The following is a 115,343-nucleotide window of genomic DNA, read 5'->3' on the forward strand; positions in this document are numbered from 1 at the left end:
ATCACTCCCATACCCTGGGCACCCGCATCCTGTGCCATGGCCAGTGCCGGCATCGCAGCAAAGAGTGCAGCAACAAGTAACTTGATTGATTTCATTGACTATCTCCGTTTTTAAGAAAAGTTCAGGTAGCGGTTCAGAATCGGCTTATCCCGCAGTCACTGCGCCATTGGAGGCACGGTTTCACCGCGGCGGGCATAGAAGTCGCTAATAAAGTCCGACAATGTACCTGCTTCAATTGCGCCACGCAATCCAGCCATCACGTTCTGGTAGTACCGCAGATTGTGGATCGTATTGAGTTGCGAGCCGAGCATTTCTCCACATTTATCGAGGTGATGCAGATAACTTCTCGAAAAGTTCTCGCAGGTGTAGCAGTCGCATTGATCGTCCAGCGGCGCGGTATCGTGCCGGTGCCTGGCGTTGCGGATCTTGATGATGCCGGTGGAGGTAAACAGGTAACCGTTGCGCGCGTTTCTCGTGGGCATTACGCAGTCAAACATGTCTACGCCGCGGCGCACTGCTTCCACAAGATCCTCGGGCCGCCCTACGCCCATCAGGTAACGGGGGCGGTCTTCCGGCATTTTGGGTGGCAGATGATCCAGGATACGGATCATATCCTCTTTGGGCTCGCCCACCGACAATCCACCTATGGCGTAGCCGTCGAATCCGATCTCCGTCAGCCCTTTCATTGAGCGGTCCCGCAGCGATTCGTACATCCCTCCCTGAACGATGCCGAACAGCGCGGCCGGATTACCAGCGTGTGCCTGTTTGCTCCGGGCAGCCCAACGCAGGGACAGCTCCATGGACTCACTCGCCTGCTTCTCAGTGGCCGGGTACGGCGTACACTCGTCAAAAATCATCACGATGTCCGACCCGAGATCGCGCTGCACCTGCATGGCGATTTCCGGTGACAGCTCTACCGGTGAACCATCGATTGGCGAACGGAACGTCACGCCCGCTTCGGTGATTTTGCGCATCTCGCCTAGGCTGAACACCTGGAAGCCGCCGGAATCTGTGAGGATCGGGCCTTGCCACTGGGTAAAGTCATGCAAATCGCCATGGGCCTTCACCACTTCCGTACCCGGCCGCAGCATCAGGTGGAAGGTGTTGCCAAGGATGATCTCGGCCCCGATATCCTTGATGTCCCTCGGCAGCATACCCTTGACGGTGCCGTAGGTGCCCACCGGCATGAAAGCCGGGGTTTCCACCGTACCCCGGGGAAAGGTCAGGCGTCCGCGTCGTGCACGGCCATCTTCCCCGAGTTTTTCAAAGGACATATAACACTGGTCACTCATCATCGTTCTCCGGATTCTGGCTGCCTTTCCCTGAACAGTAAGAGAGGGCGCCCAGGCTTGGCTCCTGCGCTGTGATAAACATCGCATCACCGTAACTGAAAAAGCGGTAACGCTCGGCGACAGCCGCTTGATAGGCCGACATCACGTTCTGATAACCGGCGAATGCGCTAACCAGCATGATCAGCGTTGACTCCGGTAAGTGAAAGTTCGTCACCATGGCGTCCACGGTCTGGAAACGATAGCCGGGGTAAATAAAGATATCGGTTTCGCCCTGAAAAGGTCGAACCACCCCACCACGACTGGCGGATTCCAGGGACCGTACAGAGGTGGTACCAACGGCTACGACACGGCCTCCCCGGGCACGGGCTGCGTTCACCGCGTCTACCGTTTCTTGCGATACATGGGCCACTTCACTGTGCATCACATGATCTTCAATACCCTCCACACGCACCGGCTGGAATGTGCCAGCGCCCACGTGCAAGGTTACAAACGCGGTTTCAATGCCCCGCGATTCAAGCTCGGCCAGAATCCGGTCATCAAAATGCAGGCCTGCGGTCGGAGCCGCCACCGCACCCGCTTCCCGGGCGTACACCGTCTGGTAGCGTTCGCGGTCCGAGGATTCATCCGGGCGATCCACGTAGGGAGGCAGCGGCATATGGCCGATGCGCTCAAGAACCTCAAGAACGGGTTCGTCGCTGTCACAGTGCAGGTGAAACAACGCATCATCCCTTCCGCTCATCCGTAGCGGTGTGCCATCTTCAAGCAGCACTTTCTGGCCTTCTTTTAAAGCTTTGGAGGCCCGTACGTGAGCGAGAATGTCGTGCTCTCCAAGCACACGCTCAACCAGCACTTCCACCTGACCGCCGGTTTCCTTGCGGCCAAAAAGGCGCGCGGGAATCACTCGCGTGTCGTTGAAGACCAGTAGGTCGCCCGGCTGAAGCAGGCCTGGAAGATCGGTAAACCGTAAGTGCCTGGTGTCACCGGACAGCCCATCGAGACTGAGCAACCGGGACGCACTGCGCTCTTTGAGGGGATACCGGGCGATAAGCTCATCCGGTAGATCAAAGTGAAAATCGGAGACGTTCATTGGATGGACTGTTTACACCGCACTGTGCGGATCGTAAATGGTAGCGGCGGGCGGACTCGAACCGCCACGGGTTTTACCCCAACGGATTTTGAATCCGTCGTGTCTACCAATTTCACCACGCCGCCATCGGAGAGTGCTGGGGATTATACTGAGGTTGAATCTGAAAGCAATAACAAGTGCCGGACTTCCTTGTTCCGGCAGGCTTTTTACAAGCGATCGAACAACGACAGCTGGGAGACCTGGGCAAACGACTGCTGTGCAGCCTGCAGCACGAAGCTCTGGAAGCTCAAGTTGCTGATAGCTTCGGCGTAGTCCACGTCACGCAGTTGCGAACGAATGTCCTCACTGTACACAGACGAGTCTTCCAGGAACGATTTGGTAGAGTCCACGGCGTTCAGGCGCCCGCCGATTTCCGTTTGCTTCTGAACAATGCTTTCCTGGGCATTGTCCAGATTCTGCAAAGACGCTGCGATCAGGTCGTCATAGGCCGCCTGCCCGGCCGGCGAACCTTTGTCGATGTTATCGAGGCCGTCAATCAGGTTTTCGATGGTAGCAAACACCGACTGCCTCTCCCCCGCGCGAAGGGTGAACTCATCGCCATCGCCCGCATCGGTAATCGTCGCCTGCACACCGGCAACTTCGAAGGACTCACCACTGGTATACGCCGCTGGAGTCACAGTCAGGGGATCGCCGGTGCGGCTATTCACAGCACTGACCGTTCCCGCAACGGTATCAACGGTAATGGTGATATCGTCCGGTGAAACCGCCGACAATGCGCCATCATTGATCACCTGAATACCATCGATTCGAGCGGCGGCCGCATTGCCAGGGTCACTCTCGGCAAACACTGCCGCGGGAACCGAAGAGTAGATGCCTTTGCCATGATCGCTGATAGGCACCGTTACGCCATCGTCGATCTCCAGCACGCGCTGGCCCTCATCACCCTGGTACACCCAACTGCCGGAAGCATCTTTCCCGAAAGCCGCGGTGGAACCCTGAAAACCACTGAAAATGTACTCGCCGGACGCATCACGGGTATTGGCAATGTTGGCCAACTGCCCGATACGCTCTTTCATTTCCGAGGAGATGGATTTGCGATCATTCGGTGACAGCGAGCCGTTACCAGCCTGGACGGTCAGCTCCCGTATCCGCTGGATAACATCCACCGAACTGGCCAACGCGCTTTCCTCCTGCTGCAACCGGTTTTCCGCGAGCCCAGCGTTGCGCTGATAGGTCTCGATCCGGGACAGCTCCTGATCAAGCTTGAGAATGCGCGCTGCCGCAACGGGATCGTCCGACGGCTTGTTGACCCGCTTGCCCGTCGAAATCTGCTCCTGGGTCTGGTTCAGGCTGCTATTCAGTTCCTGCAGCCGGTTTATACCGCCGGAGAATATCTGTTGTGATGAAATTCTGATCATGTCACATCACCTCGCACTGTTACCGGAAACTCTGCAACAGGGTATTGAACAAATCCTGGGCCACGCTCACCACCTGGGCGGACGCATTGTAGGCCGCCTGGTACTGGATCAGCTTGCCGGCCTCTTCGTCCAGGTTGACGCCAGAGACGGACTCCCGCTGATTGGTGGACTGCTCCAGCAGCGTGCTGCCGGCGTCTTTATCCAGTTGGCTCTGCCGGGTTTTTACGCCAATGTCTTCCACCAACCCTGCGTAGCCCTCGGCGAAACTCTGGCTGCCATTGTTAAGGGTATTCTCGGTTCCCAGCGCCGCCAGGAACTCTGCATTGCGGTTATCTGAGACACCGTTGGTGTTGTAATTGATACTGAACGAATCTCCGGGCCTTGGGTTGCCGGAGATTTCGAACTGAAAGCCGAAATAATCCGGCGAGCGCGGATCCTCAGTAAACAGCTTGTTGGACTGGCCTGCCTGGAACACATTGACCGGAGGCACTGCCGCGGCATCACCTGCCTGCAGCACCGTGTTCGTGTTGGCGTCAACAATGTCATAGACCAGCTGGCCACCATCGTCACGGAACTGGATGTCCAGTGGTGGGTCCAGTTGCCCGTCCTGTCGGAAATTGCTCAGCAACGAATTGGTAAACGGATCCCTGACATCCAGCATCTTGCCCTGGTTGATAGTGGCATCACCGGTATTACCTGCAGAACCCTCCGCCCTTACCGGGCTCGCAAAGGCCAGATCCTCTTCACGATTGACTTCCAGGCCGATATTGGCCGCCGCGTTCCGGGTTGGCTCGATCAGGAAACTGTCACCGGCATTGAAGGTTCCCCCTTCAATACGGATATTGAACCCCGGCATGGATATTTCGGACTGAACAGGGTCCGGCAGGCGGCCTTGGTTGACCACCTCACCCGTGGCCCGATCCACCAATTCGAAGTTCCGACCGTCGCCGCCAAACCGCAAGGACCAGCTGCCGGCGGGAAGCTGGGAGCTGTCGATAATCTGGACCGCAAGCTGAGCGTCCCGCGGGGCTCCGTTATTGGTATTGGCAATCACCCGGCCGCGCTGGGCCGCCTGGGAGTTGATGTCACTGAAAAACAGCCCCCCCAGATCGCCCTCAAGGTCCATGCCAATTTCATGCTGATGATTGAGGGTTTCGGACAAGGCAATCGCAACCCGGCCGAGTTCGGCAAAAGCAGGCTGCAGGGCCTCTGATTCGAACCGCCGCAAACCGCCGAGTTTGCCGCCGTTGACCTGGCTGTCCACGTTCAGGGTCCGGCCACCGGTCGTCAGGGTGAATTCCAATCTGGTCGGGTCTTCCGCGTTATCGCGGGTTCCCAGTTGTGCCGCCCTGTCACCAACCACCAACGCCTGCCCATTGCGCAGCGACACGTTCACCTGGCTACCTTCCGCTTGCACCACGCTGATGTTGACCAGTTCAGACAACTCACGCAGTTTTTCGTCGCGCTTATCCAGCAACTCGTTGGGTTCACGGCCCTGGGCCAAGCCGGGGGATTCGGAGATCGCCAGGTTCAGCTGTGCAATGCTTTTCAACAGTGTATTGGCGTCCTTGACGCCCTGCTCCATCTGGGTCTTGACGGATTCCCGCTGTTGAATAAATTCCTGATTCAGGGCTTCAAAGCGGTTCACCACCTGTTGCGCCTCGCTCAACACCAATTGGCGCTGGGGCAACGATGCCGGATCTTCGGCAGCATTCTGCAGGCTCGCGAAGAAATTGTTCAGGGCATTGCTCAGGCCGGTGGTTTCGCCGCCAAGCAGGTTATCCAGGCGCGACAATTCCGAGTTCAGCGCTTCCTGCTCACCAAACAAAGAGGTGTCTTCACGCACCTGTTGCGTCAGATATTCGTTCGCCAGGCGACGGATGTTGGTGATGCTGACACCGGTACCGATAGAGCCCGCGCCGGTGCGCTGCGCCGACTGGGTTTCAAATTGCACCTCCTGACGGCTGTAACCCGGCGTGTTGGCATTGGTGATGTTGTTACCGGTGGTGTTCAGCGCCGCCTGGTGTCCGAGGATACCGGTCAGACCAATATTGATAAGTCCTGCCATAATGCTTACTCCTCAGCCCTACCCGTACCCATGGACAACGTTGCCATGGAGTCATTGTTCATAATGCGGCGAATCTTGGCACCGTAGTTTGGATCGGTGGCATAGCCCGCTTCCTGAAGCCGGTTTGCAAACAACTCGGGATCGTCCGCGGCCGCCAGCACATCCCGATAACGGGGATTGGATTCGAGGAACGAGACATAATCCCGGAAGCTGGATTCATAGTCCGGGTAGGCCCGGAACGCGGCCCGTTCGTTCATCGGCACGCCTTCGCGGAATTCCGTGGTGGCAATGTTTACGGACTCACCCTGCCAGCGGGTGTCTGCCTTGATACCGAACAGGTTAAAGCTGGGAGAACCACCGTCGCCTTCAATCATGTGCCGGCCCCAACCGGTTTCCAGTGCCGCCTGTGCAATCATCAACCTTGGGTTGATACCGCTTTGCGCCGCTACCTTTTCGGCGACGGGCAGGAGTTCACGGACAAACTGTTCCGGTGACTCAAACCGGCTTGGCATGACGGTGCTGATTTCCTGTGCAGGCTCTCTGCGGGCGGTGTCAGCCACCTGATTCACCTTGTCCATCTGCTCGGGCAGGCGCGGAGACAGCACCGGCATACTACGATCATAGTCCGCCAGCGCGGTCTTATGGGCCGCCATCGGCTCACCCTTCTCATCCATGCCAGGAATCTGCCGGCTTAGCTGGCGCACCAGGGCATCGGATATACCGGTGCCCTGCTTTTGCGATAGCGTCAGGCTCAACTGGCTGTCGAACATCTCTCGATAGAACTCCGACTGCTGACTGTTGAGGTAGTTACCCTCCGCAAACACATCACCGGCCTTGCGCATCGCTTTGACCATTTCCGACAGGAACAGGCCCTCAAACTGCTTCGCCACTTCCTCAAGCGCCGCTTCCTTGTCGGTCCTGGCCTGGGCCTTCAGCGCGTTCAGACCGCCGAAATCGGTGTAAACCTGGGCTTTCTGGAGACTGGAATCCTGCATCACGCCCCCTAAATCACAATCAGCTCAGCGCGCAAGGCGCCGGCCTGTTTGAGGGCTTCGAGCACCGCCATTACGTCACCGGGCGCCGCACCTACCTGGTTCACGGCCTGGACAATCTCGTTCAGGGTGACCGCCGGGCCAAACTGGAACATTCGGGCCGGATCTTCGGTAATGGCGATCTGGGTATTGGGCTCGATCACCGTCTCACCATCGGTGAACGGGTTTGGCTGATTGGCTTCGGGATTCTCTTCAATGGTGACGGTCAGGTTACCGTGGGTCACCGCCGCCGGGCTGACCTTGACGTTCTGCCCTACCACAATGGTGCCGGTGCGGCTGTTGATGACCACCTTGGCAGCGTCTTCCGCCGGATTAACCTCAATGTTTTCCAGAATCGACAGAAAGCTTACGCGCTGGGATGGGTCCCTCGGCGCCTTGACGGAGACCGAGGTCGCATCGTGGGCATACGCCATGTCCGGGCCCAATTGACCATTGATCGCTTCCACCACCCGGCGAGCCGTCGTGAAGTCAGCCCGCAACAGGTTGAAGGTGATGGTATCGCCACGGGTAAAGGGCGACATCACTTCCCGCTCAATGGTGGCGCCATTGGGAATCCGGCCAACGCTGGGAACGTTCACGGTAATCCGCGAACCGTCGGCGCCCTGGGCACCGAAGCCACCCACCACCAGGCTACCCTGAGCCATGGCATAGACCTGATCGTCTGCCCCCTTTAACGGCGACATCAACAGGGTACCGCCACGCAGGCTGTCGGCATTGCCGATGGAGGACACTGTGATGTCCAGTTCCTGGCCTGGCTTGGCGAAGGGCGGGAGATTCGCGGTAATGGTAACCGCAGCCACATTGGCAAGATTGGGGTTCACGCCCGGCGGCAGGGTAATGCCGAACTGGGTCATCATGTTGCGAAAGGTCTGGTTGGTAAACGGCGCTTTATCACCAGTACCATCCAGGCCAACCACCAGCCCGTAGCCGACCAGTTGGTTGTTACGCACACCCTTGATGCGCGCCAGGTCCTTCAGGCGGTCCGCCAGCACCGGCGCTGCGATCACGGAGAGCGCAATCATCAGTATCCCAAACCTCAGCATTTTCATAGCGGGAACCACTCACTGTTGAAGAACCTCGCCAGCCAGCCCATCTGGTTAGCCTGGTCGAAATCACCGGTACCGCCGTAGGCAATACGGGCATCAGCAATACGATTGGACGCCACAGTGTTGTCCGGCGAAATGTCCTCCGGGCGAACAAGACCGGTCAGGCGGATATACTCATCACCGTTGGTCAGGGACAGCCACTTCTCGCCTCGTACTCTCAGCACGCCGTTAGGCAGCACCTCAGTCACCGAGACTGTAATGCTGCCAGCAAGACTGTTGCTCTGATCAGCATCGGCTCTGGTTTTAAAATCACGCTCTTTGTTAAGTGAAGTACCGATCCCAAAGTTGTTCCTGCCCAGAATGTTTGGCTCGGGCAATGTGATTTCATTGTCCTTGATAATACGGGTGTCGGCATTCTTGCTAGCGCGGGTAGACTCCTCCAGATTAACTGTGAGCACATCACCAACGTTCAGAGCCACAGTATCTCCGTAAAGACTGTAGTTGCGAGACGACTGGTAGATGGCGCCAGAGTTGGGGTCACGCTGCATCATATTATCCGCTCGAACCGGCGTATAGGCGGGGTCGTCCGGCACAGGACGTTCTCGGCTAAGCGCCGTACATCCCTGAAGTATGACCAGTCCAGCAATCATCAATACCGAACTGATCTGGCTCAATCTGCTGTTTCCATGATACGCACGCGTCATAACTCTTCTCCCTGCGCCCTCTCAGGGTTAGCCTATATTATTCGTAATAAACTGGAGCATCTGGTCGGTTGCGGAGACCACTTTCGAGTTCATCTCATAAGCTCTTTGGGTGGTAATCATGTTGACCAATTCTTCCACAACTTCCACATTGGAGGACTCCACCATGCCCTGTTCCAGAGACCCTAGACCTAAGAGACCTGGCACACCTTCCGCCGGATCTCCACTGGCATTGGTGGCTTTGAACAGGTTGTTGCCGATGGCCTGCAAGCCCTGAGGGTTAATGAAATTAACAAGGGTAATCTGGCCAAGATTCTGTGGCGCCTGTTGATCATCCGTCACAGCTGTAACCGTGCCATCTTTGCCAATAGTGATGTTGGTGGCATTCTCAGGAACATTGATATTGGGCTCAAGAAGGTAGCCGTCCGGGTTAACGATGTCGCCGTTGGAGTTCAACTGGAACTGGCCATCGCGGGTATAGGCGATCTGCCCGTCCGGGAGCAGGATCTGCATGAATCCGCGGCCGTTCACGGCCATATCCAGGGGCTGCTCGGTGACTTCCAGGTTGCCCTGGGAAAACTGCTTGGAGGTGCCGACGATGCGAACACCGGTACCCAACTGGAGACCGGACGGCAGCTCCGAGTTCTGGGTATTCAGACCACCGGGTTGCCGGTCGATCTGGTACAGCAGATCCTGAAACACCGCGCGGTCGCGTTTGAAACCAGTGGTGTTCACGTTAGCCAGGTTGTTGGAGATCGTGGACATATTGGTGTCCTGCGCGCTCAACCCGGTTTTGCTGACCCAAAGTGCTGGATGCATGTCGTCTACTCCTTGCCGGGGGCGTTTTCAATGCGGCCGATTTTTGCCGCTTCTGCGCTCACCCGGGCGATGTTCATAGGGTTTATCAGAGGTTCTGCAACAGTCGTGCCGACGCCTCGGCATTCTCGTTGGCGGTGGTCATTATCTTTACCTGCATTTCATACTGACGGGACAACTGCAGGTTGGAGATCATCTCTTCCACGGCGTTGACGTTAGAGCTTTCCAGAAACCCCGACGCGACGCGCATATTGGCATCAGGCGGCTCTGGACCATCCAGCGCCTGGTCCGCCTTGCGACGGATAAAGCCATCTGCACCTTTTTCCAGCGCGTCCCGGGGTGGGTTCACCAGCTTCAGTCGATCCACCTCAACCAACTGGTCCGGCGGACCGCCAACGGGAACCACGGAAATGGTTCCGTCCGCGCCAATCTGCACATTATCGAACGGCGGCAGCGCCACCGGTCCGCCATTACCCATGACCATCTCTCCGCTGGAGAGACGCATCAGGCCATTGACGTCGATCTGCATGCTGCCGGAACGGGTGAATACTTCCTCGCCCTGCTGATTCTGGACGGCCAGCCAGCCATCACCTTCTACGGCGACGTCCAGCTTGCGGCCAGTGTCCATCAATGCACCGGCGGCCAGGTCTGTTCCGGGCCTCTCGGCCATGGCATAGGCACGGGTGGGATGATGCTCACCAAAAACCGGCATACTGCGGGCCTGGGCGAAATCCGCCTTGAAACCCGTGGTACTGACGTTTGCCAGGTTATTGGCGTGGGCGCGCTGGGACAGCATGTTCTGCTTGGCGCCGGACATTCCTATATAGAGGGCTTTGTCCATGGGAAAACTCCTGCCGGAATATTGACTGTTTCCAGTCTTTCCTATACCCAAGCAGGAGTTGTGCCATGTTCACATTTCAGAATTAGCGGAGGTTGATGATGGTCTGGGTAACCGCATCGGAGGTTTCAATCGTCTTGGCGTTAGCCTGGTAATTACGCTGGGCAATGATCAGATTCACCAGTTCCGCCGAAAGATCCACGTTGGACTCCTCGATGGAACTGGCCTTGATCGACCCCAGGGTTCCGGTATCAGGTGCACCGATAATGGGCTGGCCGGACTCGAAGGTTTCAACCCAGGTGGTTTCCCCGACAGGCGAAAGTCCGTTAGTGTTGTTGAACGATGCAAGGGCCACCTGCCCCAGGGACTGCGACTGGCCATTGGTGTAGCGGGCGAACAGCACGCCCTGGTCGGACACATCCAGGCCCGACAGCCTGCCAGTGGCATACCCGTTCTGGCGCTGGTCGTTTACGCCAAAGTTGCTCCCGTACTGGGTGGTATTGCCAAGGTCCAGAACGAAGGCCGAGGTGGTGGGGGGCTCTGGAATCGGCGTGGTGATAACCTCTCCGGGTGCTGGAGGACCGTCAGCGCCGTTCGGCGTGCCATCGGCGTCTTTCGGCGTCCAGTCACTGATCAGAATTTCGCCATTGGGGTCACCATTCACGGACTGCAGCTCCCCATCCTGGTCAAAGCGAGCCTGATAGGGGTTCTGATCGGTGCCCGCAACAAATTCACCGTCTATCTGCAAATACACTGACCACTCGCTGACACCCACACCATTACCCGGTGCTGGCTGCTTGACGTAGAACTGGGTCATCTCGTGAGAGTTACCCAGGCTGTCGTAAACGGTGGTCGATGTTGCGTGATTGTAGGTACGCTGATCCAGCGGATTGAACTGGTTGGTAATCTCAATGTTGCGTGCGTTCCATGAATCCGTGAGGTTCGTGGCGCCGCTGGTTGACGCAATATCGGTAATCTCCCGATCGGCCTGCGGCCTCACCGTGCCAACGGTTGTCTCCGGTGCCTGGTTCGGGCCGTCGCTGGTAAAACCGGCGGTGACGTTGTTGCCACGGTTGTCGATCAGCCTCAGGTTACCGCCTGTGAGCGACGCCGAGATCGTCGGCGCCTGGGCGTTGTTAATTGCAGTGACCAGCGAAGCCGCATCGGTCACACCTGTCGTATCAACGGGCACAGTGACCCCGCCTACCGCAAGGTCAAAGCTGAAGTTGCCAGCCGCAATGGCGGCGTTCAAGTCCGCCTCGGACATCCCCTCATAGGTGGTGGTCGCGGAGGCAGAGAGACCGTCCTGCCCATTGAGCACATCCACAACGTCAGCCGCTGAGAAATCAGTTGATCCCGCCGCGTTGATGGGCACGCTCACCACGCTGCCATCTGCGTAGGTGATTTCGAAGGTTTCAGACGGAAAACCGGTGGAGCCGGCGGGCGCCGTGTAATCACCCATATCGGCAACTCGGCGTTCCAACACGGTTTCCCGGGAATCCAGGTTCAGGTCCGAGCGTAGATTCGTGGTCCGACGAGGCGCCAGATTATCGGTTTCAACCTGCAGATCACCACGAATACCGGAAAGGTTACCGTCTTCATCGGCAACGAAGCCCTGAACCCGCATGTTCTGGTTATTGGTGACAAACCCGTCTTTGTCGACACCGAACTGGCCGGCACGGGAATACCGCACCTCACCGCCATTATTCAGCACAAAGAAACCGTCACCGTTGATGGCAAGGTCCAGGCCGTTGTCGGTGAAACTGATATTGCCCTGCCCAAAATTCTGCTTCACGTCCTGCACCCGCACACCGTCCCCAATCGGATTGGTGCCGGCACTCAGGAAACCACTAGCGTACAGGTCGCCAAACTGCGCCTGACTGCTCTTGAAACCTACTGTGCTCGCATTGGCAATGTTGTTACCGGTGACATCCAGATCAACCGATGACGCCCTTAAACCGCTAAGACCTGTGTTAAAACCCATACTCCACCTCTTACTGTTTCACCGGTATCAATTAATCTGCTGAACATCTTGCAGCGCGATGGAGCCCATGCCGGCCAGGTTCAGAGTAATGCTGCCACCCTGCCCCAGCGACACACTGTCCACATTGGCGCTGACCATGGTGCCGAGTTGCTCAAGCCCGCCGGGGTACGAGGCTTCTGCCACCACCTTATAGCGTCCTGGTGGCAAACTGTTGCCGTTACCATCCTTGCCGTCCCAGCTGAACGCTGCCTGGCCCGGCTGCTGCTCACCCAGATCAATCTGCCGCACCCGTTCACCGGATGCATTCTCAATGGATACCCTCAACCCGGAAGTGGTTGCCGGAACGGAAACGTTGCCGGAAATCTCACCGTCCGCGCCAAGCACACCTATGGATGATGGTGCCAAGACCGTACGCCCGACCATCGCAGAGGCCTGCAACGCCTGGGTGGAGCGGAACTGGCTGGCCATATCGTCGACACTGCCGGACAGGCTCTGCATTTCCTCCAGGGAGCTGAACTGCGCCAGCTGGGAGATGAATTCGCCGTTGTCCTGAGGTTCGAGAGGGTTCTGGTTCTTGAGCTGAGCGATCATCAATTCCATGAACTCGTTCTTGCCAAGCTCACTTCCGCTCTTGGCCTGGTCCTGCTGCACTCGATACTGGCTCAGCACATCCGAAGCGTCTGTCGTGTTATTCACTACGCTCATGATTCAATCCTCGCTCGGTTACTGCTGACCCAGGGTCAGGATACGCTGCATCATGGATTTGGCGCTGTTCATAATGTCCACATTCATCTGGAAGCTGCGCGACGACGACATCATGTCCGCCATCTCTTCAACCACGTTGACGTTGGGGTAGAACACATACCCATCTTCGTTCGCGGCGGGATGATCGGGCTCGTAGCGCATCTGCAACTCGGCATCGCTCTCGACGATGCCTTCAACCCGAACGCCTGCCCCCGGGCCGTTGTCGCTGCCAAACGCCATGCTCTGCTGAGACGGATTCAGCATGGACTGCTGTATCGCCGCGAAAACAGGCTTGCGGGCGCGATAGGTCTGATCCGTACTGGAACTGGCCGTCTCGGCATTGGCAATGTTGGACGCAGTGGTGTTCAGCCGCAGAGACTGGGCTGTCATACCGGAACCGGCGATGTCGAAAATGTTACCCAGAGACATGATGGTGCTCCTCAGTTAATGGCTGCGCCCAGTTTTACTGGCCAGAGAGTGCCTTTTTGATGCCTGAAACCTTTCCGTCCAGGAACTGGAAACTGGCCTGGTAATCCATGGCATTGCGCATGAAGCGGGTCTGCTCCTGCTGGGCATCCACCGTATTGCCGTCCACGGACGGCTGGTGCGGTACCCGATAGAGCAATTCGCTGTCGGCGCCCATGGGCGAGGTGTCCATATGGGACTCGTGGGTACGGGTCATGCCGAAACCACTCATGCTGTCCTGGGCCTTCTGCATCATCGCCTGAAAGTCCACATCCCGCGCCTTATAGCCCGGGGTATCGGCGTTGGCGAGATTGTTGGCCAACACCTCCGCACGCTTTACCCTGCCTTCCAGGGCGTGCTGATGAATGCCTAATGCTTTGTCCAGGGAAATTGCCATAGTGCCTCCGATTCCTGCACACGGCGTTGGTCGTTTTGCCGTTTGTGCGTTCTTGCAGAGGTAAAAGCAATCGCAATGCCAGTTTTCAGGAGGTGTTGCGGTGTGCGGGCTGAGGCAGGTATCGGCTTATCCGAATCGTAAATTGAGGGCGGAAAGCGGCAAGGGATTTCCCCCGCGCCGGGGCGGGGGCAACGGGGCGGCAACTAGTGGGGCCAGCGCCGGACAAACTCTTTGGGGTCAGGCCTGGGTATGCTGGGCTTGTTCGCACTGACACTGCCGGTATACAGGAACCCGGTTATGATCTCATTGTCCTGCAGCCCCAAGCCTCGTTTGATAGCTGGATCGTGCGCCATGGCACCGGTACGCCACATGCCTCCAAACCCGGCGGACTCCAGAGCCAGCAACAAATACCCCATCCCCACCGCGGCCGACATGGACTGCTCGATCTCCGGCACTTTGGGATGGGGTTGATAGCACGCAATGCCAACGATCACCATAGGCGCCCGCAATGCCTTCTTGCGGTGTTTTTCCCGTTCCTTTTCCGAGGCGTCGTCGCCACAGGTGGCAGCAAACAATTCGCCCAGGGCGTTCAATGCCTTGTCTCCCTCAATCACCAGATACCGCCAGGGCCGAAGCAGCGCATGGTCCGGTGCCCTCGCGGCGCAGGCAAAGGCATTTTCAAGCGTTTCCGGGTCCGGTGCTGGCGCCTCCAGGCGTGGCTCTGAAGATCGGTTTAACAGGGCTTCCATTACTGCTGTCATATCGCCTCGCTTTGGTTGATTTCAATACGTCAGTTCGGGCCAAACGACCGTATGAATTGTGGGACAGATGGTTTACTGTTAGTCTTTAGTCTAAGTACTTTCCACTATCAGACAGTACTATCTACCTTAAAAACGATAAGCGAGCCGGTAGACGCCCTATGAGCCAACAGCAAACATTCCGCAGTTTCGCGGACTTCTATCCGTACTACCTTGAAGAACATAGCGATGTAAACTGCCGCAGGCTTCACTTCGTCGGCAGCCTACTGGTCATCCTCGTCACACTCTATGCCATTGTAACGGCCAAGTTCCTCTATCTGTTGCTCTTGCCCGTCATCGGCTACGGATTTGCCTGGGTTGGCCACTATGGCTTCGAGAAAAACCGACCCGCCACCTTCAAACACCCACTGTACAGTTTGATGGGCGATTGGGTGATGTTCAGAGATATGCTCGTCGGGCGGATCCGTTTCTGAATGATGAGCGCACCGATTGACCTGCGTAACGCCAGTACCAGTGCCAGCAAGGCCGCCGTGCTTGACGCGCAGAACCATCCGATTGCCATTCCCCCCATGCCGGATTACAACGGCAGAATACTGGCGTATACGGCGACTGCCGGCATTATAGTCTCCGGTGTACTCCAGGACATTTTCGGCCTTTGGATGCTGTGGTTGCTTGCCGGCGCCCTTACCTGGCCACACATCGCCCATCAGCTCACCCGCAGGACGTTCCTTCGCAACTCACCCCGTATCCGCCAGAAAATGCTGCTGCTGGACTGCGCCATCGGGGGCGGATTTGTCGGCTGCATCGGCCTGATCGCCATACCCTCCGTGGCCGTGGTACTGATGTTGATGTTCAGTTGCCTGATTGTGGGCGGCATCCGCCAGTGGCTGCTAGGCACCATGATCATGGCCGCCTGCGGCGCCATCGGCGTTGCCATCGTGGGCCCCGCCGAGTCGCTGCAGTCGCCGATGATCACCAGTATTATCGCGATCAGTGCCACCGGCCTCTATATCTGTGTGACTGCGTTCTATTCCCATCAGCAGGCCCGCGCGCTGATGATGGCAAAAACCCAGATCCAGAATCAGCGGGAACAATCCATTGCCCTGTCCCACAAACTCTCCAAGTACCTGTCACCGCAGGTGTGGCAGTCCATCTTTACCGGCGAAAGGGACGTGCGGCTGGAAACACAACGCAAGAAACTGGCCGTTTTCTTCTCCGACATCAAGGGTTTTACAGAGCTGTCCGAAGAGATGGAGCCGGAAGCACTGACGGAACTGCTGAACCACTACTTCAATGAAATGTCGGAAGTGGCCCTCAAATACGGCGGCACCATCGATAAGTTCGTTGGCGATTCCATCATGATTTTCTTCGGTGACCCCACCAGCCGGGGCCAGAAAGAAGATGCCTTCGCCTGCGTGTCCATGGCGGTGGAAATGCGTAAACACATGAAAATCATGCGGCAGAAATGGCGCAGCCAGGGTATCAAGACACCGCTGGAAATCCGCATGGGCATCAGCACAGGCTACACCACCGTTGGCAACTTCGGCGCCGAGAACCGTATGGACTACACCATCATCGGCAAGGAAGTGAACCTGGCCAGCCGCCTGGAATCCCTGGCTGAACCCGGTGAAATCCTGATCTCCTACGAAACCTTCTCGCTGATCAAGGACCGCATCATGTGCCGCGACAAGGGCGAGATCACGGTGAAAGGCTTCGGCCGCCCGGTCTCCATCTACGAAGTGGTGGATTTCCGCCGCGACATGGGCCCCAACCGCAGTTTCCTTGAGCACGAACGCAATGGCTTTGCCATGTACCTGGATTCGGAAAAAATCACCGAACGGGAGCGGGAGTCCATCCTGTCTGCACTCGAGGATGCCGCCGAGCGACTGCGTCAGGAAGAGGATTCCTGACCGTTCCCGCCTTTACACCTACTGCCTGATCAACCGTGGCCCTACTGCCTCCTCCGGGTTGGTGCTGCGCCATGGATTAATATCCAGACCACCCCTCCGTGTATAACGGGCGCAAACCGACAGCTTCTGCGGCTGACAACGGGCCATCAGGTCGGTAAACATCGTTTCCACACAATGCTCATGAAAGTCCTGCTTCTGGCGAAAACTCACGATGTATTGCAGCAGCCCTGCCCGGTCCATCGCCGGGCCGGTGTAATCGATCAGCACCGTTGCCCAGTCCGGTTGGCCGGTGACCGGGCAATTGCTTTTCAGCAGGTGCGAACACAGTTTCTCCGACACCACATCACCCGTCGCCTGCAGGCTGTCCGGGTTGTAGTCGTAGCCCACGGATTCCACATCCTCGTCGTCGATCAGCACGAAGCCTTCCGGCCGACCGACCGCTCTCGCTCCCTGATCAACACTGTGCAGGTCTACATTGACCGCCGCACCGCTTGCGCTCGACAGGTCACGGGCAATCACATCCCGAACCTGATCGGCGGAGGAAAACACCGTCTGGTTCAGGGAATTCAGGTACAGCTTGAGGGACTTGGACTCAATAATGGATGGCGACGCCGAAGGCACCCGAATTTCCGCCCAGGCGACTGCGGGCACGCCCCCGGTGCGCAACCAGGAAATTTCCCAGGCCTGCCACAAGTCTTCCCCGAACCAGGGCCAGCGGCCATCCTCCAGGCCGATGCGGCAACGGTTTTCCTCCCGTGCCACGGGAAACAACAATTGCGGATCGTAGGCATCCGGGTAGTCGCTGGATTTGCCCAGCGGGGCATCATTAAGGGCCATGATCAATCCTGGGAAACCTTCATCAGTGACGTATGCCCTTACCGCGCGCCAACATGCGCAGGGAAATGGCAGACAGAATGGCAATAAACAGCAGAATCATACCAAGGGCAACGTAGGGATTAACATCCGACACGCCCAGAATACCGTAGCGGAAGGCATTCACCATGTAGAGTATCGGGTTGATCATCGACACCCCTTGCCAGAACCCCGGCAGCATGTCGATCGAGTAGAACACCCCGCCCAGGTATGTCAGCGGTGTCAGAACAAAGGTCGGCACAATGGAAATATCATCAAACTTGGTCGCCAGCATGGCATTGATGAAACCACCTAACGAAAACAGCGCCGATGTCAGGAACACCGTCAGGATCACCATCGGCAGATGATGGATCGACAACTGCGTAAAGCCCAGTGACAGCAGCGTTACGATCAACCCAATGCCCAATCCCCGGGACATACCACCTGTTACATAGCCGGCGAGGATCACCCAGTTGGGCACAGGTGACACCAGCAACTCCTCAATGCTGCGCTGGAACTTCATGGAGAAAAACGACGACACCACGTTGGCGTAGGAACTGGTGATCACCGACATCATGATCAGCCCTGGAACAATGAACGCCATATAATCGAAGCCGCCCATCACCCCGATGCGCGAGCCAATGAGGTTGCCGAAAATAATAAAGTACAGCGTCATGGTGACCGCCGGTGGCAACAGGGTTTGTGGCCATATCCGCATGAAGCGACGGATTTCACGGGTGACGATGGTTTTATACGCGGTCAGCATCGCATCCGTTCTCATGCGGTTTCTCCCTGGGTGGCGTTACGGGGGTTGTTGTCCTCAACCATGCGGATAAACAGCTCTTCGAGTCGGTTGGCTTTGGTGCGCATGCTGACCACGCGAACGCCCTGCTCTTCCAGCTGGATGAACATGCCGTTCAGACTCTGGCCCTTTTCCACATCCACCACCAGGGCACCCTCGTCATCCATGTGACTGAAGAAACCGTCGAGCACCGGTGCTTCCGTCAACGGCTCGGCGGTGTCCAGCACAAAGGTTTCAGAGCTCAACTGCTGCAACAACGCTCGCTTGCTGGTGTGACGCAGGATCTTGCCGTGGTCGATGATGGCAATATTGCGGCACAGGGCTTCCGCTTCCTCCAGGTAGTGGGTGGTCAGGATGATGGTGGTGCCCTGTCGGTTCATCTCTTCCAGGAACGTCCACATGGAGCGGCGCAACTCGATATCCACCCCGGCCGTGGGCTCATCCAGAATTAGCAGCTTGGGTTCATGCACCAGCGCCCGGGCAATCATCAGCCGCCGCTTCATGCCCCCCGACAGCATCATGGCCGGCGTATTGCGCTTATCCCAGAGCCCAAGCTGGCGCAGGTACTTTTCTGCGGACTCCGATGCCTTCTTCAGAGGAATACCGTAATAGCCCGCCTGGGTGGTCACAATGTCGAACACCTTCTCAAACTGGTTAAAGTTGAACTCCTGGGGCACAACACCCAGGTTCAGTTTGGCGTCCGATAGATGGGTGTCGATGTCAGATCCGAATACGCGAACCTTGCCCGCGCTTTTATTCACCAGTGAGCAAACAATGCCAAGGGTGGTGGACTTCCCCGCCCCGTTGGGTCCTAGCAAGGCAAAAAAGTCACCTTCGGCGACATGCAGGTCAATCCCTTTCAGGGCCTGGAAGCCGTCGCCATAGGTCTTGACCAGACCTTCGATTTCAAGTGCGTTGGTCATAGTGAATCCAGAGCTGCAGGGGCCACCGACAATGCTGCTGCCGCGCCCAATAGTGGAATAGAAAAAACAAAAGCTATAACTGGAGGCCCGGAAAGTGAAATTCAAGTAGTTCGGCGCAATCCCGCTACACCGACTAAAACCCCAAACTGCGACAGGTTTCCCGATATGGCACCAGTGCCGTCCTTATAATGCCGGTTACAACAACTTACAAAAGGTCTTGCACCACCGACCGAACGCCAGGGAATGTACGCGCCACCATGAGATCCGTTCACTTCACATCTGCATTACCGTCTCTGATTTGCCCGCTCGCATTAACGGTCCTACTGGCCGGGTGCTTCGGTGGCGACGGCAGCGGCGGAGATGACGGTTCACGCACGGGGCAGCTCATGCCGGCGGGTATCACCGGGCTTACCTATTCCACAGCCAGCCGCAACGGCACCACTGACGCCAACGGACGCTTCAACTACTACCCCGGCGAACGGATCAGCCTTCGCGTCGGCAACCTGCAACTGGCGGATGGGATTCCCGCGCGGTCCATTGTCACCCCTCTGGAATTCTTCCCGGACCTGCGAACTGCGCTGGAGATACCAGGCACCACCGACGAAGGACTGCAGAACCACCGACTGACAGAACAGCAACTGATCCAGGATGAAGTTACCCTGATCAACATGACGCGGTTTCTACTGGCGCTCAACTGGAGCCTGAACCTCTCCAATGGCCAGGGCATCGACATACGGGAGCGGGTTATTACGCAACTGAATGCCGCGCTACCCGACCTGGACGCGCCGATCGACTTCAATGTTCCTGAAAGCGACTTCGCCGAAGGCGGCAACTCGCCGTCTCCCGCCAACCAGTTGCTGCAAAGCATCTGCTTCTACCCAGCCGACGATGAGCTTTGTGAAGACCCACCCACCGAAGAGGAAATCGCCAACGCGGACCCTCGCCCGGACGAAGAAGAGGACCGTGACGAAGACGTCGAGTATCGGGAGGACCTGCAAAGCAAGCGCGATCGCATCCTCAACGCCGTTCGCAGCCTGGAGGATGTGGATGTCGAGGACGCCGAGGGTTATCTCACGCGGGAACTGGACACCATCACCACCCAACTGGCCAACCGTTATTACCTGGACGATTATGTGGCGGAATTCCCCGCTTCGGACACCGCTATTAAAACCGTGCGGGTACGCAAGATAGCCGATCAGCCGCAACTGGATACCATCGAAGCCATCAGCACCCGCGATCAGGATGTGGTGGTGCACTCTTTCGACTGGCAGTCAGCGTCTGTGGAGTATTTTGTTGCGGGTGAATCCGGAGGAGAATCCGAGCTGTTGGTGAACTTCCGCCCCGAAGGTACCTACCGATGGGTGAAGAAACAGCTCAGGGTACTTATTCAATAATTGCTCGATAACCCGAGCCGTATCAGGCGCCGACAATGCGTGACAGGTTCCAGCGGGATTCCGCACCAGTCACGTCGTAGTGCTCCGGGTTCAACCCTTCCGTGCCATGGGGCAGACACTCGGCCACTGTCAGAGTGTCATGCGCGCCACGCCCTTCGTTGTATTTTGCAAGGTCCACGATCCGGGCGGACTTCAACGGACGGTGATAGCAGTCCGTCATCACCATAACCTTCGGCCACAACCGACGCTCCGGCGCATGGGAAACCACAATACCGCGCTGGCCATCATTAAGCTCAACCAGGCTGCCGGTGGGGTAAATGCCAATGGCCTGGATAAACTGCTCCACCAGGTCCTCCTGGAATTCAATGTTGCGCATTTCATACAGCAGCGTCACCGCGCGGGCCGGCGTCATGGGCTCCGCTGAAGTCCGCGGGCCAATCAGTGTCTCGAAATACTCCGACAGCCCCGCCACCTTGGCCAGCAGTGGAATCCGATCGCCCCGGACACCTTCCGGGAAACCGGATCCGTTATGCCGTTCGCGGTGGCCCTGCACAACACTGAGAACCGCGCGGGATAAACCGCTGTCTGCAAGCTTCGCAACACCGCGTTCCACGTAGGTTCGGTAAACGGAGAAGTCCTCGGAGTCCAGCTTGCCCTCATTGGCAAGAATGCGGGCAGGAAGGTCCAGCTTGCCAACCTGAGACAGCAGACAGCCCAGCCCAAGGTGATTCAGAAGGCCTTCATTCAGGCCCAACTGACGGCCACAGACCAGCGCCCATACTGCCGTATTCAGGGAGTGCCGATACGTATAGTTGTCATGGTGACGGGTGCGGCTGAGCCACAGCATGGCGTCGGGATTGCGAACAACGCTGGAAACCATTTTCTGGGTGACGACAGCCACCCCCCGAAGGTCTGGCGTTTCACGCTGACGAATGGCCTCAAAAACCTGATTCAGCGACGCTTCCGCATCGATCATCAGCTTCTTGGACACCTTCAGTTCTCTGCGCATGGTCGTTACGGAGTCGTACTTGACCGGCTCCTTGATATTGAGAGGCGGCAACTGTACCGAATCTCGCTCATGCCCTGAGCGTTTGCTCGGGCGCCTGAAGATGCGTTTTCCGGGTTTGCTCTGATCGATGGCCTCGCGAACCTCGGCCTCATCGATAATCACCCACTTGCAGTGAGTAACCAGCGAACGCACGTCGTTCTGGGAGCGGATGTGAAAGCCCTGGATGGGGAAAGGCGTCTGATGCCACGGGCGATCGAGATCGGACACAAACATGCCAATCTCCAGATCGTGTACAGCAATTTTCTTTTGACGGACTCCCACGGGACACCTCTAACACGTGCACGAATCGATAATCACTATTGTGACGCCCGCTCAGAAAGAGTCCATTACATTTATGTAGTGTGAAGTAACCGGAACGCGACAGGGAGTAACCGAAACTATCATCAGGAAACAAAATGTAGCAACGTGACACCATTCACATTACTGACAGGTCGCTGCCCTTCTATTCGTCGTCACAAACCGAATCATCCAGTTCCGGCGGCCGGGCGTGAAGTGATCCACGGGGGGATTTGCGGCTATAGATAGTGTAAGGCACCGTTGAAGCCCGGATATAGTCGATGTTGTCGGCATCATCGCCACTACCCCGAACGGTCTTGGCCGGCTCACAGGACACCAGCAGATCCAGTGACGAACCAATATCGGTGACGCGTGCCGCCGGATCGTCCGCATTTATCGTCATGCAGCGCTTGCCAGCTACCGACGCGCCCGTGCGGGCAACACGGTCCAGCCCTTCGTTACCGCAGGCCCGGATACCCTCCCCGCAGGATTGGTCGGCGGCGTCTTCATGGCTGTCATCCACCAGACGCCATTCACGGGCGCTGCATTGGGTTTCGACGGTAATGGGTGTGGACCGGTTATCCGCCACCCACCAGCCGGGGTATTCGGCAGTCTGCCACGTCAATTTTACCTGGCGATCTTCGCCAGCCGAATTCTCAGCGGGAAACACCGCATAGTGGGTGTAATAGGATGCGCACCCACTCAGGACAAATGGCAGAACGGCGACGATAAGCCGCACAAGGAAGAAAAATCTGTTGAATATCATTCAGGTGAGCACCGTCTATTGATCCGCAAACTGTAGACCAAAACCATCGTTGGTCTTACGTACCACCACCATATCCAGCACGGGAGCAGGCACCGGAAGGCCCTGCACCTGAACCTGAACACTGTCACCGATCGACGGTGCGAAGGGTTCGGTGTCGACAACAATAAAAACGCCACCATCGGAAATGTCCCTGGTTGAGAACACGAATTCACCAAGTTCTTCATGGGTAACCCGAACCTTCGCACTCATTGCTGTGCGACCGTGCACTCTTCGATCATTCCCAACCATAGTCTGTATGCCCACCACTTTTTACATAGTTTTTATAGTCTTCCGAAGCATAACACCATTTCCGCGATAAGTTGGCAACGGTGTATTGACACTCAGCGCAACACAAATAAGAATAGTTGGCATTGTTAACTACCATTACGTCTCACTACACGTAAAAAGATCACCCCTTACCCAAAACCATAAAGGAATACCTACCATGAAAATGAAACTTGCGGCGACTGCCATCGCAGCAGCCTGCGCGCTGCCCCTGCAGGCCAGCGCTGACGGCGAGGTCAACATCTACTCCTACCGCCAGGCTTACCTGCTGGAACCGCTGCTGAATGCATTCCAGGAAGAAACTGGTATCGAAACCAACGTCGTCTTCGCCAAGAAAGGCCTGGCAGAGCGACTGGAGCGTGAAGGACGCAACAGCCCCGCGGACCTGGTGATGACGGTGGATATCTCCCGCATCAACGAGCTGGTTGAGCGCGACCTCGTTGAAGGCATTGAAAACGAAACCCTGCAGAGCAACGTCCCGCAGAACCTTCGTCATCCTGACGGCAAGTGGTTCGCCCTCACCACCCGCGGCCGGCTGATCTATGCCTCAAAGGAACGTGTTGAAGAAGGCGAAATCACGACCTACGAGCAACTGGCGGATGAAAAATGGGATGACCGCATCTGTACCCGCAGCGGCAAGCACCCTTACAACATTGCCCTGTTCTCCTCCATGATCGCCCACCATGGCGAAGAAGCCACTGAAGAGTGGCTGGAAGGCCTGAAAGACAACCTGGCACGCAAGCCCCAGGGCGGTGATCGTGACCAGATCAAGGCCATCCATGCCGGCGAGTGCGACATTGCCATCGGTAACAGCTATTACTACGGCAACATGCTGAACGACGAGAACCAGCGCGAGGCCGCCGAGTCCGTACGTCTGGTATTCCCCAACGCAGCTGGCCGTGGCACTCACATCAACATCAGCGGTATCGCCCTGACCAAAAGTGCGCCCAACCGTGACAACGCCATCCGCCTGATGGAGTTCCTGTCAGAGCCCAAGGCACAGCAGATTTACGCCGAGGCCAACACCGAATACCCGGCCAACCCCGACGTAAAGCCCTCCGGCATGGTGGCCGAATGGGGTGAGATTAACCCGGACGACCTGTCTCTCCAGGAAATCGCGGAGAACCGCAGCGCAGCGGTGAAGATGGTTGATCGCGTCGATTACGACAACTAAACCATCCTTGTATTGAAAAAGCCGGGACTCAGGTCCCGGCTTTTTTGTACAATCCGCACCCTATTCCCAATTCACCCAAAGGAAACCTATGTCCGAGGCCATTGAACAGACCGGGGCGAGATACCCCCTGCTGGCAAAACGGACCTCGAAACGCTGGCTGATCACCGCCGCAGTGACCACCTCCATCGTGGCGCTTCCGGTACTGTCGGTGCTTATCCTGGCGCTGTTTCCGGAAGAGAATATCTGGCCTCACCTGCTGGACACCACGCTTCCCCGCTATCTGGTTACCACACTCCAACTCATGGCCGGCGTGGCTTTCATCACGCTGGTTATCGGCCTCGCCAGCGCCTGGGCGGTCACCATGTGCGACTTTCCCGGTCGCAAGTTTTTTGAATGGGCCATGCTGCTACCCTTTGCGGTGCCTGCCTATGTCATTGCTTATGTCTATACCAGCCTTCTGGATTACGCCGGGCCGGTTCAGACCGCCATGCGGGACTGGTTTGGCTGGCACAACGCCGCCGACTACTGGTTCCCCGAGATCCGCAGCCTGGAAGGCGCCACCCTGATGATCGGCCTGGTGCTCTACCCTTATGTGTACCTGCTGGCACGGGCCGCGTTCCTGGAGCAATCCCCTTCCCTGTTTGCGGTCAGCCGTAGCCTGGGGCATTCCGCCATCAGCACCTTCTTCCGGGTTGTGCTGCCGATTGCCCGGCCTGCCGTAGCGGTTGGCCTGTCGCTGGTACTGATGGAAACCCTGAACGACTTCGGTACGGTGGATTTCTTTGCGGTACAAACCCTGACCGCCGGGCTGTTCGACACCTGGATGAACCTGGGGAACCTGGGAGGCGCCGCGCAGATTGCCACCACCATGCTGGCCTTCGTCGTTATCCTGGTGACCCTGGAGCGCTATTCCCGGCGCAAACAGCAACAATTCGCAGCGCGGGACAACCGCGAGCCAATCCGCCGCTTTACCCTCTCACGCCCGCGCCAGTGGGTTTGCGTGGCCGTCTGCGCCGTTCCGGTGATCTTCGGTTTCCTGCTGCCGGCCGCCACTCTTGGCCACTATGCCTGGGAGTACTTCGACGAAAGCTGGAACCCGGACTTCGTCCGCAACACGCTCAACAGCCTGTTTCTCTCGGGAACCGCCGCGCTGACCACGCTGATCATTGGCGTCACCCTCGCCTACAGCCGCCGCCTGCACGATACCCGGGGCATGCGCGTGATGATGCGGCTGTCCAGCCTGGGCTACGCCATGCCCGGGGCCGTGCTCGCAGTGGGTGTGATTGTGCCGCTGGCCGGTTTTGACAATTGGGTGGATGGCATCCTGAGGGACAACTTCGGGGTCAGCAGTGGGCTGCTGCTTAGTGGTACCGCCTTTGCGTTGGTGTTCGCCTATACCGTTCGCTTCCTGGCGGTCTCCGCTGGCAGTGTGGAAAGTGCCCTGCAGAAAATTACACCCAGTATGGACATGGCCTCCCGGTCCCTGGGCCATACACCGGGCAACACACTGCTGAAGGTTCACCTGCCCATGTTGCGGGGCACCTTGATTACGGCGGCGTTGGTGGTGTTCGTGGACTGTATGAAGGAGCTGCCGGCGACGTTAATCCTGCGGCCCTTTAATTTTGAAACCCTGGCCACCTACGTGTACCAGTTTGCCTCGGACGAGAAGCTCGCCCACAGCGCCCTGCCGGCATTGATTATCGTGCTGGCCGGCATCATTCCGATCATCCTCATGAGCAAGTCCATTTCCGACACCCGGGCCATTAGCTGACGTTCGCCGCCTTCAAGCGGCAGCCGGGAAGTCCGCTTAGATCACCGAACGAGAATGCGCGCCCTGAACCACAAAACGGCCCTGAAAAACCGCAACGGGTTCTCTGACGGGTTCCGTGGTGGGTTCGCCGCAGTACACTTCAGCAATCAGGGAAAGCCTGCCCTTGCCGTGGCGGGCCAGGCTTTTTCGGAATCGGTCAGGGACTTCACCGCCGGGGAGGCGGCACAGGGCGAAGAAGTTCGTGTCTACCGGTTCAATGTGCTCAATTTCACCTACCTGGATCACCACCTTTCCGGCCAATCCCAGGTCGGTCAATACCAGCTCAACCAACCCCCAGGCGGAAATCACTGCAACCGAGTAGACACTCCCCCCGAAGCCAGTCCCCTGGTGGTTGTGGTTGGGGGCCAGCGGAGCACTGACCAACAACGCATGGCCGTCATAGGAAACCAGCTCCACACCCAATGCTTCCGAGAGCGGAATCATGTCATAAATGCGTTTCTGAAACCGGGCTAACTGAGTCATATTCCCTCCTGAATATGTCTTCAGTTTATGCCCGTTTCAGTGCTTTCCCTATGCGACTTACGTCGGTTTTCTCTACTGCCAGATGACCGGCTCACGTTTTGCGTACCAGGAGTCCACATTTTCCTGATACGCATCCTCCACCACATTACGCTTCAGCTTCAGTGTCGGGGTCAGGAAGCTGTTCTCGATGGACCATTCATCGCTGACCACGGTAATGAACGCCAGTTGCTCGTGAGGGTCCACGGTCTTGTTCACGTCTGTAATCAACTGCTTGAAGCTGGCCTCGATGTCCTTGCGGAATGCTTCATCAGCCATCTTCGGACGAATCTCCTCGCCCAGCATCACCAGCGCGTGGGGTTGCGTCTGGTTGGCCCCGGAAACACACACCATTTCGATGGCCTCATGAGACATCAGGCGGTTCTCAATCGGTGCGGGGGCGATGTACTTACCCTTGCTGGTCTTGAAGATTTCCTTGATGCGGCCGGTCAACTTCAGGCGTCCCATCTCGTCGATTTCGCCTTTGTCGCCGGTTTTCAGGAAACCGTCCTCTGAGAACGTTTCGCGGGTTTTCTCTTCGTCCTTGTAGTACCCCATCATGGTGGCCGGGCTTTTCACCAGCACTTCGCCCTCGTCGCTGATCTTCATTTCCACGCCGGGCAGTGCTTCACCCACGTAGCCGGTGCGGGAACGGCCAGGCTTGTTCATGTGGGAATAGGCAAAGTTCTCGGACATGCCGTAGCCTTCCAGCAGTTCCAGCCCCAGGTTGCGGTACCAGTCCAGCACATCGTTGGAAAGAGGTGCGGAGCCACTGCCAGCCAGTTTGACCTTGTTCAGGCCCAGCCCTTTGAGCACCTTCTTCTTGATCACCTTGTTCAGCAGCGGAACCTTCAGCAGCTTTTCCAGCTTCTCCTTGGGCAACTTCTGAAGAACGCCGTGCTGGAACTTCACCCACAGGCGGGGGACTGACAGGAACAGCGTCGGCTGTGCCCGCTGCAGATCCTGGACAAAAGTATCCAGCGACTCGGCAAAGAACAGCTGGAAACCGGAGTACAACGAGCCCAGCTCCACAAACGTGCGCTCAAAAACGTGCGCCAGCGGCAGGTAGGACAGCATGCGCTCTTCCGCACCCACGCCCAGCACCTGGGTGCCACCGGCGGCCGCAAATGCCATATTACGGAAGCTCAGCATAACGCCCTTCGGCCGGCCGGTGCTGCCAGAGGTGTACACAATGGTGGCCAGTTCATCCGCATCCCGCTGGGTGTTCTCTTCCAGTGGCGGGTACTTGCCCACAAGGTCGTCCCAGGTTTCAAAATTGTTGGGCGGGCTCAGTGGGTAGGAAATACAACGCACGGACTCCGGCACGCCGGACTTCATCTGATCCCAGTCGTCCAGCTTACCGACAAACAGAACCTCGCATTCGCTGTGGTTAAGGATGTAGTTCACCGTATCCGCATTCAGGGTCGGGTAAAGCGGCACGGAGATGTGGCCCGCCATCCAGATGGCCCAGTCCGACATGATCCACTGCGCGCAGTTTTTGGATATGATCCCGACCCGGCTCTTCTCCGGCAGGTTCAGGGATTTCAGGTACGAGGCCATCCGGCGGGCTTCATCCACCGCACGCTTCCAGGTGTATTCGACAACCTTGCCGTCGCCAATGGGCTGAGTCATGTACAGGGAATCCGCCTTGGCGTGTTCCCAGTGATAAACCATATCCAGGGGGAGTTTGTCAGTAGTGTCCATGGACCTTCCTTGCGTTGTGTTATTTTTGAGTTATCGGTGTTTTTATTATGTAAGGGCTGCACTGCATTAGACTTTAGTAGCCTATTTCACCACAGCCGTCACCGTCAAAACGTGACGGAACTAAAACTATTCCACTTCACATGTACTTTTGGCCGGCATACTGCCGCGCGAATCCCTGTAAAAGGTACCTTCCCTTACCCATCAATCCAATAGCCTGTGATAAACTCCCGCCCCATTATAAAACGCGCGTTCGATCTCCCGGCGCGCCCAAACAGTCTGAACAGACCCGGAGACCGGTTTATGGCCAACAAGATTCTGCGTACGCTGATCGGCACCGCCCTACTGGCAATGGCGGCCATTGCACCCGCCATGGCACAGAGCGACGAGCAGCGAGTAGTCGCCATCACCCAGATTGTGGAGCATCCGGCACTGGATGCTGTCTACCAGGGCATCAGGGACGAACTGGAAGCACAGGGATATAACGACGGCGAACAGGTTCGTATCATGCACGAAAGCGCCCAGGGCAACGCCGCCATCGCGTCACAGATTGCCCGCAAATTCGTGGGTGAAGGCCCGGACGTGATCGTCGCCATCGCCACGCCGTCGGCCCAGACCATGGCCGCCGCCGCTCGCCAGACTCCAGTCGTCTTCTCAGCGGTAACCGACCCAGTCGGCGCCAAGCTGGTGAAAAGCCTGAAGGCTCCGGGAGCCAACATCACCGGCGTGACCGACATGCTGCCCATCGAACGCCACCTCGACCTGCTCGAGCGGGTGGTGCCAGACGCCAAACGCATCGGCACCGTCTACAACCCCGGCGAAGCCAACGCAGTGGCTCTGGTGGAGCTGCTTGAAGAGCGCCTGCAGGCCCGTGACATGGAACTGGTTAAAGCCGCCGCCACCAAGACCTCGGAAGTGCTCGGTGCTGCGCGTTCCCTGGTGGGCAAAGCAGACGCCATCTACCTGACCACCGACAACACCGTGATCAGCGCCGTGGAAGCGGTCATCTCCGTGGGCGAGCGTGCCAGCATTCCGGTCTTCGCCGCTGACACCGCCACCGTCGGCCGTGGCGCCGTTGCTGCCCTTGGCTTCGACTACTACGACCACGGCCGCCAGACCGGCGCCATGGTGGCCCGCATCCTGGAAGGTGCCAACCCCGGTGACATGAATGTGGAATCCGTGGACACCCTGGAACTGTTCGTGAACCCCGCTGCCGCAGAGCGCATGGGCATTACCCTGTCCGACGACCTGATCAGCGACGCGAAAAAAGTCGTAAACAGCGACAAGTAATCCACTGTTAGCGGGCAGCCTCACAAGGGCTGCCCGTTTTCATTTACGGTGACCCTATCCCATGCTTAGTAACATTGCGTTTTATGGCGCCATCGAAACCGGCCTGATCTACGGGCTGGTCGCCTTCGGTATCTACCTGTCGTTTCGCGTACTCGACTTCCCGGACCTGACCGTGGATGGCAGCTTTCCCCTGGGTGCGGCTGTAGCAGCCGTCCTCATTATTGAGGGCGTTAACCCCTGGTTGGCCACCGGTGCTGCCGTTATCGCTGGCATGGGCGCCGGGGCGGTAACCGCCCTGCTGAACGTCAAGCTCAACATTCTCAACTTGCTGGCGTCCATCCTCACCATGATCGCGCTGTATTCGGTGAACCTGCGCATCATGGGCCGGCCCAACATCGCCCTGCTCACCGAGGAAACCGTCCTCACACCCTGGTACGACCTTGGCCTGGCCTACCATCAGGTGCCGGTACTGTTATTCATCATCGTGGTGATGGTAAGCCTGTTGCTGCTGTGGCGGTTCATGAAATCCGAAACCGGGCTGGCCATGCGCGCCACCGGCGCCAACCCGCGAATGGCCCGTGCACAAGGTATCGCCACCGGTGCCATGATTGTGCTGGGGGTTGCCGTCTCTAACGGTTTGGTAGGCCTCGCCGGTGCCCTGTTCGCGCAAAGCCAGGGTGCTGCGGACGTGACCATGGGTGTTGGCGTGATTGTCATTGGCCTGGCCTCCCTTATCGGTGGTGAAGCCGTGCTTACGCCGTCCAGTGTTCTCCGAGCCCTGATTGCCTGTGTGATCGGCGCCATCGTCTACCGCCTGGCCATCGCCCTGGCGTTGAATGCGGACTTCCTGGGGCTACAGGCCCAGGACCTGAACCTGATCACCGCCGTGCTGGTCACCCTGGCCATTGTGCTGCCAGGTGTTCGCACGTCCGTTGCCGCGCGGTTGACCCGCAAAAAGGCCTGAGGAGGAAGCATGATTACAGCAACCGACCTGACCCTGACCTTTGGCAAGGGCACGCCGCTTGAAAACCCGGCCCTCCGAGGCATGAGCCTGACCGTCAACCAGGGCGAATTCGTCACCGTGATTGGCAGCAACGGCGCCGGCAAATCCACCTTCCTCAACGCCCTCGCCGGTGAGGTCATGGTGGACAACGGCAACATCATTGTCGACAACCAGGACGTGACAAAGCTGCCCACCCACAAACGCTCCGGCCGTGTTGCCCGCGTTTTCCAGGACCCTCTGGCGGGCACCTGCGAAGGCCTGACCATCGAGGAAAACCTCGCCCTGGCCATCAAGCGCGGCCAACGCCGTGGGTTGAGCGCGGCGGTCAAAGCACGCTATCTGGATCAGTTCAAAACCAGCCTGGCCTCGCTCAATCTGGGCCTGGAGAATCGCCTCGGCGACAAGATGGGCCTGCTTTCCGGCGGCCAACGCCAGGCTGTCAGCCTGTTGATGGCCAGCCTGACACCCTCCGCCATCCTGCTGCTGGACGAACACACCGCCGCGCTGGACCCGAAAACCGCATCCTTCGTGTTGGACCTGACCACACAGATCATCGAAGAGCAAAAGCTCACCGCGCTGATGGTCACCCACAGCATGAAACAGGCGCTGGAAGTGGGCGACCGTACAGTGATGTTGCATCAGGGCCAGGTGGTATTCGATATCGCCGGCCAGGACCGGGAAGGACTGGAAGTGAAAGACCTGCTGGAATTGTTCGAGAAGCAGCGCGGGCTGGAAGTGGACGACGACAGCCTGCTGCTGGGCTGATCACGTTCGCCGGAGGACTCGTCTGCGGGGCACCTTGCATGCCCCGCAGACGACTTGGTCACTAGTGACCGTACACCCGCATCTGGGTATTGGTGATCGCCAGGTCATCAATAAAGATCTGGCCGATCGAGGCCTGCCCCACAATCACCTCCTGCATTCCGATGTCCGCCGCAAAGCTGGGCATATCGATCGCCAGGGAGGAACCACCGTCTGCACGCTGGCCGTTGTAGATGTACAGGTCCACTTCCGCGAACAGGTCCAACACGCTCGGGAAGGTCTGATCGTAGTCCGCACCGGTCAATGAAAGGCCACGAATGCCCACGGCCGCAAACGGCACATCGAAATCCATCACCTCAATGGCAAACGCAGAACGTAGCCGCATGACGTCGGTGTCTGTATCAATGTGAATAGAGCCACGCCCCAACACACCTTCAATGAACAGGTTGTCCATCAGCGCCGTGTTCTGGCCGCCCTGCCCCCACAATTCCCACGCACCGGAGGTCACACGGAAATCAATAGCATTGAAGAATTGCGGGCGGATATTGATGGCCGCATCGCCGTCGGCGAGCACATCAATATCGATACGGATGTTGTCCAGCAGATCATTGGAATCTGGCCCACCCAGGCCATTGAAACCAAAGAAGTCTGTCCGTTCCGCACCGCCGATGCTGATATCGCTGATCGTCAGCGACCCTTCATCGGTATAGATAAAGCGGTCCATATTGATCTTGGTTTCCAGCTCAATGGACACACCGGCCTGGCCGGTAATGTTTCCCATTGCGCTGTCCTCCAGCATCACAATGTCTGCCATTGCGGCAGCAGGCAACCCTGCGACGCCCAGCGCAAGCAGTGTTCGTTTCAGGCCTTTCATTATTATGTTCCTTTTATAGTAGTTTTCACTTCCTGTGGGCCACTACCTCTTACGACTCCACATCACTACTTTAGCGACAGGTACAAAACGGGTACGTGCATCGGTCACATTTAACTGACTTTATGAACCTTTTTTCAGATTTTTCGCTGCGCAGTTTTTGACCACAACATCTAGTGGTTTTAAGAAAAACGCCTCAAGACGGCGTTTCTACGGGCATTTCATGATTTTCAAGCATTCATCCATTGATTTTCTTTCGCAATGGGCCGCAATCTATAGTTGTCTTCTTATTCACAGACCACTATATCCTGTTATACTCATTCCATATTCACCCATATATAGGGTTTACACGGCCAGCCAACCACAAGCGGCGCACCAGTGGACCACGCGGGTGACCATCTTTCCTGAAAACCCGCTGCTGTGCCCTTTCCGGGGTTGGCAGCGGGTAATAAGAACACCAGATCTAGTGTTTTACCGGATCTGCAGAATAACGGCCTTCCAGGCCGAGACATCTTAACGACACATGGGGTATGGCCGGCTGCGGTTTGCAGCGGTCATCAAAAGACATACCGGACATCCGAGGGTGGCAATGAACGCTAAAGCACAGGCAGTGGTAACGACAATCCCGATGCAGGAAGCTTCGCTGGACATCTGGAACAGCAAGTACCAACTGAAAACCAAGACCGGCGAACCCGTCGATAAGGACATCGAAGCAACCTACGAGCGTGTTGCCACTGCCCTTGCCGAAGTGGAAAACAAAGCCAACCGCGCCAAGCACAAGAAAGAATTCGTCTGGGCCCTGCGCCACGGTGCCATCCCCGCTGGCCGCATTACCTCCAACGCCGGTGCGGAAGCCCACAAACCAGCCACGTCCACCATCAACTGCACCGTGTCTGGCTCCGTTCAGGACTCCATGAACGACATCCTGGAAAAAAACCACGAAGCCGGCCTCACCCTCAAAGCCGGTTGTGGTATTGGTTATGAATTCTCCACCCTGCGCCCCCGCGGTGCCTACGTTGCCGGTGCGGGTGCCACCACCTCCGGCCCGCTGTCGTTCATGGATATCTTCGACCGCATGTGCTTCACCGTGTCTTCTGCCGGTGGCCGCCGTGGCGCGCAGATGGCCACCTTCGACGTACACCACCCGGACGTCATCGACTTCATCCAGGCCAAGCGTGAAGACGGCCGCCTGCGCCAGTTCAACCTGTCGCTGCTGATCACCGAAGACTTCATCGAAGCCGTGCGCAACGGCGACGACTGGCACCTGTCGTTCCCCGTCACCGAGAAAGAAGTGGAAGACGAAGGCCTGGACCTGTCCGACACCACTCAGTTCGTGTACCGCGACTTCCCGATCCAGAAAGGCTATGTGGTCAATGGCGAAGGCAAGGTAGCGTGCCGCATCTACCGCACCCTGAAAGCCCAGTTCATCTGGGACACCATCATGACCAGCACCTACGACTACGCCGAGCCAGGGTTCATCCTGATCGACAAGGTCAACCAGATGAACAACAACTGGTTCTGCGAAGACATCCGCGCCACCAACCCCTGTGGCGAACAGCCCCTGCCCCCGTACGGCAGCTGCCTGCTGGGCTCTGTGAACCTGACCATGTTCGTGGACTACCCGTTCACCGACAAGGCCAGCTTCAACTATGAGAAGTACCGCAAAGTCGTGGGCATCTTTACCCGCATGCTGGACAACGTAGTGGAAATCAACGGCCTGCCGCTGGAAGAGCAGCGCCACGAAATTACCTACAAGCGCCGCCACGGCATGGGCATTCTCGGCCTGGGCTCCACCCTCGCCATGCTGCGTATGCCTTACGGCTCGTCCGAATCCGTGCAGTTTACCGAAGAAGTCGTACGTGAAATGGCCGTGGAAGGCTGGCGCCAGTCCCTGGCCCTGGCCGAAGAGAAAGGCCCGGCGCCGATCATGGATGACGAGTTTGAAGTCACCCCCAAGATGCTGACCAAGTGCCCGCAGCTGTCCCAGGACGGCTACAAGCTGGGCGACAAGCTCAAGGGCAAGGTACTGCACGCCAAGTACAGCAAGTACATGCAGCAGATCGCCGGCGTAGAGCCCGAGCTGATCGAGCAGCTGGCCGAGAAAGGTGGCCGCTTCACGCACCACACCTCCATCGCGCCCACCGGCACCATCAGCCTGTCATTGGCCAACAACGCCAGTAACGGCATCGAGCCGAGCTTCTCGCACCACTACGCGCGCAACATCATCCGCGAAGGGCGCAAGACCAAGGAAAAAGTCGACGTATTCTCCTTCGAACTGCTGGCCTATCGCCACCTGGTTAACCCCGGTGCCATGCCCTTCTCCGAAGAAGAAGACAAGCGCCTGCCCCACTACTTCACCACGTCTGAAGACGTGACGCCGGCGCAGCACGTGGACATCCAGGCCGCGGCCCAACTGTGGGTGGACTCGTCCATCTCCAAAACCGCCAACGTGCCCCAGGACTTCGCGTATCCGGACTTCAAAGACATCTACATGTACGCCTATGACAAAGGCCTGAAGGGTTGCACCACCTTCCGCTTTAACCCGGAAGCCTTCCAGGGCGTGCTGGTTCAGGAGAAAGACCTGGAAAACACACTGTACGAATTCACCCTGGACGACGGCAGCAAGGTGACCCTCAAGGGCAACGAACAGGTGGAGTACGACGGCGAGCTCCATAACGCCGCCAACCTGTTTGATGCGCTTAAAGAAGGCACCTACGGCAAATACTGATCCCGGGAACCGACACAGGACAACGAACATGACCGTTAAAATCAGCAACAAAATCGTCGGCTACCGCGTAAAGAAAGCCGACCCCGAAGCAGCACAGCCAGCCGCGCAGCCGGAAAACAAACCGGTTGAGATGAACGAATACATCGAACGGCCGGACTTCCTGCTGGGCACCACCTACAAGATCAAGCCGCCGGTGGCCGAGCACGCGATGTACATCACCATTAATGACATCCTGCTCAACGAAGGCACCGACCACGAAAGCCGGCAGCCGTACGAAGTGTTCATCAACTCCAAGTCGATGGAACACTTCCAGTGGGTAATCGCCCTCACCCGCGTTGTCTCCGCCGTGTTCCGCAAAGGCGGCGACGTGACCTTCCTGGTGGAAGAGCTGCGCAGCGTGTACGACCCCAACGGTGGCTACTTCAAGAAAGGCGGCGTGTTCATGCCCTCTCTCGTCGCCGAAATCGGCGCCGTGATCGAGAAGCACCTCAAGGCCATCGGCCTGATTGAAAGCGAGGAAATGAGCGAAGTCACCAAACGCATCCTCGCCGAAAAACGCGCCGAATTCGAAGCCAGCCACACTACGGCTACGAACGACGACAAAGCCGGCGACTACCCACCCAACGCCACCATGTGCGGCAAGTGCAGCACCAAGGCGGTGATCGTGATGGATGGGTGTGCGACTTGCCTGTCTTGTGGCGATAGTAAGTGCGGTTGAGGTAATTGGCTGCGGTGAGTGATGAGAAGGCCTGGAGTGTGAAAGCTTCGGGCCTTTTTTGTTTATGGGGTCTCCGGAATCATTGGAGCGTTTTATGATTGCGGAAATGCGACCGCTTCATTAATACACCGCATGTACAGGCGCAAGAATTTTAAAGCACCCATTATCTACTATCGTTCAGCATTCAAAATGCTATCTTAAATTAAAGTCCAGACAGTTTGGCACCCAATTAATGGGCCACTTACCTTCACGACATATCCTTTATTATCTTTGTGACTTGGGCACTTCTGTTAGGCCCACCACAAATTTAAGGCTAACTTCATCTATCTCATTAATCTGATTTCCCTATATGCTCCAATGCCGCAACAATTAACGGTTCCAACACCTCAAAATCATTGGCAAGCTGAATCGCTGAAACCTGCATACTGTCGTGATGATGCTTTACAATGTTTCCATTTTCAGATACGTGTTTCAATCGGACATTAAATGTTTTCTTATCTTCTTTTGAAAACCCCCAACGTTGAGCCTGTTGAGAAAAAAACGCTGTAAAGTCATCACCGCTATTTCCGCATTTCCTCGCAAGAATTTCAAAAAACGACCAAGCTCCAACGTACATAAGAATTGGGTGATTTACCAAAGAAATGACGCACAATGATCTATAGAGGCGGTACGGCTTTTTAGCTTTACTTTTCTTTAGTGCAGATTCAATTTTTTCTGAAAATGGTATCTTAGTTTCCGACTTGTCGATGGCAAACCCATCATCTTCGTTCTCGGGTTTCGTAGAGTATTGATTCTCGTCATTACCACCTTGGCTTTTATCATCTTCTTGAGTGGATGAATCCGTAGACTCTTCGGAAGGTTCAGGCTGGTCAGTTTCAGAATTCTTCTCGTGATTTTCTTTCTGGTCAGGTATACCAACACCTACCTTCTCAAGTGACGGAGCGCCTTTTGCACGATAGTTTTCAGCCTGATTTAGCAAATCCTTTAGGCCACTTACATCTTTTGCTAGGTGCTCGCCGAAATCTTCATCATCAAAAGAAAACCTGTCTTTCGTATAGCTAACTGGATGCTCATCAAGGTGCAATTCCCCTTGAAGCCTCATTCCGGCAGCTTTATTTGAAGTGCCGTATAGACCATCCGGCTTATAATGCTTCTCTGTCGTTCCCACTATCACCCTGTTATGTCTGAACAAGACTAGCCCAGGATTCTTTTTGTATCCCCCAGAATTCATTAGGTGGATAAAACCTTTCACTGGCTTCCCTTGAAATTCGGTGTTTACATCAACTGTCCACTCTTTCTCATCGCCGGTTGTAAAAATCTGATTTTTTCGCTTTACAAAGGCTGGAGCCTTTAGGGTTTCAAAACCCTTATATTTTCTTTTAATTGTAGTCTTTTTTCCGTCGAATGAAGAGTTTATATTAACTGTATTTTCGTCTCTACTTATGAATTTTTGATATATATCACCAATTCCTCGACAAATAGCCTCATACTTATCTTCATTGATTCTATTTCGCAGGCCTTTTAGCTCGATTATCGTTCCATGGTTTGATGAGTCACTTGATTTTTCAGTCACTTCGAGCACTGACCTACCCTCAGAAAGCAGCTTTTCAAGGTTAAAGTCAGCACTTAATCTTATCCCTTCGCATTTGGGGTAAGTGGTCAGAACCCACTCATTGGAAAACCAAACTGCAGCTGACTTCATCCCAATGCCGAATTCACTGAGACCAGATTTTGAAGGTTTGTTTGCCGGCTGAAGAGCTTTTTTTAAAACCTCTTTTTTTATTCCTGGCCCTCTATCGGTAATAACGATAGAGTTACGTTTACTTTTAATATGATAGCTGGAGGAAAAGAAATCAATGTCAATCTCAAGAACATCAAGATCTGAGTATTCTTGGAAGGCGTGTATTGAATTGTCCAAAAACTCACAGAGCGCATAAGTTGGATCATATCCTTGACTTATCAGCAAGCTATACATATTCATATCGGGTGAAACATTTACTTTAAACATTCCAGATCCTTCTAGTGTATTAGTTCTTTTGCGATTTCTTTGACTATTAGGGCGTTAACTGCATTCCCAAGAGCCTTAAAAGCCTTGCTATTGTTGTCAGGAAAAAAATCAAGCATATCCAATGACTGCAATGCTGCCGCCTCTTTAATGCTCATGTATCTTCTTTCTTCACCTAAGATTGGAGTTTGGGTTGTAGACATGGCAATCAAAGATGGGGCGCAGTCTGGCTTTATAATCCTTATACCTGATGCCCTAAATTGAATTATGTGCTTCCAAATATTCGCTTGCTCTCTATCCCCCTGCCATTCAAATTTGGTCCAGCTTGAAGGAAACCCCTTAAGGTCATTTTTCCATAATTCTAAGAAAACGCTATGCCTGTTGTAAATTTCTCTAGAGTATTGTATTGCTTCAGCAACTCTCGGTGAGGCTTTCCCATTTTCATTTCGTGAATGCTTTGGAAGTTTCTCTTGGACTGAAGCCCAAGTTTTGCAATCCTGTAAAGAGACACCGAAAGCGCCCTTATATGCGCTCATCTCTTTGACGGTTTTGATTTTTTTGTTGTAAGGGTATGTCGCACCGAACTCGGACGCAAGGATAGGAAGAGAAGTAAATTCAGACGTTTGAGATATAAAATCCTGCCAACAACTCAGCGCAAACTCCTTTTCCTTGCTTATAGCGTTATGCTGATCATTGGATTTGAGGGCTATTGACCTAAGGCTTCTTTCTCCCATTTCGGGCGCAGGCCATTTGAAATGCTGCAAACCACTCTTGCATGCAACAATGAAAATTCTCTTTCTTTTTTGAGGGATCCCGAACTCCCTGGGAGTATATACTTTGTAGTCAACTTCGTACCCCATTCTCGCCAACCCCCCGACCAAGTATTCCCAGAACTTACCCTCCTCAATGGAAATAACATCCGGGACGTTTTCAAGCATTATGTACTTTGGCTGTTTAGCTTCGGCGATTCGGAATATCTCGTCAACCAGCCGTCCTGAAGAAGGGCATTTTGCGCCCTTTTTCTTCCCCGCTCTAGAAAACGGTTGGCATGGAAATCCAGCGCAGATCAATTCATGGTCTGGTACTAGCCTCTCATCAATACGCCTGATGTCCCCCTCAGGTGCGAGGCAAAAGTTCTTGGCGTATATATCACGCAACCCTTCATCTAATTCGGAAGCGAAAACGCACCGATGCCCGAGCTGCGAAACCCCCACATGAAAGCCACCTAGTCCCGCGAACAAATCAATGAAACGAATTCCTTTCTCGGTTGTAGCCGTTTTCATAGTTGTTTTCCTCCTTCGATATGTTGATAATATCACTTTATAATTGATATTATCAACATAATGAGCAAACACAAACGCCCGTACCCAGATCAAAAAGAGCTATGCCGGAGATTCAAGGAGTCCTTGGAATTCCTAGGGTTAACGCCGTCTAGCGCGTATCAGAAGCTTGGTTATACAACGCCATCAACCATATACTCCATCAACGCCGGGAGATGTTTGCCTGATATGACGAAGCTAGTCGCCCTCTCTCGACTAAAAACGCCTGAAGGAAGAAGGATAAATATCGACTGGCTTGTGACTGGGACTGGCCCGAAGGCATATCCGATCCCTAAGAGAGAGGCGTCAGAGATTGAGGCGCTACTTTCATTTTCTACCAAAGATAAGCTTGATGCGGTTGCAGTTCTGTTAGGCAAGAACTGAAGAGCAATCAAAGATGGAGCAAAGAGAAGGTAATGATCTACACAGCTACTCGATAGTGAGATCCTCCTGTTGCGGCAATTGCTATGTGCTCTTCGCTACGGCTACCGTACCTTTATTCCCTATTGAGGGAGATGGCACATGTTTTTTTATGTTGGATTTCGTAGGGCCAAACAAACCGAGCAAGACAGAGGCATGAGGACAAGCCCAGTCCACGGCCGGTCCCTACGGCAGCGGCCTTTCTGAAGGAGTCTAGAACTCGTGTTCCTTGACACCCAATCGCGCCTTGCTAGACTCCGATTTGGCTGAGGTTAGGATACCTCGGGAATTCTTAAAGATTTCCCAAGATCTTCATGGATGAACAAGGAGCGATCAATGAGCGGCAAGAAAGTCGTCCTGGTCGGAGACCTCGGTACGGATCACCAAGGTTTCCCACCCACCCCGGTAATCAGCGGTTCCCCCAATGTACTAATCGACGGCAAGCCAGTTGCCCGGGTAAGTGACCAACTCACCCCCCATTCCAAGCCCAAACATCCACCCCACCCACGCACCATTGCTTCCGGTTCAAGCACGGTTTTCATTAATGGCTTACCAGTGGCCACTACCGGTGGTGCGATTTCGTGTGGTGGGGTTACCATTGGCAGTAGTAGCGCGGTGGTTGGCGATACCCATACACCGGTATCTTTCTCTGGTCTTTCACGGACGAATCCTCACCCTAGCCGTGTAAGCGCAGAATCCATTTCAACTCGAAACCGCAACACGGGCTCACCGGCCCCTTCGGGAACGCAACTGCGCAGTGGCACATCCAGCTACAGCGGCGGAGGTGGGGCTTCAGGCGCAAACTCCTCTCTAGCCATCAAGGCTATTGACGAGTCCAGCAAGACCCTGCGCCTGGGCGTGTTCTTCGATGGCACCGGCAACCACAGGGGCAATGACCAGATCCTGACGAATCGCGATGTGACAAATGTGACAAAGCTGCATGACTTATATCGGGAGAGGGCCAATGTGCGGCGAATCTATGTTCGTGGCCCTGGCACCATCGACGGTAAGCGCACTCCTGATGGCTTTGAGGCTCCGGAGGACCTGATGGGGCTGGGCTTGGGCATAGGTCCTGAGGGCGGACATGACAGGATAGAATTTGCGATTACAAGGATGCGAGATGAGATCAATGTTGGGGACTACGACGAAGTGATCTTCGATGTCTTTGGCTTCAGCCGTGGCGCGGCCCTGGCCCGGCATTTTGTCAATCTAATCGGCGAGCAGCCGGAAACTGTCCAGCTTCCCCAATTCAATGGTGCCTCGCTGTCTGCTCCGATGCTGGGGTTCAAGCCGGTGCCCGCTTTCCCATCTGGTTTGAAGGTGCGGGTAAATTTCGTGGGCCTGTTTGACACCGTGGGTAGTTTCTACATGCCGGGAAACGACGTCAATCTGGACTTCAACCTTAACCTATCTTCAGGCAGTGCCAATAGAGTGGTGCAACTTACCGCCTACCATGAGATCCGCAAGAACTTCCCTTTGAGCAGTATTATGGATGCCAACGGCAATGGCCCATCACACTTTACGGAAATCGCCGTGCCCGGAGCTCACTCCGATGTGGGGGGCGGTTACGAGAATCCGGACCAAGGCTTCGAGAACATTGAGAAGATTGTTCTGGGCATCCACTCCGGCCTCGCCGACGGAGGCCACACCCAACGCACAGCCCTTCCGCAACTTGAAGCGCAGTACGCGCGGCCAGGCCGGACCGTGGTGGCGGTTCCTCAACCGAACGGCGATATCCATGTACAGGAGCGCCGACGCACTCGCAAGGAACTGGCGATCCATCACCTGCACAGAATGTACGATCTCGCAAAACAGAGCGACGTGCCGTTCAGGCAAATGAACACGAATGACAAGGACTACCAAATCCCCCAGGACTTGCGGGATGCTCTGGCCACTTGGCAAGCAAACGAGGGATCGCTGGCGGTGGCAAGGGATTATCTGGGAGGATACATCCATACCTCCCATAGCATCTACGAGCTTGGGCTGGGCCCGGAACCCTCCGGTAAGCGGACGGTGTTTTACAACAGGCCAGCTCAAGCCATAACTCCGGTCAAGGAAGGAGTTGCGCGTGCGCAATAACACCACTGTAAGGGCCGCCTTTTCAATACTGCTGCTGTTCTTGGTAACAGCCTGCTCTTCGGAACCTCGCGAGTACGACTTTGCCGTATCCGTTGCGGGTGGGCCCGAAGGGTGGCCGGTCTGGATTGAAGACATCACTTTTGATCAATACTGGAGCGTGCCTGCAGGGGGCATTGAGCATGGCTTTGACCAACGCCCGCCTCAGGGAGGCGTGGCGATGATAAGCCCTAAAAGCGCACCCAGCATCGTTCATGCCCGTTGGTTCTCCTACCGCACCCAGATGTTCCATGAAGTTACCTTCTCACTCCCCGATGACCTCGACGAGAAGTTACGCCAGTGGTACCAGGACTACCCGCTTGACGACTACAGTCATACGCTGATCGTTGGATTCTCCGGAAAGGGTGAGGCGCTGGCCTGGTGGGAAGCATTCTGCTCCACCTGCGACAATGACCGAAGCCACGATTTCAGCACGCCTCTAATCGAAAACGTCCAGGCCGAAGTAGTCGAAGGAAACCCAAGCGGCTATCGATTGCAAACCGAGGAATTGATCGATGAGGGAAGCATGCCCGCCCCCTGATAGTCAGATGAGTACGACTTTGCGGTGCACGCAGCAGGGGCAGTATATTTTTATACGCTGCCCACTACCCCGTTGGCTAGACCGTAAATCTAATTGCCAATCGCCGGCGCAGACCACCACACTGGCTGAATCAATATTATCGGCATCATTGCTAAGGCGATGCTCCAAAACACCACAGCCTTTGCCCTGCCCCGCTGGCAGTAATATGACCCAGCCCATAACAATGCACTGACAACCAGAGCGGTCAGATACAAAAACACTGCGTAGACTCCAACACCTTCCCCAGCAATAATGAATCGGCTGAAAACATAGAAGATCCAGGCCTGCACAGCCACTATTAGCAGCAGCGCTGCCGGATACAACGCTTTGTGTAGATTTACTGCATTCATTGCCGACCACCTGAACCCAGCAATACGGCTTTTATTCCGTTCATGCCCCTCTCCTTGGCCAACTTCCCTATCGCCCATCACGCGATTATCTTCCTACATTTGATGTAAACATTAGAAGAATCTAGCGGGATTCTCGAGTCTAGAGAGTTGTGTTCTTTCCAATTGCCACCTGCAAATACACGGTGAGATACGTTTTTACAGACTTCCCCCTCGCCCGCTATCTTAGTCATATTCGCCCCAAAAGCATCTACAATGCTCAGGGAAGACCAACAGAGCCCTCACTCCCTGCTTAAAAGCCCTGCCTTGGGAGATTTCCTTAGATTTGCGTTAGAGTCCGTGTGTACAGAAAGCCGGGAGCAAGTAATGGATGAAACGGAGTCCCTAAACAGAGCGATTCACGAAGACGTTGAGCTCTTCCCCTACAACCCCAACTGGCCAGCAATGTTCCAGGGTGAGCGGGACCGGCTCCTTCATTTGTTTCCAGGCGACTTTCTGGCGATCGAGCATATCGGCAGCACCGCAGTACCGGGCCTTTCGGCCAAGCCGATCATCGATATCCTGGCGGGAGTAGACTCCATGTCAGGGGCCGACGAATTAATGGAACCGTTGTGCCAGGCGAAATATGCAACCTCAATGGAATTCAATGCCTCGTTAGTTGATCGGCGTTGGCTGATGCGATGGTCCGAGGGGCGCAGGACACATCACCTGCACCTCATGGTGGTCGGTAGTCCGGAATGGGAGCGACGGCTGGCATTTCGCAACATACTTCGTGCCAATACCGAACTGGCACAACGGTATGAGAAGAATAAGCAGTTGTGGGCGGCGGAATTCCGGTTGGACAGAGAGGCCTATACTGCGGCTAAAGCAGATTTCATTCGGGAGGCATTGAACCACTGCAACCCAGCTTCAGGACACAAGATTAGATGAGCGAATTCGTCGAAAACCTCAACGATGTATTTTTCCAATTCGGCCCGGTTTCCGTTCGGCGTATGTTCGGTGGCTATGGTGTGTACCACGATGGCCTAATGTTTGGCCTTGTTGCAGATGATGTTCTGTATCTGAAGGTCGATGGGGAATCGATGGGGCGGTTTACAGAACTGGATTTGGAGCCGTTCGAATACGAGAAAAATGGCGCTAAGATTAAGATGTCTTACTACATGGTACCGGAGAGCATTTTCGAGGATTCTGAAGAGGCAAAAGAATGGGCAGAGCTGGCATTCAATGCGGCGCTCCGGGCCAGGAAACCAGCAGCGAGAACCAAGGCAAACAAGAAATGACAACCTACGTAATCGACCATGGACTTACCCCGGTACAGTAGGCGCTCCTAGCCTAGGATCGGAGCATAAGAGGAGTTTTCATGAGAGTAGGCTTGCTGATCATCCTGGCATTCTGGTGCCTTCCAGTTTCTTCCCAAACGCTCGAGATTATGGGGTCGGACGAGGGTTTTCTGCCGTTTTATTACGGTGACACCCTTAACAAGGGCATTCTGGTTGAGGTGATCAATGAGTTCAGCCTGGAGTCCGGTATTACAGCCAGTTTTCGCCCGATGCCGCGCAAGCGCCAGGCCTGGGCCCTGGAAAAAGGACAAGCCAACGCGGTTTTTGCCAACCCGTTGTGGATGCCGCTACCAAGCCGGATGCACGTCGTCGGACCGGTGTTAACCTGGCGTGATCGTCTGTTCGCACAACCTGGCCGACAACCGGCCTCCTTCGATGATCTTGACGGCAGCATCTGTCTGCGCAAATGGTTTGTCTACAGTGATCAACTTGAGCGGCGGATTGGTACCAACCTGGCCCGCCATGACTCTTATAATGCCCAACAGATGCTGGGCATGTTTCTGAACAAACGCTGCGATTACGCCGTCATGAACGAAATGGAGTTCCGGTTTCTGGCAAAGTTGGTGGAAGTCGATCCGGATTTTTACAGCACGGAACTGATCGACGCGGAATGGCCGGTCTATCTTGGTATCCTCAAAACCGAGGCGGCTCTGATTGAAGCGGCGGAAGCCTTTTTCGCTACCCACACGGTTGATGCGGAAGCCATGCTACCCAAACTGCCGCCGCCGGACCGACACATCTCGATTCAGCCGGACAAGTAAGGCAGCTGATTACTATGACCGCTACCCTCACCATGGATCATTTGCGCCGCTACGCCATCTCGCGCAGTCTCTTCAAGCCGACCACTTTGTCACGTGCGATTAATAAACTGGGTTTTGTCCAGCTCGACCCAATACGAGCGCCGGCACGGGCGCAGGATTTGACGCTCCGCCATCGTGTTATCGACTACCAGGCGGGTGACCTGGAGGCTCGCTACCCGCGCCTGGCGATCGAGGAAGATTTCTTTATCAACTACGGGGTTCTGCCCCGCACCACTCAGCGCCTTATGCACCCGCGCACGGCGCGAACCGAGTGGCCACGCTCACGCTGGGAACAGGCGCAGGCGGTGCAGGAATTTGTGCAAAGCCGTGGTGTCGTTCACCCGCGCGAGGTGGACTCAGCCTTCGAGCATGGCACCACCAAGAATTGGTTCGGCGGTAATAGCCGTGCCAGTACGCAGCTCTTGGACGGCATGCATTATCGTGGGCTGCTGCGTGTGGCAAAGCGCGAAGCTGGGGTACGCCTGTACGCGCCGCCGCTCGCTGATGGGCACGACGCGGTGAACCCGGATACCACACTGGACGCTTTGGTCGACGTGGCAGTCGCAAAGTATGCCCCGCTGCCTGCGGCTACGCTCAGCCGCCTGGTAACGAGCGTGAGCTCTTCAGCGGTCCCGCAGTGGCGCGAGCGTCGTCGTGAAGCACTCGCGCGTGCAAAGGCTCGCCTGCCCCAGGCGACAGTCGATGGCTGTCGCTGGTTTTGGCCCATCGGCGAGAATCCTGGCAGTCGCCGCTTTGCGAGTGACAATGTGCTGGATGACCGCCTGCGCCTACTGGCGCCCTTCGATCCCCTAGTTTGGGACCGCGATCGCTTTGAGCGTTTCTGGGGCTGGGCCTACCGTTTCGAGGCCTACACTCCGGCACCAAAACGGGTGCGTGGTTACTATGCACTGCCTATGCTGTGGCGCGGTCATGTCATAGGCTGGGCTAATGCCGCCGTACGTAATGGGCAATTGGAGCTAGAGCCAGGGTACGTGTGCGGACATGCCCCAGACGACACCGCGTTCAATCCAGCGTTGCAGGACGAGCGGGTACGCCTCGAGCGCTTTCTTTCGCTGTGAGGCTCGGTGTGCGTGCGTAAAATGAGAGCAGTGTACTTGAAGTGACGCCCTCCACCAGAGAGAAGCCCCGATGAGTTTGAAAGAACATTTCCAATTGTTGGCCGCTTACAATCAGTGGATGAACGCAAAGGTTTATGAAGCGGCCGGTCGCCTCTCCGCCTCGGAGCTAACCAAGGACCGTGGGGCCTTCTTCGGCTCCATTCTGGGTACGCTCAATCACATCGTTGTGGCTGACACCCTATGGTTCAAACGTTTCGTGACCCACCCATCCTCCCTGGACTCATTTCAGGCTGTCGTTGATCTTGAAAACCCTAAGAGCCTGGATCAGATCCTCTTTGACGATCTGGACGGCTTGAAGGAACACCGGATCTGGCTGGATCGCCAGATAATCGAATGGACATCCCTGCTTTCAGAAGAGGACCTGGATTTTGTTCTCACCTACCACAACATGAAAGGTATTCCTGCCAGTAAGCGGTATTCAATCCTGGTTCTTCATTTCTTCAACCATCAAACCCACCACCGCGGGCAAGTTTCAACGTTGCTGTCGCAGATGGGTGTGGATGTTGGCGTTACCGACCTGTTAGCACTGATTCCAGATGAAACGCAGGTATAGCACCACAAACAACCTCATCCGGTCCTTTTTACCTACGGGTTGGGAGGTAACGATGAACTCTGGTAGCAGGTCTTTTGAATGAATATGGATATCTCGATCCAGCAAGGAACAGCTGAACACCTCTCGGGCATACACCACCTTGTTCTGGAATGGGGGTATTCCTCCAACGAATCTCAGACTGGGGCATGGCTAGAGGCGTTGTTGGAATCCCCGAGCCATCAGATATGGGTGGCTATTTCAGATACCGCAGTGGTTGGGTGGGCGGTCGCCGAGAGGCGTATTTCTATCCGTGAGCTGTTTACCTCTGAGATCACTGGGCTGGTTGTGAGCGCCAATGTTCGACGGGCGGGTGTTGGGCGCTTGCTCGTTCAGGCTGTTGAAGACTGGTCCCGCGCCAAAGGGCTGTCACGGGTTGTGGTACGATCCAATGTGAGTCGTTCGGAGTCCCATGGGTTTTACCCGTCTATCGGTTTCGAGCATACAAAGACGACTCATGTTTATGTGAAAGATCTGGATGGGTCCACGCTATGAAGTGCATTTTCACCATACTTTTGGTCATAGGCCTTATTGGTTGTGCATCGCAACAATCAGCCGTCGATCTGAAGAACTCGGATTCTGCCATCATTGGTGAAAAGCCCGAAGGTTATCCAAAAACCTTTATCAAGCGCCTGCCTGATTTGCCCGGCTTTTGTATTGAGGTGACAGAAGACTGGAGAAAACATCCATATCAGGGTGAGACGATCTGGCTGAAGGAAAAAACGATAAAGAGTCTGAACTGCCCTGGGGAACCCTTGCCGGGCTCTACCAATGTATTGAAGAGATAAAGAATGATTGACCGCAAATATCACAGAATCGTATTTTCGTTTTTCATGTCACTGTTGATGTCCGGAGCAACCTCGGCCGCTTGCGCTTCATCTGCCAGCGCCAGAGCCATTCCAGGGGCCCTTGGGTGAACAGCCGCAGCCAGACAGCGCTGAAGATCATCTGGGCCATGAAAAATACCGTTGAATACAGCATCAGCGCTGCGAGCGAGAGTGAGGCGAAGCGGTCGCCCCACATGCCATAGAACACGCAGATGCAGACGGCGGACTGCAGAATGTAGTTGGTGAGTGCCATACGACCGGTTGGCGCAAGGGCCGAGCGAACCGCCCCGGTCAAGCGTCCCCTGCCCCGCCACCAAAGCAGCAGAACGGCACCATAGCCCATGGCAAGCAACGGTGGAGCGCCTACACCGCCCAGCAAACTTACAACCCTGTGGGCCAGGCTCTCTTCACCCAGTTTGACCTCGGCCATGGCCAGGGCGGTGCCGACCACCAGGCCAACCAGTGCCACCACAATCAATAGCCGGACATGGCCCGAATTGCGCTCCGCCAGGTTCAGGCGGGCAGCAGCGGCGCCAAATAGAAACATCGCCATCACCCGTAGGGGGCGCAGGTGTTCAATTCGATCCAGAAACACGCTCGCGCTGAGGTAGGCATTGGCTTCCACCACCTCCAGGTAACTCCCCCCACTCAGGGCTGGCACATTGTCCTGCAGCAGGCGCAGTGAAGTGCCGCTTCCGAGATCCGCCAACCCCAACTGGGGCGCGAACCAGAGTGCTACAGCCGTGACTATCAGCAGGGCAACGCCGCAGGCAGCCAGCGTTGGAGCGCGAACGTTCAGGAAGGCCCCCAGGAAAAGCCCCATTACCCCGTACAGCATGAGGATGTCCCACGGGGATAGGAACAGGGAATGGGCGGTGCCAATAACCAGCAGCCCCAGCATTCGCCGCAAGTGATAGCGGACGGGGCTTTGCTGTACCCGCTGGGCCAGCATCATGAAGCTGTAACCAAACAGCAGGGAGAACAGGCTATAGAACTTGGCCCGCACCAGGATGTCCAGCCAGGTGGCGATGGGTTCGTCCCATTCCGACCAGGTTAACGCTTGCCTTGTGTCAGCGGAGACGAACCCCCAGCCCGAGAACACCTGAATATTAATCAGCAGGATACCGAAGATGGCAAAGCCCCGAAGGGCATCCAGACCGTCAATACGTTCGCCTTTGCTCGCCATTTCGGATACTCCCTGCGCCGCAGTTGGGTTCTTTCCGTATAAACGCAACCTTCGCATATCAGGTTTAGCGGTAATAGATGAAGATCGCTTGAAGGCTACCGGATCGTAACTGGCGGTTCGTTGACAGCCGTCGGACTGTGCACGCAGCATTGGAACCCTTAGCATTTGTAACCCGGCGCAAACAGGGAGCCCCATGAATCTGCAACCTATCTTCTCGCAGGCCGGTGCGGCACTGTTGGCCCTCTTCGTTCTCAGCCTGGGTTCTGTGGCCCAGGCCGATGACTGGCCCCCGACTCTGCAGAAAGAAATCGAACGCATTGACCGAACCTTCTCTGGCGATCTCGGGGTCTACATCCGTCATCTGGGTACGGGTCAGAAGGTTTCTCATAACATCGACCAGGACTGGTATCTGGCCTCTACCGTCAAAATTCCGCTAGCCATCGTATTGATGCAACGTGCCGAGAACGAAGGCCTGGATCTGGAGCAGAAACTCACTCTCCGGGCTGCAGATTATGTGGATGGCACTGGAGATCTGCTCTGGGTGGACCCCGGTGCCCGTTACAGCCTGGAAGAGCTCAACAGACGCTCTATTGTCGACAGCGACAGCACAGCAACCGACATGTTGATACGTTTTCTTGGCGAGAAATCATTCGGAGAGGATGTGGCACGGCTGGTTCCCGAAGGGCTGGGGCCGATTACCACGATCCTCCAGGTGCGCTACGACGCATACAGGGAAGTTCACCCCAGTGTTTCGGTGCTGACCAATCGTGATTTCATCGATCTGAAAACCGCCCGCACCTACCAGGCGCGGTACGATATGTTGCTGGAAAAACTCAACATTACTGCAAGAGAGGCGGATGCCAAAGGCGTGCGTGAAGCCTTTGAGCGCTATTACCAGCGGGGAATCAACTCAGGCAGTCTCGAAGCCTTCGGGGCATTGCTGGAGCAACTGGTCAGGGGCGAACTGTTGAATGACGCCCACACGGACCAATTGCTGGGGTATCTATCCGAAATAACCACGGGTGATCACCGGATTGCAGGGGGCTTGCCAGCGGGCACCCATTTCGCCCACAAAACCGGCACCCAGGTGGCCCGCTCCTGCGATATCGGCCTGCTCAACCCCCAGGCACCCGATGAAGCGGTTATCGTCGCGGTTTGCGCACGCGATTATGCAGCCCTGTCGGAAGCGGAAAGAGCCTATCAGGCGATTGGCAATGCGCTGCATGAGTCGGGGCTAACGAGGACCGTAGATTAAGGCGCGTCACCCAATTCCAAACTCACCCAATCATGCTAGGCTGATCTCAAACAACTCGAACCAGCCAAGGCATAACCAATGAGAAAGAACATTCTGATTACCGGTGCCAGCACCGGCCTCGGTGAAGGCATGGCCCGCGAATGGGCCGCCAAGGGCTGTAATCTTGCGCTCTGTGCGCGGCGGGCGGATAAGCTGGAAGCATTACAGCGGGAATTACAGCAGGCCTACCCCGATATTCGGGTGCTGGTCCGCGGCCTGGACGTGTGCGACTACGAGCAGGTGTTCGAGGTATTCCGGGGCTTTCGGGAAGAGCTGGGCGGCCTTGACCGCGTGGTGGTGAATGCAGGTATTGGCAGCTCCCAGCCGATTGGGCGCGGGCACTTTGCCGCCAACCGGCAGACGGCGGAAACCAACTTCATCGCCGCCATTGCCCAGAGCGAGGCGGCGATGGAGATTTTCCGGGAACAGAACAGTGGGCATCTGGTACTGATGTCGTCAATCAGCGGTGTTCGCGGCTTCCGTGGCCCTATCAACGTCTACGCAGCCACCAAGGCCGCCGTAGCGTCACTGGCTGAAGGCCTGCAACTGGACACCAAGGGCAAGCCCATCAACGTCAGCAACATCATGCCGGGCTACATCCTCACCGACATCAACCGCGATACCAAGAACGCCCCCTTCCGGGTGGATCTGGAAACCGGCGTAAAAGCTCTGGTGAAAGCGATCGATTCCGAGGTACGCCGCGCCTATGTGCCCTGGTGGCCCTGGACACCGCTCAGTTATGTGTTGAAGGCCCTGCCCTTTGGGTTGTTCGCGAGGGCGATGTAACCAGTCAATTACCCATCCCGCAACAGAACCGCCGGATTCAGCCGCATCGCCCTCAACGTAGGCAGCAATCCTCCTAGCAACGCCAGCGCGCTGACGACGCCGGCCACCAGTGCGCCGATCCACCACAGATCTCCCGCTGGCAGTTTCAGCGCCAGGTCTGCCACCGGCAGCGCGATCAGCGAACCCAGCGCCGTGGCAAACACCGTTGCGAGAAAGGTCAGCAAGCCGGTTTCCAGCAGCATGGAGTTCCGGATGGCCTGATGCCTGGCACCGAGACAATGCAGCAGGTTGGCCTCGTAGAGTTGGCGCCTGCGGCTGACGCTGACAACGCTGGACAGCACCAACAGGCTTGCCAGCAGGCTGACGGACGCAACCGCCGCAAGGCCGGCGGCTGCCTTGTTGAGCAGGGCTCCCGCTGTTTCAAGCCAGTCAGCGGTGCGCAGCGTGATGACGTTGGGGATGTTGCCGGCCAGCCATTGCTGCGATTCCTTGGCAGCTGGGTCGCTCTGGTAGACCGCGCCCACGTACAGGCTGATCAGTCCATCCAGGGCGCCTTGCTGCAGAACACCTTCAAACCAGAATCGGGTCTGTAGGCCTTTCTGACGGTAGATGGCCCGGATTTCGACGACAATCGGCTGGTCCTGGGCCGTGAACTCAATCCGGTCGCCCACCGTTAGCCCGAGTGCGTTGGCTTCGCGGTCTTCCATCGCCATGTAGGCCGGCTCCCCTTCCGGGGCCGGATTGCTCCACCAATTGCCTTTTACCAGCTCAAGGCCTTCCGGATTTCCCGCCAGGTAGGTGAGCTTGTATTCGTCCCCCATGGCTTCGCGCCGGGCTCGGGGGTCGTCAGCGAGTGCGTCTGCGATGGGCTCTTCATTGATGGCGGCCATTCGGGCGCGAACCAGTGGCAGAAGTTCCGTTCTGCTGGACGGGTCCAGCGATTCAAGGCCGGACGTGAGTGGTTCCATCTGGTCCGGGAACACTTCGTAGAGGATCAGCGCTGGTGATTCCGCCGGGATGGTGGTTTCCAGCGCTCTCAGAAGTGTGGTGACCATCAGGGTACAGGCCACCACCAGGGTCAATGCGGTGCCCAGCGACAACAACGTTGCCCGCAGTGGCGAATCCGGCCGGTGGAGGTTGGCGAGCGCCAGCCGCCGGGCGAACTTGCGGTCGGCAAAGCCACTGTTTTCCAGCGCTTTGGCGCCTCGCCGCAGCCCTTTGATAATGCCCTCCAGCAGGCCCCAAAGCACGACCACCGCCAGCAGGAACAGGAAGCCCAGTTGCGGTGACGGCAACCAGAACAGGGTGGCGCTGATATAGATCGCCAGCAGCACATAGCTCGCAACTCGCCATGTGCGAGGTTCGTTACGGGCGGCCTGTACCTGCCCCCGGAACAGCCCGGCCGGTGACGCAGCCAGGGCCCTGGCCAGGGCCCGCAGCGCGAACACGTAGGCGGTGAGCACCGCAAACAGCCAGCTTAGCAGCAAGGGAACAAACCACAGGGATAACCAGCCCCCTGCCCCTTCGGGCCCGGACAGCGCGTAGGCGTCGCCGGCCAGGGATATCGCTACCGCGGAGAACCCCAATCCGATTCCGCCGCCGATCAGGCCAGCCAGGCTGCCCAGCAGTCCGATCTGCAACAGGTAAATGGCCACCAAGGGTTTGCGGCGCAGGCCGAGTGTCTGCAGGGTGGCGATGGTGCCCAGTTTTTCATCCAGGTAGGCGTGTATGCTGTTGGCGACACCGAGGCCACCAATAAACAGCGTGGTAAAGGCAATCAGGATGAGCGCTGTGGCAATCTGGTCCAGCCGTTCGGCGATGCGTTCGCTGCGCTCGGCGAAGGTGGTGGTGTCCCAGTTTGGTTCCGGGAACGCCTGTTCGAAGTCCGCCAGCCACGTGTCCAGGTTCTGGTCGGTCTTCACACGGTATTCGTAGTCCACCCGGCTGCCTGGCCGGATCAGTTCCGTCGCCTCGACCGCCTGTTCGGAGATCATGATGGGCAGGCCCCGCCAGTTGGCGTTCAGGCGGCGGTCCGGCTGTTTCTGAATCAGGCCGCTGATGCGAAAGGTGGCCGCGCCTATCTCAATCTGGTCCCCTATAGTCTGGCCCAGGCGCTCGGCCAGCAAGGGGTCAATTACGGCGCCCCATCGGCCATCCTTGCGTGCGGTTAGCTCGGCACGCGACTGATCCGGCGTTAGCTGCAGCTCACCGTAGAGCGGATAGGCCTCATCCGGAATCAGGATCTCAGCGCGAAAGAAGCCGTCACCGCTTTCGCCACTGACAATAGTGTCGAACTCCCGAACCAGCGAAAGAGTCCCGGTGCGCCCTACCCAATCGATCACGTCACTTGGTAACGGCTCACTGGCATCAAGCTCCACATCACCACCCAACAGCATGCGGGTATCCGCCAGCAGGCTCTGCTCGATCACCCGGTAGAGGCTGGCCGTAGCTGCCACCAGGGTAACGCCGAGGATAAGGCAGGCGAGAAAGACCTTAAGCGCTGAGATGCGTGATCGCAGATCGGTGATCGCGAATTTGACCATCCACAGCGGCGTTGTCTGGGCGTTACGCTTCATAAAGGCACCCACCATCCATCCGAACCCGGTGCTGGCAGCGCTCCGCGACACGTTCGTCGTGGGTCACCAGCACCAGGGTGGATTTGCTCTCTTTGTGGAGGTCGAATAGCAGCGAGAGCACTTTTTCGCCAGTGGCATGGTCCAGGTTGCCGGTGGGCTCATCGCCGAGCAGCAGGCTTGGCTGGTGCACCAGTGCCCGTGCGATCGCCACACGCTGTTGCTCGCCCCCGGAAAGCTGTCCTGGATAATGCTGCAGCCGGTGGGTAAGGCCGACCGCCTCCAGCATCGAAAGGGCCTGCTCGCGGGCATCCGCCTGCCCGGCGATTTCCAGCGGCAGACTAACGTTCCCAAGTGCCGTCAGGCCCGGTAACAAATGAAAGGACTGAAAGATGATGCCAAGGTGTTCGCTGCGCCAGTCGGCCAATGCGTTGGCATCCATCTCGCCCAGGCGCTGGTTGCCTACGAGGATCTCTCCACTGGTCGGGCGCTGGAGCCCGGATAGCAACAAAAGCAGCGAGGTTTTCCCGCTTCCGGAGGGGCCGGTAATCGCCAGTGTGTCGCCGGGCGGGATCGTGAGTGAAGCGTTGTTGAGCACCGCGACGGTGCCTGACTCAGTTGGGTAGGTAAGGTTAATGTCGCTTATCTGGACGCTAGTGGACACAAAGGCACCTTTCTTTTTTAATAACAGAATGTAGCTTGCACGGCGATTATGACGATAGCGGGCAGCCCGCGCAGAAGCTGGAAAATGATTGACAGTGATTCAAAGTCATTGAGAGTACGAGCAGTTTTCCAGACTAGCGCACCGTTCGAAACGGGTCAGACGCAGCTTTACACGACTTTTGCAAAGATGGGAGAGCACTATGGCAGGTGGTTGGTCCCGGGATGGCGCCGTTCAGGATCAGATCGACGCGAGCGTAGACGACGAGGTGCAGCGCGCACGCAGCCAACTGACGAGCGGCGAGAGTGCCACCCATTGCGAGGAGTGTGACAGTGCGATTCCGGAAGCGCGCCGCAAAGCGATTCCCGGGGTTCAACTTTGCGTTGCATGTCAGTCTAGTCTTGAAAAACACGAAACGTCTCATGGTGGTATCAATCGCCGTGGCAGCAAGGACAGTCAGCTCCGCTAGTTCAAGAAATACGGTATCCCTAAACGTGAAGCTGGCGTGTTTTCCCGCTTGAAAGAAACTCTTCAAAGAACCCGCATAATGATGAAAAGCGAGCCTGTTATCAGACAACGTGGTTACAGCACCAACGAGGTTGCAAGGAACAGCATCAGGCCCATACCGATAATGTCGGTGAACGTTGTCAAAAAGATGCTGCTCGCAGTGGCTGGGTCGGCGCCGAACCGTTTGAGCACCAACGGCACCGCCACCCCGAAGATACCGCTGCCCATGCAGGCGCCGACCATGGCGATGAAGATAACGAGGCCGAGCATGGCCGGGTTAGCGGAATCGGTGGACAAGGCATAAGCAAACATCGCAATACCGGCAATGACGCCAACGGCAGCGCCATTGAGTGCGCCCAGTAGAACTTCCTTGCGCAGCAATCGCCGGATCGGATAGTCATTGATCTGCCCCAGGGTGATGCCCCTCAGGGTAATGGCCAGCGCCTGACAGCCGGTGTTGCCGCTTTGCCCGGCAAGAACGGGCAGGAAGGCCGCCAACGCAACAATCTGTGCGATGGTGCTCTCGAACATGCCGACCACGAAGGCAGCAGCGAACGCCGTAATCAGGTTCACCTGCAGCCAGGGATGTCGCATGCGAAAGGCCGCAAGCACCGGTGTGTTGATCTGCTCTTCCTTCGCCACACCGTATTGAGAACCGGCCTGGGCGCTGAGTTCCGATGCGATGCGTTCGTAGAGTTTCCAGCCCCGCACCTCGCCCACCACATGCTGCTGCTCGTCCACCACCGGATACATGCGGTAGTGGCGGTAGAGCACTTCACTGACCGCGTCTTTCACCGGCGTGTCCTCCTGGAACGCAAACGGCTCGCGCACCATGATGGCAGACAAGGCCTCGGAGGGCTTGGCCAGGATCAGGTCCCGCATGCCGACCACACCCACGAGGCAGTCACTATCCGTCACGAAAATGTAGCTAATTTCGGAAACATCGGCGCTTTTCACCATGAAGGTCAGCGCCTCCGCCACGGTGTAGCTATCCGGTAACGTTGCCGTTACCGGCGTCATCAGTTCGCCAACGGTTTCTTCCATGCCAGAAAGCACTGCGCGGGTAGCTGCTTCTTCCGGTGCGGACAGATCTCCCAGGTGTGAAGCGATGAGCTGTGCCTGTTCAGCAGGCAATCGCGAAAGGATGAACTGAATATCGTCCACGGGTGACTGCATCAGCTCTTCAGCGGCGTCCAGCGGATTGAGATCGCGCATACGCTCAATCCGCTCGATCAATTCCATATTCTGGGTCATTTCGCGCTCCGACATCAGTGCTTGTCATATCACTATAGCAACACTGAATGATCAGCACCGGTTGGCATGCCGCAGCCAGAGCGTTTTTATCCCACCTGTTTAATGCGGACGCCGCAGCCGGTTCAGGCCCCGTATCATCGCCCGCACGACGTCGCGCCGCGCCCGTCGCTGATCCTGCTTCACCTGCTCAAGATTGACGCCTCCCATCCCATCGCGATATCTGAGCGGTATGCTGCTCCGGTGCGACTCTTTTGCATTACGGTCTGCATGCTCGCGGAAAGCCAGCGGATAGCCGCCGCGAAAGTAGGTCTTTTCTGCTGAGATCAACATGTCTCTGTCCTCCCTGGCGCCGCACCTTTTAGCGGAGCGCACTGGTTGTCGTATGAGTTCAGGTACATGCTAAACTTGTTCTAAACTGCAAACTATTCCCTAGAACCGAGAACAGACTTTGCAAAAACGAACAGACAAACAACCCAAGAAATCGCCCACCGCCTCCGCGAGAACACGGAGCAATCTGGCGTGGAATGACTTTGAACTGGTGCTCGCCATTGCCACAGCGGGCTCGCTGTCTGGCGCGTCGCGGGCGTTGGGCGTGAGCCATGCTACGGTGTTCCGGCGGCTGGGCGATGTTGAACAGCGCCTTGGGGTGATTCTCTTTGAGAGGGGCCGTACAGGATATCGACCCACACTGGCAGGGGAAGAACTCGCAGACACGGCAAAGGTCATGGACGAGGCCGCCCTGGCCGCCGAACGCAAGGTGGCCGGCCGTGACCTGGAGCCCAGTGGCGAGATCTGGACCACCACAACCGACTCTCTGCTGATGGGCGTGCTGGCACCGTTGTTCACGCAGTTCCGGCACAAATACCCAGGCATTGTTTTGGATGTCGCGGTGTCCAACCAGTTGTTCAATCTCACACGCCGGGAGGCGGACGTGGCTATACGCCCCTCCAACCGTCCACCGGAAAACCTGATTGGCCGGCCACTGACCACCCTCGGCCAGGCTGTCTATGCTCACAAAGACCTCGGCCTGACGCCGGGAACCTCCATAGAGGCCCTTGCCAATGAGCCCTGGATTGGTGCCGGGCCAAGGCTTCAGGATTCCTCCGTGGACCAGTGGATGGATAACCACGCATTGAAGCAGGCCTGTGTTTACCGTGTGGATACTCTGGTCAGCATCCTCAGCGCTATTCGTTCCCGCATGGGGCTGGCCGTGATGCCCTGCTATCTCGCGGACGAGGACCCGGACATTGTTCAACTCACCGACCCCATCCCAGAGCTGGAATACGGCCTGTGGTTTCTGATGCATCCAGACCTGCGAGGCGTGGTGAGAATTCATGCGCTGATGGATTTTCTGACAGAGGCCGTCCGCGCCCAGAAAGATCGCCTGGCCGGGCGTCGTTTGCGATAACCGGCTACGCTGATGTCATCCATGGGAAGAAGGCAAAAAGACAATGCAATGCGCTCTGATCTATGACTTCGACGGCACCCTCGCAAAAGGCAACTGCGCCGAACACGGCCTGATGCCGGCTTTGGGTTTGAACGAGCATTCCGACTTCTGGCCGGAAGTGAATCGCAAGAACCGTGAGCGGGACGGCGATGAGATACTCACCTACCTCGGCGAACTGGCCAAGCGCGCCCGCGATGAGGGCAAGCAGGATGAGCTGAAACCGGAGAATCTACAGGCCTACGGAAAGTCCATCCCCCTGTTCCCCGGGGTCGTGGACTGGTTTGACGCCATCAACCGCTTCGCCAGCGACCAGGGTATTGCCTTGAGCCATTACATTGTCTCCAGTGGGCTGGAAGAGATGATTCGCGGCACGCCGGTGGCGAAGCATTTCAAGAAGATCTTTGGGTGCCGCTATCACTATGATGAGGCCACCGGGCATGCGAAATGGCCCGCCGTGGCCATCGACTACACCACTAAAACCCAATACCTGTTCCGCATCAACAAGGGCATCGAGAACAGTTGGGACAACGTCACCATTAACGAATACATCGAACCCGGTGACCGCCCTGTGCCCTTCGACCACATGATCTACTTTGGCGATGGCGACACGGACATCCCGGCGATGAAAATGGTGAAGGCGCAGGGCGGGTGCAGTCTTGCGGTGTTCGACGGTGACAAATGGGGCGATGGCAAAACCCAGAATAAGATCGAAAAGCTTATCTCCGAAGAGCGGGCCAACTACGTGGTACGGGGTGATTACACATCCGGCAGTCAGTTGGATGTCACGGTTCGGGGAATACTCAGGCTGTATAAGCGGAAGCATGGCTGACTATGACTCCAACCGCAGACCACGGGCTTGCCACCCAGACCATCGTACTGGCTTCCGGTGAGCAGCTTTATCACCAGGGGCAGTGGGATAACAGCGTATACATTGTCGAGTCCGGGCACCTTAAGCTTGAGCACGTTGCAACATCTGGCACCGCCAGTATTGCGGCCGTGCTCGGAGCCGGAGAAATACTTGGTGCGGGACTGGGGAGCACCGAAACCGCGACCCAGACCGTGTCTGCTAAAGGCGCTACCCGTGTTATTCGCTACACAGCTGAAGACTTCCAGACCCGGATTGAGGCTGAACCCGCGCTGGCAGGACAGGTGATCAGGATGCTTGCCCGGCGCCAGGAAATCACCGAGCGGCGCCTGTACGCCCTCATGACACTCGATGTGCGCGGTCGGGTTGCGGTGACACTGCTTGACCTTGTAGGCCAGGCTGGCGGCCATTGCGTCCACGGGCACGAGGTAGATGTGCCACTAACCCAGCAAGAACTGGCCGAATTGATCGGCGCCAGCCGGCCGGTGGTCAGCGCAGAACTCAATGAACTGCGTCGGGAAGGGCTGCTGGATTATACCCGTGGACACATTTGCGTGGTGGATCTCGCCAGGTTGTCGACGTTTGCCACTCGTCGACTTGATGAGTGTTAGCCATCTGACAGACGTATCTCTCAACAAAGAATAGCCTTCACTTCTACCCATCAAACGGAGGCTATATCATGCAACTAAACACTTCCCTTGCCGCCGCCATTGTTATCCTGGCGCTGAGTTGGGCACCAGGAGCGGCAGCGGAGCAGCAACAGAGCACATCCAGCGACGCCACGGCTTCAACAAATCAGTCGTTCTCGCCTTTCGTCGACGCCAAGGGCAACATTACCCGGCCACAATCCTTCCGTGAGGATTGGGTACACATCGGCAGTTGGTTTGTAGTCGAGGACGATCAGGCCAGTGGGCCCGGCGTTCACGACGTTTATGCCGATCCGTCAGCGGTCAAGGCGTTTCAAGCCGACGGCAAATGGCCCGATGGTGCAGTGCTGGTCAAGGAAATCAGGGGCATTGAAGAAGGCCCCAAAACCACTGGTCACGCCCAATGGGCGGGGGACATTGGTGTCTGGTTTGTGATGGTACGAGACCGTCACAACCGCTTCCCCGACAATACCGCCTGGGGTGAAGGCTGGGGATGGGCGTTGTTCACGACAGACAGCCCCAACACCAGCACCACCGACAACTGGAAAGGCGAAGGCTTCAATAATTGCTTCGGCTGCCACGTGCCGGCCAAGGATACCGAATGGGTATTCATCGAAGGCTATCCAACCGTAAGGGACGCAGCGAAGTACGACACTCAATAACCACCCAGTCCGCCATCGATACCGGGTTTTCGGTGGCGGCCAACCCTTCCCATAACCTCAGCAACACTCTGCATCTGGTTGAATACCATCTCCCCCACCCTTATGATCGCTGAGAAAGCCGCCGACTGATACTGAACGGGAAACAGCAGCGTGATGCCAGAATTGAAAACTGTCGGCCTCTTTCTAGTGACCGCCCTGGCCGAGATCGTCGGCTGCTACCTGCCCTATCTGTGGCTGCGGGAAGGCAAGACCATCTGGTTGCTGATTCCTGGCGCCCTGAGCCTGGCCGCGTTCGCCTGGTTGTTATCGCTGCACCCGACGGCCGCTGGCCGGGTATACGCAGCCTATGGTGGTGTTTATATCTTTATGGCGATACTTTGGTTATGGGCCGTGGATGGCGTTCGGCCAACGGTCTGGGATCTGGTGGGGACGGCCGTGGCTTTAACGGGCATGGCCATCATTATGTTTGCGCCCAGGGGCACATGACTCATTGCGGACAGGAACGCAGGCATGACCAACTCCATTGAGACCAAACCCATTTTCTGGCGCGACGCCCGCCTGCCCCATGTTGAATTACGCAAAGTCAGTGATGGGCGTAAAGTCTGCTATTCCCCCCATAGTCATACTCAGTGGTCCATTGGCGCCATTACCGAAGGTGAAAGCACCTACCAGTATCGGGAGGACTTTTTCCATGTCCGCACCGGTGACCTGGTACTGATGAATCCCGAGTGGGTTCATTCGTGCAATCCCATCGAAAACCAGCCCTGGGCTTACCTGATGCTGTACGTGGATACGCAGTGGCTGACCCAACTGCGATATCAGGCCGGATTATTGCCGCAAGCGACCTGGCAGGACATTTCCACCGCAACCATAACGGACCCCATCTGGTATGAACGGTATTGCCGCGTGGCGGAGTGCCTTCTGAATCCACAGCGGGATCTTCTCGATAAACAGACCGAAGTGGTCGAGTTTCTGTCAGGCCTGATGCATGAGTTGGCCCGCCGGCCAATCGCGGCGGAACCAGAGGCGTCGGAAACGCTGGCGGCATTAGCGCGTCATCTGGATGACCACTCCACAGAAGAGGTCTCCCTGGACACGCTCTGCGACATTTCCGGTTACAGTGAGGGCCATCTGATCAGGGCCTTCAAGCAGCATTTTGGCCTGACTCCCCACGCCTATTTGTTGAATCGCCGTATCCAACTAGGGCGCCTTGAGCTCGCCAACGGCACCCCAATCGCCGAGGCGGCACTGAACGCAGGCTTCGCCGACCAGCCTCACTTCCAGCGCACGTTCAAACGGCTGATGGCGGCAACGCCGAATCAGTACCGACAGCCCTCAACCGATCACCAGATACAGACAACTGATCGCAAGCAATAAAGCCAGGGTCCGGTTGATGGCCATCAGCACCACAGGCCGCTGCACGTATCGCCGCAGGAATGCCCCCGCATACACCCAACATGCCAGGGACAACCAACAGATGGGCAGGTAGAGCGACGCAAACAGCAGGATCTGGTTCAGGTCGTTGGCGCTGGTATAGGCGCCGATGCCAGACGCCGAAGCCAGCCAGGCTTTGGGGTTCAGCCACTGCATGATTGCCCCGGTGCCGAAGCCCGGCGCCTTATCAACACCCGTTTCCGGTAACTGACCGCTGTCCATGGCCAGCTTTATACTCAGATAAAGCAGGAATGCGACACCCGCCCATCGCAACAACGCTTCCAACATCGGCACCATGGTCAGCAGCGAGTAGAGCCCCAGCCCCACAGCGACGAACAGGGCGATGAAGCCCAGGGTTGCCCCGGTAACGAAGATCAGTCCCCGGGAAACAGGATAACGCGTGCCACTGCTCAGACACACAAGGTTGACCGGGCCCGGGGAAATGGACGCCGCCAGAGCGAACGCGGACATGGGCAGAATCAGGGAAAGGCTCATGAATGGTATTCTCCGTTCAGGTTATAGACGGAGTCTGCCCTGAAAGGTGGAGCGGGTATTGAACAAAATTGAGGTGCGCCAGGCTGCACACTAGTATGGAATAAATTCCGCCTCGTCCCCCACCACCTTATCAAACCGCCCTGCCCGCCAGTCCTCCCGTGCCTGGTCAATACGTTCCTTGCGGGACGATACAAAGTTCCATTCGATAAAGCGCCGGCCAACCGGTTCTCCGCCGATCACGGCAATACGAGTGTCCTCACTGGCGGTCACCGATACGCCAGGTTGCTGCGAAAACACCGTCATGCTGTGAGTTGGAAGTTCCGCGCCGTGGGCGGTCAGGGCACCTTGGGCAACGTAAACGGCGCGTTCCTGCACATCGGGCAATTCCAGGCTCTGGCCCGCCGTGAGAGTGGCTTCCAGGTAGAGGGTGTCACTGAACCGGCGTACCGGTGAAGCCACCCCGTAGGCATTGCCAATCATTACTCGCACAGGCACACCGTGAACGTCTAACGAGGGAATGTCATCGCTTGGGTAGTGGTGGAAAGCAGGGTCGGTTTCTTCGTGCTCTTCCGGCAGTGCCAGCCAGAGCTGAAGACCGTGGAGCCGATGATCTTCCACCGTGATCGCCGCGCGTTCACGTTCAGAATGGGTGATGCCACGGCCAGCCACCATCAGGTTGATATCACCCGGGCGGATAGGCTGGAGGCTACCGACAGAGTCCCGGTGCAAAATCTCACCCTCGAAGAGGTAAGTCACCGTCGCAATACCGATGTGTGGATGGGGACGAACGTTGATACCGTGCCCCGCTGCAAAATCCGCCGGCCCCATTTCGTCAAAGAAGATCCAGGGGCCAACCATTTTCCGTTTTGCGGTTGGCAACAGGCGACGCACGGAGAATCCCCCAAGGTCTGTTATACGGGGGCTCAGTATGGTTTCAATCGCGCTGCAGGGTGCAGTTATGGCATCACAAACCTGTTCTGCAGACTCCAATACATTACTCACGGCACCGCTCCTATGCGTCTGTTCCAGAATATCCACATTGCCCCGAATACCTGAGATGTTCAACTATCCAATACAGCTACGGATGTATTTGTTAGTCTCAACGTGTCTACCATCATTAAGACAGGGAGCGTTTTATGAAAACCATTGGCCTTCTTGGCGGCATGAGCTGGGAATCCACCCAAACGTACTACCGGTTGATCAATGAGGGCATAAAATCACGCCTTGGGGGTTTGCACTCCGCCAAGCTCGTGCTTTTCAGCGTTGATTTTGCGGAGATTGAAGCACTCCAGCACAAAGGTGACTGGCCCGCCACGGCCACCATGCTCGCCAACGCCGCACTGTCACTTCAAAACGCGGGGGCGGATTTTCTGATGATCGGCACCAACACCATGCACAAAGTAGCGCCGGAAATTGAAGAGGCCATCAACATCCCCCTGCTTCACATCGCCGATGCCACGGCGAGCGTCCTGACACAGGACAATATCCAGCGCGTGGGGCTCCTGGGTACACGGTTTACCATGGAGCAGGCCTTCTACCGCGAACGCCTGGAAGCGGCTGGCATTGAGGTGGTAACTCCGGATGAACCCCAACGGGCGGAGGTTCATCGGATTATCTACGAAGAACTCTGCCAGGGAGAAATCCAGGCGGCTTCCCGGGAGGCCTATCTGGCCGTCGTCAACTCACTGGCCGAGCAAGGTGCGCAAGCTGTCATCCTGGGGTGCACGGAAATCGGCCTGCTGATCGGACAGGCGGACACCACCGTTCCGCTGTACGATACCACGGCGATTCACGCGACTCAGGCGGTGGAGCAGGCACTTGGTGACCGATGAGGCAACGTGCAGCTTCGCAATCCCGTGAACAGGTCATCCACTAGTGATTACTGAACCGTATAGGAAACCCGCCAGGTTTCACTGGCAGAATTCAGGTCGGGAGTGCTGCGTTAGTCGTCCGGATTAATACAGCGCTATCACTCACCACTGTATTTCTGAGCCACCTATGACGACCGCTACCTGGTTTCTATTGCTGGGCGCCCTCCTTCTGTTAGTGGGCTTTACCGCGTCCTACATCAAAAACGGGCCCGCCACGTCAGCCATTGTGTACCTGCTGGTCGGTTTTATCGTCGGTCCGATGGGCTTTGGCCTATTCCACTTCAACCCACTGGAAGAGTCGGCACTGCTGGAACTGCTCACAGAAATCGCCGTGTTGATTTCGCTGTATTGCGCTGGCGTGAAAATGCCCGCCCCGGTGACCTTCAGGCGCTGGCGCAACCCCCTGAGACTGGCGGTCGTGTCGATGTCGCTGACCGTGGGTATTGTGGCGCTGTTCGGATACTTCTGGCTCGCCCTGCCCCTTGGTGCCGCGGTACTGCTTGGTGCGGTGGTGGCCCCCACCGATCCGGTGCTTGCCACCGAAGTACAGGTTCGACATGCCGATGATCCTGACCGGCTGCGGTTTGCGTTAACCAGCGAAGCGGGAATGAACGACGGTAGCGCCTTTCCTTTCGTAATGCTGGGGCTCGGACTGTTAGGTTTGCATGATCTGGGCGACGCCGGGTGGCGGTGGTTCGCGGTTGACGTTGTATGGGCCAGCGGCGCGGGAATCATCATCGGTATCGTGGCCGGCTGCCTGGTCGGTTGGCTGGTTCAGAAACTGCGCTCCACGTTCACCCAGTCGGAGTTTCTCGAAAGCTTCCTTGGGCTGGGCCTGATTGCGTTTGCCTATGGCGTCAGTCTTCTGGTCAATGCCTGGGGATTTCTGGCGGTGTTCAGCGCGGCAGTGGCATTGCGGCATACCGAACTGAAGCTGGCCGGCCTTAAACAGTCCTACTCGGATACAACTTCCGGGGAAACCTATCCGGGCGAAGCACCGAAGGCCATCGCCCATGTGCATCAGAGCTCCCTGATATTCAACGAACATCTGGAAAGGCTGGCCGAAATCGTTCTGGTTCTGCTGATTGGCGGCTCCCTGTTCTGGGATTCGTGGAGCTGGCGCGCGGTTGGTTTCGCCGCCTTTCTGTTCTTCGTCGCCCGCCCCATCAGTGTTCACCTTGGCCTGCTCGGCAGCAAGGCGCCAATCCGGTTACGAAATCTCGCGGGTTGGTTCGGTGTGCGGGGCATTGGTTCCCTCTACTATCTGATGTACGCCATCCAACATGGGCTGCCAGAAGACATCGCCCTGGAGTTGATTCACCTGACCCTGGTAGTGGTTGCCTTGTCGATCCTTGTTCACGGCGTAAGCGTTAAACCCGCCATTGCTCGCTTCTGGCGGGCGCGCAAATCAATGCACTAAAACATCAGTGTCCGCGAGCGAGGCCGAGAATACACGCCGACTAGCGAAGCAGGGGTAACAGGATGTTTTGCCAGATCGACGTCTGGTATTGCTCACGAAACCAGCCAAGGTGGCCAATGCGGCTTTCGCCAACATCCTTCGGATCAATTCGGTGCATGGTGACAGTCGCCTGAGTATAGAAGCTGTGCAGCGAATCGACGTTACGTCGGGACATCATCTCGTCGTCGGTAAAGGCCACCGCTGAAATCGGCACCTGCACCGCAGCGAACTGTTCCCGTAATGCCTGGCCCTCTTTACCCACTGCGTATTCCGGGTTGAGGCACCATTGCCGCCACTGGCGTATCACATTGGGTGGTAGGTCACCCACGATATTCAGGCGCTTGCCGGGGAAGTAGCCAAACATCCGCACGCTGACAGGCGCCATGAAATACCACAGAAACCAGGCAATACGTTTGGTGGGCGGTGAGTTCTCACGCCAATAACCGCTGCCACAGGCGACGGTGACGGCGTGATCCAGCTCGTTTACATTGGGTGTCATACCCAGCAACTGCCCACCAACGCTGTGACCAATCCATTGAAGGCGCTGCCCGGGATAGTGCTGCCGGGCGAAGTCTATAACCGCCTGGCAATCCTCGCTCCCCCACTCCGTCACCTTGACCGGGCAGTCCCGCAGACGGCCTTGCAGGGAGGCCCCCATACCGGAATAGTCGAAGGTGATGGCGGTAAAGCCCTGGCGGCTCAGATAACGCGCGAATTTCTCATAACAATGCTGCCCTACCCCCATGGCGCCAGCGACGATGACGACCGAACTGGACTGATCCGCAGGAAATGCCCGGAGGTGGATTCGATGACCGCCCGGTGTCGTGACTGGCACATCCTGTCTACTCGTTGGGGGTAGTGAAGACTCCCTGGCACTCATAATGATTCTCCTGGTAACTTGCCTGACAACGTTCCCGGGCGTCAGAAATCGTTGGCGAGATGGTTGAGGAACTTGAGGATGACGGTCACTTCTTCATCACTGAAACCGTCGGTCATGCGGTTGTTCAATTCCGTGATCAGCGGTTTGGCGCTTTCGATCTTCTCGCGCCCGACAGCGGTGAGATACAAACGGGATGCGCGGCCATCCCTGTCGCAGGTGCGCCTCTCCAACAGGCCCTTGCTCTCCATCCGCCCAGCCAGCCCCGTCAACGCGGAACTGTTCAAATGAAGGCTGTGGGCGAGATCTTTCAACAGACATCCCTCGTCGCCGGCAACCAGCAACAGCGCCCCCACCTGGGTTACCGAAATTCCCAGCGCTTCTTCGCTGCGCTGGTCAGCGTGTTTGTATACCCGATGGCGGGCCTTGTTAAGCAGATAGAAAAAACGTTTGTCCATAAGCCTGCCATTTATTTCACATGTGAACCAAATATACTACGCATGTGAAATAACTGGCAAGCCGCCCATGCGACGTTGGACATCCGGCGCGATCAATTCCTATACTCAGGGTCCATTCCGCTGGAAGACTTTCTTTATGCGCGTTTTCGCCAACCCCGTCGGTTCCGGCGCTCTCTGGTTTGACAACCTTGCCACGGCTGATGGTACCCCGGTGGCCTACGACCCCCAGGCGCGAGCTTTTTTGCCGATGCCGCCGTTCTGCGCTAACAGGGACGTGATTGGCTGCAACTGGATCGCACCAGAGCAAGGTGCCTTCTGCCGCGCCTGTGCCATGACGGCGCTGGCACCAGACCCGTCCATCGCCAACGCCATCCCCAACTGGGCGCAAACCGAGGCCGCCAAACGCTGGGTGATCGACAATCTTGGGCGCTGGCATTGGTTTCGCCCGGAAGACCCTGGCTCTCGACCGGTGTTCCATATGCTTGCGGAGGGTCCCACTCCCGTACCAATGGGCCACGCCCAGGGTGTTGTCACCATCAGCGTGGCGGAGGCAGACCCGGTATTACGCACCACCCGCAGGGAGGCGCTGGAAGAGCCCTACAGAACGATGATTGGCCACATGCGACATGAGATTGCCCACATGCTGTGGTGGCGTCTGAGTCTGCGTGAGGACTTCCTGGATGCGTTCCGGGCGATGTTTGGCGACGAACGTATCAGCTATCCCGGAGCGCTTCAGCATCACTACGAAAATGGTCCGCCCCAGGACTGGAAGCTGTACTACCTGACCAGCTATGCCTCAGCTCATCCCCACGAAGACTGGGCGGAGACGGCCGCGCACCTGCTTCACTTGACGGACCTGACCGACAGTTTTGTGGCCTCGGGCTTAACCTCTCCGGAAGTGCCAGGCCCGAACTGGGATCCCTATTCGGAACCCGATGCCCAGCGACTGATCCACATCGCCGCGTCCATCGCCATGGGCGTGAACCACGTAAACCGGTCGATGGGCCTGTCGGACCTGTATCCCTTTGTTCTGTCGGATTTTGCGCGCCACAAGCTGGTGTTTGTCCACGACTGGCTCAGACGTGGAGCTCAGGGGCTCTAACGTCGCGCCACTTGATCGACCGCAACCTGCGCGGCCGATCAGTTATCGTCCTGCTCTCTGACTTTCCCTTCGCGGATGTTTTCCCTGGCTTCCTGAACTTCTTCCCCGTCGGCTTCGGGAACGTCGTGCTCATCCTTACGGGAGGGACGAAAACACAGGGTTGTCAGTATGGGGAAGTGATCTGATCCGAAAGCCTCCAGGCGGCGGAGCTGTTTGAGGGTGAAATGCTCCGTGGTAAATACATGGTCCAGAGGCCAGCGGAGATACCAACGCTCCGCATGGAAGGTATTAAACGTGCCCCGGCCACGCCTCGGGTCCAGCATACCGCTGATACGACAGAATAAGCGGGTGGTTCTGGACCAGGCGACATCGTTCAGGTCGCCGGCAACGATGGCGGGGTACCCACCTTTGTCGACCTCCCGCCCTACCAGTAGCAGTTCAGCATCCCGCCAGAGGGACTCCTCGCTTTCACTCGGCGCAGGCGGACGTGGATGAAGAGCATGAAAGCGTACCCTGTCACCACTGGGCAACTTCAACCAGCCATGGATGGAGGGGATATCATCCTGGATCAGGTACTTTACTTCCGCCTCCTCCAGAGGCAGTCGGGAGTAGAGGTGCATCCCGTAAAGGTTGTCCTGCGGTATACGAATGACCGTATGCCAGTCTCCCAACTCGGCATCCAGTTGCTCACCCCACCATTGGTCTGATTCAAGCGTCAGCAGCATATCCGGCTGCCAATCCCGTACCTGTTGGAGCAGGCCTTCGCTGTTGCGATTGGGGGTGAGTACATTCGCAACCATTAACGTAACGCAGCGATCCGCATTTCCCGGCTCGGCAACCTGAACCTGCAGGGGCCAGAACCGCGTCCAGGGCAGGATTCGGTACAACTGCAACACCAGTACCAGCCCACAGAGTGCGATCACCCATAACCGTAATTCACCGTCCCCTAACACCAACGCTGCCACCGCAGTCACGGCAACAAGCGTGGCTATCTGAACACGGGGAAACTCACAGGCACGTACCCACCAGTCGTGAACCCGCACTCTTCCGAGTACGGTGACGGCGAAAAGCACCAGTGCTACTACTAATAATGTGTAGGTAATCAAACGGGCCTCCTGAACGTTGCCGACTTATCAACCTACACAACAAAACCAACAGATGCACAGGATCCCTCCCCTGCATCCGCCGGCAAGTTACAACACTTACGACAGATCGAAACGATCAGCGTTCATCACTTTGTTCCAGGCCGCCACGAAGTCCTTCACAAACTTCTCCTTGGCGTCACTCTGGGCGTACACCTCCGAAATTGCACGAAGCTGGGAATTCGAGCCAAAGATCAGGTCCACCCGGGTGCCTGTCCACTTAACATCACCGGACTTGCGGTCCCGGCCCTCAAACACGTCCGCATCAGCCGACGTTGGCTTCCACTCGGTGTTGAGGTCGGTCAGGTTCACGAAGAAGTCGTTCGTGAGCTTGCCCGGCGAGTTAGTCAGCACGCCGTGTTTGGATTGCTTGTAATTGGCACCCAGTACGCGCAGGCCGCCCACCAGTACCGTCATCTGCGGTGCGCTCAGGTTCAACAACTGCGCCTTGTCGATCAACATTTCCTCGTCGGAAACGGTAAACGCCGCGCGGCGGTAGTTGCGGAAGCCGTCGGCTTCGGGCTTGAGCCAGTCGAAGGCCTCCACGTCCGTCTGGTCATCAGTGGCATCGGTGCGTCCGGGCGAGAACGGCACGTCGATGCTGTGGCCTGCATCCTTGGCGGCTTCCTCGACTGCGGCGTTACCGCCGAGCACGATCAAGTCAGCCAGGGAAACCTTTTTGTTGCCGGACTGGGCATCGTTAAAGGACTTCTGGATGCCTTCAAGAGCCTGCAGCACCTTAGCCAGTTGCTGTGGCTCGTTTACCTCCCAGTCTTTCTGGGGAGCCAGGCGGATGCGGGCGCCGTTGGCCCCACCGCGCAGATCGGAGCCACGGAACGTCGACGCGGCAGACCATGCGGTGTAAACCAGCTCGGAGACCGACAGACCCGCTCCCAGGATCTTGCTCTTAAGGTCAGCGATGTCCTGGGCATTGATCAGTTCGTGATCGACCGCTGGCACCGGATCCTGCCAGATCAGGTCTTCTGCCGGCACTTCCGGGCCGAGATAGCGGGCTTTCGGGCCCATATCGCGGTGCGTCAGCTTGAACCAGGCGCGAGCAAAGGCGTCCGCAAACTCTTCCGGGTTCTTATGGAAGTGCTCGCAGATCTTGCGGTATTCCGGGTCCTGCTTCATCGCCATATCGGCGGTGGACATCATGATTCCCACGCGCTTGGACGGATCTTCCGCATCAGGCGCCATGTCTTTCTCGGTCAATCCTTTCGGCCGCCACTGCTGGGCGCCGGCCGGGCTCTTGGTCAGTTCCCACTCGTAGCCAAACAGCACGTCAAAATAGCTCATGTCCCACTGGGTGGGGCTGGGCGTCCAGGCGCCCTCGAGACCACTGGTGATGGCATCACGGCCCTTGCCGCTGCCATGGCTGCTCTTCCAGCCCAGGCCCATCTCTTCGATCGGCGCTGCTTCCGGTTCTGGACCAACTTTGTCGGGATCACCGGCCCCGTGGGTCTTACCAAAGGTGTGACCGCCAGCGGTCAGGGCTGCTGTTTCATAGTCATTCATCGCCATCCGAGCAAAGGTCTCGCGAATGTCACGAGCCGATGCCAGCGGGTCCGGGTTCCCATCCGGGCCTTCCGGATTCACGTAGATCAAACCCATCTGTACCGCAGCCAGGGGGTTTTCCAGATCGCGATCACCGGAATAACGGCTGTTCGGCTTGTCGCTGGTGGCCAGCCATTCCCTTTCCGCACCCCAGTAAATGTCTTCCTCGGGCTGGAAAATGTCCTCACGACCACCGGCAAAACCAAAGGTCTTGAAGCCCATGGACTCAAGGGACACGTTGCCGGTCAGGATAAACAGGTCGGCCCAGGACAGCTTGTTGCCATACTTCTGTTTGACAGGCCATAGCAGGCGGCGGGCCTTGTCCAGGTTGCCATTGTCAGGCCAGCTGTTGATGGGCGCGAAACGCTGGTTGCCGGTGCCGGCACCACCGCGGCCATCACCGGTTCGATAGGTACCGGCGCTGTGCCATGCCATACGGATCATGAACGGACCGTAATGGCCGTAATCCGCGGGCCACCAGTCCTGTGAATCTTTCAATACGGCTTCGATGTCTTTCTTGACCGCAGGCAGGTCAAGTTTCTTGAATTCTTCGGCGTAGTTGAAGTCTTCCCCCAACGGGTTCGACTTGGGGTTGTGCTGGTGCAAAATACCCAGGTTCAGCTGGTTCGGCCACCAATCGTTGACACCCGGACCCTCGTCCTGCAGCTTTGTGCGGGCCCCGTGCATAACCGGGCATTTACCTTCGTTTCCGCTCATATCACTCTCTCCGTGGGTTGCTACCATCTATTTCACTGTTTCATTGATCGTTGTTGCACTGACAAACTGAACCAATCAGCTACCAATCTAGTCAATGTACTCCCATTTTTCACTATTAGTTCAGGTTGTTTTTTCGTACCAATGTCATAGTTTTTGTTTATCACTATATCTCCCGCGAGTTACCGGTTGATAACTGTGATCTGCTTGCTGAAGATCTATACTGAACACTCGGGGTTTGAAACCAGAGTTTTAAACGTTCACTGGCATAGCGACGGGAGTTTTGGATGAACACTCAGGAACAGCTTGAAAGCACCATCCGTGAACTGGTCTGCGAAGGTAAGGGCATTCTGGCGGCGGACGAGAGCAACCCAACCATCGCCAAACGGTTCAAGGCGGTTGGTGTGGAATCCACCGAAGAAAACCGACGACACTACCGCAACCTGATTCTCGCTGCGCCGGGGCTGGGAGAGTACGTCAGTGGTGTGATCCTGTTCGAGGAAACCCTGCGACAGCACGCGGACGATGGCGCCAGCCTACCCTCTGTGGCGGCAAAACAGGGCATTGTGCCCGGCATTAAGGTGGATAAGGGCAAGGGCCCGATGATTAATGCACCCGGTGATGAGATTACCGAGGGCCTGGATGGGCTAGCCCAACGGCTTGAAGACTACAAACAACTCGGTGCGCGGTTTGCCAAGTGGCGGAACGTTTACCACATCACCGATACCAACCCCAGTCGCGCTGCCATCGAGGCAAATGCCGAGGTCTTGGCACGCTATGCCGCCATCTGCCAGTCCTGCGGCGTGGTGCCCATTGTGGAACCGGAAGTGCTGATCGATGGCGACCATAGCATCGAGCGAAGCGCGGAGGTGAACGAGGCCGTTATCAACGAGGTATTTCAGGCCCTGCGACGCCATCGTGTTGAGCTTGAGACCATGATCCTCAAACCCAGCATGGTGACGCCTGGCAACGCCAATGGCCAGAAGGCAAGCCCAGAGGACGTGGCAAAACACACCTTGGGAGTGTTCCGGCGTGTGGTGCCGGCAGCGGTGCCTGGTATCAACTTCCTGTCCGGTGGCCAGACCCCGGCGGAAGCGACCCTGAACCTGAACGCCATGAACAGCGGCCCGGACCTGCCATGGACACTCAGCTTTTCCTACGGGCGGGCACTGCAGGAGCCGGCCCAGAAAGCCTGGGCGGGTATTTCCTCCAACCGCGAAGCTGCTCAGGCCGCAATGGTTAAACGTGCCAAGTTGAACAGCCTGGCCACTCTGGGGCAATACTCATCAGAAATGGAAGGCTGACCACTACGGCCAGCCTTCCTTTCAACAACCGTCGGTGCAATGGGCAGTACCATCAAAGCTCATGGTTTTGCCACTAAGAGGAACGTGAACGGGCATTGAGGACAGGCTGATGAACTGTTTGGTGCGCGTTCCGTCCCGGACAATGCCCTCCTTCGTGGCAGCCTCATTGGCGTGGGATGCGATCACCGCGTTTGGCTTGATCAGGTCATTCACCACGTAGGCCGCCTCTTCTGGGCCCGTGGTGTAGGTGTCACCGATGTTGAGAACCGCAAGACTGGCGCCGTAGTGGTCTTTGACAACCAGTTTCTGCTCAGCGGTGATACCGGTATCGCCGGACAGGTACACCACCAGGCCATTGGTGAACGTAAGGACGTAGCCGGTGGGCGGCCCAACACTGGCGCCAACGCCCGCCGCTTTCAGGTATTCCGCCAGCGGGCCGGTGAGGAAGCTCGGCGACAGGCCATTGCTGTGCACCGCAGGCACGGTTGTGATGACCACACCGCCCACCACCCGTTCAGCCCCGAACCTCACCAGCAGTGAATCCTCTGGATTACCCTCAACGCTTTTGAGCTTGCTGGCGAAAAACGCCGGCATTTCGCTACCCGTTACGATCTTTGCCTTCTTGGCGGCGGTGATGTTCACGGAATTGGACTCGGGAAGCACCACCTCCGGAACCTCCGGCCCACCACAGCTACCCTGATTGACGTCGCGGATATGGCGATCCCCCACATGGTCGCCATGAACGTGGGATACCAGCACCACATCAATGTTGCCTAATCGCGGATCATCAGCACCCGCAACGGTTCGACCGGCGTCATAGAGAATACGGGTGCCATTGGGGTCTTCAAAGATGAGCGCCCGGTCCATGGCGCAGAATTCGCCGTCATGGCTCCCAAGCGGGGTAACGTTAACTGTGTCGGCAGCGGCCGACAGCGATACGGCGCTTGCCAGAAAGGCAGCAACCAGGCTCTTGCAGGCGTTGTTCATATCTCCCTCTCCACGGTTTTTGGCGGTACCATAACCAATACGATGGATGCGTCACTTCATAGCAGTGTAGCTGGAGAATGGAATTCCGGAGTGGTGAACGTGAACAGATCTATGCAGCTTCAGTAACCGGGACGGGCTGTCGCAGGCAAGCCAGCATGGGGGCCACGTCACGGATTTTTCTGGCTTCGGGCCACAGCCACTGGGCCTCCGCGTAGCCGCCACGCAGATAGTTCAGCCATTGTTTGATTCGGCCGGTCACAAACCTGTCTTCAAGGCGGTCCTGCAGCGCAACGGCGTAGCCTTCTACCAGCCTGACCACCTCGGGCCAGGTCATATCCGCCACCGATTCCTTGAGTTGGCTGGCACGAATCCGCCTTGCCAGATCCGGCCGGGCGATCAGCCCACGACCGATCATCACATCGTCACAGCCGGAGACCTCACGGCAGCGCCAGTAATCCGCCACGGTCCAGATCTCGCCGTTGGCGATCACATGGGCATTAACCGCTTCCCTGACCCGGGCCACATCTTCCCAGTAAGCCGGTGGCTTGTAGCCATCCACCTTGCTGCGGGCGTGAACCACGATCTCGGACGCGCCGGCCGCTTCCAGCGCCTGGCCACAGGCAACGCCCATGGAACGGTCATCGTACCCCAGACGCATTTTCGCGGTCACCGGCACATGAGCAGGCACGGCGGCACGAACCGCTTCCGTAATCTGTTGCATCAATTCGGGCTCGCGCATGAGCACGCAGCCGCCCTTGTGTTTATTGACTGTTTTGGCGGGGCAACCGAAATTGATATCAACCTGTGTGGCGCCCAGCTCCACCGCCTTGGCGCCATGCCGGCCCATCTGGACGGGGTCTGAGCCCAGCAGTTGAACGGCCACCGGTACGCCAACCTGGGTTTCGCAGCCATTGTGCAGTTCCGGGGCGTATTTGTAGAAAATACGGGGCGGTAGCATGCCCTGAGTCACGCGAATAAATTCCGTTACGCACCGGTCGATGCCACCAACGGCTGTCAGTGTCTCTCGAATGGGTGCATCAACCAGCCCTTCCATTGGGGCAAGGATTATTCGCATCAGGGCTCCACGAATTGATCAAGGAATAAACGGGTGGGAATTGTAGAGAAGTTTTAGGGACGTTGGTAGGCCGGAATTACAAGCGTTCCACGCTGACGAACTTACCCTGGTCATCAAACAGGATACGGAAACTGCCCTGTACGCCGTCGCGAAGGTAAAAGCGGGAGAGAATACGGGCCGGGAAGCGGACGGATCGCCCGTCCCGGGCCGTGGTGTGGACATCCGTCGCCGAGCCCTGATAGAGCTTGATCCACTCATCAGGGCTGATATCGACGTCCACGATAATCTGCTGCATCAGGCGGCCTTAGTTGGCAAGCTCAAGCAGCAGGCGGTTCAGGCGGCTCACGTACGCGCCCGGGTCCTGCAGTTGCTCACCACTGGCCAATGTGGCCTGGTCGAGCAATACCGCAGACAGTTCCTTGAAACGGTCCCCGCCCTGTTCGTTCTCAAGGCGCTGAACCAGCGGGTGCTCTACGTTGATTTCAAAAATCGGCTTGCTGTCGGGTACTTTCTGGCCCGCCGCTTCCATGATTTTCTTCATCTGCGCGCCCATGTCGAAGTCGCCAACCACCAGGCAGGCCGGTGAATCGGTCAGGCGGTTGGTTACCCGCACTTCCTGAACCCGATCGTCCAGTGCCGTCTTGATGCGCTCCAGCAGGTTTTTGTGTTCCTCGGCCGCCTCTTCCTTGTGCTTCTTGTCTTCCTCGGTTTCCACTTCGCCAAGGTCGAGATCACCACGGGCAACGTCCTGGAACTGCTTGCCATCGTACTCGTTCAGGTAGCCCATCATCCACTCATCAATGCGGTCAGAGAGGATCAGCACTTCAATGCCTTTCTTGCGGAACACTTCCAGGTGTGGACTGCTCTTGGCCGCCATGAAGTTGTCGGCCGTGATGTAGTAGATCTTGCTCTGGCCTTCCTTCATACGGCCGATGTACTCGTCCAGAGACACGGTCTGCGCCTGCTCACCGGTATGGGTGGACGCAAAGCGCAGCAGGCCGCCGATTTTCTCGCGGTTACTGAAGTCTTCCGCCGGGCCTTCCTTCAGCACAGTGCCAAATTCATTCCAGAACTTCTGGTACTGCTCCGGCTCTTTCTTGGACAGCTTGGACAGCATATCCAGAACCCGCTTGGTCACTGCTGTACGGATGCTTTCGACGGTGCTGTCGTTCTGCAGAATCTCGCGGGAAACGTTCAGTGACAGGTCGTTGGAATCAATCACACCCTTGGTGAAGCGCAGGTACAGCGGCAGGAACTGCTCTGCGTCGTCCATAATGAACACGCGCTGCACGTAAAGCTTCAGGCCACGAGGCGCTTCCCGGTTATACAGGTCAAACGGTGCACGGCCAGGCACATACAGCAGGCTGGTGTAATCCAGCTTGCCTTCCACCTTGTTGTGGGACCAGGTCAGCGGGTCTTCGAAATCGTGGGCAATGTGCTTGTAGAACTCTTTGTACTCTTCGTCCTTGATCTCGCTGCGGGACAGGGTCCACAGGGCGGTGGCGTCGTTGACGGTTTCATACTCGCCCTTCTCACCTTCTTCCTCGGATTCGGATTTCATCAAGACCGGGAAGGAGATGTGATCGGAGTACTTCTTCACCAGGTTGCGCAGACGGAAACCGTCGGCAAATTCCTTGGCGTCATCCTTCAGGTGCAGGACAATCTGCGTGCCGCGCTCATTCAGGTCCACGTTCTCGATGGTGAACTGACCATCACCAGCGGACTGCCAGTGAACGCCCTCTTCCACCGGAGCGCCGGCGCGACGGGTAAAGACTTCCACGGAATCGGCCACGATGAATGAGGAATAGAAGCCAACACCAAACTGACCGATCAGTTTGCTGTCTTTCTTCTCGTCACCGGAAAGCTGCTTGAGAAACTCGGCAGTACCGGACTTGGCAATGGTGCCCAGATTCTGGATAACATCGTCCCGGTTCATGCCGATACCGTTGTCGCTCAGCGTGACGGTATTCTTTTCTGCATCGAAGTCGAGGCGGATTTTCAGTTCCGGGTCGCCCTCGAACAGGCTGTCGTCTTTCAATGCAGCGAAACGCAGTTTGTCTTCCGCATCCGACGCATTGGAAATCAACTCACGAAGGAAGATTTCCTTGTTGGAGTACAGGGAGTGGATCATCAGGTTAAGCAGTTGCTTAACTTCGGTCTGAAAACCCAGGGTCTCTTTTTGCGATTCAACCGTCATGGCTTGTTTTGTCTCCTGCTGTGTAGGTTCGGAGGAGTGGTGCGGCTGGGTAAACTTTTCCAAAACACGCTGTGAATACATCCATGTACGCTCCGCCATCCATGGCTCCGCAGGGTTTTGGAAAAGTTTACCCAGCCACCCCACCCAACTGTGGAGTAGTTTCCATTTAAGCACCTAGGCCGGCGCGAGCAGGTGGGGATGGCTTTCCGAAACCGTGCGGAGCCATGGATGGCGGAGCCCGAGCCGCACAGGGACGTCTCGAGGCGCGTTTCGGAAAGCCATCCCCACCTGCTTGCTTGCACCAAAGCCAAGCATGTTGAGATGGGAAATGGGGTTCAGAAGGGGTATTTCAACCCCGACAAGATGAATTCAGTCGTCCAGCAGGAAGTGCGCCCGTGCGGTCGCGATGGGCTGGGAGCGAGATTTCTGCCAGGCGGTGATCATCACATTGGCTACACGGTTGCCCTGGCGGGTGAGCTGACATTCTGCGAACGTCTCGCGGTTCAGGCCAGCACGAAGGTAATCCAGTGAAAAATCCACGATGCGGGGCATTCTCAGAGCTTCCTGGGACATCATCAGATAGATAACCGCTGACAACTCCATGAAGCCACCGATCACCCCACCATGGATAGCTGGCAGTATCGGGTTACCCAGGTTTTCCTTTTTCATGGGAAGGCGAAAAATCAGGTCGTCGCCAAAACGGTCGCACTCGAGGCCGATGAAACGGGCGTAGGGGATACTCTCCAGCATTCGAGAGAAATCCCCGGTGTCCTGGGTATAGCGGAGGATTTCCGGATTGGTCATTCTTCGCCTCCAGTGATCAAGTCGCGGAACGACTTCGGGGTTGCTTCCTTACCGATACGCATGAAAGTGCCGACACAGTTGGCGATGGTCTCCCCCGGCTCCTGATAGGCCTCACAGCGGGTAAAGATAATGTTGCGGGTAACCTTATAGGTTTCAGCGCGGGCATAGACCGGCTTGTGTGGTTCCGCCGGGCGCATGTAGTCCACTCTCAGGTCCAGCGTCGGGCACAACTCGAAGTCATCCAGACTGCACATGATCACGGAACCGGAAGTGGTGTCCATCAGTGTTGTGATGGCACCACCATGGATAACGCCCGTATCCGGGTTGCCGATAATGCGGTCACTGTAAGGAAGGCATAGCGTCAATTGATCTGCTTTTGCAGATGTCACTGTCAGGCCCAGTTCCCGTCCCTGGTTGAGGGTTCCAATAAACCGGCGGACCCGGTCCATCCTCATGGAGTCTTTCATAACGTTAGGCTCATCAGGTCAGTTTTGGGTTTCTTTACCAGCTTCTTTCTCAGTGTCCGACTTTGGCAGCGGCTCCTCGAACACCTTGCCGGCTCGCAGCGCCCTCAGCGCGGTAGAGCGGAACTCCCGACGGTACAAAACGATGACAATCAAGGTAGAGGCACCCATGAATACCAGCGGGTGGATAAACCAGGAGACCACGGCCAATGCGTAATAGTAAGAGCGCAACCCAAGGTTGAAGGCATCGCCAGCAAGATTGCAAACCCTTCCGGCGCTCTTTGCAAAGGCTTCCCGGGCAGCAGGACTTGCCTTGGTATCGGTTGTCAGCGGTGCGCTGCCAATCAGCACGGAGACGAAGTTGTACATCCGCATGGACCAGGTGAACTTGAAGAACGCGTAGATGAAGATCACCATCAACACGACCATCCGCATTTCCCAGATTTCCCGGCTGGGCAAGGTGCCAAACGGCATGGTACTGAACACTTCCATGACCTCTTGGGTGTACCCCAGCGCCGTGATGATACCGGCCAGGATCAACAGGCAGCTGGATGCGAAAAAGGCACCGTTGCGCTCAAGGTTACCCACCACGGAGGCGTCGGATATACGATTATCCCGGCGGAGCATCACGCGCATCCAGTCTTCACGGTAAAGGTCGAGGGTGTTGGAGAGGCAGGGTCGATCATTGGCCTTGCGTCTGGAGTACTCGGAGTAGCCTAGCCAGCAGATCAAAAACCAGACCAGGGCGATGAGTTCCAGATAGTTGCTCATGAAGTCGTTCCGGATGCGGTATGAAACGGGAATTGGAGTCTTTGATCATACCGCAAAGCCGACAAAGCCTCCACACAACAGGCCCTTACGGGTAGCATCACAGCCGCTCACAGGGATATGGTATAAACATCCCAATGCCCAGCAACGGCGACCGCGGATATTCACCAGGGTCTGCCCAGGTATTCAAACAAGGAGTTTATCGTGAACGTTCACACAGGCTTTCGACATCTTACCGTTTTTGTGGTGGTGGCCTTCCTTGCCGGGTGCTCAGTCAACCCGGTCACTGGCGAAAAGCAGCTGTCACTGATTCCCGAAAGCCAGGAGCTTTCCATCGGCAGCGAGCAGTACAAGCCAACTCAGCAAACCCAGGGCGGCCAGTTCTACCTTGACCCGGAATTGAACCTGTACGTCAGTCAGGTAGGCCAGAAGCTGGCAAAGGTCAGTGACCGTCGCGACCTGCCCTACGAGTTTGTGGTTCTCAACAGCAGTGTTCCCAATGCCTGGGCGCTTCCTGGGGGAAAGATTGCCATCAACAGGGGTCTGTTGATGGAGTTGGAGGATGAGGCCCAGTTGGCGTCGGTTCTTGGCCATGAAATAGTTCACGCCGCCGCTCGCCACAGTGTCCAGCGCATGCAGCAAGGCATGTTGATCAGCGCAGGCGTGGCGGGGTTGGGTTTTGCCCTGTCTGATAACGAATGGGCCGGCCTGATCATGGGCGGCGCGGCCATGGGGGCGCAGCTCGCACTCGCCCAATACAGCCAGGGAGATGAGTTGGAGTCTGACCACTACGGCATTCGTTACATGAAAGCAGCCGGATACAACCCACAGGCAGCGGTGGAGTTGCAGGAAGTGTTTGTACGGCTCTCCGAGGACCGTGACACAAGCTTCATTGAAGGCATGTTCGCCACTCACCCGCCGTCACAGAAACGCGTTCGTGAAAACCAGGAACTGGTCGATAAAATTGGCGCGGGCGGCTATCGGGGCGAAGATACCTACGAGAAAAAACTGTCTTTCCTGCGCAGCCGCCAGCCTGCTTACGATGCCTATGACGAAGCCATGAAACTGGCCGGTAACGACAAGCTGGACGAAGCGCTTGCCAAAGTGAATGAGGCCATCAAGGTAGAACCGGAAGAAGCCGCTTTCTACTCGCTCCGCGGTCGCATCTACCGGGCCAAAGAGAACCTTGATAAAGCCGCCGCGGACTTCGACAAGGCCACGTCGTTGTATCCGGAGATGTTCACTTACCAGCTTCACAGCGGCCTGAATGCTCTGGAGTTGAACAATTATGACAAAGCCCGCGAACACCTGAGCCAGGCCAATCAGGTTGTGCCGACATCGATCGCCTACCTGCGGCTGGGGGACGTTGCTGTAAAGCAGGGTAAACGCCAGGAAGCCATCCAATATTACAGCACCGCAGCAGAAGCCGGCGGCGAGGTGGCCGAGGAGGCAAAACGCAAGCTGGCCCAACTGACGCAGAACTGACGTCATCGTCCGCATTGACTTTTAGAGCAATAACTCTAAAAATCGATGTACTTAAACAACAATCGGACGATTGCCATGCTTGCGAAACGTATCCAGCCGATGGTGTTCCAGGCCCGGCGGCTTTATGTGGAGCTGATGTTCCAGGTGATGGGGCGTGCGCTCCAGGCTGTCAGTGAAATTGATTCTGCGGTGCAAAAGGAAGCCCGGGCCCTGCCCGATGGCTTCCTGTTTGAAATGATGGTGATGCCAGACGGGTCACGACTCATTGTTGAACACACGGGGAATGGCCGTTTTCATTACCACGGGGACTCGGCACCACGCCCAGTGGATCTGTCCATTCAGTTCAAGCACATCGCTCACGCTTTCCTGGTGCTCTCGTTCCAGGAGAAAACCTCGGTGGCGTTCGCCAACGACCGCATGCTGGTTGATGGCGATATCAGTTACGCCATCCGCATGACTCGCGTCCTCAATCGGCTTGAGACCTTCATCCTGCCCAAGCTGGTGGCGAAACGTGCGGTAAAGGAATATCCCTCAAACCTTCACCTGCCTGAGAAGCTCCTCAGCGCAGCCCGTATTTATCTCAAGGTTGCAACCCAATTTGTCGAGACGGTGAGAGCATAATGACGAACCAATATTACGAGTTTTTCTGCCCGGTCAAAGTCATCGCCGGCAAAGCGGCCCTTGAGCATATTCCCTACGAGCTTACCGGTCTTGCCGCCAAGCGCCCAATGATCGTGACCGACAAGGGTGTCAGGGCCGCGGGCCTTCTGGACCCGGTGGTCGCGGCCTGCGAGGAAAGCGGGTTGGAAATCATCAGCATCTACGATGATGTGCCGCCAGATTCGTCCACCGACGTGGTCAGGGACATCGCCGGAATCTATCGCAGCGAGAAATGTGATTCCATCATTGCGGTGGGTGGCGGCTCTGCCATCGATACCGCCAAGGCCGTGAACATTCTGGTGTCAGAGGGTGGCGACGACATTGCAGCCTACAGTGGTGCGGGGGTGATCAAGCATCCCCTGAAACCATTCCTGGTGGTTCCAACCACCGCCGGCACGGGCTCGGAAGTAACATCGGTAGCCGTGATCACCGATACAACCAAGTCAGTGAAACTCCCCTTTACTTCGTCATTCCTGCTACCCAATGCGGCCGTAATAGACCCCAGGATGACACTGACACTGCCTCCACACATCACGGCTGCCACCGCGATGGACGCCATGACCCATGCCACGGAAGCCTTCACCTGCATGGCCAAGAACCCGCTTAGCGATGCCTATGCCACTGCGGCGATCAAAAAGATCAGCACCTCGCTGCTGCAGGTTATGGATAACCCGAAGGACAGCGATGGCCGGCTGGAGCTGGCGCAGGCCTCCACCATGGCGGGAATTGCGTTCTCAAACTCCATGGTGGGACTGGTTCACGCCCTCGGACACGCCACCGGTGCCATTTGCCACCTGCCCCATGGCTTGTGCATGAGCCTGTACCTGCCCTATGTACTGGAGTACAACCTCGAGTCTATCCGGGCGCCGCTGGGCGAGCTTCTGCTCTACCTCGAAGGGCCTGATGTCTATTCCGCCACACCGGCCAGCCGCCGCGCGGAAGCCAGCATTTCCGCGCTGCGCAAACTGCGTGATGAGCTCCATAAGCGCTGCAAGCTGCCCCGCACCCTCAAGGAAGCCGGCAGCGTTGAGGAGCACCAGCTTGATATCATCGCCGAAATGGCCATGGACGACGGCGCCATAATGTTCAACCCAAAAGAGGTCAGCCTCGAAGATGCTCGCTCAGTTCTGAAGCGCGCCTGGGCCTGATCAGGTAACGCCGTGCACCCGGCTCCAGCCGGGTGTTTCAGGCTCTTCAGGAAATAAAGGCTGACACTCGGCACTGCAAAAACATTCCAATCGTGTCATTGAAATTGACCGTGGAAACAGTGACAATTCTGCTGGAGCTGGCAGGGATGTAGCCGGGCTAGAATGTCTTCTTGAAACAGAGCCTCGCATCTATGCGCAACGACTCATCCGGCCGGCCTATCCCGATCGCCATCACGTCACTGACACTCCTGCTTTCGTCCCTGTTTGGTGCAACTGCACTCGCTACCGAGGATGCGTCTTCGCAGGACGCAGAGCGCGTATTCCGATTCAACGTCTCGCCGAATGGCTATCCTCCTTACCTGATTACAGAGGGTGATAAGCAGTCCGGCATCATGTGGGATGTGGTCGCCCTGATTGCGGAGCGGTTGGACTATCGCGTTGTCGCCGAACAGGTTCCCCGCAAACGTGTCGACCAGATGCTAATGGACGGCTACCTAGACGGCACTACCCGAGCGAGGGAGTGGACTGACAACCCGGAGGATTTTGTCTTCACAGACCCCGTGGTTAACGTTGAGGAAGTCCTGTTTGTCCCGAAACATTCAGCGTTTCAGTTTGAAGTGCCTGAAGACCTGCTTTCAAAAACCCTGGTTACCCACCTCGGTTACCATTACCCCACATTGGAGCCTTTCTTTGAATCTGGAGACATCAAACGTTTTGATGTCTCCAAGGACCGGGACATGTTCCGATACGTCCTTCATGGCGAGGACCTCGACGCCGCGATCGCAGATCGCCTGGTTGGCAAGTGGATATTGCGGAACGAGGGGCTCCAGAAGGAATTCACAACAACGTCCACCAAACTCAGCGAATACGGTTTCCGGTTGATGCTTCGGAAGGACTGGGCACCTTTCGCCAACGCCTTTAACCGAGAACTTCAAGCGCTCCAGGAGAACGGCAGACTGGATGAAATTCTCTCCAACTACCGTTAACTCCGGAATCGCCTCTGCTATTCAAGTCGCCTGAGCAGGAGCATCGGCGATACGCTCAGTACGGGCTTCAATTGCCAGCGACCGAACAGCGCCAACACCAGGGCACTGAATAGTGGGATAGGCAGTATGGTCTGCCAGTGCCAACGGAACTCGCCTTCAAACATGCGGAACTGCAGTGCCCAGACAGCGGCTTCTGCTGCCGCAACGCCGAGAATACCGGCAAAGAATCCCAGCAGCGCGAACTCCAGCATGGTACTCCTTACCAGCAGTGTCTGTCGGCCGCCCAGAGTCCGCAGCAGCGCACCTTCCCGTTGCCGATCCTGCATGGTGGCACTGACTACCGCAGCCATCACCACCAGGGCGGCGGCCAGGATCAACGCCAATATCGCTTCGATGGCCTGGGTAACCTGCCGTACGATTTCCTGGATACGCTCAATCACGTGGTCGATTTCGAGCACGGAAACCGTGGGAAACCGGCGTGAGAAATCGTTAAGTTGGGACTTCAGGTCCGCCGGCAGATAGAATGCTGTAATCCACGTGGCGGGCATGTCTTCCAGACCACCTCCCGGGGGAAACGCCATGTAGAAATTGGGTTTCATGCTGTCCCACTGGACGGTGCGAATACTGGTAACGGTTTCCGTGATCTTCTCCGAGCCAATGGTGAACCCAAGCTCGTCCCCCACCTCTACACCGAGCTTTCCAGCCAGTTCCGCTTCAATGGAGACACCGTCGGTCTGCCCGTTCGTAAACCATTGGCCAGCAACAATGCCGTTGTCGTCTGGCAGCTCTTCCATCCAGGTCAGGTTTAACTCGCGGTTAAGGGCCCCGACTCGTTCGTCCTTGGTCACGGCTTCTTTCACCGGCTGCCCGTTCAGCTCAGTAAGCCGGCCACGGACCATGGGATACAGCTTCTCCAGAGGGTGCCCACGTTCCGCCCAGAACTCATCCACCTCATCCACCGCCTCCGGGGCGATGTTGATCAGGAAGTGGTTGGGCGTGTCTTCAGGCAATTGCGACTGCCAGTCGTCCAGCAGGGACGTTCTGACAAGGATCAGCGTGGCCGCCAGCATCAACGTCATGGCGAAGACCGCAATCTGGGACAGGCTGGCCCTGCGATGCCGGTACAGACCGACAAGTGCCAGCCGCCAGGCGTTCCCACCACCACTGATGCGACGCAGTGTGGTGACCATCAACCACCCAAGCAGGCCCAGAGTGCCGAGCAACAAGGCAAGCCCGCCAAGAAGGGACAGCACCAGGGACACTTCCCTGGCGTACATCCATACCAAGCCAAAGATTGCGACGACTGCAATCACCAGGTCGGGAATCGCTTCGCGGCCGGATTCGCCAGGCTGGCTTCGCAGCACCCGCATCGCCGGCACGTTCCGCAGCCTTCGAATGGGTGGATACGCAAAGGCAAACAGCGACACCAACGCCGTCAAAAGTGCCGGCGCCAACGCATTGGGATCAATCTGGTAGTCTATCTGCCGCTCCAGCACATCCCCCAACACGCTGGACAGCAGCCAATACAGGGGTAAGGCCACCAACAGGCCGCCAACGGCACCAACGACACCCCACAGAGCCAATCGACGCAAATACAGGCGACCTATCCCCTGGCTGCGAACCCCCAGTGTTTTCAGCAGCGCCACGGTATCCCGTTGCGACAACGCGTACTGACGGCTGGCGACCGCCACGGCGACCGCCGCCAACATCACCGCCAGGCTGCCACCCAGCAACAGAAAACGCTCAGCCCGTTCCAGGGAGCGGGAGAAGGTCTCGCCATCACGCACACCCTCCCACTCGTGGCTGGGCTCCAGTTGTGGCTGCAGCCAACCGTAGTAATCGTTGAGCAACGCTTCTTCACCGGCAAACAGGTACACGTATTCAACCCGGCTGCCCTCCTGAATCACACCGGTTGCGCCAACGTCATCCGCGTGCATCATTACCCTTGGCGCCAGAGCGGACATATTGAAGCCGCCGTCCGGCTCACGCACCAGCAGGCCGGCAATGGTCAGCCCCTGATTACCAACCTCCAGGGTGTCTCCCAGTTCAAGCTCCAGGAGCCGTAGCAAACGCGGGTTGATCCAGACCTCGCCCGGCGCAGGGCCATGAGCAACCGTTTGCCTCGGTGCCTCCGCACCCTCCTGGTATTCCACTTCGCCCCGCAGCGGGTATTCGTTGTTCACCGCCTTGACCGACACCAGCTGGAAATTCCCGGCACCAAAGACCATCGTGGAGAATTCGACCATACGGGCCGTTTCCAGCCCTCTTTGCTCGGCTTCCTGCATCCACCTCTCAGGAATCGGCCGGCCGTTTTCCGCTTCCAATTGGCGATCCGCAGCAAGAAAAGAGCTGGCTGACGACACCAGGGTGCGCTGCAACTGGCTGGCGAACAGGGCAATGGTTGCTACCGTGGCAACCGCGATGATCAGCGCCGAGAGCACGACACGAACATCCCGTTCGCGCCAGTCACGTTTGACCGACATGAGTTTCTTAGAAGCCGCCATCAGTTCACCGCTTCTGGCTGAGGGGCCGTCGAAGGTTCGGTCAATACACCGGCCTCGATATTGAATTGTCGGCCACAGCGGGCGGCAAGCCGTTCGTCGTGGGTCACCATGACCAGTGTTGTGCCCTGCTCCCGATTCAGGGTCATCAACAGGTCGGATACGTCAGCGCCAGTGCGGTTGTCGAGATTACCGGTGGGTTCGTCGGCAAACAGGATGGCCGGCTCGGAGGCAAAGGCGCGAGCAATGGCTACCCGCTGCTGTTCGCCACCGGAAAGCTGCCTCGGGGTGTGAGAGAGCCGTTCGCCAAGCCCGACCCGTTCCAGTAACTCCTTTGCTTTGGCTTTCGGAGAATCGAAACCGCCCAGCTCCAGCGGCAGCATAACGTTCTCCAGCGCGGTCAGGGCCGGCAATAACTGGAATGACTGGAACACGAAGCCAACACGGCGGGACCGGAGTTTCGCGCGTTCATCCTCACTGAGCTTGCTGATCACCGAACCATCAAGTTCAACGGTGCCATCGGACGGGGTATCCAATCCGGCCAACAGCCCCAACAACGTAGTTTTTCCGGAGCCGGAGCGCCCGACAATGGCGACTGATTCACCCCGGTTGATTTCCAGACTGACCCCCTGCAAGATCGTCAACGTATCTGTCTCCAGGCTGACCTTGTGCGTCAGGTTACTGACTTTCAGCATGGGGCTGACATTATCCGGTTTGTGATCACTTAAGTCGCTCACGAGCTCTCCACAACGGTTGTATTGAACACAGGACCTCTATGCATACGGTATTTTTACGCCTGAGATCAATAGTTTTTCTCGCTTTAATGTGTATTGGTGCGCAGGCTCAGGCCAGCCAGAGCACACTGATGATCGTTGGAGACAGCCTCAGCGCAGCCTACGGCGTGCAAACCGGGGAATCCTGGGTGGCTCTGCTTCAGGAACGGCTCGAGGGCGAGGGCCTGGACCACTGGCAGGTGGTGAACGCCAGCATCAGCGGCGAAACCACCGATGGCGGTCTGCGCCGCCTGCCGGATCTTCTGGACAAGAACGAACCGGCCATTGTTGTCATCGAGCTCGGTGGTAACGATGGCTTGCGAGGATTTCCGCCCAACGTTATCCGCCAAAACCTGGCCCGGATGATTGAGCAGGTAAAAGAGACAGGCGCCGAAACCCTGCTGGTGGGCATGCAGATTCCGCCCAATTACGGTCAGCGATATACCCGCGCCTTCGCGGACATTTACCCCGAACTTGCCGACGAATACGAGACCGAACTGCTCCCCTTCTTCCTGGAAGGTATCTATGACCAGGAGGGCATGATGCAAGGCGATAGCATTCATCCGACGGCGGAAGCGCAGGGTCAGTTGCTCGATAACATCTGGCCGGTGCTGGAACCCATGCTCAGGGAATAGCCCTGCCTTAAGCCACCAGCGTGCGGGCATGCGCCACAGCCCGCCGTTCCGACCAGTAATAACCATCCTGAACGTGCTCAACAAAGCCGACATGGCCGCCCCAACGGGGCGCCTCCAGCCGCACGTAAGCGCCCAGTTGCGCACGGGACTCCGGAAAACATTGCCGGGACAGGAACGGGTCGTCGGCAGCGTTAACCATCAGCGCCGGCACACGGATGTCTTTGAGGGCCCACAAGGCAGAACAGTTGGCCCAATAGTCCCTGGCATCTCGGAAACCGTGTAACGGGGCGGTGTAGCGGTCATCAAACTCATGGAAACTGCGAATTTTCTCGAACCCGGCAATATCGATCAGCCCCGGGAATCGTTTCGACTTCTCTTCCATCTTCACGTGAAGGTCGCGCAGAAAACGTTGCATGTAGATACGCCGACTGGGCCGGGCCAGCGTATCCGCACTGCCGGCCAGGTCACAGGGTACGGAATAGGTGACAGCGCCGCAGATACGGCTATCCACCTGCTCTGATTTCTGCCCGAGGTATAGCAGTGTGAGGTTACCGCCCATGCTGAAGCCCGAAAGCATCACTTTTCCATATCCCTGAGCAAGTCCATGCTGCACGACCCTGTCCAGGTCGCCAGTTGCGCCGCTGTGGTAAAAGCGGGGCTGGTGGTTCATCACACCGCCGCACGAACGAAAGTTCCAGGCCAATACATCCCAACCGTCGTTCAACAGCGCCCGCGCCAATCCTTGCATGTAAGGGCGCTGACTGTGCCCTTCCAGGCCGTGGGATAACACCGCCAACCGGTCGTTCCCCTGGCGATACCAATCCAGATGTAACTCGTCATCGTCCTCCGTTGGCAGCGATTCCCTGACCGGCTCTGTCAGTGACACCTTGCGAAACAGAGTCGGCCAGACAGACTGAACGTGGCCATTGCGCAACCACAGGGGTGGCTTGTAATACAGATTGTGGTCGTACAAAATTTAACCTTTCAATTCATGGGGTTGACGCCGCCGGGCAAAGCCCCTATTATGCGCGCCATTCCGACTTTGTTCCCCGATAGCTCAGTTGGTAGAGCAACGGACTGTTAATCCGTTTGTCGCTGGTTCGAGCCCAGCTCGGGGAGCCACTTACAGCACCTCCTCTCGCTGCATGAACTCCCGCAGCACCCGGAACAACGTAACCCCATCTCTGGTTCCTGCCATTTCCCGGATTGAGTGCATACCAAACTGCGGCACACCGATATCCAGCGTTGTCACCCCAAGATTGCCGGCGGTCAGCGGGCCGATCGTGCTTCCACACCCCATGTCACTGCGCACCACAAAAGTTTGGTATGGCAGGTCCAGTTCATCGCTGATGTGGCGGTAGAGCGCAGCGGAGCGGCTGTTGGTCGCGTAGCGCTGATTGTGGTTGACCTTGATGACCGGCCCCCGATTGAGGATCGGACCATGGTTCTCATCGTGCCTGTCCATGTAGTTGGGGTGAACGCCATGCGCGTTGTCCGCGGAGATCATCATCGAGCGGGCGATCGCCCGTGCCCGCCCCTTGCCGCACCAGCGATCGAGAACTGCGGACAGGAATGGCCCCTGCGCACCTTCCGCCGACACGCTGCCCACTTCCTCATGGTCGTTACAGACCAATAGCGCCGGCTCGTCGCCGGATGACTCAATAAGCGCCTGCAACCCGATGTAGCAACTCAGCAGATTGTCCAGCCTGGCCGAGGCAATAAAGTCATCGCGCAGGCCCACGATCGATGCCGGATGGGCGTCGTAAAAACCCAGTTCGTAACCAAGGATTTTACGAATTCCGATACGCGGCTGCTCATTGGCCAACTGTTCCGTGAGAAGATCTGCGAAGCTTGTGGTGTCATCTTCCGGCACCTGCATCAGTACCGGCGGCAGATCCGTTTGCGGATTCACGGTGCGGTTGCTGTTGGCTTCCCGGTCCAGGTGAATGGCCAGACTGGGGATGTAGGCCACAGCCTTGCGAAAATCGACCAGCGTATCCTTCACCGATCCGGACTCATCCACATACGTCACCCGGCCCGCCAGCGACAGGTCGCGGTCAAACCAGGGATTCAGCAACACGCCGCCGTAGACTTCCACACCCAACTGGAAAAACCCCTTGCGGCGCAGTTCCGGGTTAGGTTTCACCTTCAGGCAGGGGCTGTCGGTGTGGGCACCCACCATACGAATACCGGCTTCCGCGGGGTCGCGGCGACCAGTGCGAAACGCCACGATGGATGAGCCGTTACGGATGGCGTAATAGCCCTGCCCCGCTTCCAGTTCCCAGTCTTCTCTCTCATCCAGAGCCTTGAAACCAGCCTCATCCAGGCGATGCTTCATGCTGGCCACTGCGTGCCAGGGTGTCGGCGAAGCGTTCAGAAATTCGAGCAAATCGGTGTTAAATTCAGCGTGTTCCATGATGTCCCTGATAAACTGATAATTGCGGCGCCAGTATGGCATGATGGCGCCCGACGTCATATCCGTACAAAACGGCTGCCCGCGCAGCCCGGCTACCCGGAGAGTGTACCTTGCCCGCACCGCGTTTTCTTGATATCGAATACTGCCAGACCGACGACGTTCTGTTCCCCGTGGCCATGGCCTGGTCACTGGAAGACGGGCAGATGAAAACCGTCGTCATCGCCCCGGCCGACGAATGGATACCGGAAGACGCCGACCTGGGCGATATCGACCTGCTCTACCTGGAAGAACAGGGAGTGCCGCTGATCGAACTGGCCCAGGAGCTTCATCAGGACCTGCCCGACCAGACGGTTTACGTGGACGGCATGGACCCGGACGAAATCCTGGTGGACCTGATCTTCACCGCCGTCGCCATGGACGCGCCCTTCGAAATCGCGGGCATGGAAGAACTGGTCACGTCCCTGCCCCGGGAAGCGCTGGACGACCGCCGCAGGCAACTGCTGTCCGACGAAGGCCTGGAACCTCAACTGCCCGAAAACGGGGTCTATGCACTGTTATTGATTGCACGTGAGGAAGGCTTCTTCGACTGAGCCCTATCCTACAACGTCGCTGGCAATGCGAACTGTGACTTGGGTCGACGTAACAAACAGTTACAGAAGGCAGAATCTGTCGGAATCCGACAACGCCAGGAAGCCCAATAACAATGAACACGCTGTTGCGACACCTCTTCACGGCCGCCACGCTTTCCGCAGCTTTGCTCACACCGGTCATGGCCAGCGCACAGGATAAAGCGCCCCGCGAAGGCATGACCTATGTCGGCGTTCTGGCCACCGGCCTCAACCACCGGTCTGTAGGCCAGAACACCCTCGAAACAGCCTGGTCGACCACGGGCTCCATCGTGCTTGGAACGCATATTTCCGAGTATTTTCACGTGGAGATCCGCGCAGGTGCGGGTACCACCACCGCCGAAATCGACAACGAACTGGAACTGGACATCGAATACTTCGCCAGTTGGTACATTGGCGGCCATTATCCGATCACCGACTACGCCAACGCCTACGCCCAGTTCGGCTTCTCCCACGTGCAAGGGGTTGCCACCCTCACCCCGCTTGGCAAGGCCCGGGAAGCCGATCCCGACGATGGCTCGCCCTACGCCTCAATCGCGGACGAGTATCCGGACAGTTCCTTCAGCGTGAGCTGGCTGCTTGGCCTGGATTTCGAGGTTATCGATAATGGTTTCATCGTCCTGGAAGGCGGCCGGTTGTTTGAAGACACCGAAACCGGCGCGAACACCTTCCAGTTCTCAACCGGGTTTAAATACGAGTTCTGACCTGCCAGCATCGGTGAATTCGCGCATTGCGCTGAAAATCCCGGTCCAGGGTGTCGCGGGTCACTTCTTCAATGGCGAACTCCTCTTCCAGGCTCTCATCCAGCTTGAAGCGCCGGAAGTTGGTCGAGAAAATCAGCAGGCCTTCCGAGGTCAGCCGCTGCATCGCCTGGCGTATCAACCTGCCATGGTCTTTCTGGATATCCAGTACCCCAGCCATGCGGGCGGAGTTCGAGAAGGTAGGCGGGTCCATAAAAATTAGGTCAAAACGCTGATCGCTGGTCGGCTTGCCCGCCAGCCACGCCAGGCAATCTGCCTGCTCCACCCGGTGATGGGACGCATCCGCACCGTTAAGCGCAAGATTCTCCTGAGCCCAGTTCACGTAAGTTTTCGACATATCCAGGCTCAGTGAACGGGTCGCGCCGCCGACTGCTGCGTGCACGGTGGCCGCTCCGGTATAACAGAACAGGTTCAGAAACCGCTTACCCGCAGCGTTCTGCTGAATCCAGTTGCGTACCGGGCGATGGTCCAGGAACAGGCCGGTATCCAGGTAGTCCTTGAGATTCACCTTCAGAACACAACCATGTTCGTGAACGTTGAAAAACTCTCCGCTGGCCGCCTGCTTTTCGTACTGGCTGGTACCTGTCTGCCGCTGTCGTTGCTTGCAGACCATGTCTTCCCGCTCGACACCGATGGCGTCAGGAATCACCGCCAGAGCCTCGGCCAACCGTTCCCGCGCGGAACGCTCGTCGACTGACTTGGGAGCAGCGTACTCCTGAACGTGGACACGGCCCTCGTAGACATCAATAGCGAGTGCAAACTCGGGCATATCAGCGTCATACAGCCGGTAACAGCCGATACCCTGCTTGCGGGCCCACTGGCCGACGGTCTTCGTATTTTTCTTCAGGCGATTGCGCAGCATCGCCGCGCGCTCTTCATTGGCGATGCGGGGCGTCACCTCGCCCGGCACATCGGGCTCCCGTGGTGTCATGGCGCTGGCGTCATCCACATTGAACAACAGCAACTGCGCCGGCAACTTGCCGTTGTAGAGACGGTACTGCTTGTAGCTGCGAAGGCCTATGGATTTGCCGTACTCGGGCGCACCGGTGAATACGCCAAACCGCCAGCCCGGCAACGCTTCCTTAACGGCTTCACCCAGGCTGCGATAAAGACCACCCAGCTCCTTGCGTTCGCTCAGGCGCTCGCCGTAGGGGGGGTTAACCAGCACCAGGCCAGTCTCGGCCCAGGCCTCTTCGCGGCTGAACTGGTCAACTCCTTGCTGCTTGATGGTTACGATGCCTTCCAGGCCAGCCCGTTGCAGGTTGTTCCCTGCGGTTTGTATCACCCCTCGATCCTGGTCAAAGCCCAGGAAGGCAGGAACGCGCCCCTCAATGCCCTGCTTACCGACGTAGGCGCGCTTCTCGGCTTCCTGACGCAGTGAGAGCCAGAGTTCCGGCTGGTGGCCCAACCAACGCTCAAAACCGAAACGTTCACGCTTGCGGCCAGGTGCGAGATCCAGAGCCATCATGGCAGCCTCAATCACCAGCGTACCGGAACCACACATAGGGTCGATGAAATCACCACCGGATTTTGCCAGTTCCGGCCAACCGCATCTCATCAGCAGCGCCGCCGCCAGGTTTTCCTTCAGTGGTGCTGCCCCCTTTTCCGTGCGATAGCCACGCTTATGGAGGCTGTCGCCGCTCAGATCGATGCCAACCGACAGTTTGCCGCGGTTCAGGCGTGCGGACACCGTTACATCCGGGTTTTTGGCGTCCACGGAAGGCCGCTGACCACTGGCACTGCGCAGACGGTCCACAATGCCATCCTTCACTCGCTGGGCACCGTATTGCGTGTTGCGAATGGCTTCGTTCTGCCCCACAAAGTTGACGCGGAAACTGCCATTCATCGGAATATGCTGCTGCCACTCCAGGTCCGTTACACCACCCAGCATCTGGTCACCGGAGGTGGCGTCCACATCCGCCAGATGAAGGATGACCCGGTTTGCGAGCCTCGACCACAGGCAGGCACGATAGCCACTTTCAAGGGTGCCGTTGGCCCAGACACCTGCCGGTGCGTTCCGGACCGGGTCCATGCCGAAGGTACGCAGTTCATCCTCCAGCAAATACTCCAGGCCCTTGGGGCAGGTTACGAAAAAGTTAAGGTCTGACACGTTCGACTCCTGAGTCGTTTCTACGATGGCTAAGGTCGTGGGATTAGCGCATTTTCCGAGGCTTTCACGGGCTTGTTATGTCACACAACTATAAGAGAAGCTTCATATAGATGAAATAAATAGTGTACAAGGGCGCTGGCTTAGTCTTACCTTGTAGGTGACGCGTCGTTCCGGAGAGCCAACAAAGGGCTCTCTGTTAACAGGATCCTGACTGCTCTGGCCATACCTGACAATAGTGGGTTACCCCGGAAGGGTTGCCCCAAGTCCCGGCCACGGCAGATGTGTACACGCTTGTTCTGTTAATCCATCAGTGAGGAACGGCATGAAAAGACAGAAAAGAGATATGTACGCTCGTGCATTCAAACGGGGTTACCTGGCCGGTGTGTCCGGTAAAGCAAAAGACAGTTGCCCGTTGGAACAGCCGGAAGTTCGCCAGGAATGGCTCAACGGGTGGCGAGAAGGCCGCACAGATCAATGGGAGGGCATGACCGGCGTATCCGGCATCCACAGACTGGCAAACGTAACGGCATAGCGCCGTTTGTCAGCACCCCGAATCTTTAATCTGATCTTTCAACACTACACAATTTGACGCAGTACCCAGAGCAACCCAAACGGGTCCTCCCGACCCGTACCATGCGATGACACGCCACGGGGTTTATTCCCCGCACGGGCCCGCTAAGCGGGCCCACTTTATTTCTGGCCTCACTTCCTGGCACACCTCATGGCACACCGTTCTCACCACCGCATCAAGTCAAGCGTCGAATCGCGTTGACCGACTCCCGGATCAATGCCGGCCCACGATAGATAAAACCGGTGTAAATCTGCACCAACTTTGCGCCGGCACGAATTTTCTCAGCCGCGCTGTCACCGTCAGTAATGCCGCCTACCCCGATAATCGGTAACGACTCTCCCAGTTCTGCATACAGTGCCTGAATCACCCGCGTGGAAGACGCCCTCACCGGTGCCCCGCTGAGCCCCCCAGTCTCTTCCGCGTACCGATGCCCGGCGACGGCCTCACGGCTGATGGTGGTATTGGTGGCTATGACGCCGTCCAACCCCGACGCTTTCAGGGCGTTGGCCACAAAACGCACTCCGTCGTCGTCCATATCCGGAGCGATTTTCACCGCCATCGGCACATACCGTCCATGCTCCTTCTCACAACGTGCCTGCTCCTCCTTAATGGCGTGCATCAGGCCCTTGAGAGAATCACCGAACTGAAGGTCCCGCAGACCGGGTGTGTTGGGGGATGAGACGTTCACCGTGATGTAGTCAGCACGGGAGTACACCGCTGCAATACCTTTGCGGTAATCTGATTCGGATTCCTCGTTGGGTGTCGCCTTATTCTTGCCAACATTGATACCCAATACGCCGGCGTAACGGCGCTTGTCCACGCGATCCAGCAGGTATTCAAGGCCCTGGTTATTGAAGCCCATCCGGTTGATAATGGCGCTGTGCTCAGGGAACCGGAACATTCTCGGCTTCGGATTACCAGGCTGGGCCAGAGGCGTAACAGTGCCCACCTCGATAAACCCAAACCCCAATGCGCCCAAAGAATCCAGATGATCAGCATTCTTGTCGAGGCCCGCAGCCAGTCCAACGGGATTGGGAAACTCCAGGCCCATCACCCTGGTTGGCAGCGGCTCCGGCTTGCTGACGAGCGCCTGGAGCAACCCGAGCTTTCCTGCCATATCAAGCCCTGACAATGTCAGGTTATGAGCAGTCTCCGGTGGCAGCCGGAACAGTAGTTCGCGCATAATGCCATACATACAGAATCTCCCTGATCGAGAACGATGCGGAGTATACCGGAAGTTTTCCACAGCATCGCCCTACACCTTAAATATGACGGCTAAATGTCTGTAGCGTTAAGCTCTTGTGACCTTTTCCACGGAATCTGTGGATAACCCTGTTGAAAATCGCGGGGCAACGCGGCTGAACCCTTGATATTCGCGCCAGTCTACAGATTGATCATTTTTTGATCAGTTTATTTGTCTATATTTATCAACACGTTATGACGCATTTTTTGTAGTGAAAGACGAATCGATCAGAGGGTGTCACGTTATTCAGCGATTCCGCCCATGTGCATAAAACATACAGCGATGCTGTTCGTTATACTGACTAACTGCCCCTTTGGAGACTCTCGAATGGCAGACCAACAGTCCTTTTCCTCCCAAGAACACAAGGGACTTTCCCAGGAGCGCAAGGCAGCGTCGCGCGTGACGTTTGTCGGAATGGTGCTGGATGGCGTACTGGGCCTCATTAAGGTTATCGCAGGAACGCTGTTTCATTCCCAAGCGCTGGTGGTGGACGGTATTCATTCGTTTACCGATGTTGCATCGGATCTGGTAGTGCTAGGCGTCATGCGCGTTTCCCGTCAGGCACCGGACCAGGATCATCCTTATGGCCATCAACGCATAGAAACCATGGGTACCATGGTGCTCGGCAGCATTCTTATTGCGGTGGGCGCAGCCCTGGCCTGGGACAACACCCTGCGCCTCCTTGACGGTGGCACCGTGAACATTCCCGAATGGCCGGTATTGGCAGCGGCCTTCATATCCGTTGCCAGCAAGGAATGGATCTATCGCTACACCCGCCAGGTTGGCATCGCGATCCGCTCGGACCTCATCATCGCCAATGCCTGGCACAGTCGCACCGATGCCCTCTCATCCGTGGTGGTGCTCTTCTCAACCATGGGCGCCATGCTGGGCTATCTGTGGCTGGACATTCTCGCGGCAGTGATTATCTCCGGAATCATCATTCACATCGGATGGCGCTTCACCTGGGACAGCGTAAAAGAGCTCGTCGATACAGGCCTGTCCCCGGAAGATACCGAAGCACTGATAAACATCGCCAGTAAGACTGACGGCGTGCGTAACGTGCACGAACTTCGCAGCCGCCGCATGGGACACGACATCCTGTTGGATGTGCACCTCGTTGTGTCGCCGGAGATCAGCGTTTCGGAGGGCCATCAAATAGGAATGCAGGTGGTAAAAGCCATGCGTGATTCGCTGGACAACATTCTCGACATCAATTTCCACATTGATGCCGAGAACGACGAAATCCATCCCCAGACCTCCGAGCAGCTTCCTGCCCGGGCAGAAATCCGCGAGGCACTCCAGCAACACATCGACAATCTTCCATCCAACAACCGGCTACGGCTTCACTATCTCCGCAACCGGGTTCATATGGAACTGTTTATGGAGATCCCTGAATCCGAGGCGCTTCCTGACGCCCATAGAATCAGCGAGGAACTGGCCCGCTACGCCTGGTTCGGCAGCCTCAGAATCTGGCACGCTCATACTGAGAACTGACAGGGCGTTTAGCGACGCCGCTTTTCCTCCATGCGGGACAGGAACTCCTGCATGATCAGCGTGTAAAGTTCCCCACCCAGAAACCGGTCTTCAACGCCTGCGTCAATGCTGGGGTTGTCGTTTACCTCAATGACTGCCACACGGTTACCGGACTGCTTGATATCCACACCGTAAAGGCCATTGCCGATCAGACGTGTGGCGTTGAGCGCTGCCTGGATTACGTTCCGGGGCACCTCGTACGTCGGCATGGTATCGAAACCACCGCTGTCCACTTCCGCGCCACCGTGCTGGTAGATTTGCCAGTGCCCCTCCACCATGTAGTATTTACAGGCATAGATGGCCCGGCCGCCAAGCACCCCAATACGCCAGTCATAGTCGGTGTAAAGGTACTCCTGGGCCAATACCAGCGCGGACTGTTTGAACAGCTCTTTCAGGCCCGCCCGCAGCGATTTTTCATCCTCCGCCTTGGTGACTCCCCGCGAAAAGGCGCCGTCAGGAATCTTGATAACGGCAGGAAAGCCCAGCTCGCGAATCACCTGTTCAGCACTGTCTTTCTGGTCTTTGGAAAGGATCAGGGTTTTCGGCGTCGGGATTTTGTTGTTGTTCAGCAGGTCGGCCAGATAGACCTTGTTGGTGCATCGCAGGATCGACACTGGATCGTCAATCACCACCATGCCTTCTGCCTCGGCCTTGCGGGCGAAACGATAGGTGTGATGATCGATGGCTGTGGTCTCGCGAATAAACAGCCCATCGTATTCCGGCAGCCGCATATAGTCACGGCGGCCGATCTGCTCCACGTTGATGCCCAGCTTACGTCCAGCCTTCTCGAATTTTTCCAGAGCCTCTTTGTCGCTGGGAGGCATTTCCTCGTCCTCATTGACCAGCATCGCCAGATCAAACCGATAACGACGGCGGGTGCGGGGCTTGCGCCAGACCATGCTACTGAAACGGTCAAACGCCGCCGCGAAGGCATCCTGTTCTTTCCCTTTCAGGTCCGCTGGACAACCCGGCTTCATGGACGCTATCTGCCAGGTTTTGCCACGGCGGAACACCACGTCCAGAACCGGGCACGGAAAACGCTCAAACAACGCGCGGGCAACCGGCTTCAAATCCCCATGTTCCGCCTGCCCGAAATACGTGCGGACACGCACTTCGCGAGTGGCGTGGTTGTTTTCACCGGCGGGCTCGATCTCCGCCCCGGCCGCCTCAAGCCAGTTGATGACGCTGGCATCCAGTTCATCCAACTGCAGCGAAAACAGCCCCTTGCGGCTGAGGTCGTTGAGCGTCATCACAGACGGCACCACATGATGGCCACGAGCCTCGGCCAGCAACGAACAGTAATAGCCACGACTGAGGTACCGGGCGCTCTGGCACAGGTTGATCACCCGCACCCGGCTGGAGGTGGGCGCGGAAAACTGCAGATACTGATCAAAGGTCAGCACGTCTTCACTGGGGTAATACGGCGCCCAGTCCTTGGCGCGGTCAACAACAATCAACAATCGTGACATCAGTGGCATTCCTCCATGAAGGCAGTGCCGGAAGCGTGAGGAACACAGGCCCACCATGCATCGACGGTGCCTGTACAATCTCGCAACAATACGCCGGAACGCTTTAGCCTACAATTAGCACGAAATGCGTGCTTTTACGCATGATTGCACGCTATCGGCAACGTCAGCACTCACTCATAATAGCCGTCAAAGCTAAGTCCGGCGAAGCCGCCACATTTGAGGTATCCAGAGTTCTTTCACTATGACATCCCTCGTTTTTCGTCACGCCACAAGCGATGATCTGGACGCACTGGTAAAGCTGGAAGATCGCTGCTTCACCGAAGACCGGATCTCACGGCGTAGCTTCCGGCGCTTCCTGGATATGCCCCGGGATCGCCTGATTGTTGCCGTGGCCGGCGACGAGCTTGTGGGCTATTGCCTTGTATTGATGAGCGCTGCAACCCGGCTGGCTCGAATCTATTCCATTGCGGTATTACCGGCCGAACGCGGTCGCAACATCGGCGAGCAACTGGTTCGGGAAGCGGAAGAGGCTGCCGTCGACGCCGGCCGCATCGTGATGAGACTCGAAGTGCGGGAAGGCAATTCCCCGGCGATACGGCTCTACCAACGCCTGGGCTATCGCCAGTTCGGCACCTATCGGGACTACTACGAAGACCACGGCACCGCACTGCGCTTCGAGCGTCGTATCCTGTTCTACGAACCTTCGCGGGAATTTCCGGCGGTACCCTATTACCCCCAGACCACAGAATTCTCCTGCGGCCCGGCAGCCCTGATCATGGCCATGGCGGCCCTGGATGAACAGCAGCCAATGACCACCCTGGAAGAACTGAAACTCTGGCGTGAGGCCACCACCATCTTTATGCTCGCCGGCCACGGCGGCTGCGGCCCCCACGGCCTGGCACTGGCTGCCTGGCACCGCGGTTTCCACGCCAGCGCCTACATCAGCAAAGAGGGTGCTCTATTCAAGGATACGGTTCGCAACGACGACAAAAAGCGGGTTCTGGAACTGGTACACGAAGGCTTTCTCTACGACATCGGCCAGACTGGCATCGAACTCCATCACGACCCGCTCACCCTGGATGGTATGGAGGCTGCCCTCCACGATGGCCGTGTGCCGGTGATCCTGATCAGCACCTGGCAACTGAATCGCAGCCGCGTGCCACACTGGGTGACGGTATGTGCGATGGATGATCAGTTTGTATACCTGCACGACCCGGAAATTGATACGGAGGTTGGTGAGACCGTCGCAGACAAGCAATACCTGCCGGTAGACCGCCGGGTGTTCGACCGCATGTCCCGATACGGCAAGAACCAACCGTTGCAGGCAGCGGTCATAGTAGGACCAAGGCGTTAGCCGGTCCGCAAGGCGGCCTCTTTAAGCTCGGAAATATCATCCCGTAACCGCGCAGCCGTCTCGAAGTCCAGATCCGCGGCGGCCTTGTACATATCGTCTTCCAGGCGGGTGATCTCCTTGAGAACCTCTTCCGGAGAGCGGTTACCCGCCTTGGCACGGTACTTCTCTGCCTCCTCGGCGGCCTTCTCGCCCGGACGCTCGGCCTTACGGCGACCGCGACCACCGCCGCCACCGCCACCACCGGCACCTTCCATGATATCCGCAATCTTCTTGTTCAGACCCTGCGGCGTGATGCCATGCTCCTCGTTATGGGCCGCCTGCTTCGCTCGGCGGCGTTCGGTTTCGTCGATCGCCCGCTGCATGGAACCGGTGATCCGATCGCCATAGAGAATCGCCTTGCCGTGGAGGTTACGGGCGGCGCGGCCAATGGTCTGGATCAGCGAACGTTCCGAACGCAGGAAACCCTCCTTGTCGGAATCCAGGATAGCCACCAGGGATACCTCGGGCATATCCAGACCTTCCCGCAGCAGGTTGATGCCCACCAGTACGTCAAACTCACCCCGGCGCAGGTCGCGGATAATCTCAACACGCTCTACGGTATCGATGTCCGAATGCAGGTAACGCACACGGATATCATGCTCCATCAGGAAGTCGGTCAGATCTTCGGCCATACGTTTGGTGAGCGTGGTTACCAGAACCCGCTCGTTGACGTCAGTGCGCAAGCCGATTTCCGAGAGCAGATCGTCCACCTGAGTAGAGGCCGGGCGAACTTCGATTTCCGGATCCAGCAGTCCGGTTGGCCGCACCACCTGTTCGACCACCTGCCCTGCGTGCTCGGCTTCGTAGTTGCCGGGGGTGGCGGAGACAAACAGCATCTGCGGCGCAATTCGTTCCCACTCGTCAAAGCGCATGGGCCGGTTATCCAGCGCAGAAGGCAGTCGGAAGCCATACTCCACGAGGGTTTCCTTGCGGGACCGGTCGCCCTTGTACATGGCGCCGATCTGGGGAATGGTGACGTGGGATTCGTCCACCACCAGCATCGCATTGGCTGGCAGGTAATCGAACAACGTCGGAGGCGCTTCGCCCGGCTGGCGACCGGACAAGTACCGCGAGTAGTTTTCGATGCCGTTGCAGTAGCCCAACTCCAACATCATCTCGATGTCATACCGGGTGCGCTCTTCCAGACGCTGCGCTTCCACCAGGCGGTTGTTGTCCCTTAGTTGCTGCAGGCGCTCATCCAGCTCGACTTTAATGCGCTCAACGGCATCCAGCACTTTCTGCCTTGGCGTGACATAGTGCGATTTCGGATAAATGGTGACACGGGGCACACGCCGGAGAACCTCACCGGTCAAGGGATCAAAGTAACTGAGGTTTTCCACCTCGTCATCGAACAACTCAATGCGGATGGCTTCTTTCTCGGATTCCGCCGGAAACACATCGATCACATCCCCCCGCACCCGATAGTTTGCCCGGTGAAACTCAACGTCGTTGCGGGTGTACTGCAGTTCAGCGAGGCGCCGGAGAATGTGACGCTGGTCGATCTGGTCGCCCCGGTCCAGGTGCAACATCATTTTCAGATAGGACTGGGGATCACCCAGGCCGTAAATGGAGGAGACGGTGGCAACGATGATGGCATCCGGCCGTTCCAGCAGGGCCTTGGTCGCCGACAGACGCATCTGCTCTATATGTTCGTTGATGGAGGCGTCTTTCTCGATGAACGTATCGGACGATGGTACATAGGCTTCAGGCTGGTAGTAGTCGTAGTAGGAAACGAAATACTCCACCGCGTTGTCCGGGAAAAACTCACGAAACTCGCCGTACAACTGGGCCGCCAGGGTTTTATTGTGGGCCATGATGATGGTCGGCCGCTGAACCTGCTGAATGACGTTGGCAATGGTAAAGGTCTTGCCCGAGCCGGTCACACCCAACAGCGTCTGGTGTGCCAGGCCGGAGTGGATACCGTCCACCAGCCCATCAATGGCTTTGGGCTGATCCCCAGCTGGCTGAAACGGGGAATCCACCTTGAAGGCGCCGTCTTTCATGAGCGCGCCGGTTTCTGAAGTGGCCATAGTCTGGAGACATCCTTCGTTCATTCAAAAGTGATCTAGGCAACACACTGCACCGCGAATATCAAAAGGTGCAATCTGCAGAGAAACTTATCGTCACGCGGGCTTCATGATACCATCTGAATCGTCAAAGGCGGCCTGAACATGGTGGAAACCACTACCCCGAAGCCGCCGGAGCCCTATCAGACGCAGCTTTAAGGAGCGCAAGTTTGGACCTTCAACTTTCCAGCCGAGTACAGGCGATCAAGCCCTCTCCCACCCTCGCAGTCACCAACAAGGCAGCGGAACTTCGCGCTGCTGGCCAGGACATTATTGGCCTGGGTGCCGGCGAGCCGGACTTCGATACCCCGGATCACATCAAACAGGCGGCCATCGAAGCCATCAACAACGGCCAGACCAAGTACACCGCCGTGGATGGTACGCCCGCACTGAAAAAGGCGATCATTGCGAAGTTCAAACGGGACAACGGCCTGGAATACGAAGCCAACCAGATTCTGGTAAGTGGTGGTGGCAAGCAGAGCTTTTTCAACCTCGCGCTGGCCACACTGAACAAAGGCGACGAAGCCATTATTCCGGCGCCGTACTGGGTATCGTATCCGGACATGGTGCTGGTGGCTGAAGGCAAACCGGTTATCATCGAAACCAGCGCCGACACCCGCTTCAAGATCACCCCGGAGCAGCTGGAAAGCGCCATCACCGAGCGCACCCGCCTGTTCGTGATCAACAGCCCGTCCAACCCCAGCGGCATGGCTTACAGCCTGGACGAGCTGAAGGCAATTGGCGAAGTGCTGAAGAAGCATCCGCAGATCATGATCGCCACGGACGACATGTACGAGCCGATCCTGTGGACCGGTCAGCCGTTCTGCAACATCCTGAACGCCACGCCGGAGCTGTACGATCGCACTTTCGTTCTCAATGGCGTGTCCAAGGCTTACTCGATGACAGGCTGGCGCATCGGCTACGCCGCTGGCCCGGCAAAAATCATCGGCGCAATGAAGAAAATCCAGTCCCAAAGCACATCCAACCCGGCCTCGATTTCCCAGGCGGCCGCAACGGCAGCGCTGGATGGTCCTCAGGCCTGCGTGCAGGAAATGGTCACGGCGTTCAAGGAACGTCACGACTACCTGGTAGAAGCCCTGAATGCCCTGCCCGGCGTTGAATGCCTGCACGGTGACGGGACCTTCTATGTATTCCCAAGCTTCCAGGCGGCCATTGACGCAGACTCGGGTGTCAGTAACGACGTAGAGTTTGCCGAGAAGCTGTTGAAGGAAGCCGGCGTGGCTCTGGTACCGGGCTCCGCTTTCGGTGCACCGGGCCATATGCGCCTGAGCTTCGCCACCAGCCTGGATACGCTGAAGCAGGCCATTGAGCGTTTGCAGAAAGCGCTGGGCTAAAAATCCTGGCAAGGGGTTGACGAGGCGTTGGGGTAACCTTAATATACGCGCCTCGTCACACGACGACGTTCCCCGATAGCTCAGTTGGTAGAGCAACGGACTGTTAATCCGTTTGTCGCTGGTTCGAGCCCAGCTCGGGGAGCCACTATTCCGAAAAGCCGCTAGTCCTCTGGATTAGCGGCTTTTTTTGTTTCTGATCTTAGTCCCAACCCAGCCTTCTAATGAGGTGCCCCACGGCGGGGTAGGACTTCTTTCCCAAAAAACGCTACAAGCACGTCCGTGTGCGCTTGGGCTCCGCCATCCATGGCTCCGCACATTTTTGGAAAAGAAGTCCTACCCCGCCTGATTGATCCACACAGTTATTGAAAAGCCGAATCGAGCTTTCGCGGCGATATCTGAAAACTTTGAAACGGTGCGGTGGGGCCTCCCTCTCGAAAATGTGCGGAGCCATGGATGGCGGAGCCCAAGCGCACATGGATGTGCTCGTAGCGGTTTTCGAGAGGGAGGACCCACCGTACCGAAGCACCACACCATCAGGCTAAAACAGAATCAGACCAAGAACCACGGCTAGAGGCCAACTACCTCAGAGTGAATAGCCTCCAACGCAGCCAGAGGATCAGCAGCCTGCGTAATCGGGCGGCCGATGACCAAGTAGTCGGAACCGGCTTTGAGGGCATCTGTAGGCGTCATGATGCGTTGCTGGTCGCCCTTGTCGGCAGACAGCGGACGGATGCCCGGGGTGACCAGTTTGAAATCCTTGCCCTGCTCTGCTTTCAGCGCCGGCGCTTCCTGTGCGGAGCAGACGACGCCGTCCAGGCCGCAGTTGCGGGTCAGAGTTGCCAGGCGGGAAACCTGGGCTTCCGGGGAATCTGTGATACCGATACCGGCAAGATCCTCCGGCCCCATGCTGGTCAGCACAGTAACGGCAATCAGCATTGGCCGATCCTTGCCGAAGCTTTCCAGGCGGTCGCGGCAGGCGGTCATCATTTTCTCACCGCCGGAAGCATGCACGTTCACCATCCAGACACCCAGGTCCGCCGCGGCCGCTACGGCTGCGGACGTTGTGTTCGGGATGTCGTGAAACTTCAAATCCAGGAAGACGTCGAAGCCGCGGCTCTGCAGGTCACGAACCAGAACCGGCCCTGAACGGGTAAACAACTCTTTGCCGACTTTAAGGCGACATTTCGCGGGGTCCAATTGATCAATCAGAGCCAATGCGGGCTGATCGGAGGGGAAATCCAGGGCAACGATGATTTTGGAATTATCGGGGGTTTGCACAGTCAGTTTCCTGCAGAATATCGTGTTTTCGGGTTATTCAGCTTCCACGCCCTGGATTGGGCGAACGGTTTCCCACTGCTTGCAGCTGGGGCACAGCCAATGCAATTGCTGTCCGGAAAAACCACAGTTTACACATCGGTATACCGGGCGGTTGGCGAGTATCAAGTGGCCGATGCGGCTGACCAGGCGGCCTTCGTCCGTCGTCATGCCTTTTTCATAGCCCGCCAGTTCCACCAGGCGCAGCAGACCGCGGACGCTGGGGCGAACTTCCAGTTCCCGCCGCAGTAACTCGATTGCAGCCATGCGGCCGGATGTGCGCTCTACGGCTTCAACCAGCGCCAGCAGCAAGCTTGTGCTCGGCCAGGCTTCGTAGAACTTGCCTAGCTTCTTGACCAGACGACCAACATCGCCGTGTTCGCGTTCAAGCTTCATCAGCCGGTCTACCGCTTCTGAGCCGAACTCTGGGTTCTGATCGAAGACTTTCAAGCTTTGGCTGGCTGCGTCCCGGTAGCTGCCCTGGCGAATGAGCAACTTCATCATGATAAACGTGGCCCGGACACAGGAACGATCGTACTCCAGCGCTTCCTTGGACAGCTTCTGAGCCATCCAGCGGTCGTCGTGCTTGAGGGCATCCTCAGCCTGCTCGCAGGTAATATAGGCCAGCATTTTGTACATGCGGGCATCGTGGTCGCCGGTCGTCAAGGTACGGGCGACCTGCCCCGCCTTACCCCATTCCTTTTCCTGCTGATACAGCTCAATCAGTTGTAATGAAGACTTACGCCCGTACTCCCTGTCGCCCATCAGTTGATGAAGCAACGCTTCTGCTCTGTCCAGAAGGCCTGCATTCAGGTAGTCAATGGCCAACTCGTAGGTAACCTGCTGGGAGTATCGTGGCGGCAGTTCCGGACGGGCAAGGAGGTTCTGGTGAATCAGAATGGCCCGATCGGTCTCGCCCTTGTGGCGGAAATGGGCGCCGATAGAGAGGTGCAGGCCCACCGTTTCCTTGTTCACAGCCAGGGACTGAACGAAGTTCTCAACCGCCTGATCGGAATAGTTGGTGAACAGAAATTGCAGACGATCCTTGACGGATTCCTCGTCGGAGATGGGTGTTTTGGAGCGTTCCCTGGTGCTGCCCATTCGCCCCACAAACCAGCCAGCGGCCACCGCAACCGTTAACAGCAGCCATTGAAGCACTATATCCATTAAAGCGTCCGGTCGTTCTGGGCCCTGGATTTCTCCAATGCCTGCTCAGTACGAGCAAGTCGTTTTTCAAGGTTACGGCGGGAAACCGATGTGCGAACGGTTGCAAGCATGGTAATCAGAACTCCGATCAAAGCGCCGATCACAAAAGACAGGATAATCCAGACGGCGACACCGTGAGGCTGAGTCTCAAAGAGCAGGAAATTGAGGGAGACCGCCATCTGATTATTCAGGGAGAAAACAAGTGCTACCAGAACCAGAACCAATACCAGCAGAATGAGAAGGACCTTCTGAAATCCGGCCATAGTCGCAATGCTCCACACGGACCTGGTTGTTTATCTCAGGACCTGGTTAACGTCTTTCCCCAAGAGGGTAATCAGAAGCCCTTTTTAAGGCTATCGTTTACCTGCTCGCGCAACTCCTTGCCTGGCTTGAAGTGCGGAACAAATTTGGCCGGTAATTGCACGGCTTCCCCGGTTTTCGGGTTACGCCCGGTTCTGGCTGCGCGATGGTGCAACGAGAAACTACCAAAACCCCGGATCTCGATTCGCTGGCCATCCGCCAGTGATTGGGACATGTGCTCGATAATCGTTTTCACAGCCAGTTCCACATCCTTCACTGAAAGCTGCGTCTGCTTGGACGCAATCAGCTCTACCAGTTCAGATTTCGTCATTGGGCTCATCCCTCTTTACATTATTATCGGATAGCCGGTTACCAGCTCCTTGCCACTAGTTTAGCCAAACCAGAAAAAAACACAAAAAAAACGGGCTCTTAGAGCCCGTTTTTTTCATACCAACCGGAGATGTTATTCCTTGTTGGCGTTTTGCTGCTGCATCTGCTCTTTGATGAGATCACCGATGGTGGTCGCACCAGAGGAAGATTCAGCCGCTTTGGCGCGAACACCTTCCAGCGCCTGCTTGTCGTCTTCAACGTCCTTGGACTTCACAGACAGGTTGATGACGCGGTTCTTGCGGTCGATGCTGATGATCTTCGCTTCAACTTCGTCGCCTTCGTTCAGCGCGTTGCGTGCGTCTTCAACACGGTCACGGCTGATTTCAGAGGCTTTCAGAACAGCTTCAACTTCGTCGTTCAGGGTGATGGTAGCGGCTTTTGCATCAACCGCAGATACCGTGCCCTTCACGATGGAGCCCTTGTCGTTCAGCTGTACAAACTCGGCGAACGGATCGCTTTCCAGCTGCTTGATGCCCAGGGAGATGCGCTCACGCTCGGGATCAACAGACAGGATAACGGTTTCAACTTCGTCGCCCTTCTTGTATTCACGGACGGCTTCTTCGCCAGTCTCGTTCCAGCTGATGTCTGACAGGTGAACCAGACCATCGATGCCGCCGTCCAGGCCGATGAAGATACCAAAGTCAGTGATTGACTTGATCTTGCCGGAGATACGGTCGCCTTTGTTGAACTTGCTGGAGAAATCTTCCCACGGGTTAGCAACACACTGCTTGATACCCAGGGAGATACGACGACGCTCTTCGTCGATGTCCAGAATCATCACGCCCACTTCGTCGCCAACCTGAACGACTTTGGACGGATGAATGTTCTTGTTGGTCCAGTCCATTTCGGACACGTGAACCAGGCCTTCAACGCCTTCTTCCAGCTCAGCGAAGCAGCCGTAGTCGGTCAGGTTGGTTACACGTGCAGTAACCTTGGTACCTTCCGGATAACGACCCTTGATATCGACCCAGGGATCTTCGCCCAGCTGCTTCAGACCCAGTGATACGCGGTTGCGCTCACGGTCAAACTTCAGAACCTTGACGTTGATCTCGTCGCCGACATTGACGATTTCGCTCGGATGCTTGATGCGCTTCCAGGCCATATCGGTGATGTGCAGCAGGCCGTCAACACCGCCCAGATCTACGAACGCGCCGTAGTCGGTCAGGTTCTTGACGATACCCTTGATTTCCAGACCTTCGGTCAGGGTTTCGAGCAGAGCTTCACGCTCAGCACTGTTTTCAGCTTCCAGAACGGCGCGGCGGGAAACAACCACGTTGTTACGCTTCTGGTCGAGCTTGATAACCTTGAATTCGAGTTCCTTGTTCTCCAGGTGCGCGGTATCGCGAACCGGGCGAACATCTACCAGCGAACCAGGCAGGAAGGCACGGATGCCGGCCAGATCGACGGTGAAACCACCCTTGACCTTGCCATTGATAACACCCTTAACCACTTCTTCAGCTTCGAAGGACTTCTCAAGTACCTTCCAGGCTTCTGCGCGCTTGGCTTTCTCACGGGACAGACGGGTTTCACCGAAGCCGTCTTCCACAGCGTCGAGAGCTACGTCAACAACCTCGCCGATAGCAACTTCCAACTCGCCTTTTTCATTGAGGAACTGGGAGGCGGGGATAACACCTTCGGACTTCAGTCCGGCGTTAACGGTGACCCAGTCGTTATCGACGTCTACAACGGTTCCCTGGACGATGGAACCTGGTTGCATGTCAATTTCTTTTAGGCTTTCTTCAAAAAGATCCGCAAAGCTCTCGCTCATTATGTGTCCTATGTGATCAACGCAAGTTTACTCCGTGCTACCAGCAACACGGTCTGTTAGTTTCAATCCGGATCCAGCCAGTGGCTGGCCGATAACGCCGAACCCGGAATTTCAACAACAAAAAGGTGTAGTCAGGCCTGACCTGCTGCGGCCATAACCCTGACTAGCACCTCTTCTATACTCAACCCCGTCGAATCAATGACTTGCGCATCGTCTGCAGGCTTGAGCGGGGCGGCGGCGCGGTTCATATCCCGCTCATCGCGCACCCGTATCTCCTTTAAAAGGGCGTCAATATTAACATCGACCCCGGCGTCCTTCAACTGGCTGTAGCGTCTTTGCGCACGCTCTTCGGCACTGGCTGTCAGGAAGATCTTCACCGGCGCATCCGGAAACACCACCGTTCCCATGTCACGGCCGTCCGCGACCAGCCCGGGAGGCTTCTGGAAATCGCGCTGGCGCTGCAACAGGGCGTCGCGCACCGGCTGCATGACAGCCACCTTCGAAGCATTATCGCCACAGGTCTCTGTACGTATATCTGCGGTGACGTCAACACCAGCCATCAGTACCTTTGCCGGCTCACCTGGCGGAGTCGGTTCAAACGCCACATCGAGGCTGGCGGCGACGTTTACCAGGGACGGCTCATCATCCAGGGACACGCCCTGTCGCTCTGCTGCCAGCGCGGTGAGGCGATAAAGCGCACCGCTATCCAGCAGGTGCCATCCAAGCCGGCGGGCGAGCATCTGGGTAATGGTGCCCTTACCGGAACCGCCAGGGCCATCCACGGTAATAACCGGAGCCTTGCTTTCAGCCATTATTCAGCCCCTTCGGCGGCAATATTGATACCTGTCTGCTTCGCCAGCTCCACAAAGCCCGGGAATGAGGTGGACACGTTGGCGCAATCAGTCACCTCGATCTCCCCTTCAGCCCGCAGGGAGGCAACGGAGAACGCCATGGCAATGCGGTGGTCCCCGTGGCTGTTCACGGTTCCGGCGGTCATCGCCTGCCCACCATCAATGATAATACCGTCTGGAGTGACAGTGGTTTCCACTCCGAGCGCGGTCAGGCCGTCAGCCATCACCTGGATGCGATCACTCTCCTTGACGCGGAGCTCCTCGGCGCCGCGCAGAACCGTTCTACCCTCGGCGCAGACTGCGGCAATGAACAGCACGGGGAATTCGTCGATTGCCAGCGGCACCTGATCCTCGGGGATGTCGATACCCTTGAGTTCGGCGGAACGGACGCGAAGATCAGCGACCGGCTCCCCACCAATCACACGCTCTTCGAGAACTTCTATATTGGCCCCCATCATGCGCAGAATATTAATCACCCCAACCCTCGTCGGGTTCATGCCTACGTGGCGGATGGTCAAGTCGGAATCCGGGGCGATACTCGCCGCAACGAGGAAAAACGCTGACGAAGAGATATCCGCAGGTACGTCTATGGCGGTGGCGGTCAACGAACCGCCACCGGTCACACTGGCCGTCGCGGTATCGCGATGCACGTGATAACCAAAGCCTTCCAACATACGCTCAGTGTGATCCCGGGTAGGGGCTGGCTCGGTAACGGAGGTTACGCCCTCGGCATAGAGACCGGCGAGTAGCAGGCAGGATTTAACCTGGGCGCTGGCCACCGGCATTTCATAATGGATACCGGTTAGCGCATGCCCACCCCTGATTTTCAAAGGCGGCCGCCCGCCCTCCGCAGTGTCAATCACCGCCCCCATTGCTCGCAGCGGATCTGCCACACGTCCCATGGGACGCTTGGACAGGCTTTCGTCGCCGGTGAGTTCGGAATCAAACGGCTGCGCCGCCAGCAAGCCAGAGAACAGGCGCATGGCAGTACCGGAATTGCCCAGATACAAGGGGCCGCGCGGCGCCTGGAGGCCGTTAATACCGACGCCGTGAATGCGGACAAACCCCGCGTCCGGCCCTTCAATGGTCACGCCCATGTCGCGGAACGCCTGCAGGGTCGCCAGGCTATCCTCGCCTTCAAGGAAGCCTTTCACTTCTGTGATACCGTCGGCGAGCGCGCCCAGCATGATGGATCGGTGGGAAATGGATTTGTCGCCCGGTACGCGTATCTCGCCGGAAATCCGACCGCCGGGCTGAAGACGGAACGTTACCTGTTTCTGACTGTTGTTTGTCACGTAAGCCTGTCCTGAAATCATCTTTGAAAAATGTTCCCGCGCCGCCTTGGCGCGACTGAAAACCCGCAACAGAGTTGCACTGTCCTGATCGGCGATGGCGGTACGGAGCTGATCCAGATCGTGGGTAAAATGATCAATGACGCGTAACACCGCCTCCCGGTTAGAGAGAAAAATATCGTGCCACATCACCGGGTCACTGGCTGCAATTCGGGTGAAGTCCCGGAAGCCGCCCGCTGCGTAGCGGAAAATATCCAGATTTTCGTCCTCGCCCGCCAGGGTATCCACCAGCGAGAAGGCGATAAGATGGGGAAGATGACTGGTGGCAGCCAGCACCTCGTCGTGATAGGCCACCGACATGGTCAACACCGTCGCACCACAGCCTTCCCACAATGCCCTGAGCTTCTCCAGGTCGGGCTGACCAACGCTCTCTGCCGGCGTGAGTATGACCTTGTGATTGGCAAACAACTCGGGATTCGCCGCGCGGATGCCGCTTTTTTCGGAACCGGCGATGGGATGCCCGGGTATCACTTTCACGGGCAGCTCGCCAAACACCTCTCGCACATCGTTGACGAAACTGGTCTTGGTGCTTCCGACGTCCGTCAACACGGCGTTTTCACCAAGATGGGGTCTGATTTCCGCCAGCACTGCCCGCGTTGCCTTAACCGGCACCGCCAGCACCACAAGGTCACTGCCAGCCACTGCCTCAGCAACCGACCCGGCAGCTTCATCAATAATGCCCAATTCTTTGCCAAGCGCCAATTCGTCCGCGCGCTTGTCAGCGCCCACAACAGTCACCGCGAGGCCATTGTCGCGGATCGCTTTGGCCAGAGAACCACCAATCAGCCCAAGACCAATAACAGCAACACGCTGGAACAGTGGCTGAATCTCGGACACGTTACTCTCCCCGTCCGCTGGACGTATCCAGTGCACGGGCCAAAGCTTCGATAAACCGTGCATTTTCTTCGGGCAAGCCAATCGACACCCGCAGATGCCTGGGTAGGCCGTAGCCGCCAATCGGCCTGACAATCACACCCTGCTCCAGTAGCGACTGATTGATGTCAGCCGCCCGTTCGCCCACATCCACAGCAATAAAGTTGCCGGCGGACGGAATGTATTCCAGACCCATTTCGTTAAAGGCAGATTCAAGCTGCTTCATCCCCCCTGCATTCACTTCGCAGGAGCGCCGCAGGTAATCTTCATCGTCCAGTACAGCCGTCGCAGCCACCAAAGCCAGAGAATCTACATTAAAAGGCTGCCGTACTCGGTTGAGAAAATTGGCAATCTCCGGAGAACTTACACTGTAGCCAGCACGCAGCGATGCCAGCCCCCAAGCCTTGGAGAATGTCCTAGTAACGATCAGGTTCGGGTAGCGCTCGAGCAACGACAGACCATCCACATAGCCCTCACCCTGCAGATATTCGCAGTAGGCTTCGTCGAGAACCACCAGAACCCTGGGGGGAATACGGGCCAAAAACGACTCGATCGCCTCGGCACCATGAACCGTGCCCGTGGGGTTGTTGGGGTTGGCCACAAACACCAGCGCGGTGCGATCCGTTATCGCTTCCACCATGGCATCGAGGTCATGGCCATAGTGCCTTGCGGGTACCGACACGCCTTTGGCGCCAATCGCCTGGGTAACCAGAGGGTATACCGCAAAGGCGTACTGGGAGAATACGACTTCCGAGGCGGCATCTGCAAAGCACCGCGTGATCACTTCCAGCACATCGTTGGAACCGTTGCCAAGGGTAATCTGCGAGGGCGTCACGCCGTACCGTGCAGACAACGCCTGCTTAAGATCAAACCCATTGCCATCGGGATAGCGACAAAGCTCGTCCAGAGCGCCCTTCACCGCCGCCAGCGCCTTTGGGCTGGGCCCAAGAGGATTCTCGTTGCTGGCCAGCTTGATGATGTTTTCGGGCTTCAGGCCCAGCTCCCTGGCCAGCTCATCAATGGGCTTGCCCGGCTGGTAGGGGGATAACGCCTGCACACCTTTGACCGCCAGACTTTGGTAATCAATCGACATTTCGACCTTCCTCAGCCATTTGCGTTTCTGTCACAGGACCCCAATAGGATAGGACCCCAGGCGCTTCAGCTCGACCGCCTCTTCATCGATCTCTGACAGCACCTTGCTGACCTGTGTATCTTCGACATGGCCTTCGAAATCGATATAGAACACATAGGCCCAGGTACCGCTGGGCGATGGGCGGGTTTCGATACGGGTAAGGCTCAGACCGTGTTTGTGGAACGGCTCCAGCAACTGATACAAGGCGCCGGGCTTGTTGCGCATTGATACCAGAATGGACGATTTATCGTTGCCACTGGCTGGCACCTCCTCGCGACCGATAATCAGGAACCGGGTGGTGTTGTCCGGTCGGTCTTCGATGCTGGCCGCCAGCATCTCCAGACCATAGAGTTCCGCCGCCATGTCCCCTGCGATCGCGGCCGTGCCCGGTTCTTCCGCTGCCCGCCTTGCGGCTTCGGCATTACTACTGACCGTGACCCGCTCGATACCGTAACGATGGGTATCCAGCCACTGCCGGCATTGGGCGAACGACTGCTGATGGGAATAGATACGGACAATGTCCTGCCCCTGGTGTTTTGGCGATACCATCAGGTGGTGATGTATCCGCAACTGTACTTCGCCGCAGATCTTCAGTGGCGAGGACATAAACATATCAAGGGTATGGTTGATCATGCCTTCCGTGGAGTTTTCCACCGGGACCACGCCATAGTGGGCCGCGCCGGATTCCACTTCACGGAACACCGCATCGATGGCGGGCAAAGGCACGCTGACCACAGAGTGTCCGAAGTGCTTGAGCGCCGCCGCCTGGGTAAAGGTGCCAATCGGCCCGAGGAAAGCGATGTGCATCGGTTTTTCCAGCGCCAGGCAAGCAGACATGATCTCCCGGAACAATCGGGCCATCTCCTCGCCGGACAGCGGCCCAGGGTTGCTATCCTTTATACGGCGCAATACCTGGGCTTCGCGTTCCGGACGGTAGAAGAACACATCCTCATCCGGGTTGGCTTCCATTTTCACGCGAGCCACTTCCTGGGCACATTCCGCACGTTTGCTGATCAGGTCCATGATCTCCTGATCCAAACGATCGATATCGTTCCTCAACTGCCCGAGACGGGCCTGCTCATCACTCATGATCAGCCCCACTCCTTCGCAAACACGGTCATGTAGTCAATCAACGCATCAACACCGGCTTCTGGCATGGCGTTGTAGACGCTGGCCCGCATGCCACCGACGGAACGATGGCCCTTGAGATTCAACAACCCCCTCTCGTTCGCGCCTTTCAGGAAGGCACTATTGAGCGCGTCGTCCGCCAGGGTGAATGGTATATTCATCCACGAGCGGAAGCGCGGTGTGATCGGGTTGGCGTAGAATTCATTCTCATCAATAAAACCATACAGTTTGCTGGCCTTACGACGATTGACCTCACCCATGGCCGTAACACCGCCCTGCTCTTTCAGCCATTTGAAAACCAGACCTGCAAGGTACCAGGAGTATGTGGCCGGCGTGTTGTACATGGAGTCATTATCCGCAATCACCCGATAATTCATCATCGTCGGCGTGATTTTTAACGCTTTTCCCAGCAGATCCTTGCGAATGATCACGACCACCAGGCCGGACGGACCGATGTTCTTCTGGGCCCCGGCGTAGATCAGGCCGAACTTCGAGACGTCCAACGGGCGTGACAGCATGGTGGACGACATGTCCGCCACCAACGGCACGGAACCGCTCTCCGGCACGAAGTCGAACTCCAATCCGCCGATGGTTTCATTGGGCGTGTAATGCAGGTAAGCCGCATCGGTGCTCGTAGCCCAGCTATCCTGATCGGGAATGCTGGCAAAGCCACTCGATTCGCTACTTGCCACGACATTAACCTGGCCATATCGGCTGGCCTCGGCGATGGCTTTCTTCGACCAGATACCCGTGTTCACGTAGTCCGCAGACGTTTTGTCGCCCAACAGGTTCAGTGGAATGGTCGAGAACTGGCTGGACGCACCACCCTGCATGAAGAGTACGGCGTAATCATCTGAAACGCCGGCCAATTCCCGAAGGTCTTTCTCGGCTGTTTCGGCGATTTCCACGAACTCGTCACTGCGATGGCTCATTTCCATCACGGACATGCCGGTGCCGCGCCAATCCAGCATCTCTTCCCGTGCCTGCTGCAAAACGGGCTCCGGCAAGGTGGCCGGACCTGCACAAAAATTATACGCCCTGCTCATCACTTCCTTCCTCACCGTCGACCTCTTCGGCATCGGTTTCGGCGATACGCTCAACGCCTACAAGGCGCTCGTCTTCCTGGCTCAGCTTGATCAGGCGAACACCCTGGGTGTTCCGGCTCAGAACCGACACTTCGTCGGTGCGGGTACGCACAAGCGTGCCCTTGTCCGAGATCAGCATCATCTCGTCGCCTTCAAACAGCTGCAACGCCGTGACCAGATTGCCGTTACGCTCGGAACACTGCATGGCAATAACGCCCTGGCTGCCCCGGCTGTAGGTCGGAAACTCGTCGAAGGTAGTGCGTTTACCGTAGCCGTTTTCACTGGCCGTCAGCAGAACCGCGTCTTCCTGCGGAATGATCAGCGATACAACATGATGCCCTTCCGGCATTCTGATGCCACGCACACCTCGGGCCGTACGGCTCATCGGACGTACCGCTTCCTCGTTGAAGCGAACGGCCTTGCCCGCCGAGGAGAACAGCATGACTTCCGCATCACCCTTGGTGATGGCCGTACCAATCAGGGTGTCACCCTCGTCAAGCGACAGAGCAATCAGACCATTGCTGCGCGGACGGGAGAAATTCGGCAACGGCGTTTTCTTGACCACACCCGCCGAGGTGGCCATCAGCACGTACTGGTCTTCCGGATAGTCACGAACCGGCAGGAAGGTGGTAATACGCTCCCCTTCTTCCAACGGCAGGATGTTGACCATCGGACGACCGCGGGACGCGCGGCTGGCCCGGGGAATCTCGAACACCCGCAACCAGTACACCTTGCCCCGGTTGGAGAAGCACAGAATGGTGTCGTGGGAGTTCGCTACCAGCAGTTTCTCAACGAAATCTTCGTCTTTCATGGATGTGGCGGCCTTGCCACGACCACCACGGCGCTGGGCCTGATAGTCTTCGACCGCCTGGGTCTTGGCGTAACCACCGTGGGAGATGGTCACCACCAGATCTTCCTCGTCGATCAGGTCGGCGATAGTCAGGTCACGCTTGGAACTGGTAATTTCGGTCAGACGGGTATCGCCAAACTCGCTCACCACGGCTTCCAATTCCTCTCGGATCACCTGCATCAGGCGGCCCGGGTCGCCCAGGATGTCCAACAGGTCGGCGATCTTCTCGAGAATGTCCTTGTACTCGTTCTGTAGCTTTTCGGTCTCAAGACCAGTCAGGCGGTGCAGGCGCAGGTCCAGGATTGCCTGGGCCTGCTCTGGCGACAGATGGTAAAGGCCGTTGCGTAGACCAAAGATCTCCGGCAGGTCGTCGGGGCGGCAGGCATCTTCACCCGCGCGCTCAAGCATCGCCAGAACGTCACCCGGAGCCCAGCCCTGGGCCATCAGCTTTTCTTTCGCCTCGGCCGCAGCCGGAGACGCCTTGATCAGCGCGATGATCTCATCGATGTTTGCCAGTGCGACCGTGAGGCCTTCCAGGATATGGCCACGCTCGCGGGCTTTACGCAGTTCGTAAATGGTACGGCGGGTAACCACTTCACGGCGATGCCGGACAAACGCGTCCAGCATTTCCTTGAGGTTCAGGATTTTCGGCTCGCCGTTGATCAGGGCGACCATGTTGATGCCGAAAACCGTCTGCAACTGAGTCTGGGCAAAGAGGTTATTAATGACCACATCGGGGTTTTCACCACGACGCAGCTCAATCACTACCCGGATACCTTCCTTGTTGGACTCGTCCCTCAGCTCGGAGATGCCCTCCAGTCGCTTCTCTTTTACCAGCTCCGCAATTTTCTCGATCAACCGGGCTTTGTTCAGCTGGTATGGCAGCTCGGTAATAATGATGGCGTCGCGGTTGGTTTTCTTGTCGTGCTCGATTTCATGGCGGGCACGGATATAGATACGCCCACGACCGGTGCGGTAGGCCTCAACAATGCCAGCGCGACCATTAATGATGCCCTGGGTGGGGAAGTCCGGCCCCGGAATATGCTCCATCAGGTCGTCGATGGTCATATCCGGATTATCAATCAATGCCAGACAGCCGTTCACAATTTCCGTCAGGTTATGGGGCGGAATATTGGTGGCCATACCCACGGCAATGCCTGAGGAACCGTTTACCAGCAGGTTGGGAATCCGCGTGGGCAGTACGTCCGGAATCTGTTCGGTGCCATCGTAGTTGGCCACGAAATCCACGGTTTCCTTGTCCAGATCCGCCAGCAGGGAGTGGGCAATCTTCTCCATGCGGATCTCGGTATAACGCATGGCAGCCGCGTTGTCGCCGTCGATGGAACCAAAGTTACCCTGACCATCCACCAGCGGGTACCGCAGGGAAAACGGCTGGGCCATACGAACAATGGTGTCGTAAACGGCCGAGTCACCGTGAGGGTGGTACTTACCGATGACGTCACCCACCACACGGGCGGATTTCTTGTAGGCCTTGTTCCAGTCGTTGTTGAGTTCGGACATGGCGAACAGCACGCGGCGATGCACCGGCTTAAGGCCGTCGCGCACGTCTGGAAGTGCCCGCCCGACGATGACGCTCATGGCGTAATCGAGATAGGACTGTTTGAGCTCGTCTTCAATATTTACCGGCAGGATCTCTTTGGCTAACTCACCCATCGAGAAAGGTTCCTTTGCATTTGCTGGAAGTCGTTTCAGGGCCCTTCAAAGCGCCCCATA

At 57.1% G+C, this 115,343-nt stretch carries 107 protein-coding genes and 3 tRNA genes (1 of these 110 only partly in view); 45 read left to right on the forward strand and 65 right to left on the reverse strand.

Annotated elements, in window-relative coordinates:
• From yajC to R1T46_RS15700, 16 genes are all read right to left on the reverse strand, one after another.
• Positions 1 to 95 carry the 5' portion of a preprotein translocase subunit YajC gene (yajC, locus tag R1T46_RS15625; protein ID WP_036208174.1) on the reverse strand. 268 nt of this gene lie to the left of the window's left edge, so the window shows 95 of its 363 coding nt (coding positions 1-95); the start codon lies at positions 93 to 95; the stop codon falls past the left edge of the window.
• 60 nt (positions 96 to 155) lie between these two features.
• Entirely contained in the window at positions 156 to 1,274 is a 1,119-nt protein-coding gene (tgt, locus tag R1T46_RS15630) for a tRNA guanosine(34) transglycosylase Tgt (protein ID WP_227664228.1), read from the reverse strand.
• A 10-nt stretch (positions 1,275 to 1,284) separates the two neighbouring features.
• Positions 1,285 to 2,379, reverse strand: a complete 1,095-nt coding sequence (gene queA, locus R1T46_RS15635) for a tRNA preQ1(34) S-adenosylmethionine ribosyltransferase-isomerase QueA (protein ID WP_075196854.1) — start codon at positions 2,377 to 2,379, stop codon at positions 1,285 to 1,287.
• A gap of 38 nt (positions 2,380 to 2,417) precedes the next feature.
• Positions 2,418 to 2,504 (reverse strand) — tRNA-Leu (locus tag R1T46_RS15640).
• An 81-nt stretch (positions 2,505 to 2,585) separates the two neighbouring features.
• Positions 2,586 to 3,797: a flagellar hook-associated protein FlgL gene (gene flgL, locus R1T46_RS15645; RefSeq protein WP_041333186.1), complete on the reverse strand. Its 1,212-nt coding sequence runs from the start codon at positions 3,795 to 3,797 to the stop codon at positions 2,586 to 2,588.
• 19 nt (positions 3,798 to 3,816) lie between these two features.
• Positions 3,817 to 5,865: a flagellar hook-associated protein FlgK gene (gene flgK, locus R1T46_RS15650; RefSeq protein WP_075196855.1), complete on the reverse strand. Its 2,049-nt coding sequence runs from the start codon at positions 5,863 to 5,865 to the stop codon at positions 3,817 to 3,819.
• A gap of 5 nt (positions 5,866 to 5,870) precedes the next feature.
• Positions 5,871 to 6,860: a flagellar assembly peptidoglycan hydrolase FlgJ gene (gene flgJ / locus R1T46_RS15655; protein ID WP_041333184.1), complete on the reverse strand. Its 990-nt coding sequence runs from the start codon at positions 6,858 to 6,860 to the stop codon at positions 5,871 to 5,873.
• An 8-nt stretch (positions 6,861 to 6,868) separates the two neighbouring features.
• Positions 6,869 to 7,966 (reverse strand): flagellar basal body P-ring protein FlgI, encoded by a 1,098-nt coding sequence (locus R1T46_RS15660; protein ID WP_075196856.1) that lies wholly within the window; start codon positions 7,964 to 7,966, stop codon positions 6,869 to 6,871.
• On the reverse strand, positions 7,963 to 8,613 hold the full coding sequence (flgH, locus tag R1T46_RS15665; protein WP_374700689.1) for a flagellar basal body L-ring protein FlgH: 651 nt from the start codon (positions 8,611 to 8,613) through the stop codon (positions 7,963 to 7,965). Before flgH ends, R1T46_RS15660 begins: the two co-directional genes overlap by 4 nt.
• 81 nt (positions 8,614 to 8,694) lie before the next feature.
• On the reverse strand, positions 8,695 to 9,483 hold the full coding sequence (gene flgG / locus R1T46_RS15670) for a flagellar basal-body rod protein FlgG (RefSeq protein ID WP_317306082.1): 789 nt from the start codon (positions 9,481 to 9,483) through the stop codon (positions 8,695 to 8,697).
• An 85-nt stretch (positions 9,484 to 9,568) separates the two neighbouring features.
• Positions 9,569 to 10,321, reverse strand: coding sequence for a flagellar basal body rod protein FlgF (locus tag R1T46_RS15675; protein WP_075196859.1), 753 nt, complete (start codon positions 10,319 to 10,321; stop codon positions 9,569 to 9,571).
• Positions 10,322 to 10,403: 82 nt separating this feature from the next.
• A complete protein-coding gene (locus R1T46_RS15680) occupies positions 10,404 to 12,302 on the reverse strand; it encodes a flagellar hook protein FlgE (protein WP_317306084.1) in 1,899 nt (632 codons plus the stop codon).
• A 27-nt stretch (positions 12,303 to 12,329) separates the two neighbouring features.
• Entirely contained in the window at positions 12,330 to 13,007 is a 678-nt protein-coding gene (locus R1T46_RS15685) for a flagellar hook assembly protein FlgD (RefSeq protein WP_317306087.1), read from the reverse strand.
• Positions 13,008 to 13,025: 18 nt separating this feature from the next.
• Complete coding sequence (flgC, locus tag R1T46_RS15690; RefSeq protein WP_036208201.1) at positions 13,026 to 13,475, reverse strand: flagellar basal body rod protein FlgC; 450 nt, start codon at positions 13,473 to 13,475, stop codon at positions 13,026 to 13,028.
• Positions 13,476 to 13,509: 34 nt separating this feature from the next.
• The gene (gene flgB / locus R1T46_RS15695; protein WP_036208203.1) at positions 13,510 to 13,908 is read right to left on the reverse strand and encodes a flagellar basal body rod protein FlgB; all 399 of its coding nucleotides are present in this window, start codon (positions 13,906 to 13,908) and stop codon (positions 13,510 to 13,512) included.
• Between the two features lie 203 nt (positions 13,909 to 14,111).
• Complete coding sequence (locus R1T46_RS15700) at positions 14,112 to 14,669, reverse strand: nitroreductase (RefSeq protein ID WP_288353455.1); 558 nt, start codon at positions 14,667 to 14,669, stop codon at positions 14,112 to 14,114.
• 158 nt (positions 14,670 to 14,827) lie between these two features.
• On the opposite strand from R1T46_RS15700, the gene R1T46_RS15705 reads away from it, so the two are divergent.
• Together R1T46_RS15705 and R1T46_RS15710 are read left to right on the forward strand one after the other, a co-directional pair.
• Positions 14,828 to 15,139 carry a DUF962 domain-containing protein gene (locus R1T46_RS15705; protein WP_199448905.1) on the forward strand — a complete coding sequence of 104 codons (312 nt, stop codon included), beginning with the start codon at positions 14,828 to 14,830 and terminating at the stop codon, positions 15,137 to 15,139.
• Complete coding sequence (locus R1T46_RS15710) at positions 15,140 to 16,576, forward strand: adenylate/guanylate cyclase domain-containing protein (protein WP_317306088.1); 1,437 nt, start codon at positions 15,140 to 15,142, stop codon at positions 16,574 to 16,576.
• Between the two features lie 18 nt (positions 16,577 to 16,594).
• Here the strand turns inward: R1T46_RS15710 and queF are convergent, their stop codons facing one another.
• The 3 genes from queF to R1T46_RS15725 are packed head-to-tail and all read right to left on the reverse strand — an operon-like array spanning position 16,595 to position 19,153.
• On the reverse strand, positions 16,595 to 17,413 hold the full coding sequence (gene queF, locus R1T46_RS15715; RefSeq protein WP_317306089.1) for an NADPH-dependent 7-cyano-7-deazaguanine reductase QueF: 819 nt from the start codon (positions 17,411 to 17,413) through the stop codon (positions 16,595 to 16,597).
• Positions 17,414 to 17,435: 22 nt separating this feature from the next.
• Positions 17,436 to 18,209 carry an ABC transporter permease gene (locus R1T46_RS15720; RefSeq protein WP_036208218.1) on the reverse strand — a complete coding sequence of 258 codons (774 nt, stop codon included), beginning with the start codon at positions 18,207 to 18,209 and terminating at the stop codon, positions 17,436 to 17,438.
• Positions 18,206 to 19,153: an ABC transporter ATP-binding protein gene (locus tag R1T46_RS15725; RefSeq protein WP_036208221.1), complete on the reverse strand. Its 948-nt coding sequence runs from the start codon at positions 19,151 to 19,153 to the stop codon at positions 18,206 to 18,208. Before R1T46_RS15725 ends, R1T46_RS15720 begins: the two co-directional genes overlap by 4 nt.
• A gap of 257 nt (positions 19,154 to 19,410) precedes the next feature.
• On the opposite strand from R1T46_RS15725, the gene R1T46_RS15730 reads away from it, so the two are divergent.
• Positions 19,411 to 20,547, forward strand: a complete 1,137-nt coding sequence (locus tag R1T46_RS15730) for an organic solvent ABC transporter permease (RefSeq protein WP_075196863.1) — start codon at positions 19,411 to 19,413, stop codon at positions 20,545 to 20,547.
• A 22-nt stretch (positions 20,548 to 20,569) separates the two neighbouring features.
• Here the strand turns inward: R1T46_RS15730 and R1T46_RS15735 are convergent, their stop codons facing one another.
• The 3 genes from R1T46_RS15735 to R1T46_RS15745 form a co-directional block, all read right to left on the reverse strand.
• Complete coding sequence (locus R1T46_RS15735) at positions 20,570 to 21,877, reverse strand: HD-GYP domain-containing protein (protein WP_075196864.1); 1,308 nt, start codon at positions 21,875 to 21,877, stop codon at positions 20,570 to 20,572.
• Between the two features lie 181 nt (positions 21,878 to 22,058).
• Positions 22,059 to 22,658, reverse strand: coding sequence for a hypothetical protein (locus R1T46_RS15740; protein WP_317306091.1), 600 nt, complete (start codon positions 22,656 to 22,658; stop codon positions 22,059 to 22,061).
• A 15-nt stretch (positions 22,659 to 22,673) separates the two neighbouring features.
• Entirely contained in the window at positions 22,674 to 22,946 is a 273-nt protein-coding gene (locus R1T46_RS15745; protein ID WP_036208246.1) for a PilZ domain-containing protein, read from the reverse strand.
• A 196-nt stretch (positions 22,947 to 23,142) separates the two neighbouring features.
• Here R1T46_RS15745 and R1T46_RS15750 point away from each other — a divergent pair, with 196 nt between their 5' ends.
• The gene (locus R1T46_RS15750; protein WP_085680885.1) at positions 23,143 to 24,156 is read left to right on the forward strand and encodes a Fe(3+) ABC transporter substrate-binding protein; all 1,014 of its coding nucleotides are present in this window, start codon (positions 23,143 to 23,145) and stop codon (positions 24,154 to 24,156) included.
• Positions 24,157 to 24,244: 88 nt separating this feature from the next.
• On the forward strand, positions 24,245 to 25,927 hold the full coding sequence (locus R1T46_RS15755) for an ABC transporter permease (protein WP_228210717.1): 1,683 nt from the start codon (positions 24,245 to 24,247) through the stop codon (positions 25,925 to 25,927).
• Between the two features lie 36 nt (positions 25,928 to 25,963).
• Here R1T46_RS15755 and R1T46_RS15760 read toward each other — a convergent pair whose 3' ends face one another.
• Positions 25,964 to 26,449 carry a thioesterase domain-containing protein gene (locus R1T46_RS15760; RefSeq protein WP_041333170.1) on the reverse strand — a complete coding sequence of 162 codons (486 nt, stop codon included), beginning with the start codon at positions 26,447 to 26,449 and terminating at the stop codon, positions 25,964 to 25,966.
• A 72-nt stretch (positions 26,450 to 26,521) separates the two neighbouring features.
• Positions 26,522 to 28,189: an AMP-binding protein gene (locus R1T46_RS15765; protein WP_317306092.1), complete on the reverse strand. Its 1,668-nt coding sequence runs from the start codon at positions 28,187 to 28,189 to the stop codon at positions 26,522 to 26,524.
• Positions 28,190 to 28,489: 300 nt separating this feature from the next.
• Between R1T46_RS15765 and R1T46_RS15770 the strand changes: the two genes are divergently transcribed.
• The 3 genes from R1T46_RS15770 (at position 28,490) to R1T46_RS15780 (ending at position 31,244) form a co-directional block, all read left to right on the forward strand.
• The gene (locus R1T46_RS15770; RefSeq protein WP_091642014.1) at positions 28,490 to 29,476 is read left to right on the forward strand and encodes an ABC transporter substrate-binding protein; all 987 of its coding nucleotides are present in this window, start codon (positions 28,490 to 28,492) and stop codon (positions 29,474 to 29,476) included.
• A gap of 61 nt (positions 29,477 to 29,537) precedes the next feature.
• A complete protein-coding gene (locus tag R1T46_RS15775; protein WP_317306093.1) occupies positions 29,538 to 30,440 on the forward strand; it encodes an ABC transporter permease in 903 nt (300 codons plus the stop codon).
• Positions 30,441 to 30,449: 9 nt separating this feature from the next.
• Positions 30,450 to 31,244 carry an ABC transporter ATP-binding protein gene (locus R1T46_RS15780; RefSeq protein WP_036208270.1) on the forward strand — a complete coding sequence of 265 codons (795 nt, stop codon included), beginning with the start codon at positions 30,450 to 30,452 and terminating at the stop codon, positions 31,242 to 31,244.
• Positions 31,245 to 31,305: 61 nt separating this feature from the next.
• Here the strand turns inward: R1T46_RS15780 and R1T46_RS15785 are convergent, their stop codons facing one another.
• On the reverse strand, positions 31,306 to 32,115 hold the full coding sequence (locus R1T46_RS15785; RefSeq protein WP_041333163.1) for a DUF6160 family protein: 810 nt from the start codon (positions 32,113 to 32,115) through the stop codon (positions 31,306 to 31,308).
• A gap of 586 nt (positions 32,116 to 32,701) precedes the next feature.
• Here R1T46_RS15785 and R1T46_RS15790 point away from each other — a divergent pair.
• Together R1T46_RS15790 and R1T46_RS15795 are read left to right on the forward strand one after the other, a co-directional pair.
• Complete coding sequence (locus tag R1T46_RS15790) at positions 32,702 to 34,840, forward strand: adenosylcobalamin-dependent ribonucleoside-diphosphate reductase (RefSeq protein WP_317306095.1); 2,139 nt, start codon at positions 32,702 to 32,704, stop codon at positions 34,838 to 34,840.
• Between the two features lie 28 nt (positions 34,841 to 34,868).
• On the forward strand, positions 34,869 to 35,558 hold the full coding sequence (locus R1T46_RS15795) for an NrdJb (protein ID WP_036208278.1): 690 nt from the start codon (positions 34,869 to 34,871) through the stop codon (positions 35,556 to 35,558).
• Positions 35,559 to 35,889: 331 nt separating this feature from the next.
• Here R1T46_RS15795 and R1T46_RS15800 read toward each other — a convergent pair whose 3' ends face one another.
• Both R1T46_RS15800 and R1T46_RS15805 read right to left on the reverse strand, forming a co-directional pair.
• Positions 35,890 to 37,566, reverse strand: coding sequence for an ATP-binding protein (locus R1T46_RS15800; RefSeq protein ID WP_317306096.1), 1,677 nt, complete (start codon positions 37,564 to 37,566; stop codon positions 35,890 to 35,892).
• Between the two features lie 11 nt (positions 37,567 to 37,577).
• The gene (locus R1T46_RS15805) at positions 37,578 to 38,846 is read right to left on the reverse strand and encodes a DNA (cytosine-5-)-methyltransferase (protein WP_317306097.1); all 1,269 of its coding nucleotides are present in this window, start codon (positions 38,844 to 38,846) and stop codon (positions 37,578 to 37,580) included.
• A 792-nt stretch (positions 38,847 to 39,638) separates the two neighbouring features.
• On the opposite strand from R1T46_RS15805, the gene R1T46_RS15810 reads away from it, so the two are divergent.
• Both R1T46_RS15810 and R1T46_RS15815 read left to right on the forward strand, forming a co-directional pair.
• Positions 39,639 to 41,381 (forward strand): type VI secretion system PAAR protein, encoded by a 1,743-nt coding sequence (locus tag R1T46_RS15810; RefSeq protein ID WP_317306098.1) that lies wholly within the window; start codon positions 39,639 to 39,641, stop codon positions 41,379 to 41,381.
• Positions 41,371 to 41,958, forward strand: coding sequence for a DUF2931 family protein (locus R1T46_RS15815; RefSeq protein WP_317306099.1), 588 nt, complete (start codon positions 41,371 to 41,373; stop codon positions 41,956 to 41,958). Before R1T46_RS15810 ends, R1T46_RS15815 begins: the two co-directional genes overlap by 11 nt.
• Positions 41,959 to 42,047: 89 nt before the next feature.
• On the opposite strand, the gene R1T46_RS15820 is transcribed toward R1T46_RS15815, so the two are convergent.
• Positions 42,048 to 42,347, reverse strand: coding sequence for a hypothetical protein (locus R1T46_RS15820; protein WP_317306100.1), 300 nt, complete (start codon positions 42,345 to 42,347; stop codon positions 42,048 to 42,050).
• Positions 42,348 to 42,710: 363 nt separating this feature from the next.
• Between R1T46_RS15820 and R1T46_RS15825 the strand changes: the two genes are divergently transcribed.
• The 7 genes from R1T46_RS15825 to R1T46_RS15855 all read left to right on the forward strand — a co-directional run bounded on the left by R1T46_RS15825 (position 42,711) and on the right by R1T46_RS15855 (position 47,000).
• Complete coding sequence (locus R1T46_RS15825; RefSeq protein WP_317306101.1) at positions 42,711 to 43,274, forward strand: GrpB family protein; 564 nt, start codon at positions 42,711 to 42,713, stop codon at positions 43,272 to 43,274.
• Positions 43,271 to 43,624, forward strand: coding sequence for a TfoX/Sxy family protein (locus R1T46_RS15830; protein WP_317306102.1), 354 nt, complete (start codon positions 43,271 to 43,273; stop codon positions 43,622 to 43,624). The genes R1T46_RS15825 and R1T46_RS15830 overlap by 4 nt, the downstream gene beginning before the upstream one ends.
• Before the next feature lie 80 nt (positions 43,625 to 43,704).
• Entirely contained in the window at positions 43,705 to 44,445 is a 741-nt protein-coding gene (locus R1T46_RS15835) for a transporter substrate-binding domain-containing protein (protein WP_317306103.1), read from the forward strand.
• Between the two features lie 14 nt (positions 44,446 to 44,459).
• Complete coding sequence (locus R1T46_RS15840) at positions 44,460 to 45,563, forward strand: DNA glycosylase AlkZ-like family protein (protein ID WP_317306104.1); 1,104 nt, start codon at positions 44,460 to 44,462, stop codon at positions 45,561 to 45,563.
• Between the two features lie 70 nt (positions 45,564 to 45,633).
• Positions 45,634 to 46,176, forward strand: a complete 543-nt coding sequence (locus R1T46_RS15845) for a DinB family protein (RefSeq protein ID WP_317306105.1) — start codon at positions 45,634 to 45,636, stop codon at positions 46,174 to 46,176.
• Positions 46,177 to 46,254: 78 nt separating this feature from the next.
• Positions 46,255 to 46,707 (forward strand): GNAT family N-acetyltransferase, encoded by a 453-nt coding sequence (locus tag R1T46_RS15850; RefSeq protein ID WP_126812888.1) that lies wholly within the window; start codon positions 46,255 to 46,257, stop codon positions 46,705 to 46,707.
• Entirely contained in the window at positions 46,704 to 47,000 is a 297-nt protein-coding gene (locus tag R1T46_RS15855; RefSeq protein ID WP_317306107.1) for a hypothetical protein, read from the forward strand. Before R1T46_RS15850 ends, R1T46_RS15855 begins: the two co-directional genes overlap by 4 nt.
• Positions 47,001 to 47,043: 43 nt before the next feature.
• Here the strand turns inward: R1T46_RS15855 and R1T46_RS15860 are convergent, their stop codons facing one another.
• A complete protein-coding gene (locus R1T46_RS15860; RefSeq protein ID WP_317306108.1) occupies positions 47,044 to 48,225 on the reverse strand; it encodes a DUF418 domain-containing protein in 1,182 nt (393 codons plus the stop codon).
• A 193-nt stretch (positions 48,226 to 48,418) separates the two neighbouring features.
• Between R1T46_RS15860 and R1T46_RS15865 the strand changes: the two genes are divergently transcribed.
• Positions 48,419 to 49,480, forward strand: a complete 1,062-nt coding sequence (locus R1T46_RS15865) for a serine hydrolase (protein WP_317306109.1) — start codon at positions 48,419 to 48,421, stop codon at positions 49,478 to 49,480.
• 78 nt (positions 49,481 to 49,558) lie between these two features.
• Positions 49,559 to 50,305, forward strand: coding sequence for an SDR family oxidoreductase (locus R1T46_RS15870; protein WP_317306110.1), 747 nt, complete (start codon positions 49,559 to 49,561; stop codon positions 50,303 to 50,305).
• 8 nt (positions 50,306 to 50,313) lie between these two features.
• On the opposite strand, the gene R1T46_RS15875 is transcribed toward R1T46_RS15870, so the two are convergent.
• Together R1T46_RS15875 and R1T46_RS15880 are read right to left on the reverse strand one after the other, a co-directional pair.
• Positions 50,314 to 52,881 (reverse strand): ABC transporter permease, encoded by a 2,568-nt coding sequence (locus R1T46_RS15875; protein WP_317306111.1) that lies wholly within the window; start codon positions 52,879 to 52,881, stop codon positions 50,314 to 50,316.
• Complete coding sequence (locus tag R1T46_RS15880; RefSeq protein WP_317306112.1) at positions 52,871 to 53,542, reverse strand: ABC transporter ATP-binding protein; 672 nt, start codon at positions 53,540 to 53,542, stop codon at positions 52,871 to 52,873. The genes R1T46_RS15875 and R1T46_RS15880 overlap by 11 nt, the downstream gene beginning before the upstream one ends.
• Before the next feature lie 199 nt (positions 53,543 to 53,741).
• Here R1T46_RS15880 and R1T46_RS15885 point away from each other — a divergent pair, with 199 nt between their 5' ends.
• On the forward strand, positions 53,742 to 54,008 hold the full coding sequence (locus R1T46_RS15885) for a DksA/TraR family C4-type zinc finger protein (RefSeq protein WP_317306113.1): 267 nt from the start codon (positions 53,742 to 53,744) through the stop codon (positions 54,006 to 54,008).
• Positions 54,009 to 54,121: 113 nt separating this feature from the next.
• Here the strand turns inward: R1T46_RS15885 and R1T46_RS15890 are convergent, their stop codons facing one another.
• Positions 54,122 to 55,300, reverse strand: a complete 1,179-nt coding sequence (locus tag R1T46_RS15890) for a magnesium transporter (RefSeq protein WP_317306114.1) — start codon at positions 55,298 to 55,300, stop codon at positions 54,122 to 54,124.
• Positions 55,301 to 55,399: 99 nt separating this feature from the next.
• On the reverse strand, positions 55,400 to 55,630 hold the full coding sequence (locus R1T46_RS15895; protein WP_317306115.1) for a hypothetical protein: 231 nt from the start codon (positions 55,628 to 55,630) through the stop codon (positions 55,400 to 55,402).
• A 118-nt stretch (positions 55,631 to 55,748) separates the two neighbouring features.
• On the opposite strand from R1T46_RS15895, the gene R1T46_RS15900 reads away from it, so the two are divergent.
• From R1T46_RS15900 to R1T46_RS15925, 6 genes are all read left to right on the forward strand, one after another.
• The gene (locus tag R1T46_RS15900; protein WP_317306116.1) at positions 55,749 to 56,708 is read left to right on the forward strand and encodes a LysR family transcriptional regulator; all 960 of its coding nucleotides are present in this window, start codon (positions 55,749 to 55,751) and stop codon (positions 56,706 to 56,708) included.
• 43 nt (positions 56,709 to 56,751) lie between these two features.
• Entirely contained in the window at positions 56,752 to 57,576 is an 825-nt protein-coding gene (locus R1T46_RS15905) for a haloacid dehalogenase-like hydrolase (RefSeq protein WP_317306117.1), read from the forward strand.
• Positions 57,577 to 57,578: 2 nt separating this feature from the next.
• A complete protein-coding gene (locus R1T46_RS15910; RefSeq protein WP_317306118.1) occupies positions 57,579 to 58,223 on the forward strand; it encodes a Crp/Fnr family transcriptional regulator in 645 nt (214 codons plus the stop codon).
• 68 nt (positions 58,224 to 58,291) lie between these two features.
• Positions 58,292 to 58,921: a cytochrome P460 family protein gene (locus R1T46_RS15915; RefSeq protein WP_317306119.1), complete on the forward strand. Its 630-nt coding sequence runs from the start codon at positions 58,292 to 58,294 to the stop codon at positions 58,919 to 58,921.
• A 153-nt stretch (positions 58,922 to 59,074) separates the two neighbouring features.
• The gene (locus R1T46_RS15920) at positions 59,075 to 59,407 is read left to right on the forward strand and encodes a YnfA family protein (protein ID WP_036208334.1); all 333 of its coding nucleotides are present in this window, start codon (positions 59,075 to 59,077) and stop codon (positions 59,405 to 59,407) included.
• A gap of 24 nt (positions 59,408 to 59,431) precedes the next feature.
• Entirely contained in the window at positions 59,432 to 60,298 is an 867-nt protein-coding gene (locus tag R1T46_RS15925) for a helix-turn-helix domain-containing protein (RefSeq protein WP_317306120.1), read from the forward strand.
• Here R1T46_RS15925 and R1T46_RS15930 read toward each other — a convergent pair.
• Positions 60,257 to 60,850 (reverse strand): LysE family translocator, encoded by a 594-nt coding sequence (locus tag R1T46_RS15930; protein WP_317306121.1) that lies wholly within the window; start codon positions 60,848 to 60,850, stop codon positions 60,257 to 60,259. The genes R1T46_RS15925 and R1T46_RS15930 overlap by 42 nt on opposite strands.
• Before the next feature lie 90 nt (positions 60,851 to 60,940).
• Positions 60,941 to 61,852, reverse strand: coding sequence for a pirin family protein (locus R1T46_RS15935; protein WP_317306123.1), 912 nt, complete (start codon positions 61,850 to 61,852; stop codon positions 60,941 to 60,943).
• A gap of 134 nt (positions 61,853 to 61,986) precedes the next feature.
• Here R1T46_RS15935 and R1T46_RS15940 point away from each other — a divergent pair, with 134 nt between their 5' ends.
• A complete protein-coding gene (locus R1T46_RS15940) occupies positions 61,987 to 62,682 on the forward strand; it encodes an aspartate/glutamate racemase family protein (RefSeq protein WP_317306125.1) in 696 nt (231 codons plus the stop codon).
• Between the two features lie 166 nt (positions 62,683 to 62,848).
• A complete protein-coding gene (locus R1T46_RS15945) occupies positions 62,849 to 64,141 on the forward strand; it encodes a cation:proton antiporter (protein WP_317306126.1) in 1,293 nt (430 codons plus the stop codon).
• 40 nt (positions 64,142 to 64,181) lie between these two features.
• Here the strand turns inward: R1T46_RS15945 and R1T46_RS15950 are convergent, their stop codons facing one another.
• Positions 64,182 to 65,060: an alpha/beta fold hydrolase gene (locus tag R1T46_RS15950; protein ID WP_317306127.1), complete on the reverse strand. Its 879-nt coding sequence runs from the start codon at positions 65,058 to 65,060 to the stop codon at positions 64,182 to 64,184.
• 41 nt (positions 65,061 to 65,101) lie between these two features.
• Positions 65,102 to 65,515, reverse strand: coding sequence for a MarR family winged helix-turn-helix transcriptional regulator (locus R1T46_RS15955; RefSeq protein ID WP_317306128.1), 414 nt, complete (start codon positions 65,513 to 65,515; stop codon positions 65,102 to 65,104).
• A 136-nt stretch (positions 65,516 to 65,651) separates the two neighbouring features.
• Here R1T46_RS15955 and R1T46_RS15960 point away from each other — a divergent pair, with 136 nt between their 5' ends.
• A complete protein-coding gene (locus R1T46_RS15960; RefSeq protein WP_317306130.1) occupies positions 65,652 to 66,617 on the forward strand; it encodes a putative zinc-binding metallopeptidase in 966 nt (321 codons plus the stop codon).
• A 38-nt stretch (positions 66,618 to 66,655) separates the two neighbouring features.
• Here the strand turns inward: R1T46_RS15960 and R1T46_RS15965 are convergent, their stop codons facing one another.
• Positions 66,656 to 67,723: an endonuclease/exonuclease/phosphatase family protein gene (locus R1T46_RS15965; RefSeq protein WP_317306131.1), complete on the reverse strand. Its 1,068-nt coding sequence runs from the start codon at positions 67,721 to 67,723 to the stop codon at positions 66,656 to 66,658.
• A 96-nt stretch (positions 67,724 to 67,819) separates the two neighbouring features.
• Positions 67,820 to 70,033, reverse strand: a complete 2,214-nt coding sequence (gene katG / locus R1T46_RS15970; RefSeq protein WP_317306132.1) for a catalase/peroxidase HPI — start codon at positions 70,031 to 70,033, stop codon at positions 67,820 to 67,822.
• Between the two features lie 284 nt (positions 70,034 to 70,317).
• Here katG and R1T46_RS15975 point away from each other — a divergent pair, with 284 nt between their 5' ends.
• A complete protein-coding gene (locus R1T46_RS15975; RefSeq protein ID WP_213479892.1) occupies positions 70,318 to 71,334 on the forward strand; it encodes a class I fructose-bisphosphate aldolase in 1,017 nt (338 codons plus the stop codon).
• Between the two features lie 21 nt (positions 71,335 to 71,355).
• Here the strand turns inward: R1T46_RS15975 and R1T46_RS15980 are convergent, their stop codons facing one another.
• The 7 genes from R1T46_RS15980 to R1T46_RS16010 form a co-directional block, all read right to left on the reverse strand.
• The gene (locus R1T46_RS15980) at positions 71,356 to 72,321 is read right to left on the reverse strand and encodes an MBL fold metallo-hydrolase (RefSeq protein ID WP_317306134.1); all 966 of its coding nucleotides are present in this window, start codon (positions 72,319 to 72,321) and stop codon (positions 71,356 to 71,358) included.
• 109 nt (positions 72,322 to 72,430) lie between these two features.
• Entirely contained in the window at positions 72,431 to 73,396 is a 966-nt protein-coding gene (locus R1T46_RS15985; RefSeq protein ID WP_317306135.1) for a tRNA dihydrouridine synthase, read from the reverse strand.
• Between the two features lie 76 nt (positions 73,397 to 73,472).
• Complete coding sequence (locus R1T46_RS15990; RefSeq protein ID WP_007154354.1) at positions 73,473 to 73,691, reverse strand: DUF2835 domain-containing protein; 219 nt, start codon at positions 73,689 to 73,691, stop codon at positions 73,473 to 73,475.
• 9 nt (positions 73,692 to 73,700) lie between these two features.
• Positions 73,701 to 75,593, reverse strand: coding sequence for a molecular chaperone HtpG (htpG, locus tag R1T46_RS15995; protein ID WP_317306137.1), 1,893 nt, complete (start codon positions 75,591 to 75,593; stop codon positions 73,701 to 73,703).
• A gap of 369 nt (positions 75,594 to 75,962) precedes the next feature.
• Positions 75,963 to 76,397, reverse strand: a complete 435-nt coding sequence (locus R1T46_RS16000; RefSeq protein ID WP_317306138.1) for a PaaI family thioesterase — start codon at positions 76,395 to 76,397, stop codon at positions 75,963 to 75,965.
• Positions 76,394 to 76,864, reverse strand: a complete 471-nt coding sequence (locus tag R1T46_RS16005; RefSeq protein WP_317306139.1) for a PaaI family thioesterase — start codon at positions 76,862 to 76,864, stop codon at positions 76,394 to 76,396. Before R1T46_RS16005 ends, R1T46_RS16000 begins: the two co-directional genes overlap by 4 nt.
• Before the next feature lie 18 nt (positions 76,865 to 76,882).
• Positions 76,883 to 77,632, reverse strand: a complete 750-nt coding sequence (locus R1T46_RS16010; RefSeq protein WP_292046169.1) for a DUF599 domain-containing protein — start codon at positions 77,630 to 77,632, stop codon at positions 76,883 to 76,885.
• Positions 77,633 to 77,833: 201 nt separating this feature from the next.
• Between R1T46_RS16010 and R1T46_RS16015 the strand changes: the two genes are divergently transcribed.
• From R1T46_RS16015 to R1T46_RS16030, 4 genes are all read left to right on the forward strand, one after another.
• Positions 77,834 to 79,114, forward strand: a complete 1,281-nt coding sequence (locus tag R1T46_RS16015) for a M48 family metalloprotease (protein ID WP_317306141.1) — start codon at positions 77,834 to 77,836, stop codon at positions 79,112 to 79,114.
• Between the two features lie 75 nt (positions 79,115 to 79,189).
• The gene (locus R1T46_RS16020; protein WP_036208377.1) at positions 79,190 to 79,735 is read left to right on the forward strand and encodes a hypothetical protein; all 546 of its coding nucleotides are present in this window, start codon (positions 79,190 to 79,192) and stop codon (positions 79,733 to 79,735) included.
• On the forward strand, positions 79,735 to 80,922 hold the full coding sequence (locus tag R1T46_RS16025; RefSeq protein ID WP_317306142.1) for an iron-containing alcohol dehydrogenase: 1,188 nt from the start codon (positions 79,735 to 79,737) through the stop codon (positions 80,920 to 80,922). Before R1T46_RS16020 ends, R1T46_RS16025 begins: the two co-directional genes overlap by 1 nt.
• 191 nt (positions 80,923 to 81,113) lie before the next feature.
• On the forward strand, positions 81,114 to 81,908 hold the full coding sequence (locus R1T46_RS16030; protein ID WP_317306143.1) for a substrate-binding periplasmic protein: 795 nt from the start codon (positions 81,114 to 81,116) through the stop codon (positions 81,906 to 81,908).
• Between the two features lie 17 nt (positions 81,909 to 81,925).
• Here the strand turns inward: R1T46_RS16030 and R1T46_RS16035 are convergent, their stop codons facing one another.
• Positions 81,926 to 84,412: an ABC transporter permease gene (locus R1T46_RS16035; RefSeq protein ID WP_317306144.1), complete on the reverse strand. Its 2,487-nt coding sequence runs from the start codon at positions 84,410 to 84,412 to the stop codon at positions 81,926 to 81,928.
• Positions 84,412 to 85,104 carry an ABC transporter ATP-binding protein gene (locus R1T46_RS16040; protein ID WP_082040509.1) on the reverse strand — a complete coding sequence of 231 codons (693 nt, stop codon included), beginning with the start codon at positions 85,102 to 85,104 and terminating at the stop codon, positions 84,412 to 84,414. The genes R1T46_RS16035 and R1T46_RS16040 overlap by 1 nt, the downstream gene beginning before the upstream one ends.
• An 80-nt stretch (positions 85,105 to 85,184) precedes the next feature.
• Between R1T46_RS16040 and R1T46_RS16045 the strand changes: the two genes are divergently transcribed.
• On the forward strand, positions 85,185 to 85,817 hold the full coding sequence (locus tag R1T46_RS16045) for an arylesterase (protein ID WP_407070133.1): 633 nt from the start codon (positions 85,185 to 85,187) through the stop codon (positions 85,815 to 85,817).
• A 7-nt stretch (positions 85,818 to 85,824) separates the two neighbouring features.
• On the opposite strand, the gene R1T46_RS16050 is transcribed toward R1T46_RS16045, so the two are convergent.
• Positions 85,825 to 86,790: a YheT family hydrolase gene (locus R1T46_RS16050; RefSeq protein ID WP_317306147.1), complete on the reverse strand. Its 966-nt coding sequence runs from the start codon at positions 86,788 to 86,790 to the stop codon at positions 85,825 to 85,827.
• Between the two features lie 73 nt (positions 86,791 to 86,863).
• Between R1T46_RS16050 and R1T46_RS16055 the strand changes: the two genes are divergently transcribed.
• Positions 86,864 to 86,939, forward strand: a tRNA-Asn gene (locus R1T46_RS16055).
• 1 nt (position 86,940) lies between these two features.
• On the opposite strand, the gene R1T46_RS16060 is transcribed toward R1T46_RS16055, so the two are convergent.
• Positions 86,941 to 88,233 (reverse strand): M18 family aminopeptidase, encoded by a 1,293-nt coding sequence (locus R1T46_RS16060; RefSeq protein WP_317308322.1) that lies wholly within the window; start codon positions 88,231 to 88,233, stop codon positions 86,941 to 86,943.
• A 110-nt stretch (positions 88,234 to 88,343) separates the two neighbouring features.
• On the opposite strand from R1T46_RS16060, the gene R1T46_RS16065 reads away from it, so the two are divergent.
• Both R1T46_RS16065 and R1T46_RS16070 read left to right on the forward strand, forming a co-directional pair.
• On the forward strand, positions 88,344 to 88,823 hold the full coding sequence (locus R1T46_RS16065; protein ID WP_036208396.1) for a hypothetical protein: 480 nt from the start codon (positions 88,344 to 88,346) through the stop codon (positions 88,821 to 88,823).
• A 113-nt stretch (positions 88,824 to 88,936) separates the two neighbouring features.
• Positions 88,937 to 89,563 carry an outer membrane beta-barrel protein gene (locus R1T46_RS16070; RefSeq protein WP_317306149.1) on the forward strand — a complete coding sequence of 209 codons (627 nt, stop codon included), beginning with the start codon at positions 88,937 to 88,939 and terminating at the stop codon, positions 89,561 to 89,563.
• Here R1T46_RS16070 and rlmKL read toward each other — a convergent pair.
• Complete coding sequence (rlmKL, locus tag R1T46_RS16075) at positions 89,547 to 91,730, reverse strand: bifunctional 23S rRNA (guanine(2069)-N(7))-methyltransferase RlmK/23S rRNA (guanine(2445)-N(2))-methyltransferase RlmL (protein WP_317306150.1); 2,184 nt, start codon at positions 91,728 to 91,730, stop codon at positions 89,547 to 89,549. The two genes, R1T46_RS16070 and rlmKL, sit on opposite strands and share 17 nt — an antisense overlap.
• Positions 91,731 to 92,052: 322 nt before the next feature.
• Here rlmKL and rmf point away from each other — a divergent pair, with 322 nt between their 5' ends.
• Positions 92,053 to 92,262, forward strand: a complete 210-nt coding sequence (gene rmf, locus R1T46_RS16080; RefSeq protein WP_040474610.1) for a ribosome modulation factor — start codon at positions 92,053 to 92,055, stop codon at positions 92,260 to 92,262.
• Positions 92,263 to 92,476: 214 nt separating this feature from the next.
• Here rmf and R1T46_RS16085 read toward each other — a convergent pair whose 3' ends face one another.
• Complete coding sequence (locus R1T46_RS16085; protein WP_317306152.1) at positions 92,477 to 93,496, reverse strand: quinone-dependent dihydroorotate dehydrogenase; 1,020 nt, start codon at positions 93,494 to 93,496, stop codon at positions 92,477 to 92,479.
• Positions 93,497 to 93,871: 375 nt separating this feature from the next.
• On the opposite strand from R1T46_RS16085, the gene R1T46_RS16090 reads away from it, so the two are divergent.
• Positions 93,872 to 95,038, forward strand: a complete 1,167-nt coding sequence (locus tag R1T46_RS16090; RefSeq protein WP_317306154.1) for a cation diffusion facilitator family transporter — start codon at positions 93,872 to 93,874, stop codon at positions 95,036 to 95,038.
• A gap of 8 nt (positions 95,039 to 95,046) precedes the next feature.
• Here R1T46_RS16090 and R1T46_RS16095 read toward each other — a convergent pair whose 3' ends face one another.
• On the reverse strand, positions 95,047 to 96,546 hold the full coding sequence (locus R1T46_RS16095) for a RimK family protein (RefSeq protein ID WP_317306156.1): 1,500 nt from the start codon (positions 96,544 to 96,546) through the stop codon (positions 95,047 to 95,049).
• A gap of 241 nt (positions 96,547 to 96,787) precedes the next feature.
• Between R1T46_RS16095 and R1T46_RS16100 the strand changes: the two genes are divergently transcribed.
• Complete coding sequence (locus tag R1T46_RS16100; RefSeq protein WP_317306157.1) at positions 96,788 to 97,900, forward strand: GNAT family N-acetyltransferase/peptidase C39 family protein; 1,113 nt, start codon at positions 96,788 to 96,790, stop codon at positions 97,898 to 97,900.
• Here the strand turns inward: R1T46_RS16100 and uvrB are convergent.
• Complete coding sequence (uvrB, locus tag R1T46_RS16105) at positions 97,897 to 99,942, reverse strand: excinuclease ABC subunit UvrB (RefSeq protein ID WP_317308323.1); 2,046 nt, start codon at positions 99,940 to 99,942, stop codon at positions 97,897 to 97,899. The two genes, R1T46_RS16100 and uvrB, sit on opposite strands and share 4 nt — an antisense overlap.
• A 233-nt stretch (positions 99,943 to 100,175) precedes the next feature.
• Here uvrB and R1T46_RS16110 point away from each other — a divergent pair, with 233 nt between their 5' ends.
• Together R1T46_RS16110 and R1T46_RS16115 are read left to right on the forward strand one after the other, a co-directional pair.
• Positions 100,176 to 101,360 (forward strand): pyridoxal phosphate-dependent aminotransferase, encoded by a 1,185-nt coding sequence (locus R1T46_RS16110; protein WP_075196909.1) that lies wholly within the window; start codon positions 100,176 to 100,178, stop codon positions 101,358 to 101,360.
• A gap of 69 nt (positions 101,361 to 101,429) precedes the next feature.
• A tRNA-Asn gene (locus tag R1T46_RS16115) sits at positions 101,430 to 101,505 on the forward strand.
• 422 nt (positions 101,506 to 101,927) lie between these two features.
• Here R1T46_RS16115 and pyrF read toward each other — a convergent pair.
• The 11 genes from pyrF to gyrA all read right to left on the reverse strand — a co-directional run bounded on the left by pyrF (position 101,928) and on the right by gyrA (position 115,283).
• Positions 101,928 to 102,644, reverse strand: a complete 717-nt coding sequence (gene pyrF / locus R1T46_RS16120) for an orotidine-5'-phosphate decarboxylase (protein WP_407070134.1) — start codon at positions 102,642 to 102,644, stop codon at positions 101,928 to 101,930.
• A gap of 27 nt (positions 102,645 to 102,671) precedes the next feature.
• The gene (gene lapB / locus R1T46_RS16125; RefSeq protein ID WP_036208447.1) at positions 102,672 to 103,841 is read right to left on the reverse strand and encodes a lipopolysaccharide assembly protein LapB; all 1,170 of its coding nucleotides are present in this window, start codon (positions 103,839 to 103,841) and stop codon (positions 102,672 to 102,674) included.
• Entirely contained in the window at positions 103,841 to 104,143 is a 303-nt protein-coding gene (locus R1T46_RS16130; protein WP_300496763.1) for a LapA family protein, read from the reverse strand. Before R1T46_RS16130 ends, lapB begins: the two co-directional genes overlap by 1 nt.
• 71 nt (positions 104,144 to 104,214) lie before the next feature.
• Positions 104,215 to 104,511, reverse strand: a complete 297-nt coding sequence (locus R1T46_RS16135; RefSeq protein ID WP_007154691.1) for an integration host factor subunit beta — start codon at positions 104,509 to 104,511, stop codon at positions 104,215 to 104,217.
• A 132-nt stretch (positions 104,512 to 104,643) separates the two neighbouring features.
• The gene (rpsA, locus tag R1T46_RS16140; RefSeq protein WP_317306159.1) at positions 104,644 to 106,338 is read right to left on the reverse strand and encodes a 30S ribosomal protein S1; all 1,695 of its coding nucleotides are present in this window, start codon (positions 106,336 to 106,338) and stop codon (positions 104,644 to 104,646) included.
• 131 nt (positions 106,339 to 106,469) lie between these two features.
• Complete coding sequence (gene cmk, locus R1T46_RS16145) at positions 106,470 to 107,150, reverse strand: (d)CMP kinase (RefSeq protein ID WP_036208449.1); 681 nt, start codon at positions 107,148 to 107,150, stop codon at positions 106,470 to 106,472.
• The gene (locus R1T46_RS16150; RefSeq protein WP_317306160.1) at positions 107,150 to 109,378 is read right to left on the reverse strand and encodes a bifunctional prephenate dehydrogenase/3-phosphoshikimate 1-carboxyvinyltransferase; all 2,229 of its coding nucleotides are present in this window, start codon (positions 109,376 to 109,378) and stop codon (positions 107,150 to 107,152) included. The genes cmk and R1T46_RS16150 overlap by 1 nt, the downstream gene beginning before the upstream one ends.
• 1 nt (position 109,379) lies before the next feature.
• Positions 109,380 to 110,507 carry a histidinol-phosphate transaminase gene (gene hisC / locus R1T46_RS16155; RefSeq protein ID WP_317306161.1) on the reverse strand — a complete coding sequence of 376 codons (1,128 nt, stop codon included), beginning with the start codon at positions 110,505 to 110,507 and terminating at the stop codon, positions 109,380 to 109,382.
• A 30-nt stretch (positions 110,508 to 110,537) separates the two neighbouring features.
• On the reverse strand, positions 110,538 to 111,635 hold the full coding sequence (gene pheA, locus R1T46_RS16160) for a prephenate dehydratase (RefSeq protein WP_317306163.1): 1,098 nt from the start codon (positions 111,633 to 111,635) through the stop codon (positions 110,538 to 110,540).
• 2 nt (positions 111,636 to 111,637) lie between these two features.
• Positions 111,638 to 112,720 (reverse strand): 3-phosphoserine/phosphohydroxythreonine transaminase, encoded by a 1,083-nt coding sequence (gene serC, locus R1T46_RS16165; protein ID WP_317306164.1) that lies wholly within the window; start codon positions 112,718 to 112,720, stop codon positions 111,638 to 111,640.
• Positions 112,704 to 115,283, reverse strand: coding sequence for a DNA gyrase subunit A (gene gyrA / locus R1T46_RS16170; RefSeq protein ID WP_317306166.1), 2,580 nt, complete (start codon positions 115,281 to 115,283; stop codon positions 112,704 to 112,706). The genes serC and gyrA overlap by 17 nt, the downstream gene beginning before the upstream one ends.
• Positions 115,284 to 115,343: the final 60 nt, after the last annotated feature.

Source organism: Marinobacter salarius (assembly GCF_032922745.1).
In the GTDB taxonomy this organism is placed as follows: Bacteria; Pseudomonadota; Gammaproteobacteria; order Pseudomonadales; family Oleiphilaceae; genus Marinobacter.

Coding starts and splice junctions, on each gene's coding strand:
- R1T46_RS15860 (WP_317306108.1), bottom strand. CDS start 48,225: ATGGCGAGCAAAGGCGAACGTATTGACGGTCTGGATGCCCTTCGGGGC.
- R1T46_RS15960 (WP_317306130.1), top strand. CDS start 65,652: ATGCGCGTTTTCGCCAACCCCGTCGGTTCCGGCGCTCTCTGGTTTGAC.
- R1T46_RS15895 (WP_317306115.1), bottom strand. CDS start 55,630: ATGTTGATCTCAGCAGAAAAGACCTACTTTCGCGGCGGCTATCCGCTG.
- R1T46_RS15725 (WP_036208221.1), bottom strand. CDS start 19,153: ATGACCAACGCACTTGAAATCGAAGGTCTGGTCAAGACCTATGGCGAC.
- cmk (WP_036208449.1), bottom strand. CDS start 107,150: ATGGCTGAAAGCAAGGCTCCGGTTATTACCGTGGATGGCCCTGGCGGT.
- uvrB (WP_317308323.1), bottom strand. CDS start 99,942: ATGAAAGACGGCGCCTTCAAGGTGGATTCCCCGTTTCAGCCAGCTGGG.
- gyrA (WP_317306166.1), bottom strand. CDS start 115,283: ATGGGTGAGTTAGCCAAAGAGATCCTGCCGGTAAATATTGAAGACGAG.
- R1T46_RS15905 (WP_317306117.1), top strand. CDS start 56,752: ATGCAATGCGCTCTGATCTATGACTTCGACGGCACCCTCGCAAAAGGC.
- R1T46_RS15850 (WP_126812888.1), top strand. CDS start 46,255: ATGAATATGGATATCTCGATCCAGCAAGGAACAGCTGAACACCTCTCG.
- R1T46_RS15930 (WP_317306121.1), bottom strand. CDS start 60,850: ATGAGCCTTTCCCTGATTCTGCCCATGTCCGCGTTCGCTCTGGCGGCG.
- R1T46_RS15740 (WP_317306091.1), bottom strand. CDS start 22,658: ATGATATTCAACAGATTTTTCTTCCTTGTGCGGCTTATCGTCGCCGTT.
- R1T46_RS15975 (WP_213479892.1), top strand. CDS start 70,318: ATGAACACTCAGGAACAGCTTGAAAGCACCATCCGTGAACTGGTCTGC.
- R1T46_RS16040 (WP_082040509.1), bottom strand. CDS start 85,104: ATGCTGAAAGTCAGTAACCTGACGCACAAGGTCAGCCTGGAGACAGAT.
- R1T46_RS15990 (WP_007154354.1), bottom strand. CDS start 73,691: ATGCAGCAGATTATCGTGGACGTCGATATCAGCCCTGATGAGTGGATC.
- R1T46_RS15675 (WP_075196859.1), bottom strand. CDS start 10,321: ATGGACAAAGCCCTCTATATAGGAATGTCCGGCGCCAAGCAGAACATG.
- R1T46_RS15745 (WP_036208246.1), bottom strand. CDS start 22,946: ATGGTTGGGAATGATCGAAGAGTGCACGGTCGCACAGCAATGAGTGCG.
- flgB (WP_036208203.1), bottom strand. CDS start 13,908: ATGGCAATTTCCCTGGACAAAGCATTAGGCATTCATCAGCACGCCCTG.
- R1T46_RS16010 (WP_292046169.1), bottom strand. CDS start 77,632: ATGAGCAACTATCTGGAACTCATCGCCCTGGTCTGGTTTTTGATCTGC.
- R1T46_RS15785 (WP_041333163.1), bottom strand. CDS start 32,115: ATGAAAGGCCTGAAACGAACACTGCTTGCGCTGGGCGTCGCAGGGTTG.
- R1T46_RS15840 (WP_317306104.1), top strand. CDS start 44,460: ATGACCGCTACCCTCACCATGGATCATTTGCGCCGCTACGCCATCTCG.
- R1T46_RS15980 (WP_317306134.1), bottom strand. CDS start 72,321: ATGAACAACGCCTGCAAGAGCCTGGTTGCTGCCTTTCTGGCAAGCGCC.
- R1T46_RS15825 (WP_317306101.1), top strand. CDS start 42,711: ATGGATGAAACGGAGTCCCTAAACAGAGCGATTCACGAAGACGTTGAG.
- R1T46_RS16090 (WP_317306154.1), top strand. CDS start 93,872: ATGGCAGACCAACAGTCCTTTTCCTCCCAAGAACACAAGGGACTTTCC.
- R1T46_RS15780 (WP_036208270.1), top strand. CDS start 30,450: ATGATTACAGCAACCGACCTGACCCTGACCTTTGGCAAGGGCACGCCG.
- R1T46_RS15765 (WP_317306092.1), bottom strand. CDS start 28,189: ATGGACACTACTGACAAACTCCCCCTGGATATGGTTTATCACTGGGAA.
- R1T46_RS16000 (WP_317306138.1), bottom strand. CDS start 76,397: ATGACCAATCCGGAAATCCTCCGCTATACCCAGGACACCGGGGATTTC.
- R1T46_RS15875 (WP_317306111.1), bottom strand. CDS start 52,881: ATGAAGCGTAACGCCCAGACAACGCCGCTGTGGATGGTCAAATTCGCG.
- R1T46_RS16085 (WP_317306152.1), bottom strand. CDS start 93,496: ATGTATGGCATTATGCGCGAACTACTGTTCCGGCTGCCACCGGAGACT.
- flgG (WP_317306082.1), bottom strand. CDS start 9,483: ATGCATCCAGCACTTTGGGTCAGCAAAACCGGGTTGAGCGCGCAGGAC.
- R1T46_RS15805 (WP_317306097.1), bottom strand. CDS start 38,846: ATGAAAACGGCTACAACCGAGAAAGGAATTCGTTTCATTGATTTGTTC.
- R1T46_RS15915 (WP_317306119.1), top strand. CDS start 58,292: ATGCAACTAAACACTTCCCTTGCCGCCGCCATTGTTATCCTGGCGCTG.
- R1T46_RS16030 (WP_317306143.1), top strand. CDS start 81,114: ATGCGCAACGACTCATCCGGCCGGCCTATCCCGATCGCCATCACGTCA.
- R1T46_RS15755 (WP_228210717.1), top strand. CDS start 24,245: ATGTCCGAGGCCATTGAACAGACCGGGGCGAGATACCCCCTGCTGGCA.
- flgH (WP_374700689.1), bottom strand. CDS start 8,613: ATGATTGCTGGACTGGTCATACTTCAGGGATGTACGGCGCTTAGCCGA.
- R1T46_RS15945 (WP_317306126.1), top strand. CDS start 62,849: ATGACGACCGCTACCTGGTTTCTATTGCTGGGCGCCCTCCTTCTGTTA.
- tgt (WP_227664228.1), bottom strand. CDS start 1,274: ATGTCCTTTGAAAAACTCGGGGAAGATGGCCGTGCACGACGCGGACGC.
- R1T46_RS15660 (WP_075196856.1), bottom strand. CDS start 7,966: ATGAAAATGCTGAGGTTTGGGATACTGATGATTGCGCTCTCCGTGATC.
- R1T46_RS15890 (WP_317306114.1), bottom strand. CDS start 55,300: ATGACCCAGAATATGGAATTGATCGAGCGGATTGAGCGTATGCGCGAT.
- R1T46_RS16100 (WP_317306157.1), top strand. CDS start 96,788: ATGACATCCCTCGTTTTTCGTCACGCCACAAGCGATGATCTGGACGCA.
- lapB (WP_036208447.1), bottom strand. CDS start 103,841: ATGGATATAGTGCTTCAATGGCTGCTGTTAACGGTTGCGGTGGCCGCT.
- R1T46_RS15705 (WP_199448905.1), top strand. CDS start 14,828: ATGAGCCAACAGCAAACATTCCGCAGTTTCGCGGACTTCTATCCGTAC.
- R1T46_RS15950 (WP_317306127.1), bottom strand. CDS start 65,060: ATGAGTGCCAGGGAGTCTTCACTACCCCCAACGAGTAGACAGGATGTG.
- katG (WP_317306132.1), bottom strand. CDS start 70,033: ATGAGCGGAAACGAAGGTAAATGCCCGGTTATGCACGGGGCCCGCACA.
- R1T46_RS16060 (WP_317308322.1), bottom strand. CDS start 88,233: ATGGAACACGCTGAATTTAACACCGATTTGCTCGAATTTCTGAACGCT.
- R1T46_RS15795 (WP_036208278.1), top strand. CDS start 34,869: ATGACCGTTAAAATCAGCAACAAAATCGTCGGCTACCGCGTAAAGAAA.
- R1T46_RS15775 (WP_317306093.1), top strand. CDS start 29,538: ATGCTTAGTAACATTGCGTTTTATGGCGCCATCGAAACCGGCCTGATC.
- rpsA (WP_317306159.1), bottom strand. CDS start 106,338: ATGAGCGAGAGCTTTGCGGATCTTTTTGAAGAAAGCCTAAAAGAAATT.
- R1T46_RS15710 (WP_317306088.1), top strand. CDS start 15,140: ATGATGAGCGCACCGATTGACCTGCGTAACGCCAGTACCAGTGCCAGC.
- R1T46_RS15865 (WP_317306109.1), top strand. CDS start 48,419: ATGAATCTGCAACCTATCTTCTCGCAGGCCGGTGCGGCACTGTTGGCC.
- flgK (WP_075196855.1), bottom strand. CDS start 5,865: ATGGCAGGACTTATCAATATTGGTCTGACCGGTATCCTCGGACACCAG.
- R1T46_RS15845 (WP_317306105.1), top strand. CDS start 45,634: ATGAGTTTGAAAGAACATTTCCAATTGTTGGCCGCTTACAATCAGTGG.
- R1T46_RS15730 (WP_075196863.1), top strand. CDS start 19,411: ATGAGATCCGTTCACTTCACATCTGCATTACCGTCTCTGATTTGCCCG.
- R1T46_RS15885 (WP_317306113.1), top strand. CDS start 53,742: ATGGCAGGTGGTTGGTCCCGGGATGGCGCCGTTCAGGATCAGATCGAC.
- R1T46_RS16045 (WP_407070133.1), top strand. CDS start 85,185: ATGCATACGGTATTTTTACGCCTGAGATCAATAGTTTTTCTCGCTTTA.
- R1T46_RS15790 (WP_317306095.1), top strand. CDS start 32,702: ATGAACGCTAAAGCACAGGCAGTGGTAACGACAATCCCGATGCAGGAA.
- R1T46_RS15830 (WP_317306102.1), top strand. CDS start 43,271: ATGAGCGAATTCGTCGAAAACCTCAACGATGTATTTTTCCAATTCGGC.
- R1T46_RS15870 (WP_317306110.1), top strand. CDS start 49,559: ATGAGAAAGAACATTCTGATTACCGGTGCCAGCACCGGCCTCGGTGAA.
- serC (WP_317306164.1), bottom strand. CDS start 112,720: ATGAGCAGGGCGTATAATTTTTGTGCAGGTCCGGCCACCTTGCCGGAG.
- R1T46_RS15810 (WP_317306098.1), top strand. CDS start 39,639: ATGAGCGGCAAGAAAGTCGTCCTGGTCGGAGACCTCGGTACGGATCAC.
- R1T46_RS16135 (WP_007154691.1), bottom strand. CDS start 104,511: ATGACGAAATCTGAACTGGTAGAGCTGATTGCGTCCAAGCAGACGCAG.
- R1T46_RS15910 (WP_317306118.1), top strand. CDS start 57,579: ATGACTCCAACCGCAGACCACGGGCTTGCCACCCAGACCATCGTACTG.
- R1T46_RS15920 (WP_036208334.1), top strand. CDS start 59,075: ATGCCAGAATTGAAAACTGTCGGCCTCTTTCTAGTGACCGCCCTGGCC.
- R1T46_RS15750 (WP_085680885.1), top strand. CDS start 23,143: ATGAAAATGAAACTTGCGGCGACTGCCATCGCAGCAGCCTGCGCGCTG.
- R1T46_RS15835 (WP_317306103.1), top strand. CDS start 43,705: ATGAGAGTAGGCTTGCTGATCATCCTGGCATTCTGGTGCCTTCCAGTT.
- flgL (WP_041333186.1), bottom strand. CDS start 3,797: ATGATCAGAATTTCATCACAACAGATATTCTCCGGCGGTATAAACCGG.
- R1T46_RS15985 (WP_317306135.1), bottom strand. CDS start 73,396: ATGCGAATAATCCTTGCCCCAATGGAAGGGCTGGTTGATGCACCCATT.
- R1T46_RS15800 (WP_317306096.1), bottom strand. CDS start 37,566: ATGTTTAAAGTAAATGTTTCACCCGATATGAATATGTATAGCTTGCTG.
- rmf (WP_040474610.1), top strand. CDS start 92,053: ATGAAAAGACAGAAAAGAGATATGTACGCTCGTGCATTCAAACGGGGT.
- R1T46_RS15770 (WP_091642014.1), top strand. CDS start 28,490: ATGGCCAACAAGATTCTGCGTACGCTGATCGGCACCGCCCTACTGGCA.
- queF (WP_317306089.1), bottom strand. CDS start 17,413: ATGGCCCTTAATGATGCCCCGCTGGGCAAATCCAGCGACTACCCGGAT.
- htpG (WP_317306137.1), bottom strand. CDS start 75,593: ATGACGGTTGAATCGCAAAAAGAGACCCTGGGTTTTCAGACCGAAGTT.
- R1T46_RS16095 (WP_317306156.1), bottom strand. CDS start 96,546: ATGTCACGATTGTTGATTGTTGTTGACCGCGCCAAGGACTGGGCGCCG.
- R1T46_RS16035 (WP_317306144.1), bottom strand. CDS start 84,412: ATGGCGGCTTCTAAGAAACTCATGTCGGTCAAACGTGACTGGCGCGAA.
- hisC (WP_317306161.1), bottom strand. CDS start 110,507: ATGTCGATTGATTACCAAAGTCTGGCGGTCAAAGGTGTGCAGGCGTTA.
- R1T46_RS15760 (WP_041333170.1), bottom strand. CDS start 26,449: ATGACTCAGTTAGCCCGGTTTCAGAAACGCATTTATGACATGATTCCG.
- flgJ (WP_041333184.1), bottom strand. CDS start 6,860: ATGCAGGATTCCAGTCTCCAGAAAGCCCAGGTTTACACCGATTTCGGC.
- R1T46_RS16020 (WP_036208377.1), top strand. CDS start 79,190: ATGCTTGCGAAACGTATCCAGCCGATGGTGTTCCAGGCCCGGCGGCTT.
- R1T46_RS15925 (WP_317306120.1), top strand. CDS start 59,432: ATGACCAACTCCATTGAGACCAAACCCATTTTCTGGCGCGACGCCCGC.
- R1T46_RS16130 (WP_300496763.1), bottom strand. CDS start 104,143: ATGGCCGGATTTCAGAAGGTCCTTCTCATTCTGCTGGTATTGGTTCTG.
- flgC (WP_036208201.1), bottom strand. CDS start 13,475: ATGTCTCTGGGTAACATTTTCGACATCGCCGGTTCCGGTATGACAGCC.
- R1T46_RS15940 (WP_317306125.1), top strand. CDS start 61,987: ATGAAAACCATTGGCCTTCTTGGCGGCATGAGCTGGGAATCCACCCAA.
- R1T46_RS15700 (WP_288353455.1), bottom strand. CDS start 14,669: ATGACAGCAGTAATGGAAGCCCTGTTAAACCGATCTTCAGAGCCACGC.
- R1T46_RS15720 (WP_036208218.1), bottom strand. CDS start 18,209: ATGAGAACGGATGCGATGCTGACCGCGTATAAAACCATCGTCACCCGT.
- R1T46_RS15680 (WP_317306084.1), bottom strand. CDS start 12,302: ATGGGTTTTAACACAGGTCTTAGCGGTTTAAGGGCGTCATCGGTTGAT.
- R1T46_RS16005 (WP_317306139.1), bottom strand. CDS start 76,864: ATGAAAGACTCCATGAGGATGGACCGGGTCCGCCGGTTTATTGGAACC.
- R1T46_RS15955 (WP_317306128.1), bottom strand. CDS start 65,515: ATGGACAAACGTTTTTTCTATCTGCTTAACAAGGCCCGCCATCGGGTA.
- R1T46_RS16070 (WP_317306149.1), top strand. CDS start 88,937: ATGAACACGCTGTTGCGACACCTCTTCACGGCCGCCACGCTTTCCGCA.
- R1T46_RS16025 (WP_317306142.1), top strand. CDS start 79,735: ATGACGAACCAATATTACGAGTTTTTCTGCCCGGTCAAAGTCATCGCC.
- R1T46_RS15820 (WP_317306100.1), bottom strand. CDS start 42,347: ATGAATGCAGTAAATCTACACAAAGCGTTGTATCCGGCAGCGCTGCTG.
- R1T46_RS15685 (WP_317306087.1), bottom strand. CDS start 13,007: ATGAGCGTAGTGAATAACACGACAGACGCTTCGGATGTGCTGAGCCAG.
- queA (WP_075196854.1), bottom strand. CDS start 2,379: ATGAACGTCTCCGATTTTCACTTTGATCTACCGGATGAGCTTATCGCC.
- R1T46_RS15855 (WP_317306107.1), top strand. CDS start 46,704: ATGAAGTGCATTTTCACCATACTTTTGGTCATAGGCCTTATTGGTTGT.
- pheA (WP_317306163.1), bottom strand. CDS start 111,635: ATGAGTGATGAGCAGGCCCGTCTCGGGCAGTTGAGGAACGATATCGAT.